The organism is Pantoea agglomerans NBRC 102470, assembly GCF_001598475.1.
GTDB lineage: Bacteria > Pseudomonadota > Gammaproteobacteria > Enterobacterales > Enterobacteriaceae > Pantoea > Pantoea agglomerans.
In genome coordinates this window covers 1-111,256 of the sequence record NZ_BCZA01000012.1, presented here as the reverse complement: position 1 = coordinate 111,256, position 111,256 = coordinate 1, and the positions used below count along the sequence as shown (strand labels likewise).

At 56.1% G+C, this 111,256-nt stretch carries 117 protein-coding genes (1 of these 117 cut by a window edge); 37 read left to right on the top strand and 80 right to left on the bottom strand.

What is annotated here, in order from left to right:
- The 20 genes from rpsE to rpsJ form a co-directional block, all read right to left on the bottom strand.
- Positions 1–33: the beginning of a 30S ribosomal protein S5 gene (gene rpsE / locus PAG01S_RS19760; RefSeq protein ID WP_003850164.1), read on the bottom strand. The gene continues 468 nt to the left of window position 1, outside the view; 33 of the gene's 501 nt are visible here — the first part of the coding sequence; its start codon is at positions 31–33; its stop codon lies beyond the left edge, outside the window.
- 14 nt (positions 34–47) lie between these two features.
- Entirely contained in the window at positions 48–401 is a 354-nt protein-coding gene (rplR, locus tag PAG01S_RS19755) for a 50S ribosomal protein L18 (protein WP_003850163.1), read from the bottom strand.
- Between the two features lie 9 nt (positions 402–410).
- Positions 411–944: a 50S ribosomal protein L6 gene (gene rplF / locus PAG01S_RS19750; RefSeq protein WP_003850161.1), complete on the bottom strand. Its 534-nt coding sequence runs from the start codon at positions 942–944 to the stop codon at positions 411–413.
- Between the two features lie 13 nt (positions 945–957).
- Positions 958–1,350, bottom strand: coding sequence for a 30S ribosomal protein S8 (gene rpsH, locus PAG01S_RS19745; protein WP_003850158.1), 393 nt, complete (start codon positions 1,348–1,350; stop codon positions 958–960).
- Positions 1,351–1,382: 32 nt separating this feature from the next.
- Positions 1,383–1,688, bottom strand: coding sequence for a 30S ribosomal protein S14 (gene rpsN, locus PAG01S_RS19740; protein WP_008927132.1), 306 nt, complete (start codon positions 1,686–1,688; stop codon positions 1,383–1,385).
- A gap of 14 nt (positions 1,689–1,702) precedes the next feature.
- Complete coding sequence (gene rplE, locus PAG01S_RS19735; protein ID WP_003850155.1) at positions 1,703–2,242, bottom strand: 50S ribosomal protein L5; 540 nt, start codon at positions 2,240–2,242, stop codon at positions 1,703–1,705.
- Between the two features lie 14 nt (positions 2,243–2,256).
- The gene (gene rplX, locus PAG01S_RS19730) at positions 2,257–2,571 is read right to left on the bottom strand and encodes a 50S ribosomal protein L24 (protein WP_003850150.1); all 315 of its coding nucleotides are present in this window, start codon (positions 2,569–2,571) and stop codon (positions 2,257–2,259) included.
- A 10-nt stretch (positions 2,572–2,581) separates the two neighbouring features.
- Positions 2,582–2,953, bottom strand: a complete 372-nt coding sequence (gene rplN / locus PAG01S_RS19725) for a 50S ribosomal protein L14 (RefSeq protein WP_062759614.1) — start codon at positions 2,951–2,953, stop codon at positions 2,582–2,584.
- Between the two features lie 248 nt (positions 2,954–3,201).
- On the bottom strand, positions 3,202–4,554 hold the full coding sequence (locus PAG01S_RS19720; protein WP_033772970.1) for an 8-oxoguanine deaminase: 1,353 nt from the start codon (positions 4,552–4,554) through the stop codon (positions 3,202–3,204).
- A 358-nt stretch (positions 4,555–4,912) separates the two neighbouring features.
- The gene (rpsQ, locus tag PAG01S_RS19715) at positions 4,913–5,167 is read right to left on the bottom strand and encodes a 30S ribosomal protein S17 (protein WP_003850147.1); all 255 of its coding nucleotides are present in this window, start codon (positions 5,165–5,167) and stop codon (positions 4,913–4,915) included.
- Positions 5,167–5,358, bottom strand: a complete 192-nt coding sequence (gene rpmC / locus PAG01S_RS19710; RefSeq protein ID WP_003850146.1) for a 50S ribosomal protein L29 — start codon at positions 5,356–5,358, stop codon at positions 5,167–5,169. The genes rpsQ and rpmC overlap by 1 nt, the downstream gene beginning before the upstream one ends.
- Positions 5,358–5,768, bottom strand: coding sequence for a 50S ribosomal protein L16 (rplP, locus tag PAG01S_RS19705; protein WP_008927134.1), 411 nt, complete (start codon positions 5,766–5,768; stop codon positions 5,358–5,360). Before rplP ends, rpmC begins: the two co-directional genes overlap by 1 nt.
- A 12-nt stretch (positions 5,769–5,780) precedes the next feature.
- Entirely contained in the window at positions 5,781–6,479 is a 699-nt protein-coding gene (gene rpsC, locus PAG01S_RS19700) for a 30S ribosomal protein S3 (protein ID WP_009087585.1), read from the bottom strand.
- 17 nt (positions 6,480–6,496) lie between these two features.
- Positions 6,497–6,829, bottom strand: coding sequence for a 50S ribosomal protein L22 (gene rplV, locus PAG01S_RS19695; RefSeq protein ID WP_008927136.1), 333 nt, complete (start codon positions 6,827–6,829; stop codon positions 6,497–6,499).
- Between the two features lie 13 nt (positions 6,830–6,842).
- Positions 6,843–7,121, bottom strand: coding sequence for a 30S ribosomal protein S19 (rpsS, locus tag PAG01S_RS19690; protein WP_001138115.1), 279 nt, complete (start codon positions 7,119–7,121; stop codon positions 6,843–6,845).
- A 16-nt stretch (positions 7,122–7,137) separates the two neighbouring features.
- Positions 7,138–7,959: a 50S ribosomal protein L2 gene (gene rplB, locus PAG01S_RS19685; protein ID WP_008927137.1), complete on the bottom strand. Its 822-nt coding sequence runs from the start codon at positions 7,957–7,959 to the stop codon at positions 7,138–7,140.
- Between the two features lie 17 nt (positions 7,960–7,976).
- Positions 7,977–8,279 (bottom strand): 50S ribosomal protein L23, encoded by a 303-nt coding sequence (rplW, locus tag PAG01S_RS19680; protein ID WP_003850708.1) that lies wholly within the window; start codon positions 8,277–8,279, stop codon positions 7,977–7,979.
- Complete coding sequence (gene rplD, locus PAG01S_RS19675) at positions 8,276–8,881, bottom strand: 50S ribosomal protein L4 (RefSeq protein WP_003850711.1); 606 nt, start codon at positions 8,879–8,881, stop codon at positions 8,276–8,278. Before rplD ends, rplW begins: the two co-directional genes overlap by 4 nt.
- Positions 8,882–8,891: 10 nt before the next feature.
- Entirely contained in the window at positions 8,892–9,521 is a 630-nt protein-coding gene (gene rplC, locus PAG01S_RS19670; protein ID WP_003850712.1) for a 50S ribosomal protein L3, read from the bottom strand.
- Between the two features lie 32 nt (positions 9,522–9,553).
- The gene (gene rpsJ / locus PAG01S_RS19665; RefSeq protein WP_001181005.1) at positions 9,554–9,865 is read right to left on the bottom strand and encodes a 30S ribosomal protein S10; all 312 of its coding nucleotides are present in this window, start codon (positions 9,863–9,865) and stop codon (positions 9,554–9,556) included.
- Between the two features lie 393 nt (positions 9,866–10,258).
- On the opposite strand from rpsJ, the gene PAG01S_RS19660 reads away from it, so the two are divergent.
- A complete protein-coding gene (locus PAG01S_RS19660; RefSeq protein ID WP_062759613.1) occupies positions 10,259–11,032 on the top strand; it encodes a prepilin peptidase in 774 nt (257 codons plus the stop codon).
- On the opposite strand, the gene bfr is transcribed toward PAG01S_RS19660, so the two are convergent.
- The 11 genes from bfr to fkpA form a co-directional block, all read right to left on the bottom strand.
- Positions 11,019–11,492, bottom strand: a complete 474-nt coding sequence (gene bfr / locus PAG01S_RS19655) for a bacterioferritin (RefSeq protein WP_010253012.1) — start codon at positions 11,490–11,492, stop codon at positions 11,019–11,021. The genes PAG01S_RS19660 and bfr overlap by 14 nt on opposite strands.
- A gap of 100 nt (positions 11,493–11,592) precedes the next feature.
- On the bottom strand, positions 11,593–11,787 hold the full coding sequence (gene bfd, locus PAG01S_RS19650) for a bacterioferritin-associated ferredoxin (RefSeq protein ID WP_010671585.1): 195 nt from the start codon (positions 11,785–11,787) through the stop codon (positions 11,593–11,595).
- 171 nt (positions 11,788–11,958) lie between these two features.
- Positions 11,959–13,143: an elongation factor Tu gene (tuf, locus tag PAG01S_RS19645; protein WP_010253018.1), complete on the bottom strand. Its 1,185-nt coding sequence runs from the start codon at positions 13,141–13,143 to the stop codon at positions 11,959–11,961.
- A gap of 68 nt (positions 13,144–13,211) precedes the next feature.
- Positions 13,212–15,326, bottom strand: coding sequence for an elongation factor G (gene fusA / locus PAG01S_RS19640; RefSeq protein ID WP_010253020.1), 2,115 nt, complete (start codon positions 15,324–15,326; stop codon positions 13,212–13,214).
- Positions 15,327–15,416: 90 nt separating this feature from the next.
- Positions 15,417–15,887, bottom strand: a complete 471-nt coding sequence (gene rpsG / locus PAG01S_RS19635) for a 30S ribosomal protein S7 (protein WP_062759612.1) — start codon at positions 15,885–15,887, stop codon at positions 15,417–15,419.
- Positions 15,888–15,983: 96 nt separating this feature from the next.
- Positions 15,984–16,358, bottom strand: a complete 375-nt coding sequence (gene rpsL, locus PAG01S_RS19630) for a 30S ribosomal protein S12 (protein ID WP_003852912.1) — start codon at positions 16,356–16,358, stop codon at positions 15,984–15,986.
- 124 nt (positions 16,359–16,482) lie between these two features.
- Positions 16,483–16,770 (bottom strand): sulfurtransferase complex subunit TusB, encoded by a 288-nt coding sequence (gene tusB / locus PAG01S_RS19625; RefSeq protein WP_010253026.1) that lies wholly within the window; start codon positions 16,768–16,770, stop codon positions 16,483–16,485.
- 9 nt (positions 16,771–16,779) lie between these two features.
- Positions 16,780–17,139: a sulfurtransferase complex subunit TusC gene (tusC, locus tag PAG01S_RS19620; protein WP_010253027.1), complete on the bottom strand. Its 360-nt coding sequence runs from the start codon at positions 17,137–17,139 to the stop codon at positions 16,780–16,782.
- Positions 17,139–17,525, bottom strand: coding sequence for a sulfurtransferase complex subunit TusD (gene tusD / locus PAG01S_RS19615; protein ID WP_010253028.1), 387 nt, complete (start codon positions 17,523–17,525; stop codon positions 17,139–17,141). Before tusD ends, tusC begins: the two co-directional genes overlap by 1 nt.
- Positions 17,525–18,247, bottom strand: coding sequence for a helix-turn-helix transcriptional regulator (locus PAG01S_RS19610; RefSeq protein ID WP_010253029.1), 723 nt, complete (start codon positions 18,245–18,247; stop codon positions 17,525–17,527). The genes tusD and PAG01S_RS19610 overlap by 1 nt, the downstream gene beginning before the upstream one ends.
- Positions 18,248–18,413: 166 nt before the next feature.
- Entirely contained in the window at positions 18,414–19,259 is an 846-nt protein-coding gene (gene fkpA, locus PAG01S_RS19605) for an FKBP-type peptidyl-prolyl cis-trans isomerase (RefSeq protein ID WP_010253030.1), read from the bottom strand.
- Positions 19,260–19,528: 269 nt separating this feature from the next.
- Here fkpA and PAG01S_RS19600 point away from each other — a divergent pair, with 269 nt between their 5' ends.
- On the top strand, positions 19,529–19,747 hold the full coding sequence (locus PAG01S_RS19600) for a SlyX family protein (protein WP_010253031.1): 219 nt from the start codon (positions 19,529–19,531) through the stop codon (positions 19,745–19,747).
- Between the two features lie 95 nt (positions 19,748–19,842).
- Here PAG01S_RS19600 and slyD read toward each other — a convergent pair whose 3' ends face one another.
- The 4 genes from slyD to kefG form a co-directional block, all read right to left on the bottom strand.
- Positions 19,843–20,409: a peptidylprolyl isomerase gene (gene slyD, locus PAG01S_RS19595; RefSeq protein ID WP_010671583.1), complete on the bottom strand. Its 567-nt coding sequence runs from the start codon at positions 20,407–20,409 to the stop codon at positions 19,843–19,845.
- A 197-nt stretch (positions 20,410–20,606) separates the two neighbouring features.
- Positions 20,607–20,801, bottom strand: a complete 195-nt coding sequence (locus PAG01S_RS19590; RefSeq protein ID WP_010253033.1) for a YheV family putative zinc ribbon protein — start codon at positions 20,799–20,801, stop codon at positions 20,607–20,609.
- Positions 20,802–20,824: 23 nt separating this feature from the next.
- Positions 20,825–22,630 (bottom strand): glutathione-regulated potassium-efflux system protein KefB, encoded by a 1,806-nt coding sequence (gene kefB / locus PAG01S_RS19585; protein WP_010253035.1) that lies wholly within the window; start codon positions 22,628–22,630, stop codon positions 20,825–20,827.
- Entirely contained in the window at positions 22,631–23,182 is a 552-nt protein-coding gene (gene kefG / locus PAG01S_RS19580; RefSeq protein WP_010253037.1) for a glutathione-regulated potassium-efflux system ancillary protein KefG, read from the bottom strand. It abuts the gene before it with no gap.
- Between the two features lie 112 nt (positions 23,183–23,294).
- Here kefG and PAG01S_RS19575 point away from each other — a divergent pair, with 112 nt between their 5' ends.
- Entirely contained in the window at positions 23,295–25,199 is a 1,905-nt protein-coding gene (locus tag PAG01S_RS19575) for an ABC transporter ATP-binding protein (protein WP_062759611.1), read from the top strand.
- 32 nt (positions 25,200–25,231) lie between these two features.
- Here the strand turns inward: PAG01S_RS19575 and tauD are convergent, their stop codons facing one another.
- The 4 genes from tauD to tauA are packed head-to-tail and all read right to left on the bottom strand — an operon-like array spanning position 25,232 to position 28,646.
- Positions 25,232–26,071: a taurine dioxygenase gene (tauD, locus tag PAG01S_RS19570; protein WP_033758967.1), complete on the bottom strand. Its 840-nt coding sequence runs from the start codon at positions 26,069–26,071 to the stop codon at positions 25,232–25,234.
- The gene (gene tauC, locus PAG01S_RS19565; RefSeq protein WP_010253046.1) at positions 26,068–26,895 is read right to left on the bottom strand and encodes a taurine ABC transporter permease TauC; all 828 of its coding nucleotides are present in this window, start codon (positions 26,893–26,895) and stop codon (positions 26,068–26,070) included. The genes tauD and tauC overlap by 4 nt, the downstream gene beginning before the upstream one ends.
- Positions 26,892–27,659 (bottom strand): taurine ABC transporter ATP-binding subunit, encoded by a 768-nt coding sequence (tauB, locus tag PAG01S_RS19560; protein ID WP_010671580.1) that lies wholly within the window; start codon positions 27,657–27,659, stop codon positions 26,892–26,894. Before tauB ends, tauC begins: the two co-directional genes overlap by 4 nt.
- Positions 27,660–27,668: 9 nt before the next feature.
- Complete coding sequence (gene tauA / locus PAG01S_RS19555) at positions 27,669–28,646, bottom strand: taurine ABC transporter substrate-binding protein (RefSeq protein WP_010253052.1); 978 nt, start codon at positions 28,644–28,646, stop codon at positions 27,669–27,671.
- 236 nt (positions 28,647–28,882) lie between these two features.
- On the opposite strand from tauA, the gene PAG01S_RS19550 reads away from it, so the two are divergent.
- A complete protein-coding gene (locus PAG01S_RS19550) occupies positions 28,883–29,863 on the top strand; it encodes a LacI family DNA-binding transcriptional regulator (RefSeq protein WP_031593718.1) in 981 nt (326 codons plus the stop codon).
- Position 29,864: 1 nt separating this feature from the next.
- Here PAG01S_RS19550 and PAG01S_RS19545 read toward each other — a convergent pair whose 3' ends face one another.
- Complete coding sequence (locus PAG01S_RS19545; RefSeq protein WP_010671578.1) at positions 29,865–30,467, bottom strand: LysE family translocator; 603 nt, start codon at positions 30,465–30,467, stop codon at positions 29,865–29,867.
- A gap of 57 nt (positions 30,468–30,524) precedes the next feature.
- Between PAG01S_RS19545 and PAG01S_RS19540 the strand changes: the two genes are divergently transcribed.
- From PAG01S_RS19540 to PAG01S_RS19530, 3 genes are all read left to right on the top strand, one after another.
- The gene (locus PAG01S_RS19540; RefSeq protein WP_062759610.1) at positions 30,525–31,541 is read left to right on the top strand and encodes a hydrolase; all 1,017 of its coding nucleotides are present in this window, start codon (positions 30,525–30,527) and stop codon (positions 31,539–31,541) included.
- 4 nt (positions 31,542–31,545) lie between these two features.
- Positions 31,546–31,764, top strand: a complete 219-nt coding sequence (locus PAG01S_RS19535; RefSeq protein WP_010253066.1) for a YheU family protein — start codon at positions 31,546–31,548, stop codon at positions 31,762–31,764.
- A gap of 61 nt (positions 31,765–31,825) precedes the next feature.
- A complete protein-coding gene (locus PAG01S_RS19530; RefSeq protein WP_010253068.1) occupies positions 31,826–32,695 on the top strand; it encodes a phosphoribulokinase in 870 nt (289 codons plus the stop codon).
- Between the two features lie 584 nt (positions 32,696–33,279).
- On the opposite strand, the gene PAG01S_RS19525 is transcribed toward PAG01S_RS19530, so the two are convergent.
- A complete protein-coding gene (locus PAG01S_RS19525) occupies positions 33,280–33,684 on the bottom strand; it encodes an OsmC family protein (RefSeq protein ID WP_010253071.1) in 405 nt (134 codons plus the stop codon).
- A gap of 303 nt (positions 33,685–33,987) precedes the next feature.
- On the opposite strand from PAG01S_RS19525, the gene crp reads away from it, so the two are divergent.
- Together crp and PAG01S_RS19515 are read left to right on the top strand one after the other, a co-directional pair.
- Positions 33,988–34,620 carry a cAMP-activated global transcriptional regulator CRP gene (crp, locus tag PAG01S_RS19520; protein WP_003852956.1) on the top strand — a complete coding sequence of 211 codons (633 nt, stop codon included), beginning with the start codon at positions 33,988–33,990 and terminating at the stop codon, positions 34,618–34,620.
- Positions 34,621–34,677: 57 nt separating this feature from the next.
- Positions 34,678–36,753: a YccS/YhfK family putative transporter gene (locus PAG01S_RS19515; protein ID WP_010253083.1), complete on the top strand. Its 2,076-nt coding sequence runs from the start codon at positions 34,678–34,680 to the stop codon at positions 36,751–36,753.
- Position 36,754: 1 nt separating this feature from the next.
- On the opposite strand, the gene argD is transcribed toward PAG01S_RS19515, so the two are convergent.
- The 5 genes from argD to ppiA all read right to left on the bottom strand — a co-directional run bounded on the left by argD (position 36,755) and on the right by ppiA (position 40,099).
- The gene (gene argD / locus PAG01S_RS19510) at positions 36,755–37,975 is read right to left on the bottom strand and encodes a bifunctional acetylornithine/succinyldiaminopimelate transaminase (protein ID WP_022624054.1); all 1,221 of its coding nucleotides are present in this window, start codon (positions 37,973–37,975) and stop codon (positions 36,755–36,757) included.
- Between the two features lie 81 nt (positions 37,976–38,056).
- On the bottom strand, positions 38,057–38,632 hold the full coding sequence (locus PAG01S_RS19505) for an aminodeoxychorismate/anthranilate synthase component II (RefSeq protein WP_062759609.1): 576 nt from the start codon (positions 38,630–38,632) through the stop codon (positions 38,057–38,059).
- Between the two features lie 41 nt (positions 38,633–38,673).
- The gene (locus tag PAG01S_RS19500) at positions 38,674–39,267 is read right to left on the bottom strand and encodes a putative adenosine monophosphate-protein transferase Fic (protein WP_010253092.1); all 594 of its coding nucleotides are present in this window, start codon (positions 39,265–39,267) and stop codon (positions 38,674–38,676) included.
- Positions 39,257–39,427, bottom strand: a complete 171-nt coding sequence (locus PAG01S_RS21985) for a YhfG family protein (RefSeq protein ID WP_010253095.1) — start codon at positions 39,425–39,427, stop codon at positions 39,257–39,259. Before PAG01S_RS21985 ends, PAG01S_RS19500 begins: the two co-directional genes overlap by 11 nt.
- A 99-nt stretch (positions 39,428–39,526) precedes the next feature.
- Positions 39,527–40,099 (bottom strand): peptidylprolyl isomerase A, encoded by a 573-nt coding sequence (ppiA, locus tag PAG01S_RS19495; protein WP_003852970.1) that lies wholly within the window; start codon positions 40,097–40,099, stop codon positions 39,527–39,529.
- 261 nt (positions 40,100–40,360) lie between these two features.
- Between ppiA and tsgA the strand changes: the two genes are divergently transcribed.
- A complete protein-coding gene (gene tsgA, locus PAG01S_RS19490; protein ID WP_031593897.1) occupies positions 40,361–41,539 on the top strand; it encodes an MFS transporter TsgA in 1,179 nt (392 codons plus the stop codon).
- A gap of 33 nt (positions 41,540–41,572) precedes the next feature.
- Here the strand turns inward: tsgA and PAG01S_RS19485 are convergent, their stop codons facing one another.
- On the bottom strand, positions 41,573–42,850 hold the full coding sequence (locus PAG01S_RS19485) for a cytosine deaminase (protein ID WP_031593898.1): 1,278 nt from the start codon (positions 42,848–42,850) through the stop codon (positions 41,573–41,575).
- 217 nt (positions 42,851–43,067) lie between these two features.
- Here PAG01S_RS19485 and nirB point away from each other — a divergent pair, with 217 nt between their 5' ends.
- Genes nirB through cysG form a run of 3 tightly spaced genes read left to right on the top strand, consistent with a single transcriptional unit; the run spans position 43,068 to position 47,341 of the window.
- A complete protein-coding gene (nirB, locus tag PAG01S_RS19480) occupies positions 43,068–45,608 on the top strand; it encodes a nitrite reductase large subunit NirB (protein ID WP_062759608.1) in 2,541 nt (846 codons plus the stop codon).
- Entirely contained in the window at positions 45,605–45,931 is a 327-nt protein-coding gene (nirD, locus tag PAG01S_RS19475; protein ID WP_010253107.1) for a nitrite reductase small subunit NirD, read from the top strand. Before nirB ends, nirD begins: the two co-directional genes overlap by 4 nt.
- A 45-nt stretch (positions 45,932–45,976) precedes the next feature.
- A complete protein-coding gene (cysG, locus tag PAG01S_RS19470) occupies positions 45,977–47,341 on the top strand; it encodes a siroheme synthase CysG (RefSeq protein ID WP_062759607.1) in 1,365 nt (454 codons plus the stop codon).
- 58 nt (positions 47,342–47,399) lie between these two features.
- Here cysG and trpS read toward each other — a convergent pair whose 3' ends face one another.
- The 7 genes from trpS to aroK form a co-directional block, all read right to left on the bottom strand.
- Positions 47,400–48,401 carry a tryptophan--tRNA ligase gene (gene trpS, locus PAG01S_RS19465; RefSeq protein ID WP_062759606.1) on the bottom strand — a complete coding sequence of 334 codons (1,002 nt, stop codon included), beginning with the start codon at positions 48,399–48,401 and terminating at the stop codon, positions 47,400–47,402.
- 16 nt (positions 48,402–48,417) lie between these two features.
- Positions 48,418–49,095, bottom strand: a complete 678-nt coding sequence (locus tag PAG01S_RS19460) for a phosphoglycolate phosphatase (protein ID WP_010253114.1) — start codon at positions 49,093–49,095, stop codon at positions 48,418–48,420.
- On the bottom strand, positions 49,079–49,762 hold the full coding sequence (gene rpe, locus PAG01S_RS19455; protein ID WP_010253116.1) for a ribulose-phosphate 3-epimerase: 684 nt from the start codon (positions 49,760–49,762) through the stop codon (positions 49,079–49,081). Before rpe ends, PAG01S_RS19460 begins: the two co-directional genes overlap by 17 nt.
- Positions 49,763–49,829: 67 nt before the next feature.
- Positions 49,830–50,645: an adenine-specific DNA-methyltransferase gene (gene dam / locus PAG01S_RS19450; protein WP_062759605.1), complete on the bottom strand. Its 816-nt coding sequence runs from the start codon at positions 50,643–50,645 to the stop codon at positions 49,830–49,832.
- Between the two features lie 93 nt (positions 50,646–50,738).
- Entirely contained in the window at positions 50,739–51,791 is a 1,053-nt protein-coding gene (locus PAG01S_RS19445) for an SPOR domain-containing protein (RefSeq protein WP_062759604.1), read from the bottom strand.
- Positions 51,792–51,863: 72 nt separating this feature from the next.
- Complete coding sequence (aroB, locus tag PAG01S_RS19440; RefSeq protein ID WP_062759603.1) at positions 51,864–52,952, bottom strand: 3-dehydroquinate synthase; 1,089 nt, start codon at positions 52,950–52,952, stop codon at positions 51,864–51,866.
- Between the two features lie 38 nt (positions 52,953–52,990).
- Positions 52,991–53,512 (bottom strand): shikimate kinase AroK, encoded by a 522-nt coding sequence (gene aroK, locus PAG01S_RS19435; RefSeq protein ID WP_003852989.1) that lies wholly within the window; start codon positions 53,510–53,512, stop codon positions 52,991–52,993.
- 97 nt (positions 53,513–53,609) lie between these two features.
- On the opposite strand from aroK, the gene PAG01S_RS19430 reads away from it, so the two are divergent.
- Entirely contained in the window at positions 53,610–53,783 is a 174-nt protein-coding gene (locus PAG01S_RS19430) for a hypothetical protein (RefSeq protein WP_223265993.1), read from the top strand.
- A 91-nt stretch (positions 53,784–53,874) separates the two neighbouring features.
- On the opposite strand, the gene hofQ is transcribed toward PAG01S_RS19430, so the two are convergent.
- The 5 genes from hofQ to pilM are packed head-to-tail and all read right to left on the bottom strand — an operon-like array spanning position 53,875 to position 57,293.
- Positions 53,875–55,146, bottom strand: a complete 1,272-nt coding sequence (hofQ, locus tag PAG01S_RS19425; RefSeq protein ID WP_073970700.1) for a DNA uptake porin HofQ — start codon at positions 55,144–55,146, stop codon at positions 53,875–53,877.
- Entirely contained in the window at positions 55,085–55,468 is a 384-nt protein-coding gene (locus PAG01S_RS19420) for a HofP DNA utilization family protein (protein ID WP_062759602.1), read from the bottom strand. Before PAG01S_RS19420 ends, hofQ begins: the two co-directional genes overlap by 62 nt.
- The gene (locus PAG01S_RS19415) at positions 55,458–55,952 is read right to left on the bottom strand and encodes a HofO family protein (RefSeq protein WP_033773010.1); all 495 of its coding nucleotides are present in this window, start codon (positions 55,950–55,952) and stop codon (positions 55,458–55,460) included. Before PAG01S_RS19415 ends, PAG01S_RS19420 begins: the two co-directional genes overlap by 11 nt.
- Complete coding sequence (locus PAG01S_RS19410) at positions 55,945–56,487, bottom strand: PilN domain-containing protein (protein WP_060681204.1); 543 nt, start codon at positions 56,485–56,487, stop codon at positions 55,945–55,947. The genes PAG01S_RS19415 and PAG01S_RS19410 overlap by 8 nt, the downstream gene beginning before the upstream one ends.
- Positions 56,487–57,293, bottom strand: a complete 807-nt coding sequence (pilM, locus tag PAG01S_RS19405) for a type IV pilus biogenesis protein PilM (RefSeq protein WP_062759617.1) — start codon at positions 57,291–57,293, stop codon at positions 56,487–56,489. The genes PAG01S_RS19410 and pilM overlap by 1 nt, the downstream gene beginning before the upstream one ends.
- 116 nt (positions 57,294–57,409) lie before the next feature.
- Between pilM and mrcA the strand changes: the two genes are divergently transcribed.
- Positions 57,410–59,959: a peptidoglycan glycosyltransferase/peptidoglycan DD-transpeptidase MrcA gene (gene mrcA, locus PAG01S_RS19400; RefSeq protein WP_022624040.1), complete on the top strand. Its 2,550-nt coding sequence runs from the start codon at positions 57,410–57,412 to the stop codon at positions 59,957–59,959.
- Between the two features lie 72 nt (positions 59,960–60,031).
- Here the strand turns inward: mrcA and nudE are convergent, their stop codons facing one another.
- A complete protein-coding gene (gene nudE / locus PAG01S_RS19395; protein ID WP_010253151.1) occupies positions 60,032–60,595 on the bottom strand; it encodes an ADP compounds hydrolase NudE in 564 nt (187 codons plus the stop codon).
- Positions 60,596–60,986: 391 nt separating this feature from the next.
- On the opposite strand from nudE, the gene PAG01S_RS19390 reads away from it, so the two are divergent.
- From PAG01S_RS19390 to pckA, 5 genes are all read left to right on the top strand, one after another.
- Positions 60,987–63,122, top strand: a complete 2,136-nt coding sequence (locus PAG01S_RS19390; RefSeq protein WP_062759601.1) for an intracellular growth attenuator family protein — start codon at positions 60,987–60,989, stop codon at positions 63,120–63,122.
- 57 nt (positions 63,123–63,179) lie between these two features.
- The gene (yrfG, locus tag PAG01S_RS19385; RefSeq protein ID WP_010671561.1) at positions 63,180–63,827 is read left to right on the top strand and encodes a GMP/IMP nucleotidase; all 648 of its coding nucleotides are present in this window, start codon (positions 63,180–63,182) and stop codon (positions 63,825–63,827) included.
- A gap of 13 nt (positions 63,828–63,840) precedes the next feature.
- Positions 63,841–64,245, top strand: coding sequence for a ribosome-associated heat shock protein Hsp15 (gene hslR, locus PAG01S_RS19380; RefSeq protein WP_010253159.1), 405 nt, complete (start codon positions 63,841–63,843; stop codon positions 64,243–64,245).
- Positions 64,246–64,294: 49 nt separating this feature from the next.
- The gene (gene hslO, locus PAG01S_RS19375) at positions 64,295–65,161 is read left to right on the top strand and encodes an Hsp33 family molecular chaperone HslO (RefSeq protein WP_010671560.1); all 867 of its coding nucleotides are present in this window, start codon (positions 64,295–64,297) and stop codon (positions 65,159–65,161) included.
- Positions 65,162–65,529: 368 nt separating this feature from the next.
- Entirely contained in the window at positions 65,530–67,149 is a 1,620-nt protein-coding gene (gene pckA / locus PAG01S_RS19370; RefSeq protein ID WP_010253165.1) for a phosphoenolpyruvate carboxykinase (ATP), read from the top strand.
- 39 nt (positions 67,150–67,188) lie between these two features.
- Here pckA and envZ read toward each other — a convergent pair whose 3' ends face one another.
- The gene (envZ, locus tag PAG01S_RS19365; RefSeq protein ID WP_010253168.1) at positions 67,189–68,556 is read right to left on the bottom strand and encodes a two-component system sensor histidine kinase EnvZ; all 1,368 of its coding nucleotides are present in this window, start codon (positions 68,554–68,556) and stop codon (positions 67,189–67,191) included.
- Entirely contained in the window at positions 68,553–69,272 is a 720-nt protein-coding gene (gene ompR / locus PAG01S_RS19360; protein WP_003853014.1) for an osmolarity response regulator transcription factor OmpR, read from the bottom strand. The genes envZ and ompR overlap by 4 nt, the downstream gene beginning before the upstream one ends.
- Positions 69,273–69,809: 537 nt before the next feature.
- Here ompR and yjbE point away from each other — a divergent pair.
- From yjbE to PAG01S_RS19340, 4 genes are all read left to right on the top strand, one after another.
- Positions 69,810–70,058, top strand: a complete 249-nt coding sequence (gene yjbE / locus PAG01S_RS19355) for an exopolysaccharide production protein YjbE (protein ID WP_010253177.1) — start codon at positions 69,810–69,812, stop codon at positions 70,056–70,058.
- Between the two features lie 182 nt (positions 70,059–70,240).
- Entirely contained in the window at positions 70,241–70,714 is a 474-nt protein-coding gene (greB, locus tag PAG01S_RS19350) for a transcription elongation factor GreB (protein ID WP_010253180.1), read from the top strand.
- Between the two features lie 103 nt (positions 70,715–70,817).
- Entirely contained in the window at positions 70,818–73,145 is a 2,328-nt protein-coding gene (locus tag PAG01S_RS19345; protein WP_033768072.1) for a Tex family protein, read from the top strand.
- A gap of 128 nt (positions 73,146–73,273) precedes the next feature.
- Positions 73,274–74,959, top strand: a complete 1,686-nt coding sequence (locus PAG01S_RS19340) for an alpha-amylase family glycosyl hydrolase (RefSeq protein ID WP_010253185.1) — start codon at positions 73,274–73,276, stop codon at positions 74,957–74,959.
- On the opposite strand, the gene PAG01S_RS19335 is transcribed toward PAG01S_RS19340, so the two are convergent.
- Together PAG01S_RS19335 and bioH are read right to left on the bottom strand one after the other, a co-directional pair.
- Entirely contained in the window at positions 74,960–75,229 is a 270-nt protein-coding gene (locus tag PAG01S_RS19335; RefSeq protein ID WP_010671554.1) for a YdgH/BhsA/McbA-like domain containing protein, read from the bottom strand.
- 173 nt (positions 75,230–75,402) lie between these two features.
- A complete protein-coding gene (gene bioH, locus PAG01S_RS19330; protein ID WP_062759600.1) occupies positions 75,403–76,176 on the bottom strand; it encodes a pimeloyl-ACP methyl ester esterase BioH in 774 nt (257 codons plus the stop codon).
- Positions 76,177–76,210: 34 nt separating this feature from the next.
- Between bioH and gntX the strand changes: the two genes are divergently transcribed.
- Together gntX and nfuA are read left to right on the top strand one after the other, a co-directional pair.
- The gene (gntX, locus tag PAG01S_RS19325) at positions 76,211–76,891 is read left to right on the top strand and encodes a DNA utilization protein GntX (protein WP_062759599.1); all 681 of its coding nucleotides are present in this window, start codon (positions 76,211–76,213) and stop codon (positions 76,889–76,891) included.
- A 58-nt stretch (positions 76,892–76,949) separates the two neighbouring features.
- Positions 76,950–77,525 (top strand): Fe-S biogenesis protein NfuA, encoded by a 576-nt coding sequence (gene nfuA / locus PAG01S_RS19320; protein WP_010253194.1) that lies wholly within the window; start codon positions 76,950–76,952, stop codon positions 77,523–77,525.
- 252 nt (positions 77,526–77,777) lie between these two features.
- Here nfuA and malQ read toward each other — a convergent pair whose 3' ends face one another.
- From malQ to glpE, 5 genes are all read right to left on the bottom strand, one after another.
- Positions 77,778–79,859, bottom strand: coding sequence for a 4-alpha-glucanotransferase (gene malQ / locus PAG01S_RS19315; protein ID WP_062759598.1), 2,082 nt, complete (start codon positions 79,857–79,859; stop codon positions 77,778–77,780).
- A gap of 9 nt (positions 79,860–79,868) precedes the next feature.
- Positions 79,869–82,274, bottom strand: coding sequence for a maltodextrin phosphorylase (gene malP / locus PAG01S_RS19310; protein ID WP_062759597.1), 2,406 nt, complete (start codon positions 82,272–82,274; stop codon positions 79,869–79,871).
- A gap of 155 nt (positions 82,275–82,429) precedes the next feature.
- Entirely contained in the window at positions 82,430–83,188 is a 759-nt protein-coding gene (locus PAG01S_RS19305) for a DeoR/GlpR family transcriptional regulator (RefSeq protein WP_010253201.1), read from the bottom strand.
- A gap of 31 nt (positions 83,189–83,219) precedes the next feature.
- Positions 83,220–84,041: a rhomboid family intramembrane serine protease GlpG gene (gene glpG, locus PAG01S_RS19300; RefSeq protein WP_010671549.1), complete on the bottom strand. Its 822-nt coding sequence runs from the start codon at positions 84,039–84,041 to the stop codon at positions 83,220–83,222.
- A 29-nt stretch (positions 84,042–84,070) separates the two neighbouring features.
- Positions 84,071–84,397, bottom strand: a complete 327-nt coding sequence (gene glpE, locus PAG01S_RS19295; protein ID WP_052270778.1) for a thiosulfate sulfurtransferase GlpE — start codon at positions 84,395–84,397, stop codon at positions 84,071–84,073.
- 227 nt (positions 84,398–84,624) lie between these two features.
- On the opposite strand from glpE, the gene glpD reads away from it, so the two are divergent.
- From glpD to mdcH, 9 genes are all read left to right on the top strand, one after another.
- On the top strand, positions 84,625–86,130 hold the full coding sequence (gene glpD, locus PAG01S_RS19290) for a glycerol-3-phosphate dehydrogenase (protein WP_010671548.1): 1,506 nt from the start codon (positions 84,625–84,627) through the stop codon (positions 86,128–86,130).
- Positions 86,131–86,511: 381 nt separating this feature from the next.
- The gene (gene mdcA / locus PAG01S_RS19285) at positions 86,512–88,167 is read left to right on the top strand and encodes a malonate decarboxylase subunit alpha (protein ID WP_062759596.1); all 1,656 of its coding nucleotides are present in this window, start codon (positions 86,512–86,514) and stop codon (positions 88,165–88,167) included.
- The gene (locus tag PAG01S_RS19280; RefSeq protein WP_062759595.1) at positions 88,167–89,027 is read left to right on the top strand and encodes a triphosphoribosyl-dephospho-CoA synthase; all 861 of its coding nucleotides are present in this window, start codon (positions 88,167–88,169) and stop codon (positions 89,025–89,027) included. Before mdcA ends, PAG01S_RS19280 begins: the two co-directional genes overlap by 1 nt.
- An 8-nt stretch (positions 89,028–89,035) precedes the next feature.
- Positions 89,036–89,335, top strand: a complete 300-nt coding sequence (gene mdcC, locus PAG01S_RS19275) for a malonate decarboxylase acyl carrier protein (RefSeq protein WP_010253220.1) — start codon at positions 89,036–89,038, stop codon at positions 89,333–89,335.
- Positions 89,328–90,161: a biotin-independent malonate decarboxylase subunit beta gene (locus tag PAG01S_RS19270; RefSeq protein ID WP_010253223.1), complete on the top strand. Its 834-nt coding sequence runs from the start codon at positions 89,328–89,330 to the stop codon at positions 90,159–90,161. Before mdcC ends, PAG01S_RS19270 begins: the two co-directional genes overlap by 8 nt.
- A complete protein-coding gene (gene mdcE / locus PAG01S_RS19265) occupies positions 90,161–90,961 on the top strand; it encodes a biotin-independent malonate decarboxylase subunit gamma (protein WP_010253226.1) in 801 nt (266 codons plus the stop codon). Before PAG01S_RS19270 ends, mdcE begins: the two co-directional genes overlap by 1 nt.
- Positions 90,962–91,094: 133 nt before the next feature.
- The gene (locus PAG01S_RS19260) at positions 91,095–92,054 is read left to right on the top strand and encodes an AEC family transporter (protein WP_010253228.1); all 960 of its coding nucleotides are present in this window, start codon (positions 91,095–91,097) and stop codon (positions 92,052–92,054) included.
- A gap of 1 nt (position 92,055) precedes the next feature.
- Entirely contained in the window at positions 92,056–92,676 is a 621-nt protein-coding gene (locus PAG01S_RS19255) for a malonate decarboxylase holo-ACP synthase (protein WP_062759594.1), read from the top strand.
- Complete coding sequence (gene mdcH, locus PAG01S_RS19250; protein WP_062759593.1) at positions 92,673–93,575, top strand: malonate decarboxylase subunit epsilon; 903 nt, start codon at positions 92,673–92,675, stop codon at positions 93,573–93,575. The genes PAG01S_RS19255 and mdcH overlap by 4 nt, the downstream gene beginning before the upstream one ends.
- Here the strand turns inward: mdcH and PAG01S_RS19245 are convergent.
- The 7 genes from PAG01S_RS19245 to asd all read right to left on the bottom strand — a co-directional run bounded on the left by PAG01S_RS19245 (position 93,556) and on the right by asd (position 105,612).
- The gene (locus tag PAG01S_RS19245; protein WP_033785688.1) at positions 93,556–94,491 is read right to left on the bottom strand and encodes a LysR family transcriptional regulator; all 936 of its coding nucleotides are present in this window, start codon (positions 94,489–94,491) and stop codon (positions 93,556–93,558) included. The two genes, mdcH and PAG01S_RS19245, sit on opposite strands and share 20 nt — an antisense overlap.
- Before the next feature lie 221 nt (positions 94,492–94,712).
- On the bottom strand, positions 94,713–97,160 hold the full coding sequence (gene glgP, locus PAG01S_RS19240) for a glycogen phosphorylase (RefSeq protein WP_010253240.1): 2,448 nt from the start codon (positions 97,158–97,160) through the stop codon (positions 94,713–94,715).
- A gap of 19 nt (positions 97,161–97,179) precedes the next feature.
- A complete protein-coding gene (gene glgA / locus PAG01S_RS19235) occupies positions 97,180–98,613 on the bottom strand; it encodes a glycogen synthase GlgA (RefSeq protein WP_010253243.1) in 1,434 nt (477 codons plus the stop codon).
- A gap of 63 nt (positions 98,614–98,676) precedes the next feature.
- Positions 98,677–99,969: a glucose-1-phosphate adenylyltransferase gene (gene glgC, locus PAG01S_RS19230; RefSeq protein WP_010253246.1), complete on the bottom strand. Its 1,293-nt coding sequence runs from the start codon at positions 99,967–99,969 to the stop codon at positions 98,677–98,679.
- Positions 99,970–99,979: 10 nt separating this feature from the next.
- Positions 99,980–101,962 carry a glycogen debranching protein GlgX gene (gene glgX, locus PAG01S_RS19225; RefSeq protein ID WP_050680528.1) on the bottom strand — a complete coding sequence of 661 codons (1,983 nt, stop codon included), beginning with the start codon at positions 101,960–101,962 and terminating at the stop codon, positions 99,980–99,982.
- Entirely contained in the window at positions 101,959–104,142 is a 2,184-nt protein-coding gene (glgB, locus tag PAG01S_RS19220; protein WP_010253252.1) for a 1,4-alpha-glucan branching enzyme, read from the bottom strand. Before glgB ends, glgX begins: the two co-directional genes overlap by 4 nt.
- 360 nt (positions 104,143–104,502) lie before the next feature.
- Positions 104,503–105,612 carry an aspartate-semialdehyde dehydrogenase gene (gene asd / locus PAG01S_RS19215; RefSeq protein ID WP_010671542.1) on the bottom strand — a complete coding sequence of 370 codons (1,110 nt, stop codon included), beginning with the start codon at positions 105,610–105,612 and terminating at the stop codon, positions 104,503–104,505.
- A 217-nt stretch (positions 105,613–105,829) separates the two neighbouring features.
- On the opposite strand from asd, the gene PAG01S_RS19210 reads away from it, so the two are divergent.
- Positions 105,830–106,423 carry a YhgN family NAAT transporter gene (locus PAG01S_RS19210; RefSeq protein WP_003853054.1) on the top strand — a complete coding sequence of 198 codons (594 nt, stop codon included), beginning with the start codon at positions 105,830–105,832 and terminating at the stop codon, positions 106,421–106,423.
- A gap of 50 nt (positions 106,424–106,473) precedes the next feature.
- Here the strand turns inward: PAG01S_RS19210 and gntU are convergent, their stop codons facing one another.
- The 4 genes from gntU to PAG01S_RS19190 form a co-directional block, all read right to left on the bottom strand.
- Entirely contained in the window at positions 106,474–107,814 is a 1,341-nt protein-coding gene (gntU, locus tag PAG01S_RS19205) for a gluconate transporter (protein WP_010253270.1), read from the bottom strand.
- A gap of 2 nt (positions 107,815–107,816) precedes the next feature.
- Positions 107,817–108,353, bottom strand: coding sequence for a gluconokinase (gntK, locus tag PAG01S_RS19200; RefSeq protein ID WP_022624019.1), 537 nt, complete (start codon positions 108,351–108,353; stop codon positions 107,817–107,819).
- A 140-nt stretch (positions 108,354–108,493) separates the two neighbouring features.
- Entirely contained in the window at positions 108,494–109,489 is a 996-nt protein-coding gene (gene gntR / locus PAG01S_RS19195; protein ID WP_010253274.1) for a gluconate operon transcriptional repressor GntR, read from the bottom strand.
- Between the two features lie 102 nt (positions 109,490–109,591).
- Positions 109,592–110,287 carry a pirin family protein gene (locus tag PAG01S_RS19190; RefSeq protein ID WP_062759592.1) on the bottom strand — a complete coding sequence of 232 codons (696 nt, stop codon included), beginning with the start codon at positions 110,285–110,287 and terminating at the stop codon, positions 109,592–109,594.
- Between the two features lie 349 nt (positions 110,288–110,636).
- Here PAG01S_RS19190 and PAG01S_RS19185 point away from each other — a divergent pair, with 349 nt between their 5' ends.
- Positions 110,637–111,131, top strand: a complete 495-nt coding sequence (locus tag PAG01S_RS19185; protein WP_033768045.1) for a GNAT family N-acetyltransferase — start codon at positions 110,637–110,639, stop codon at positions 111,129–111,131.
- Positions 111,132–111,256: the final 125 nt, after the last annotated feature.

The window sequence follows — 111,256 nt, the reverse complement described above, 5'->3', positions numbered from 1 at the left end:
CAGTTCGCCAGCTTGTTTCTCGATGTGTGCCATCTTAGACCTCTACCTTAGAACTGAAGGCCAGCTTCACGGGCAGCATCTGCCAGTGCCTGGACGCGACCATGATATTGGAAACCGGAACGGTCGAAAGAAACACCAGTGATGCCTTTTTCGATTGCGCGTTCTGCGATAGCTTTACCTACTGCAGCTGCGGCTTCTTTATTACCGGTATACTTCAGTTGTTCAGTGATAGCTTTTTCTACAGTAGAAGCAGCGACCAGAACTTCGGAACCGTTCGGGGCGATTACCTGTGCGTAAATATGACGCGGGGTACGATGTACCACCAGGCGAGTAGCACCCAGCTCTTTGAGCTTGCGACGTGCACGGGTCGCACGACGGATACGAGCAGATTTCTTATCCATAGTGTTACCTTACTTCTTCTTAGCCTCTTTGGTACGCACGACTTCGTCGGCGTAACGGACACCCTTGCCTTTATAAGGCTCAGGACGACGGTAGGCGCGCAAGTCCGCTGCAACCTGACCAATCAGCTGTTTATCAGCGCCTTTCAGCACGATCTCAGTCTGAGTTGGACATTCTGCAGTGATACCCGCGGGCAGCTGGTGATCGACTGGATGAGAAAAGCCCAGAGACAGGTTAACCACGTCGCCTTTAACGGCTGCACGATAACCTACACCAACCAGCTGCAGCTTCTTAGTGAAGCCTTCGGTAACACCGATTACCATTGCGTTCAGCAGCGCGCGAGAAGTACCCGCCTGCGCCCAGCCGTCAACGAAACCTTCGCGCGGAGCGAAAGTCAGAGCGTTGTCAGCATGCTTAACTTCAACAGCATCATTGATAGTACGAGTCAGCTCGCCGTTTTTACCTTTAATCGAAATTACCTGACCGTTGAGTTTTACCTCTACGCCGGCAGGAACAACGACAGGTGCTTTAGCAACACGAGACATATGTATCCTCCGATTACGCTACGTAGCAGATAATTTCGCCACCAAGACCTGCCTGGCGCGCTGCACGATCAGTCATGACACCTTTAGATGTAGAAACTACAGCGATGCCCATACCAGCCATTACCTTTGGCAGCTCATCTTTTTTCTTATAGATGCGCAGACCAGGACGGCTTACTCGCTGAATGCTTTCTACAACAGCTTTGCCCTGGAAATACTTGAGAGTAAGTTCCAGTTCCAGCTTGATGTCGCCTTCGATTTTGAAATCTTCAATATATCCTTCTTCCTTCAGAACGTTGGCAATTGCCAATTTCAGCTTGGAGGAAGGCATGGTGACCGCAACTTTGTTTGCGGCCTGACCGTTACGGATACGGGTCAGCATATCCGCGATCGGATCTTGCATGCTCATCTGTGTTACTCCCGTGATTCAATTGGTGACAATTACCAGCTAGCCTTTTTCAGGCCCGGGATTTCACCGCGCATGGCGGCTTCGCGGACCTTGATACGGCTCAACCCAAACTTCCGCAGGAAACCGTGCGGACGACCTGTTTGACGGCAGCGGTTACGCTGACGCGAAGGGCTGGAATCACGCGGCAGACTCTGCAGCTTCAGAACAGCATCCCAACGATCTTCGTCGGAAGCGTTCACATCAGAGATGATCGCTTTCAGTTCAGCGCGTTTAGCGAAGAATTTGTCTGCTAATTTTGCACGCTTAACTTCGCGTGCTTTCATAGATTGCTTAGCCATTAAGTAACCCTACCTTACTTACGGAACGGGAAGTCAAAGGCAGCCAGCAGAGCACGGCCTTCATCATCAGATTTCGCAGTAGTGGTAATGGTGATATCCAAACCACGAACGCGATCGACTTTGTCGTAGTCGATTTCTGGGAAGATGATCTGCTCACGTACACCCATGCTGTAGTTGCCACGACCATCGAATGACTTAGCGGACAAGCCACGGAAGTCACGGATACGTGGAACAGCAATGGTGACCAGACGCTCAAAGAACTCCCACATGCGCTCGCCACGCAGAGTTACTTTACAGCCGATCGGATAGCCCTGACGGATTTTGAAGCCTGCAACTGATTTGCGTGCTTTGGTGACCAGCGGTTTTTGACCGGAGATTGCTGCCAGGTCAGCTGCTGCGTTATCCAGCAGTTTCTTGTCAGCGATCGCTTCACCAACACCCATGTTCAGGGTGATCTTCTCGACCCGAGGGACTTGCATGACAGAATTGTAGCCAAACTCTGTCATGAGTTTCTGGACTACTTCGTCTTTGTAGTAATCATGCAGTTTCGCCATCGTACTACTCCAAATTACTTGATAGTTTCGCTGTTAGACTTGAAGAAACGGACTTTTTTGCCGTCTTCGAATCTAAAGCCTACACGGTCAGCCTTACCAGTTGCCGCGTTGAACAGTGCAACGTTAGAAACCTGAATAGCAGCTTCTTTTTCAACGATGCCACCTGGTTGGTTCAGAGCCGGAACCGGCTTCTGATGTTTCTTCACCAGGTTGATACCTTCAACGATGACCTTACCAGAAGACAGGACATTCTTAACTTTGCCGCGCTTACCTTTATCTTTACCGGTTAACACGATAACTTCGTCGTTACGACGGATTTTAGCTGCCATTGTTCGCTCCTTAGAGTACTTCTGGTGCCAGAGAGATAATTTTCATGAACTTTTCAGTACAAAGTTCACGAGTTACCGGCCCAAAAATACGCGTACCGATAGGCTGCTCACTGTTATTGTTCAGAATAACGCATGCATTACCATCGAAGCGAATGACAGAACCGTCCGGGCGACGAACACCCTTCCTGGTGCGCACCACTACCGCCTTCAGGACATCACCTTTTTTGACTTTACCACGCGGAATTGCTTCCTTGATGGTAACTTTGATGATGTCACCGACGCCTGCGTAGCGACGGTGCGAGCCACCCAGAACCTTGATACACATTACGCGACGTGCACCGGAGTTGTCGGCGACGTTCAGCATAGTCTGTTCTTGGATCATTTTAGTGCTCCGCTAATGTCAACTACTACTTCGGGACCTAAACCTCAGGTCGTTAGAAAGCCCCATAATTGAGGGCGCGGCATTGTAACACCGGTTCTCACAGATGGGTAGAAAAAATAAACGGCTCTCAATCGAGCCGCTGATTTCCCCTGATGACAGGGAGGGCGTATTCTAGGGAATAGTGCGAACAGTAGCAAATGTAATCTGCCTTATTTTTCGTCGCCTCCCAAATAAAGTGCCCTTCTGACTCAACCAGCCAGTTTCCTGGCCAGTTGGTTATGCTGACGCAACACGGCTGGCAGTTCAATTCCGGCCACTTGTCCGTCCCGTACCCGGACTTTTCCGTTAATGATGCTATAGGCAACCTGTCCCGGATTACAGAACACCAGGGCGGCTACAGGATCGTGCCCTGCCCCGGCAAGTCCAATTCGATTCAGGTCAAAAATGGCCAGATCGGCCATCATGCCCGGCGCAATGGTGCCCACATCATCGCGGTTTAGCACCTTTGCTCCACCCAGCGTCGCCAGTTCCAGTGCCTGACGTGCCGTCATCGCATCCGGGCCGAAGCCAACGCGTTGCAGAAGCATCGCCTGACGAACTTCGGCCATCATGTCTGAGCTGTCATTGGAGGCTGAGCCATCCACACCCATACCCACGTGTACGCCGGCATCACACATATGGCGTATCGGCGCAATACCGGAACCGAGACGCATGTTCGAGCAGGGACAGTGCGCGACGCCGGTACCGGTACGTGCAAAGAGTTCTATGCCATGCTGATCCAGTTTGACGCAGTGTGCATGCCAGACATCCGGTCCTACCCAGCCGAGGTCTTCAACATACTGTGCTGGCGTCATATTGAATTTTTCACGGCTATAACGAATATCGCTGTCGTTCTCCGCCAGATGGGTATGCATAGAGACATTGAAGCTGCGTGCCATCGCTGCGGATTGCTTCATCAGCTCACGGCTGACTGAAAACGGCGAACATGGCGCAACCACGATGCGTAACATCGAACCGTGGCTGTCATCATGGTAGCGCTCAATCACACGCTGCGTATCTTTAAGAATGGCGGCTTCATCCTCTACCAGCGCATCGGGTGGTAAGCCACCCAGGGACTTACCGACGCTCATGCTGCCCCGGCTCGCATGGAAACGCATGCCCATTAAGGCTGCAGCCTCAATACTGTCGTCAAGCTTACAGCCATTCGGGTAGACGTAGAGATGGTCACTGGTAGTGGTGCAGCCGGAGAGCATTAACTCGGCCATGGAGATCTGTGTTGAGATATGAATCATCTCAGGCGTCAGATTCTGCCACAGTGGATAGAGGTGGGTCAGCCAGTTAAAGAGCTCGCCGTTTTGCACTGCAGGAATAGCGCGGGTCAGGCTCTGATACATGTGGTGATGCGTATTGATCAGGCCAGGGATGACAATATGTCCTCGCAGATCGATGATCTCATCCGCGCTATCAGGTAACGAGCGTGCTTCCCCGACTGCAAGGATCTTATTTCCTTTTATCAGAATAGAGGCGTTACCTATTTCCCTACGGTCAGCATCCATGCAGACCACACATTCAGCATTCTTCAGTAACAGAGTTCGTTCCATGCTATTGCCTGTGGGTAGTGGTTGTGTGTTACCCGATAATAGCGGCAAGCTTTTGGCAGAGCTAATCGCAGGTAACGCAGCTAACAGTGGCAATTTTAACAGTGACCGGCGTAAGCGGTCATGACTCTCCATTTTCACGGCACATTTCCTTGTACAGTTATGATAACCCCGGCGTTTATAGCCTGGCGTTTTCAGGCCACCTCGCCTGAAGAGAGGCAGCTTAATCCCTGCAAGCCCCTGAATTTGTGAGCACCATCAAATCCGTATTGCCACGGGCACAAATGGATCAAGCCCGAATCGCAGGCAAAAAAAAACCCCCTGCCGAAGCAGAGGGTTTCCTCAGAAAAAACGATTCTTATTACAGAACAGCTTTCTCGATTACGCGAACCAGGGTCCAGGATTTAGTCTTGGACAGTGGACGGCATTCGCGGATTTCTACCACGTCACCAATTCCACATTCATTGTTCTCGTCATGGATGTGCAGCTTGGTCGTACGTTTAATGAATTTGCCGTAGATCGGGTGTTTCACGAAACGTTCGATAGCAACAACTGCAGATTTCTGCATTTTGTCACTTACTACACGACCCTGCAGAGTACGGATTTTATCGGTCATTACGAACCCGCCTTCTCAGTCAGTAAAGTCTTAACGCGTGCAACATCACGGCGAACCTGTTTCAGCAGATGAGTCTGCTGCAGTTGGCCAGATGCTGCCTGCATGCGCAGGTTAAATTGCTCACGCAGCAGATTAAGCAGCTCAGTGTTCAGCTCTTCAACGCTTTTTTCACGCAGCTCAGTTGCTTTCATTACATCACCGTCTTAGTTACAAAGGTGGTTTTGATAGGCAGTTTTGCTGCTGCCAGCTTGAATGCTTCACGGGCCAGCTCTTCTGGTACGCCGTCCATTTCATACAGGACTTTACCAGGCTGGATCAGGGCAACCCAATACTCTACGTTACCCTTACCTTTACCCATACGCACTTCCAGCGGCTTCTCGGTGATCGGTTTGTCCGGGAATACTCGGATCCAGATCTTACCTTGACGCTTAACTGCACGGGTCATAGCACGACGTGCTGCTTCGATCTGACGAGCAGTCAGACGACCACGGCCAACAGCTTTCAGACCGAAAGTACCGAAGCTGACATCCGTACCCGCAGCCAGACCGCGGTTACGGCCTTTGTGCACTTTACGGAATTTCGTACGCTTTGGTTGTAACATCAGCGACTCTCCTTACTTACGGCCTTTACGCTGCTGCTTTTTAGGTTGAGCAGCCGGTTCCGGTTGTTCAACAGCAGCCATACCACCCAGGATCTCACCTTTGAAGATCCATACCTTAACGCCGATTACACCATAAGTGGTGTGCGCTTCAGAGGTGTTGTAGTCAATGTCAGCACGCAGTGTGTGCAATGGCACGCGACCTTCACGATACCATTCGGTACGTGCGATCTCGGCGCCACCCAGACGGCCGCTAACTTCGACTTTAATACCCTTCGCGCCAAGACGCATGGCGTTCTGAACTGCACGCTTCATAGCACGACGGAACATCACACGACGCTCCAGCTGTGAAGTGATGCTGTCAGCTACCAGTTTCGCGTCCAGTTCCGGCTTGCGGACTTCGGCGATATTAATCTGTGCAGGAACGCCAGCGATATTCGCGACGACCGTGCGCAGTTTTTCTACATCTTCGCCTTTCTTACCGATAACGATGCCCGGACGAGCGGTGTGAATAGTCACACGGATGCTCTTCGCTGGACGCTCGATAACGATACGAGAGACAGATGCTTTAGCCAGTTCTTTAGTCAAAAACTGACGTACTTTAAAATCGCTGTCCAGGTTGTCAGCGAATTCTTTGGTGTTCGCAAACCAGGTAGAGTTCCATGGTTTTACAATACCCAGGCGAATACCATTAGGATGTACTTTCTGACCCATTGCTAGTCTCCAGAGTCTCAGCGATCGGACACAACCACAGTAATGTGGCTGGTGCGCTTCAGGATGCGATCTGCACGACCTTTGGCACGCGGCATAATGCGTTTCATGGTCGGACCTTCATCAACGAAAATTTTCGTGATTTTCAGATCGTCGATATCAGCGCCATCGTTGTGTTCGGCGTTAGCAATGGCAGATTCCAGAACTTTTTTGACCAGTACAGCCGCTTTCTTATTGGTGTAGGTCAAAATGTCCAGTGCCTGCGACACTTTCTTACCGCGAATCAGGTCAGCAACAAGGCGAACCTTCTGAGCAGAAGAACGAGCGTGGCGATGTTGAGCTAAAGTTTCCATCTCTTCCTCCTACTTATTTCTTCTTGGCTTTTTTATCAGCCGCGTGACCGCGATAAGTACGTGTCGGCGCGAATTCACCCAGTTTGTGACCAACCATTTCGTCGGAAACAAAGACAGGAACGTGCTGACGACCATTATGGACAGCGATGGTCAAACCGATCATGTTAGGAAAGATCGTTGAACGACGGGACCAAGTGCGCAAAGGCTTCTTGTCACCGCTTTCCACCGCTTTCTCTACCTTCTTCAGCAAGTGCAGGTCAATAAAAGGACCTTTCTTGAGAGAACGTGGCATGGCTTATCCTCTAATATTATTTGCTACGGCGACGTACGATAAACTTATCGGTACGCTTGTTGCTACGGGTCTTCTTACCTTTGGTCTGAACGCCCCACGGAGTTACCGGGTGCTTACCAAAGTTACGACCTTCACCACCACCGTGCGGGTGATCAACTGGGTTCATCGCGGTACCACGAACGGTAGGACGAACACCACGCCAACGGGCTGCACCAGCTTTACCCAGAACGCGCAGCATATGCTCAGCGTTGCCGACTTCGCCCAGTGTTGCGCGGCAGTCAGACTCGACTTTACGCATTTCACCTGAACGCAGACGCAGGGTAACGTAAGAACCTTCACGCGCAACGATCTGCACGTAAGCACCGGCTGAGCGAGCAATCTGACCGCCTTTGCCTGGTTTCATTTCTACGTTATGCACGGTTGAACCCACCGGGATGTTACGCATCGGCAGAGTGTTACCTGCTTTAATCGCAGCATCAACGCCAGATTGGATCTGGTCGCCGGCTTTCAGGCCTTTAGGGGCCAGGATGTAACGGCGCTCGCCGTCTTTGTACAGAACCAGTGCGATGTTCGCAGAGCGGTTCGGATCGTACTCAAGACGTTCAACAACTGCCGGGATACCGTCTTTGTTGCGTTTGAAGTCAACAATACGATAAGCCTGCTTGTGACCACCACCGATATGACGGGTAGTGATACGACCATTGTTGTTACGGCCACCGGATTTGCTGTTTTTTTCTACCAGCGGGGCAAATGGTTTGCCCTTGTGCAGCTCCGCGTTTACCACTTTAACTACATGGCGACGACCCGGAGATGTCGGTTTACATTTAACAACTGCCATTGTCTTTCTCCTCCGACTTACTCAGCGCCGCCAGCGAAGTCCAGATTCTGGCCTTCTTTCAGGGTGACGTAAGCTTTTTTCCAGTCGCTACGACGACCGATACGCTGTCCTTGACGCTTAACTTTGCCCTTAACTACCAGGGTGTTTACGTCTTTAACTTCTACTTCGAACAGTTTCTCAACAGCAGCAACGATCTCTGCTTTGGTCGCGTCATTAGCAACTTTGAGAACGATGGTATTGGTTTTTTCCATCGCGCTAGATGCTTTTTCAGATACGTGCGGCGCGCGCAGTACTTTCAGCAGACGTTCTTCACGGATCATGCCAGCATCTCCTCAACTTGCTTAACTGCATCAGCAGTCATAACGACTTTGTCGAAGGCGATCAGGCTAACTGGGTCGATACCGGATGCATCACGTACGTCAACCTTGTACAGGTTGCGCGCAGCCAGGAACAGATTCTCATCCAGTTCACCGGTGATGATCAGCACGTCTTCCAGAGCCATGTCTTTCAGTTTCTGTACCAGCAGCTTGGTTTTCGGTGCTTCTACAGCAAATGATTCGACAACGATCAGACGATCTTGACGTACCAGTTCGGACAGGATGCTTTTCAGCGCGCCGCGGTACATCTTTTTGTTAACTTTTTGACTGTGGTCCTGCGGCTTCGCAGCAAAGGTCACACCACCTGAACGCCAGATTGGGCTCTTTACAGAACCTGCACGCGCACGGCCGGTGCCTTTTTGACGCCATGGCTTTTTGCCTGAACCGGTTACTTCGGCGCGAGTTTTCTGCGCGCGAGTACCCTGGCGGGCGCCAGATGCGTAAGCAACAACAACCTGGTGAACCAGCGCTTCGTTGAAATCACGACCGAAGGTAGTTTCGGAAACAGTCAGCGCGCTCTGCGCGTCTTTCAATACTAATTCCATTGCTATCCCCTTACGCCTTCACAGCTGGTTTAACGATCAGGTCGCTACCGGTAGCACCGGGAACTGCACCTTTAACCAGCAGCAGGTTGCGCTCAGCGTCAACACGTACTACGTCCAGACTCTGAACGGTTACGCGCTCATTACCCAGCTGACCTGCCATTTTCTTGCCTTTGAACACTTTGCCCGGAGTCTGGTTCTGACCGATAGAACCCGGAACGCGGTGAGACAAGGAGTTACCGTGAGTAGCGTCCTGGGTACGGAAGTTCCAGCGCTTAACGGTACCGGCGAAACCTTTACCTTTAGAGGTACCGGTTACGTCAACTTTCTTAACTTCAGCGAAAATCTCAACGCTGATGCTCTGACCTACAGAGTATTCTTCACCTTCAGCGGTGCGGAATTCCCACAGGCCACGGCCAGCTTCAACGCCAGCTTTAGCAAAATGACCAGCTTCAGGTTTGGTCACACGGTTTGCTTTTTTAGCACCGGTGGTAACCTGAATTGCCTGGTAACCATCGTTTTCCAGGCCTTTGACCTGAGTAACGCGGTTCGCTTCAACTTCGATTACGGTGACGGGGATAGAAACGCCATCTTCAGTGAAGATGCGGGTCATGCCCACTTTTTTACCGACTAAACCAATCATTGTTTCAACCTCTCAATCGCTCGATGACCTGATTAACCCAGGCTGATCTGCACGTCAACACCGGCAGCCAGATCCAGACGCATCAGAGCATCAACGGTTTTTTCAGTTGGCTCAACGATGTCTACCAGACGCTTGTGAGTGCGGATTTCGTACTGATCACGCGCATCTTTGTTAACGTGCGGAGAGATCAGAACAGTAAAACGCTCTTTGCGGGTTGGCAGCGGGATTGGACCACGAACCTGCGCACCAGTGCGCTTGGCGGTCTCAACGATTTCCGCGGTTGATTGATCGATCAGACGATGATCAAACGCTTTAAGACGGATACGGATTCTTTGGTTCTGCATGAGACCAGAGCTCCAAACTTTTTATAGACGAAAAAAATTACTACTCGAGCCCATTACGATTGATGGGAGAGTGTAATCGTTCAGCATATAACTCCACAATTGGGAGTATTGTCAGGCGGCCTAAATTTCAGCCGTCTGCGATTCTGCTCGAATCGCGCCTGCAATATCTGCAGGCCCGCGCATTATACGTAAATCTGTTCAGGAAGCAACCCGTGTTGAGGTTTTACCCATTAAATTGTGGCCGGTTCGTGAAGCGTGCGTCGCATTGCACTGCCGTATCACTGATAAATCAGTTATTCAGTTGTGAGTCTGTTTCCGCCCTTCTTCATTCATAGGTGACACAGAACCCGTTGCCCACGAGAGTGCATCTAACCTTTCGTCCGGAGCATAATCATGTCGCCCACTCTGATAACTCACATTGCTGCACTCGCAGGCGGAGGTGCATTGGGAAGCTTTCTTTCGCTGACCAGCCAGCGCTTCACCCCCGCCCTCTCACCCGCTCAATGGTTTGCCCTACTCTGCTTTCCGGGTTCGCACTGTAATCATTGCCAGCAGCGCCTGCTGTGGCGAGATGCGCTGCCGTTAATAAGCTGGCCTGGCTTAAAAGGGCGGTGTCGCTTCTGTCATCGCGCGTTCGGCGCAGAAAGCGTTGTCATTGAATGGCTGTTTGCCCTTCTGTGCCTGCTGGTGCTGCAGAGTTTTGACCACTCTGCGGAGGCTATTTTTATTATTACTGCCTCCGGCCTCTTGCTGCTCGTGGCTGCCATCGATCGTCGCCACTTCTGTATACCTGACCCGCTCAATTATCTGCTGATCTGGTCTGGATTATTCCATGCCACGCTGTCCGGAACCGAAACAACGGCGATATGGGGTGCTGTGGCGGGCTACTGTGCGTTGTGGCTGCTCGCCTGGAGCTATCGGCAGATGCGGGGGTACGAGGGATTAGGTTATGGCGATATCAAGCTCTTCGCAGCGTTAGGTGCCTGCTGTGGCTGGCAGGCATTACCCTGGATTGCGTTGAGTGCCACCGTTATGGCGCTGACGTCGATCGTGATGCTGCAACTGCGGGGTTTTATTCAGGGGGACAGCCCGCTGCCGTTTGGCCCATTCCTGGCCATTGCGGGCTGGGTAACGATAGTGCTGCAGACCCGATTCACTCTTGTTTGATTTGAGCCTGCAGATAGTTCTGGATGCCCATCTTCTGGATTAACTCAAGTTCCGTCTCAATCCAGTCGATGTGATGTTCCTCATCAGCCAGGATTTCAATCATCATGTCACGGCTGACATAGTCATGCACTTTGTCAGCATAGGAGATAGCTTCACGTAGGTCTTTCGCGCCCTCCAGCTCCAGATTCAGGTCTGAACTCAGCATCTCTTCAACATCTTCACCGATACGGAGCCGTCCCAGATCCTGAAGATTTGGGATCCCTTCAAGGAAAAGAATACGCTCAATATATTTATCGGCATGTTTCATCTCATCGATTGATTCATGGTATTCCACATCATTGAGGCGCGTCAGACCCCAGTTTTTGAACATGCGCGCATGAAGAAAGTACTGATTGATAGCAACCAGTTCATTTCCAAGCAGTTTGTTGAGATGACTGATAACTTTGATATCGCCCTTCATTGTTAACCCTCCGCGTCTGGTTTATTAGAGCGTAGATGCGGTTAAAAAGAAGTCAAAAAAACGCGACAGATATTGTGGGTATTCACGCACCGATCGTCGGTCAGGCTATCTCTTTGTAGAGTGGTGCATGCTGCATCTCTTCATCCATAATTTCACGCGCAGCACGAATGCATTTGCCGCATTGCTTGCCGACCGGCACAAGCTGGCGCAGTTGCTGAATAGATTTGGGCTGATAGCGACGCACGACTTCACGAAGGGTTTTATCACTGATGGCATTACACAGGCAGACGTACATTGATTCATCACTCGGGTACATTTTCTGTACATAGTGTAAATGCGAATCGTTTTTATTTCAAACCCACCCTTTGCAGGGTTATGGCGTTTTCAGAGCAAAAAAAAAGAGCACCGAAGTGCTCTTTTTACTGTGTTGCAGTGGCCATTTACACAGCCACAGCAGATATCACAATTAAGCGATAACTTTAGCAACAACACCCGCGCCAACGGTACGGCCGCCTTCGCGGATTGCGAAGCGCAGACCTTCGTCCATTGCGATTGGGTGGATCAGGGTAACAACCATTTTGATGTTGTCGCCTGGCATTACCATTTCAACGCCTTCTGGCAGCTCTACTGAGCCGGTTACGTCAGTTGTACGGAAGTAGAACTGTGGACGATAGCCTTTGAAGAACGGAGTATGGCGACCACCTTCGTCTTTAGACAGAACGTAAACTTCTGACTCGAACTGGGTGTGCGGCTTGATTGAGCCTGGCTTAGCCAGAACCTGGCCACGCTGGATGTCTTCACGCTTGATACCGCGCAGCAGAACACCACAGTTTTCGCCTGCCTGACCCTGGTCCAGCAGCTTACGGAACATCTCAACACCGGTACAGGTTGATTTCACAGTATCTTTGATACCCACGATTTCAACTTCGTCGCCGACTTTAACGATGCCGCGCTCAACACGACCGGTAACAACGGTACCACGGCCAGAGATTGAGAATACGTCTTCGATTGGCAGCAGGAACGGCATGTCGATCGCACGCTGTGGCTCTGGGATGTAGTTGTCCAGATGCTCAGCCAGTTCGATGATTTTCGCTTCCCACTCTGGGTTGCCTTCCAGCGCTTTCAGAGCAGAACCACGAACGATTGGAGTGTCGTCGCCTGGGAAGTCATATGCTGACAGCAGGTCACGAACTTCCATCTCTACCAGTTCCAGCAGCTCTTCATCATCAACCATGTCACACTTGTTCAGGAACACGATGATGTAAGGAACGCCAACCTGACGACCCAGCAGGATGTGCTCACGGGTCTGTGGCATTGGGCCATCAGTCGCAGCAACAACCAGGATCGCGCCGTCCATCTGCGCAGCACCGGTGATCATGTTTTTCACATAGTCGGCGTGGCCTGGGCAGTCAACGTGCGCATAGTGGCGAGTCGGGGTTTCATACTCAACGTGTGAAGTGTTGATGGTGATACCACGTGCTTTCTCTTCTGGTGCGTTATCGATCTGATCGAATGCACGAGCCTGGCCGCCGTAAGTTTTAGACAGTACGGTGGTGATAGCTGCAGTCAGGGTGGTTTTACCGTGGTCGACGTGACCGATGGTGCCCACGTTTACGTGCAGTTTGTTACGCTGAAATTGCTCTTTCGCCATGGCGATAATTCCTTACGTTGTGCCTTCACCATCTGGGTGAAGGCATCAGTTCAAATTTAAACCGTAGCTTATTTGCTACGAGCTTCAATAACGGCCTGCGCTACGTTGTTTGGCGCATCGTCATACTTCAGGAACTCCATGGAGTAAGAAGCACGACCTTTGGTCAGAGAACGCAGCTGAGTTGCGTATCCGAACATCTCAGACAACGGAACTTCAGCGTGAATCTGAACGCCAGTAGCGTTAGATTCCTGCCCTTTGAGCATACCACGACGACGGCTAAGGTCACCGATGACATCACCCGTGTTCTCTTCTGGCGTTTCAACTTCAACCTTCATGATAGGCTCAAGCAGAACAGGTGTCGCTTGTTTAAAGCCTTGTTTGAAGGCAAGAGACGCGGCCAGTTTAAACGCCAGTTCTGAGGAGTCGACATCGTGGTAAGAACCGAAGTGCAGACGCACGCCCAGATCCACAACCGGGTAACCAGCCAGAGGGCCTGATTTCAGCTGCTCCTGGATACCTTTGTCAACCGCAGGGATGTATTCACCAGGAATCACACCACCTTTGATGTCGTTGACAAATTCGTAGCCTTTCGGGTTCGAACCTGGCTCCAGTGGGTACATGTCGATAACAACATGACCATACTGACCACGACCACCAGACTGCTTGGCGTGTTTACCTTCAACATCGGTAACTTTGTTGCGAATCGCTTCACGGTAAGCAACCTGTGGTTTACCCACGTTTGCTTCAACGTTGAACTCACGCTTCATACGGTCAACGATGATGTCGAGGTGCAATTCACCCATACCGGCGATGATGGTCTGGTTAGATTCTTCATCAGTCCATACGCGGAATGATGGGTCTTCTTTTGCCAGACGGCCCAGAGCCAGACCCATTTTTTCCTGGTCAGCTTTGGTTTTTGGCTCAACGGCGATAGAGATTACCGGCTCCGGGAACTCCATGCGCTCAAGGATGATGACGTTATCTGGGTCACACAGGGTGTCACCAGTGGTCACATCTTTCAGGCCGATCGCAGCTGCGATATCACCCGCACGAACTTCTTTAATCTCTTCACGCTTGTTAGCGTGCATCTGAACGATACGGCCCAGACGCTCACGGTTTGACTTAACCGGGTTGAACACGGTGTCACCCGTGTTAACAACACCAGAGTAAACGCGGAAGAAGGTTAAGTTACCCACGAACGGGTCGGTAGCGATTTTGAACGCCAGTGCAGCAAACGGCTCGTTGTCATCAGAGTGACGAACAGCCGGCGTGTCTTTACCGTCGTCCAGCATACCATTGATCGCGGTAACGTCAGTCGGTGCTGGCAGATATTCAACAACTGCATCCAGCATCGCCTGAACACCTTTGTTCTTAAATGCAGAACCACAGGTTACCAGGATAATTTCGTTGTTCAGAACACGCTTACGCAGAGATGTTTTGATCTCTTCTTCAGTCAGTTCTTCACCACCGAAGAATTTCTCCATCAGCTCATCAGAGCCTTCAGCAGCGGCTTCAACCAGCTTCGCATGCCATTCTTCAGCCAGTTCCTGCATATCAGCTGGGATATCTTCGTAGACGAAGGTTACACCCTGGTCTGCGTCGTTCCAGTTGATTGCTTTCATTTTCACCAGGTCAACAACACCGGTGAATTTCTCTTCTGCGCCGATAGCCAGCTGCAGAGGAACTGGAGTTGCGCCCAGACGAACTTCCATCTGTTTAACAACTTTCAGGAAGTTAGCACCCATGCGGTCCATTTTGTTAACGAACGCAATGCGTGGAACTTTATATTTGTTAGCCTGACGCCATACGGTCTCAGACTGTGGCTGAACGCCACCAACTGCACAGTAAACCATTACCGCGCCATCAAGCACACGCATAGAACGTTCAACTTCGATGGTGAAGTCAACGTGTCCTGGGGTGTCGATAATGTTTACGTGGTGTGGTTCAAACTGCTTGGCCATACCAGACCAGTAACAGGTGGTCGCAGCGGAGGTGATGGTAATACCACGTTCCTGTTCCTGCTCCATCCAGTCCATGGTTGCTGCGCCGTCATGTACTTCACCGATTTTGTGGTTTACACCGGTGTAGAACAGAACGCGTTCGGTAGTGGTAGTCTTACCGGCGTCGATGTGCGCACTGATACCGATATTACGGTAGCGGGCAATGGGTGTTTTACGAGCCATTTGATTCCTCTGATTCTCGGACGTTCAAGGTAAGTCGACCCCAGCGGGTTGGCTGATTGAGCGCCCGCTGGTTTAACAACTACGTGGTGATTACCAACGGTAGTGTGCGAACGCCTTGTTGGCTTCTGCCATGCGGTGAACGTCTTCACGTTTCTTAACTGCTGTACCTTTGTTCTCTGCAGCATCAGAAAGTTCGTTCGCCAGGAGAAGAGCCATTGATTTATCACCGCGTTTACGAGCAGCATCTACGATCCAGCGCATTGCCAGAGCATTACGACGAACCGGACGGACTTCTACTGGTACCTGATAAGTAGAACCACCAACGCGACGTGACTTAACTTCGACAGTCGGACGCACGTTTTCCAGGGCTACTTCAAAAGATTCCAGCGCGTTTTTACCTGAACGCTGAGCCAGGGTCTCAAGCGCGGTATAAACGATTGATTCTGCAGTGGATTTTTTACCATCTACCATCAGGATATTTACAAATTTGGCCAGCAGCTCTGATCCGAACTTAGGATCTGGCAGAATTTTACGCTGACCAATGACGCGACGACGTGGCATGGAAATACTCCGTTGTTAATTCAGGATTGTCCAAAACTCTATGAGTTTATTTTGACATTTAATTTAAAACGTTTGGCCTTACTTAACGGAGAACCATTAAGCCTTTGGCTTCTTCACGCCGTACTTGGAGCGAGCCTGCTTACGGTCTTTAACACCTGAGCAGTCAAGCGCGCCACGAACGGTGTGGTAACGCACACCTGGCAGGTCTTTTACACGACCGCCACGGATCAGGATCACGGAGTGTTCCTGCAGGTTATGACCTTCACCACCAATGTAGGAGGTAACTTCAAAACCGTTAGTCAAACGCACACGGCAGACTTTACGCAGTGCGGAGTTTGGTTTCTTAGGAGTGGTGGTGTACACACGAGTACAAACGCCACGTTTTTGCGGGCAAGCTTCCAGCGCCGGCACGTTGCTCTTTGCAACTTTGCGGACGCGTGGTTTGCGAACCAGCTGGTTAACTGTTGCCATTAAATAGCTCCTGGATTTGCTTTTGCTTCGTAAACACGTAATAAATCGCCTCGTAGAATTACGAGGAGGCAGAATTTTAGGGCTGAGTCAAAGGGGTGTCAAGAAATAACCAGGTTTTAGCCGATTACCAGACCATTTGTTGCTGATGCCTGATCGTTAGCGTGACAAACCCAGTATAGTCTACTGACTGCACACGGGTCGAAATTTGTCCAGCGAGACCGCGAGCCTGGACATCTTCGTCCAGCACCCAGAGCGTCGCTTCGCTCTCTGACAGTCGCATCAATGCGTGGCTGCCAGCTAAAGCGGCCAGCACGCCATCCTGCAACAGCAGCAGGTCATCACCCGCACCCGCCATTAAAAGCAGGCTCTCAAGGTCACAGTGTGCCGGTGAGTGCAGTAACGTATGCAGCATTAACGTCTCTTAAAAAGTAAGAATGCGATCGTAGCTGGCCAGCGTCTGTCGCAGCGCCGGCGCGTCCAGTAGCGTAACATCCAGCAACCGGTCAGCGTCAACCTCTAATCCACGCGCTATCAGCGATGTCCGGCAGAGATAGCAGTGTTCAATCTCATACAGTGCCAGCACGCCAAAGGTCGCGGCATAGTGACGGCTCTTAATCGTCTCAGGTTGCTGGTGCAGATTAAGCTGCAGCACGCCATCACCGATAAAAAACAGGCCGATATCCTCACTGAGCGCGCCCGTGGCCAGCGCGGCATCCAGCCCCTCACGTCCTGCGCTGCTGCCGTGCGGCGCCCGGGTAAAGACAAACGCGACCCGATTCATCAGAACTGCACCATGCGTTCACAGCTCAGCGCCGCTTCCGCCAGCGCGCCCAGCCCACTCAGGGTAAAGCCCGGCTGCAGGTTACTGCCCGCCAGCTGGAGTCGTGCCGCTTCCTGCTGGTCGCTGACGCCACGACGCAGCGCGGCCGCCACACAAATATTCAGTGCCACACCCTGCTCCTGATGCAATGTCTGCCACGCGCGCACCAGATCAAACTCATCACTGGCGGGCGACGTCAGTTGGTTAGCGTTCAGCACCCCTTCGCGATAGAAGAAAACGCTGTCAAGCTGATGGCCTGCCGTCAGCAGTGCGCGGGCAAACAGCCAGGCACTGGTCGCCTGTTGCGTACCGTAAGCCGGTCCGGTGACCAGCAGGGTGTAACGCATTACCGCTCCTGCCCCTGGAAGTCGCCATTTTTAAACTGACGGATGTAGAGATAGACGGTGTGTTTGGAAATATTCAGCCGATCGGCCACCTGGTTGATGGCATCCTTGATGTCGAAGATCCCCTTCTCATACAGGTTCAGCACAATCTGACGATTCTTGGCGTTGTTCGATACATTACGATCAGCACTCACCTCTTCAATGGTGAACTCCAGCGTCTGCATCACCAGATCGTCTACCGAACTGGCGAAGTTGACGTTGGAGTCAACCTGCTGCATCTCGGGCGGCATAAAGGTCGACATGATCTGTGAGAACGGCACATCAAGGTTCATGTTGATGCAGAGCAAGCCAATGACCCGCTGCTGACGGTTACGAATCGCAATCGTGACTGATTTCATCAGCACGCCGCTTTTGGCACGTGTGAAGTAGGCACGGGAGACATTACTGTCCGCGCCATGCATATCATGCAGCATACGCAGGGCTAAATCGGTAATAGGCGAACCGACTTTACGTCCAGTGTGTTCACCATTAGCGATACGCACGGCCGAACACTTAAGATCTTCAAGCGAATGCAGGACAATTTCACAATGCGAACCGATCAACATCGCCAGGCCATCCACGACAGCCTCGTACGATTTCAGAATATCGTAATCACTTTGTTCGAACGGGCGCTGCTCCAGAAGATCGAAGTCGCTCAGTTCACCCGGATTGAATGGATTAGACATTGAAGAGTATCACCCTGAATGGCTGGAGCCTGTCACAGCGGCTTATGGGCAGACTCAATATTGGGATAATTAGGCAGGCATTAGTCTGGCAAATGTCGTCGGCTTATGCCAGAGGTTTGTCGTGAAGCCGAAATGAAACCGCCGCCCGGAGGCGGCGGTCAGCAGATTACTGCGCTTTTTCTGCAGCAGCAGGCGCTGGAGCCTGTGCTTTTTCATCTGCCTTTGGCGCTGGTTTGATATCAAGCAGCTCGACATCAAACACCAGGGTGGAGTTAGCCGGGATGCCCGGAACGCCATTTTTGCCGTAAGCCAGATTTGGTGGGATAACCAGCTTGATCTTGCCGCCTTTCTTCACGTGCTTCAGACCTTCAGTCCAGCCCGGGATGACACCATCCAGACGGAATGAAAGTGGCTCGCCACGGGTATAAGAGTTATCGAATTCAGTACCGTCAATCAGCGTACCTTTGTAGTTTACCACTACAGTATCGCTGTCTTTAGGTGCGTCGCCGGTACCCTCTTTCTCAACTTTATACAGCAGGCCGCTTTCGGTTTTCTTCACGCCGCTCTCTTTAGCAAATTTGGTTGCGTAAGCTTCGCCCTTTTCAGAGTTCTCTTTCGCATCTTTTTCCATTTTCGCTGAGGCTGCGCCTTTCACGCGGCCTTCAAAGGATTGCAGCGTCTGCTCAATCTCTTCATCAGAGAGTTTGCTCTTGCCACCAAATGCATCCTGAACACCAGCGATCAGCTGCTGCTTATCCAGTTTGATGCCCAGTTTTTCCTGCTCCTTCAGGGAGTTGTCCATGTAGCGACCCAGCGAAGCACCCAGCGCGTAGGCCGACTGCTGGTCTTCATCTTTGAAGGCAGCATTTTTCGGTGCCTGAGGCGCAGACTGTGGCGCGGCGGCTGGTGCAGCCTGTGGCGCCGCAGCGGTATCTGCCGCCATTGCCAGCGGAGCATTCAGCGCAACAGCCATGGTGGTAGCTAACAATGTGACTTTAAACAGTGATTTCATCCATTCTCCAAAACCGAAGCGTCTAACCTCGGGAAACATTGCGGACTTCAGGGTCCACACTATAACTTTACGTGGCAGTGTCGAACACTCCCACAATGTAATTACCCGGTTAACCTCCGACCTTTATAACATCGGGAAGTTTCATCAGAGATGATGCCGCGCTGCCTTTTTTCAAGCGCAACGCCTCCGGGCGTGAAAAAAACAGGTGATTCCTGGCATTCAGATCGTAGAATCACGCCCCGAGTCGCACCTTAACAGAGGAACAGGTCATGCAACAATCTGAGTGGGAACAGCGTCTGGAGACGCTGGAGAGCAAACTGGCCTTTCAGGAGATGACTATCGATCAGCTGAACAGCGCGGTCGTTCAGCACGAGCTGGAGATGAATAAGATGCGTGAGCAGATGCGCATTTTAACCGACAAGCTCAAAGCGAATGCGCCATCGATCGTCGCCTCACAATCTGAAGAGACGCCACCACCGCACTACTGATCGCGGGCTATCTGGCCCCGGCTTATCCGGGCAGAACCAGAATGCGCGCCAAAAGAAAGGCCACCCGAGGGTGGCCTTGAAAGGTCTGTTGAGACTTAGTGGCTGCAGCCGCAGCCGCCAGTGCCACAACCGCCTTTACCCTGATCATGGTCGTGGTCGTGATCATGGCCGTGATCGTGGTCATGATGATGGCCATCTGCACCGTGAACATGGCCATGAGCCAGTTCTTCCGGCGTGGCTTCGCGGATAGCAACCACTTCAACGTTGAAGTTCAGGTTCTGACCCGCCAGCATGTGGTTACCATCAACCACGACGTGATCATCTTCCACTTCGGTGATTTCTACCGGTACCGGGCCCTGATCGGTTTCTGCCAGGAAGCGCATGCCAACCTGCAGTTCGTCAACGCCCATGAAGACGTCTTTAGGAACGCGCTGCACCAGGTTATCGTCATACTGACCGTAGGCATCGTTTGCCGGGATATGCACGTCAAACTTGTCGCCGGCAATGTGGTTTTCCAGCGCATTTTCCAGACCAGAAATCAGGGAACCATGACCGTGCAGGTAGTCTAACGGTGCACTCACCGGTGACTCGTCAACTAACACGCCGTCTTCTGTACGTACCTGATAGGCCAGGCTTACCACCAGGTCTTTTGCTACTTTCATGATATCTCCTAACCGTTGAGAGCTGAGATCCCGTCTCATTGGTCTATTCTTTCGTGCAATAACACCAACCAGAAAGGTTCGGGGCTGAGTACAAGAGGGTTTTCACTTTCTCTTGCGACTACAGCGTTAATGGCGACAATTGTAACGGAATTCAATCCCGCTGTAAGTCCAGGCGTAAAAAAAGCTGCGCCATTCCGCTACTCAGGATGAAAAATACCGATAACCTGCTCATTAGTGCGAACCTGATCGCGCGCCTGCTTATCGGCCTCACGCATCTGGTGACCACACTTCACGCACTCCACCACATCGACATTATTTTCACGCCACATTGCCAGCGTGTCCTTCTCCTGGCAGTGCGGGCATGTCGCACCAGCAATAAAACGTTTACGCATTAGCTTCTGCCTGTTTAAAGAGGTTATTCATCATCGTCCCAGCCGTCGATCTGCCGCTTTTCGCGCTGCATTTCGCGCTGGAAGATATCTTCCAGTTCGCGCCGCGCTTCACGGACGCGCGAAGCCTGCGCGCTTTCAGAGAGATTGGGCATCAGCTCGCGCAGCATCCGCATATCAAGATGGCGGAAATACTGCTGGGCGCGGTGCGCCTGATGCGGATGCATCCCCAGCGTCATCAGCGTTTTACGTCCCAGCTCCAGCGCACTGGAGAAGGTCTCACGCGAGAACTGCGTGACGCCCGCCTGAAGCAGTTCATGCGCTTCTACACGGCCCCGGGCGCGCGCCTGAATCTGCAACTGCGGAAAATGCTGCTGGCACAGATGTACAATCGTCATCACATCTTCGGGCTCGTTACAGGTGATCACAATCGCCTGAGCGCTGGCCGCACCGGCGGCCCGCAGCAACTCCAGTTCGGTGGCGTCGCCGTAATAGACCTTATAGCCATATTTCCGCATCAGACTGACTGCACTGATATCGCGCTCAAGCACGGTGATGCGTTTGTTATTCGCCATCAGCAAACGCCCCACGACCTGCCCGAAGCGACCAAAGCCCACCACAATCACCTGCGGCTGATCGTCTTCGACAAAGTGTTTCTCTGCCTCGTCATCCGGCTCATTGAAGCGGCGTGCCAGCAGACGATCGATTCCCTTCATCAGCAGCGGCGTGGTCATCATCGACAGGGTTACCGTCACCAGCAGCATCGGCAGTTGATCGCCAGAGAACAGCTTTGCCGAGGAGGCCGCGGAAAAGAGCACAAAGGCGAACTCGCCCCCCTGACTCAGTACGCCAGCGAACTGCTGCCGCTCAGAGCTGCGCAAGCCATAAATGCGCGCCAGCAGATAGAGCACCAGCGTTTTCACCGCCACCAGCGTCACGACGCCCAGCAGGATGGTCACAATATGGGTATAGAGCACACCGAGGTTGAGCGCCATGCCAACCGAAATAAAGAACAGGCCCAGCAGTAAACCTTTAAACGGGTCGATGGCGACTTCCAGCTCATGCCGGTACTCGCTCTCCGCCAGCAGGATCCCGGCAATAAAGGTCCCCAGTGCCATCGACAGACCCAGCGCATCCATAAACAGCGCCGAGCCCAGCACCAGCAGCAGCGAAGCGGCGGTAAAGACTTCGCGCACGCCCGACGCAGCGATGTAACGGAAGATAGGCCGCAGCAGATAGCGTCCGCCTACCAGCATGCCGGCAAACGCCAGTACTTTCATGCCGACCTTCATCCAGTCGATATGACCGCTGTCGGTTCCGGCCAGCAGCGGGATCAGCGCCAGGGCTGGGATCACCGCGATATCCTGAAACAGCAACACTGAAAAGCCCAGTTGCCCCGCTTCGCTGCGGTTCATGCCTTTATCCATCATCAGCTGCAGGGCCATAGCGGTCGAGGACATCGCCAGACCAATCCCGCCAATGATCGCCGCCTGCCAGCTAAAGTTGGTCAGCCACAATAAGCCGCCCAGAATCGCCGCTGAGAAGATCACCTGCGCCGCGCCGACGCCAAAAATGGAGCGGCGCAGCGCCCACAGCTTTGCCGGGTTCAGCTCCAGCCCGATAATAAACATCAGGAACACCACGCCGAGCTCAGAGAAGTGCAGAATCTCGTCGACGTCGCTGATAAAGCCTAATCCCCACGGGCCGATAGCGATACCCGCCACCAGATAGCCCAGAACTGCACCAATACCGAGGCGCGCCGCCACCGGTACAATCAATACCGCCGCGACCAGATAAATCACCCCGGCGGTCAGCAGCGTTTGCCCTTCCATCTATACCCCTCCATTCGGCAGCGGTGCCGCCAGCCAGTCGCCATAGGCGCGGGCGTAATTTTTCATTAATTCAGGACTCTGACGACGCGCCCAGTAGACGATCATCGGCGGCATCCAGTGCATACGGCACATCTGCGCAGTCAGCTCAAAAGGACGCATAATGTCATTGAGCGAATAGCGGTTCAGACCCTGATGTCTGAAGGCACTTTCCGGTTCTCCGGTGGTGACGACACTGCGCCAGTACTTTCCTTCAAGCGCATTGCCATCCACGCCATTGGCGAAACCGCGCGACAGAACCCTGTCCAGCCACTCTTTCAGCAGCGCCGGACAGCTATAGGTATAGAGCGGATGCTGAAAAATGATGACATCATGTTCACGCAGCAGCTGTTGTTCATGGTGAATATCGATAAAAAAATCCGGATAGGTTGCGTACAGATCGTGCACGGTAACGTGTTCCAGTGCCTGAGCCGGCTGCAGCAGAATCCGATTGGCGATCGAATCCTGTGATTCCGGATGAGCATAAAGCAGCAAAACCCTGGGTGGCTGCGACATCCTTTCCCTCCAAAGCGTCGTCATTGGTGCGGTTTTCCGCTACCATGCACGACGCAGCAAAATCTCATTATGTTGCCAGTAAATTAACATATTCTGACGATACGGCGCTTACATGATTGTCTTCTCAGCCTTACAAATTCGCCGCGGCATCCGCGTCCTGCTCGACAATGCCACCGCCACCATTAATCCCGGCCAGAAGGTCGGGCTGGTGGGTAAAAACGGCTGTGGAAAATCCACGCTGCTGTCGCTGTTAAAAGGTGAAATCACCAGCGATGCCGGTACCGTCACTTTCCCCAGTCACTGGGCGCTGGCCTGGGTGAATCAGGAAACCCCTGCGCTGGATAAAGCCGCGCTGGAGTACGTGATTGATGGCGATCGCCAGTTTCGCCAGCTTGAGGCAGAACTGGCGGACGCCAATCTGCGTGACGATGGCAATGCCATCGCGCTGCTGCATGGCAAGCTGGACGCGGTGCAGGCGTGGAGCATCCATGCGCGCGCCTCAAGCCTGCTGCATGGTCTGGGCTTCAGTCAGGAACAGCTGCAACGCCCGGTCAGCGACTTCTCGGGTGGCTGGCGCATGCGCCTCAACCTGGCACAGGCGCTGATTTGCCGTTCCGATCTGCTGCTGCTGGATGAACCGACCAACCACCTCGATCTCGATGCGGTGATCTGGCTGGAGCGCTGGCTGAAGAGTTATGAAGGCACGCTGATTCTGATTTCGCACGATCGTGATTTCCTCGATCCCGTCATCGACAAAATTATTCATATCGAACAGGAGTCGATGTTCGAATATACCGGCAACTACAGCTCCTTTGAGCGGCAGCGCGTCGCCAAACTGGCTCAGCAGCAGTCGCTGTATGAGAGCCAGCAGGAGAAAGTGGCGCACCTGCACAGCTACATTGATCGCTTCCGTGCCCAGGCCACCAAGGCGAAGCAGGCGCAGAGCCGCATCAAGATGCTGGAGCGCATGGAGATGATTGCGCCCGCCCATGTCGATAACCCATTCAGCTTCACTTTCCGCAAGCCGGAGAACCTGCCTAATCCGCTGATGAAGATGGAGAAGGTCACTGCGGGTTATGGCGACCGTATTATTCTCGACGCCATCAAGCTCAACCTGGTCCCCGGCTCGCGCATCGGCCTGCTGGGACGTAACGGTGCCGGTAAATCGACCCTGATTAAGCTGCTGGCGGGTGAGCTGGAGGCGATGGACGGCAAGATGGGTCTGGCGAAAGGGATCAAGCTCGGTTACTTCGCTCAGCATCAGCTGGAGTATCTGCGAGCTGATGAGTCACCGCTGCAGCATCTGTCGCGTATTGCGCCTGAGGTGCTGGAACAGCAGCTGCGCGACTATCTGGGCGGCTTCGATTTCCGCGGCGATAAAGTCACTGAAATCACTGAGCGCTTCTCCGGCGGAGAGAAAGCGCGACTGGTGCTGGCGCTGATTGTCTGGCAGCGCCCTAACCTGCTGCTGCTGGATGAACCCACCAACCACCTCGATCTCGATATGCGCCAGGCGCTGACCGAAGCGTTGATCGACTTCGAAGGTGCGCTGGTCGTGGTATCGCACGACCGACATCTGCTGCGCGCGACCACCGACGATCTCTATCTGGTGCATGATGGCAAAGTGGATGTGTTTGAAGGCGATCTCGAAGATTATCAGAAGTGGCTGAGCGATCTGCAGAAGCAGCAGGCGCAACAGGATGCCGCGCCGAAGCAGGATAACGGCAACAGTGCCCAGGCGCGTAAAGACCAGAAGCGTCGTGATGCTGAACTGCGCACCCAGACGCAACCGCTGCGCAAAGAGATAGAGAAGCTGGAAAAGCAGATGAGCAAATGGCAGAGCCAGCTGGCCGAAGCCGAAGCTCAGCTCTCAGACAGCGCTATCTATGAACAGAGCCGTAAAGCGGACCTGACCACCGCGCTGCAGCGTCAGGCGGAGAGCAAATCTGCGCTGGAAGAGGTGGAGATGGCGTGGCTGGAAGCGCAGGAACAGCTCGAACAGATTATGGCCTCATAAAAAAATCTCCCCGCTCGCGGGGAGATTCTCTTTTAACGGGGTTTATCGCCCAGCACCGTTGCCCGCTGCATGATGCGCCGGGCAGGATAGTAATCAGCATTGGCATAATGCTGCGTGACCCGATTATCCCAGATAGCCAGATCGTCTGGCTGCCAGCGCCAGCGCACCTGAAACTCCGGTTTGGTGGCGTGCGCAAACAGAAAGCCCAGCACCGCATCACTCTCTTTCTCGCTTAAATCGACGATCCGCGAGGTAAAGCCCTCATTCACAAACAGCGCTTTTTTGCCGCTGACCGGATGGGTGCGGATAACCGGATGCTGCACCGGCGGATGTTTTGCTACCGCCTGCTGCCAGCGCTGATGCTCCTCCTCCGTTTTGCGGTACTTATACTCCTGGAATGACTTTTTGAAATCATGCTCGGCATGGAGACCTGCCAGCAGCTGCTTAAAGGGTTCAGAGAGCGCTTCGTAAGCCGCAATCCCGCTGGTCCAGAGCGTGTCACCCCCCGACTCCGGTAACACCTTCGAGGCCAGCAAGGCGATCGCTGGCGGCGTATCAATAAAGGTGACATCGGTATGCCAGTTGTCATTATCTGGCGGATTATCCTGATGGGTATCCAGCACGATAATCTCCTCGACGCCTTCCGCATGCGGATAGACCGGATGGATATGCAGATCGCCAAAGCGGATTGCCAGCGCGCGGTGCTGTTCCGGCGTTATTTTCTGGTCACGCAGAAACAGCACCTGATGACGAAGCAGGCCATGATAAAGCTGCTCAAACTGAGCATCACTCAATGGGCGAGACACATCCAGGTTTGAGACCTGCGCGCCAATGTACGGGCCAAGCGGGGTAAAACTGAGACGTTCGTTCATGATTGTTCTCCACTCCAGGGCGTCAGACGGCGCTGCAACGCGCGGAGCCCGAGTTCTAAGCTAAAAGCAATAAAGGCGATTACCGCGATACCCGCCAGCACCACATCGGTGGCGAGGAATTCTCCTGCTGACTGCACCATAAAACCCAGACCCCGCGTGGCGGCAATCAGCTCAGCGGCCACCAGCGTTGACCAGCCAACCCCCAGACCGATGCGCAGACCGGTGAGGATCTCCGGCAACGCGCCTGGCAGAATCACCCAGCGCAGCAGTTGCCAGCGGTTAGCCCCCAGCGAGCGCGCCGCACGCAGTCGGACCTGCTGCGTGTTACGCACACCGGCCAGGGTGGAAAGCGTCACCGGCGCGAAAATCGCCAGATAGATCAGCAGGATTTTCGAGGTCTCACCAATGCCGAACCAGATCACCATCAATGGCAGATAGGCGAGTGGCGGAATCGGGCGATAGAGTTCAATCAGAGGATCGAGCAACCCGCGAGCGACCGGGCTGAGGCCCATCAGGATCCCTACAGGAATACCGATGGCGGCAGCGGCAGTCAGCGCAATCAGCATTCGTGTCAGGCTGGCGGCCAGATGCTGCCACAGCGTGGCATCCATAAAGCCCTGCGCGCTGGCAATCAGCAGCAGCTTGCTTAACACCTGCTGCGGCGACGGCAGGAACAGCGGGGCAATCAGGCCCAGCGCGGTCACGCCCCACCAGAGCAGCAACAGCAGAGAGAGACTCAGCATGCTCAGCGTGAAGGCGGTTGAAAACGGCCAGCGCAAACGACGGCGCACCGGCAGAGACTTGTCATTGATGAGTGCACTCATGCAAACGCCTCCCGCTGATCAAAGACCCGGCTCAGCACATACTCGCGCTGGGCGATAAACTGCGGATCGGATTTGATGCTGCGGCACGACTCTCCCGCGGCAAAGCGCTGACCAAAGCCAGGACGCAGCCGCTCTACGATGCGGCCCGGTCCTGGCGACAGCAGAATCAGTTCGCTGGCCAGGAAAATCGCCTCTTCTATGTCGTGCGTAATCAACAGAATCTGTTTACCGCTGTCGCGCCACAGCGTCAGCAGCAGGGTTTGCATCTGCTCTCGGGTAAAGGCATCCAGTGCGCCGAAAGGCTCATCCAGCAATAGCAGTTGTGGATCGGTAGCCAGCGCACGCGCAATGCCCACCCGCTGACGCTGACCACCGGACAACTGCCAGATGGCGCGCTTTTCCGCACCTTCAAGCCCCACCTGCCTGATTAACCGGCGGGCAATCGCGTCGCGATCCGGGCGTGACATCCCCGCCAGCTGCAGGCCAAAGGCGACGTTATCCAGCACGTTGCGCCACGGCAGTAATCCTTCATGCTGAAACACCACGCCGCGCTCCGCACCAGGCCCGGTCACCGGCTGGTTATCCAGCGTGATGCTGCCCGACTCCACCGGCAGGAAACCGGCAACCAGATTGAGCAGTGTGGTTTTGCCGCAGCCGGAGGGGCCGAGCACCACCAGCAGTTCATGGCTATCCAGCTGCAGATTGATATCCTGCAACACCGGCTGTCCGGCATAACGGGCATTAAGGTGAGCGATGCGCAGCATAGTGCCTCCTTAAGGTTTAACTAATGGCTCGACGAAACGGGAGGTCACATAGCTGCTGTAGTCGTTATCCGCCTGCGGCACCCGGCCCTGTGCTTTCAGAAACTGCGCGGTATCGACGATCGCTTTATTGACCGGTTTGCCCAGTTGCTCAACCTGCTGCTGCGCCGTGAGGTAGGTATTGCCCTTCACCAGACCGGGCACCTGTGCTTCCGGCACACCGCTAAGGCGAGAGAGTTTGCTGAGGTTATCGGACTGCTTCAGCCAGCTGTCGGGGCTGTTCAGGTAGGCCTGCTGCGCGTCAAGCGCGCTGCGGGCAAAAGCAGTCACGATCTCCGGATGCTGCTGAGCAAAATCTTTGCGTACGACCCAGACATCCAGCGTCGGCGATCCCCAGCTTCCCACTTCCGCAGAGTCGGTTAACACTTTGCCCTCTTTTTCCAGCTCATTAACCGCCGGTGCCCAGACGTAAGCGCCATCAATGTCGCCACGCTGCCAGGCAGCAATAATCGCTGGCGGCTGCAGATTGACCAGCTGTACCTGGGACGGTTTGATGCCCCAGTGTTTCAGAGCAGCCAGCAGGCTGTAGTGGGTGGTAGAGATGAACGGCACCGCGATGCGTTTGCCAATTAAATCTTTGGGCGTAGTGATGTTCTTCTTCACCACCAGCGCTTCAGAGTTGCCCAGCTGAGAGGCGAGTAAAAAGGCTTCAATCGGCAGCTTCTGCGCCGCCGCGACCGCTAACGGGCTGGAACCGATATTGCCAATCTGGACGTCACCGGACGCCATCGCACGTAATACCCCGGCGCCGCTGTCAAACTTGCGCCAGTCAACGCTGGCCCCGCTTTCTTTCGCAAAGCTGTTGTCAGCCTGCGCCACTTTCGCCGGCTCAGCCGAGGTCTGGTAAGCCACGGTGACATTGACCGCATCAGCCCGAAACGCCAGCAGCGCCAGCGCTGCGGCTAAAAAAGTTAAACGTGTTGCTGCCATGATCACTACCCCACCGTTTTTATAGTGGAGGCAGTGTCTCTGCGCGCTATAGTTTCATAAAGGAATTAAAAATTATCCCTAATAGAAATAAGTTCTTAGATCACTATCTGCAAAACTAAGTCAAAAATCGCAAATGCTGAAAATAGCTAAAGTAAGCAAAAATGTCAGGCGCTCACATTGTCCCTGTGCTATTCATATGCGTTCCCAATTATTGCCTGTTAAGGTTTCTGAATCCGATGTCGATCGAGAAAGTCGCTCAGCTGGCTGGCGTCTCCAAAGCCACGGTATCGCGGGTTCTCAACGCGCATCCCGGCGTGAAGCCCGATACGCGTGAGAAAGTTCTGGCGGCAATCTCTGCCTGCGACTATCAGCCCAACTTACTGGCGCGTCAGCTGCGTACGTCGCAAAGCAACATGCTGCTGGTGCTGATCTCGGATATCACCAATCCCTTCTGTTCACGCGTGGTTCAGGGCATCGAGGCCGAAGCGGAACTGCACGGCTATCACATCCTGCTCTGTAACTCCGCCTCGCAGCTCCAGCGTGAAGCCGCTTATCTCTCCCTGCTGACCGGAAAAGTGGTGGATGGCGTAATTACGATGGATGCGGCCTCCGGTTTACAGGATTTGCAGGCGCTCATTGCCGGGGCGCCCTGGGTGCAGTGCTGCGAATTTGATCCGGATATCCCCGCCTCCTCGGTCAGCATTGATCACCTTGAAGCCGCGCGCGACACCGTCCACTACCTTGCCGGTAAAGGGCGTAAACGCATCGGGCTGATCAATGGCGACATGCGTTACCTTTACTCGCATCATCGTGAAAAGGGCTACCGGCAGGCGATTGAGGAGCTGGGGTATGCGTGGTCCGGCGTCTCCTACACTTACGAAATCTCCTGTGAGGCGGGCAGTCAGGGGCTAAGGGAGTTGATGGCGCTGCCGGAACCGCCGGATGCGGTGTTTGCGGTTTCAGATGTGCTGGCGGTAGGCGTGGTGCATGCGGCGCTGGAAGCGGGTCTGCGCGTGCCGGAAGATCTGGCGGTGGTCGGGTTTGATGGCGTGTCGTTTACCCGCAGCCTGAATCCGCCGCTGACGACCATCGAGCAGCCGATGAACCAGCTGGGCGCGCGTAGCGTGCAATTGCTGCTGCAAAAGATCCGCAACGCTAATGCGCCAGTCATCCGCGAGGTGCTGCCGTGGACGCGCGTTGAACGCGCATCCAGCTAACTTAGTGCCAGATTAACAGCACGCAGGCAGCGGTCAGCAGCCCCATAGCGAGATTAAAGATTTTCCAGGCGCGACGGCTGCGCAGAATGCGGCCGATCATCGCACCAAATCCCATCCAGATAACACCCGATACCAGATTAACCAGAAACATGCCGATGCTTATCGCCATCACTGAATGGCGATACGCGTCACCGGCCAGGCTGAAGCTGGCGACCGCGCCCAGCGCCATCAGCCAGGCCTTGGGATTGATCAACTGCAACAAGCCGCCCTGCCAGAAGGGCATCGGCGCATCCGGCGCCTGATCGGTTTCCAGCTTCTCATAACTGGCGGTAGCGATTTTCCACGCCAGCCAGAGCAGATAGAGGCTACCGGCGATTTTCAGCACCAGGTGCAGCGAAGGATAGAGCAGGATCAGCCCGCCGACGCCAAAGGCCACCATCAGCAGCATCACCTGCATTCCGATCATGATGCCAATCATCAGCGGAATGGTGCGCATAAAGCCAAAATTAGCACCCGAGGCGGTGAGTAACATATTATTAGGCCCGGGCGTAATGGCCGCGACCCAAAGAAATCCCAACATTGATAAGAAAAGACTCAGTTCCATGGCAATCGGGTACTCCTTACCCTGCAAGAAAAAACTTATCGAAGCTAACAGTGTGATATGGAACAGACAAGCTTTTACCACATGAAATTTACCGGACCGGAAAACGAGCACTTCACGCCTCCTGAGAGTCTGCGTAATGCGCACCTGCAGACCCTGCTGCCGCGCCTGCTACGTCGTCGTATCACGGGCGATCCCCACTGGCAACGTCTCGACCTGCCGGATGGCGACTTCGTCGATCTCGCCTGGAGTGAAGATCCGCAGTTCGCGCAGCATAAACCGCGCGTGGTGCTGTTTCATGGGCTGGAGGGCAGTTTTCATAGCCCCTATATTCATGGACTGATGGCGATCTGCCATGCGCGCGGCTGGCTGGCGGTGGTGATGCATTTTCGCGGCTGCAGCGGCGAACCGAATCGGCTCAACCGCATCTATCACTCCGGCGAAACCGAAGATGCCCGTTTTTTTCTGCACTGGCTACGCACCCGCTGGGGCCGTGTACCCACCGCGGCGGTGGGTTTCTCGCTGGGCGGTAACATGCTGGGCTGCCTGCTGGGCCAGCAGGGCGCAGCCGCTGAGGTAGACGCGGGTGTCATTGTCTCCGCTCCGCTGCTGCTGGAGCCCTGTAGCCTAAAACTGGAACGCGGCTTCTCACGCGTCTATCAATACTATTTGCTGGCGCAGCTCAAGAAAAATGCCCGCCGCAAACTGCACGCCTGGCCGGATACGCTGCCGGTCAATCTGGCGCAGCTGAAAGCGCTACGGCGACTGCGCGACTTTGATGATGCCATTACCGCCCGCGCCCACGGTTTTCTGGATGCGGCCGATTACTATCATCGTGCCAGCGCCATGCCCTGGCTGAAGCACGCAGAGAAACCGCTGCTGATCATTCACGCCAAAGATGATCCTTTTATGAGTGATGAGGTGATCCCGCACAGCAGCCAATTATCTGCCACTATTACTTATCAACTGACACCACACGGCGGCCATGTAGGTTTTGTTGGTGGGACATTACGCCAGCCTGAAATGTGGCTGGAACAGCGTATCCCCCAGTGGATCGCCCCTTTTCTGGATAACTGATCTCGTGATTATTCCCTGGCAACAGGTCTCACCTGAGACCCTTGAAAATCTGATTGAAACCTTTGTGCTGCGCGAAGGCACGGACTATGGCGAGCAGGAACGCAGCCTGATCGACAAGGTGGCCGATGTGCGACGTCAGCTGGAAACGGGTGAAGTGGTACTGGTGTGGTCGGAACTGCACGAATCGGTCAATATCATGCCGCGCAAAGAATTTCGTGGCTGATGCACCCAACGGCATTTCGTGTTAACAATGCCTATTGCCCGACCTCACAGGGAGCTTTTCTATGTCTGCACGTCATCCCATTATCGCGGTGACTGGTTCCAGCGGCGCAGGGACCACCACCACCAGCGTGGCGTTTCGCAAAATCTTTCAGCAGCTCGATCTTCATGCGGCGGAGCTGGAAGGTGACAGTTTTCACCGCTTTACCCGCCCTGAAATGGATATGGCGATTCGTAAGGCGCGCGATTTAGGACGTCATGTCAGCTACTTCGGCCCGGAAGCCAATGACTTTGGCCTGCTGGAGCAGAGCTTTAAAGAGTATGGTCAGAGCGGACAGGGCCAGTCGCGTAAATATCTGCATACCTATGATGAAGCAGTGCCGTGGAATCAGGTGCCCGGCACCTTTACGCCGTGGCAACCGCTGCCGCAGAACACCGATATTCTCTTCTACGAAGGGCTGCACGGCGGCGTGGTAACGGCGCAGCACAACGTAGCAGAACAGGTTGATCTGCTGGTTGGCGTGGTGCCGATTGTGAACCTGGAGTGGATACAGAAGCTGGTGCGCGACACTGGCGAGCGCGGCCATTCACGTGAAGCGGTCATGGATTCGGTAGTGCGCTCGATGGAAGATTACATCAACTTCATCACACCACAGTTCTCACGCACTCACCTCAACTTTCAGCGCGTCCCGACGGTCGATACCTCAAACCCGTTCGCTGCCCGCGCTATTCCGTCACTGGATGAGAGCTTTGTGGTGATCCACTTCCAGGCGCTGGAAGATATCGACCTCCCCTACCTGCTGGCGATGCTGCAGGGCTCGTTTATCTCGCACATCAATACGCTGGTGGTGCCTGGCGGCAAAATGGGTCTGGCGATGGAGTTGATCATGGGTCCGCTGGTGAAGCGGCTGATGGAAGGCAAACGAATAGAGTAAGAGGCCAGCAAAAACCGCTCTGAGAGCAGATGTCTTTCATAAAGATGGTAAAACTGGCTTTCCTGCGGCTAAAGACTTACCGCTGAGCAGGCTTCAGGGAGCATACACCTTTCGCAAAGACGCAAAACCGCCATCCCTGGCAGGCTCAGCGCGGGCCATCCCTGGCCCGCGATGCTTTGCTACAGGTATATGCTCCCTTCGCTTCACGTCCGGCAACCGCATCCGGTTTCAGGAAGGTCGCTACAGACAACGCCTGGGCAGAAAGAATCTGGCAGCAATAGATAAGTTCAACACGCAGGGAACCGGGTCAGAAGAGGAAAGCGTCCCGCCTCCCGGATAAAAACGCCGGGAGCGTTTTTGAACAACGCAACGCGTTGGCCCGGCTACGGGCGCACCTCAGGGATGAGGTGCGTAATCGCGCGGGCCGAGCGGCCAGGGATTGGCTTAAGCGACTTTCCGATCTGACCCGGTTCCCAGCGCAGGCACAGTATCAAAGCGGATTCCCGGCCCAGGCACAGTCCTAAAGCAACCTGCATCAGATACTGGAAGTGAAGTTAGCAGGTCTGCAATAACCCCTGCGGCTACTAAAGTTCGATCACTTCATAGCTATGGGTAATGTTGACGCCTTTACCCAGCATGATGGCCACAGAGCAATATTTTTCAGCAGAAAGATCCACGGCGCGTGATACCGCTTTATCCTGGAGGGCTTTACCACTCACGATAAAATGCAGGTTGATGTGCGTAAAGATTCGCGGCGCCTCTTCACGACGTTCTGAGGTCAGTTTTACTTCACAATCAGCCACATCGTTTCGGCCTTTTTGCAGAATTGATACCACGTCAATCGCGCTGCATCCGCCCGCCGCCATCAGCACCATCTCCATTGGGCTGGGCGCTTTATCACCCGAATTTCCATCCATCAGTATCTGATGGCCGGATGAGGATTCTCCGAGGAATGTCAGCCCTTCTACCCATTTCACTCTTGCCTGCATGATTTTTGCTCCGGAATACGCTGTTTTGTCGCCAGAGTACGCTTTCGCCTGGTAAACAGCAATCCAGAGAAATCCGCCCGTAGCTGAAGCGAGACAACAGAAGACAGTCGGCAAAAGCTGTGCTACAAACAGTGCTGAAAATATTTTTCGTCACCCGATGACGAAGCCGGGAAGGATGATGCGCACTGCGCCTGATGCGGCCCGAATAATTTCCTGAAATGGAAACGCTTGAAGCTTTCACCGCCTGACAGGGAAAACTGCCCCCTGTATTTTGGGCACGATTACAACAGAGGATAATAGCGAATGGTTCTCGGCAAACCGCAAACAGACCCTACACTCGAATGGTTCCTGTCCCATTGCCATATTCACAAGTATCCATCCAAAAGTACGCTGATTCACCAAGGTGAAAAAGCAGAAACGCTTTACTACATCGTGAAAGGTTCCGTTGCGGTTCTGATTAAAGATGAAGAAGGCAAAGAGATGATTCTTTCCTACCTGAATCAGGGCGATTTTATTGGTGAACTTGGCCTGTTCGAAGAAGGCCAGGAGCGCAGCGCCTGGGTACGTGCGAAAAGCGCGTGCGAAGTGGCGGAAATTTCTTACAAGAAATTCCGTCAGCTGATCCAGGTTAACCCTGACATCCTGATGCGACTCTCATCGCAGATGGCGCGTCGCCTGCAGGTGACGTCTGAAAAAGTGGGTAACCTCGCTTTCCTCGACGTAACCGGACGCATTGCACAGACCCTGCTCAACCTGGCGAAGCAGCCAGATGCCATGACGCATCCCGACGGCATGCAAATTAAAATCACTCGTCAGGAAATTGGCCAGATTGTTGGTTGTTCACGTGAAACCGTGGGCCGTATTTTGAAGATGCTGGAAGATCAGAACCTGATCTCCGCACACGGCAAAACCATCGTCGTTTACGGCACCCGCTAATTCCTGTCACCCACGGCGTGATGGCAACATCACGCCGTTATTGTTTGTGTTGGGCCGATGTGGCGTCGAATTATTTACCATCCTGAAGTTAACTACGCCTTGCGGCAAACGCTGGTGCTCTGTCTGCCGGTGGCGCTGGGCTGGCTGGCTGGCGACCTGCAAAAAGGTCTGCTGTTCTCATTAGTGCCCGCCTGCTGCAACATCGCCGGTCTGGATACCCCGCATAAACGCTTCTTCAAACGCCTGATTGTTGGCGGCAGCCTGTTTGCCCTCGGCAGCTTTCTGATGCAGTGGCTCACCCTGCATGCTATTCCGCTGCCGCTGATCCTGTTTGCTATGCCCTTATTGCTCGGCGTTACCGGGGAGATCAGCCCGCTGCATGGCCGTCTGCTGCCCGGCACCCTGATTGCCGCCATCTTTACCCTGAGCCTGATTGGCCGCATGCCAATCTATGTTCCCCCGCTGCTCTATATCGGCGGCACGCTATGGTACGGGCTCTTTAACTGGTTCTGGTTCTGGCTGTGGAAAGAGCAGCCAATGCGCGAAAGCCTGAGCCTGATCTACCGCGAGCTGGCTAACTACTGCGACGCAAAATATACCCTGCTGACGCAGCTGACCGATCCGGAAAAGGCGCTGCCGCCGCTGCTGGCTCGTCAGCAGAAAGTGGTCGATCTGATTAACACCTGTTATCAGCAGATGCATATGCTGTCGGCAAGCCGCGATCACAGCCATAAACGGCTGACGCGCGCCTTTCAGGTGGCGCTGGATCTGCAGGAACATATCTCGGTCAGCCTGCATCGGCCGGAAGAGGTGCAGAAGCTGGTCGAACAGAGCCACGCCGAAGCGGTGATCCGCTGGAATGCCAAAACCATCTCGGCCCGGTTGCGGGTGCTGGCGGATAACATTCTCTATCACCAGCTACCCGATCGCTTTGCGATGGATAAACAGCTCGGCGCGCTGGAGAAAATCGCCCATCAGCATCCCGACAATCCGGTGGGTAACTTCTGCCTTTACCACTTCAACCGCATCGCGCGGGTCCTGCGCACCCAGAAACCCCTTTATCAGCGCGATCTGATGGCTGACCGCCAGCGCCGTCTGCCGCTGTTACCGGCACTGCGCAGTTATCTCTCGTTTCGCTCATCGGCCCTGCGCACTGCCGGCCGCTTTGCGGTGATGCTGATGCTGGGCAGCGCGCTGGCGCTGTTCTTCAACATCCCCAAACCCTACTGGATCCTGATGACCATCATGTTCGTCAGCCAGAACGGCTACAGCGCTACCCGTGTCCGCATTCAGCACCGGGCGCTAGGCACTTTTGCCGGTCTGGTGATCGCGGCCGCCACGCTGCGCATGGCGGTGCCGGAGTCGCTGGTGCTGCTGATCATGCTGGCAATTACTTTTATCAGCTATCGCTTTACCCGCCAGTTTTATGGCTGGTCGATGATTGGCTTTACGGTCACGGCGGTTTACTCGCTGCAGTTGCTGTCGCTGAATGGCGCGCAGTTTCTGCTGCCGCGACTCATGGATACGCTGATGGGTTGTCTGATCGCCTTTGGCGGGATGCTCTGGCTGTGGCCGCAGTGGCAGAGCGGCTTACTGCGGCAGAACGCCCATGACGCACTGGAAACTTATCAGGATGCGCTGCGGCTGTTGCTGGGTGACGAACAGTCACCAGAGAAACTGGCTTATCAGCGGGTGAAGGTCAATCAGGCACACAATGCGCTGTTTAACTCACTGAATCAGGCGATGCAGGAACCCGCGTTCAACTCCCGCTATCTGAGTGATATGCGGCTTTGGGTCACGCACAGTCAGTTTATCGTCGAGCATATCAACGCCATGACGATTCTGGCGCGTGAGCACACCATGCTCACTGCCTCGCTGGCTGAGCGTTACCTGCAATCCTGTGAAATCGCGCTGCAGCGGTGTCAGCAGCGGCTGGAATATGATGGTGAAAGCTCACAGGTTAACCTGCTGGATGAGCTGGAGAACATCAGTGAGGGACCGATCACGGTGGTGGAGCAGCATGTGCGGCGCATTCTCGATCATCTGAGCGTGATGTACACCATTTCATCGCTGGCGTGGAACCAGCGGCCGCAACATGGCCGCTGGCTGATCAGACGCTTACGTAAAAACTAAGCTAGCCGTTGAGCACGTTGCCGACGGCCGTGGCGAAGCGGCTCATGCCCTCTTCGATGTCGGCAGGCTCAATGATCAGTGACGGGGCAAAACGCATCACGTCAGTGCCGGCAACCAGCACCATCACGCCTTCTGCGGCCGCGGCATTCAGGATGTCGCGTGCTTTACCGGCATGCTGCGGTTTAAGCGCCGCGCCAATCAGCAGACCCTTGCCACGAATATCGCTGAAGAGATCATACTTCGCATCGATGGCCTGCAGCGCCGTGACAAAGTGCTGACGACGTGTCTCAACGCCTGCCAGCACCTCCGGCGTATTGATAATATCTAGCGCGGTTTCGGCGATGGCGCAGGCGAGTGGATTGCCGCCATAGGTGGTGCCATGCACGCCCGGCGCCATGGTCGAGGCGATCTCGTTAGTGGTCAGCATGGCGCTGACCGGGAAACCGCCGCCCAGCGCTTTGGCTGAGGTCAGAATATCGGGCTGGATGCCATAATGCTCATAGGCGAATAGCTTGCCGCTGCGCCCCATGCCGCTCTGCACTTCATCCAGCACCAGCAGCGCCTGGTGCTGATCGCAAAGCTCACGCAGTCCCTGCATAAATTCCTGCGTTGCGGGCACGACGCCGCCCTCACCCTGAATCGGTTCAACCACAATGGCGCAGGTATGATCGTCAATGACCGCTTTCACTGCGTTCAGATCATTGAACGGCACATGGACGATATCCGCCGGTTTAGGCCCGAACCCATCAGAATATTTTGGCTGTCCGCCGACCGTGACGGTAAACAGCGTCCGGCCATGAAAGGCGTTATGAAAGGCGATAATCTTACTTTTGAATGGGCTGTGACGTTTGCAGGCGTAGTAGCGCGCCAGCTTAAAGGCGGCCTCGTTGGCTTCGGCCCCGGAGTTAGCGAAGAAGACCCGCTCGGCAAAGGTCGCCTGAATTAACTTACTGGCAAGACGCAGCGCCGGTTCGTTGGTGAAGACGTTGCTGGTGTGCCACAGCGTCTCGCCCTGACTTTTCAGCGTCTCGACCAGCGCAGGATGGCAGTGTCCAAGTGCGGTGACGGCGATACCACCTGAGAAATCGATATACTCTTTGCCCTGCTGATCCCATACACGACTGCCCTTGCCTTTTACCGGCACGAACTGCGCAGGTGCATAAACAGGCAAAATAACGTTATCGAACGTCTCCCGCGTGACCGCAATTTTTTCCGCTGCCATTGATGACCCCATTTAGATGATTGATGTGCAACTTTGAAATAATAATCACAAAATATGCATAAAAAATCACTCAAAGGCAACTTATTGCTCAAGGAAATTGCGCAGCAGCTGATGTCCCTGCTCGCTGAGAATGCTTTCGGGATGGAACTGCACGCCTTCCAGCGCCAGGGTTTTATGGCGGAATCCCATAATTTCGTCAGGCTCGCCGTCACGCACCGTCCAGGCAGTCACCTCGAAGGCATCTGGCAGGGAGTCGCGCTGTACAATCAGCGAATGGTAGCGGGTCACGGTCAGTGGATTATTCAGAGTGCGGAACACGCCCTGTCCGGTGTGCTGAATCGCAGAGGTTTTGCCGTGCATCACCTGACGCGCACGCACGACCTGCGCGCCATACGCCTGCGCAATTGCCTGATGGCCCAGACAGACGCCCAGTACCGGCAGCTGACCGGCGAAATGCCGGATCGCCGCCAGCGAAATGCCTGACTCCGACGGCGTGCAGGGGCCAGGGGAGATCACCAGATGAGTCAGCGGTAACGCCGCTATCTGCTCCAGCGTGATGGCATCATTGCGCACCACCTGAACCTGCGCGCCCAGCTCGCAGAAATATTGATAAAGATTCCAGGTAAAGGAGTCGTAATTGTCGATAAGCAGCAGCATGGCCAGTCCAGAATAATTACCCGCGCCGCTATTCTACGCGGTTAAGCCGCCTCGCTCACCACTTTCGCAAATACCTGCTCCAGCAGAGTCAGGTCTCCGGCCACACCGGCCTGATTCGCCGCTTTCCAGCTTTCAGCGTCAGTCTCTTCCCAGGAGAGCAGATAACCGGCATGCAGCGCCAGCTGTTCAAAGAAAATCCGCTGCGCCCGACCGTTGCCGTGGCGGAAAGGATGCAACATATTGATTTCGCAGTAGTAGTGGGCAACACGCTCAATAAACGCGTCACGTGGCAGGTCAACGAGTCCCTTCTCCTCCTCCAGCGCGGCCATCAGGGCGTTACCTTCCTTTTCGATATATTCGAAATGACAGAACGGCGTCTCATCGCGCCAGATATCGATAGTGCGCAGTTCACCAGCCCAGCTGTAGACGTCCTGAAACAGCGTACGGTGGATCTGGCGCAGGTAAGGCAGTCCAGGATTACGTGGGCCAAGCTCCAGCGTGGCGGCACGCGCCGCACTAAAACTCAGCTCCGCCTTACGCAGCTGCGCGGCATCGTGAATATCGGGCAGGTTTTTCAGCACATTGTCATGCTGCCACAGGTAGGGATCCTGGCTGACGGCGGTATTAGAGTCCATATTGCCTCCTCAGTGACGCCAGACGTGCGGCCGCATCATCGCTGTTTACGCTGGTTTCATTTGGCGAGAAGCCTTCCAGCCGACAGCTGGCCTGATAGCTGGCGCTACGCCGCTGTCGCCACAGGGTGACCTTCTGTTTTTCGGTGAGTTTGTTCGCCATGCCGCCTCCTGCTCAGGTTTTTGCCCTAAGTATAAGAGCAAATTCTGGCTTTGCCGGATGCGGCAGGCGGTCGCCATCCGCAGATGGCGACGAACGGACTTAAGGCAGGACTTTGGCGGAGAGGATAACTACCGGTTTGGATGGAACATTCTGGTAAGGACCCACATCTTTGGTCGGTACCTGAGAAATTTTTTCAACCACATCCTGACCTTTCACAATCTTACCAAATACGGCATAGCCAAAATCGCGCTGTCCGTGATCGAGGAATGCATTATCCGCGACGTTGAGGAAGAACTGGCTGGTCGCACTGTCTTTATCGGCGGTACGCGCCATGGAAATCGTGCCACGCAGGTTACGCAGGCCGTTATCCGCTTCATTCTTGATCGGCGCGTTGGTCTGCTTCTGCTGCATGTCCGTAGTGAAGCCCCCACCCTGCACCATAAAGCCCGGGATCACGCGGTGAAAAATGGTGTTGTTGTAAAAACCGTTGTTGACGTAATCAACGAAGTTTTTCACAGAAACCGGCGCTTTCTGGTTATTCAGTTCGAGTTCGATATTGCCGGCGGAGGTGGTGAGCAGAACGTGGGTGTCACCTTTTGCAGCCAGCGCCTGGGCGGAAACGGAAGAGAGCGCTAACAGGGTGATGGCCGCTGTTAAAGTACGTTTAAACATGAAAGATTCCTTACCTGGGAGAGCGGGCACAAAAACGTGATTGATTGTAAAGAGACTCTATTCCAGGAGCCAGCGTTTTACCTATATTTACGCTGTGGCAGCAAATGAGGGGAGCAAACGTTAAACCCCGGCAATTACGTGATTAAAATCACACAACACATGAAATATGGATCTCTGGTTTCACTGGTTGTTTATTAAGATCACGGTTCCGTTTACACTTTCTGACACTTTTTGGCACCCGGTTCTCAACAGGTTCAGAACATGACAAACCGTAATCGTATTGGCCTCACCTGGATAAGCTTCTTCTCCTACGCGCTTACCGGCGCGCTGGTGATTGTTACCGGCATGGTAATGGGCGATATCGCAAAAGATTTCCAGATCCCCATCTCCAGCATGAGTAATACCTTCACCTTCCTCAACAGCGGCATCCTGGCGGCGGTTTTCCTGAACGCCTGGCTGATGGTGATTGTGCCACTGAAGCGTCAGCTGATTTTCGGCTTCGTCCTGATGGTACTGGCGATAATCGGGTTGATGACCAGCCGCGATCTGACCGTCTTCTCGCTCTGTATGTTTGTGCTGGGCGTGGTCAGCGGCATTACTATGTCGATCGGCACCTTCCTGATCACCCATATGTATGAAGGCCGCCAGCGCGGTTCGCGCCTGCTGTTTACCGACTCCTTCTTCAGCATGGCGGGCACGCTGTTTCCGGTGCTGGCGGGGATTCTGCTGGCGCGTCAGCTGCCGTGGTACTGGGTCTACGTCTGCATCGGCTTTATCTACGTCGCGATCTTCATCATGACGCTGTTTGTCGAGTTCCCGGTGCTGCGTAAGCCTGAAAACAGCCCGACAGTTGAGAAAGAAAAATGGGGTGTGGGCGTGCTGCTGCTGGCAGTGGCGGCGCTCTGCTACATTCTGGGCCAGCTTGGCTTTATCTCCTGGGTGCCGGAATATGCCACCAAAGTCATGGGCATGAATATTAATGATGCCGGACAACTGGTGGGCAGCTTCTGGACCGCTTATATGGTGGGGATGTGGGCCTTCAGCTTCCTGCTGCGCTTCTTCGATCTGCAACGCATCCTGATGGTGCTGGCGGGACTGGCTACCGTGCTGATGTACTGGTTCGTCAGCAGCCAGGATGCCAGTATGCTGAAGTGGATCATTATGGTGTTGGGCTTCAGCTCGAGCGCAATTTACACCACCATCATCACGCTCGGCTCGCTGCAGACCAAAGTGGCGTCACCGAAACTGGTGAACTTCATTCTGACCTGCGGCACCGTTGGCACTATGCTGACCTTCGTGGTGACCGCGCCGATTGTTGAGAAGAGCGGCGTGCACACGGCGCTGGCCACCGCCAACGGCCTCTACGCGGTGGTGTTTGTGATGTGTGTCCTGCTGGGGCTGGTCACTAAACATCGCTCGCACGGTCACGTTACGCATTAATCATTCAGGGCGGCGATAGATCGCCGCCCTGCTTTAACGCCGGAAGTCTATCCGCTCCCGCTCCCGCCAGTAAATCTCGCTTTCTGCGGGCTTTGTCTCTGCCACCACAATGCCGCGACGCAGTGAGTAGCGCACCGGAACCTGTCTTCTTACTGCATCAAAACCACTCTCTGCCGGCAGAATAATCAGGCTGGCATCGTTGCCGGTCTGAATGCCATAGCCTGACAGCTGCAGCGTCTTCGCGCTGTTATGCGTAATCAGATCCAGACCCGCATCAATCTGCTCATAGCCCATCAACTGACAGACGTGTAAGCCCATATGCAGCACCTGCAGCATGCTGGCGGTACCCAGCGGATACCAGGGATCGAACACATCGTCGTGGCCGAAACAGACGTTAATCTCCGCCTCCAGCATCTCTTTCACCCGCGTAATGCCGCGCCGCTTAGGGTAGGTATCAAAGCGGCCCTGCAGGTGAATATTGACCAGCGGATTCGCGACAAAATTAATGCCCGACAGCTTAAGCAGTCGAAACAGTCGTGAGGTATATGCGCCATTGTAAGAGTGCATCGCGGTGGTATGACTGGCCGTCACGCGCGCGCCGTTGCCATCGCGATGCGCCAGCGCCGCCACGGTCTCCACAAAGCGCGACTGTTCATCATCGATCTCATCGCAGTGAACATCGATCAACCGATCGTAGCGGTTAGCCAGCGCAAAGGTTTTATGCAGCGACTCAACGCCATATTCACGGGTGAATTCGTAATGCGGGATCGCGCCGACCACATCCGCGCCCAGCCGCAATGCCTCCTCCAGCAGCGCTTCACCGTTGGGATAAGAGAGAATACCCTCCTGGGGAAAAGCAACAATCTGGATAGTGATCCACGGCGCCATCTCCGCCTTCAACTCCAGCATCGCTTTAAGCGCCGTCAGTGACGGGTCAGAAACGTCAACATGAGTACGGACAAACTGAATGCCGTTGGCAATCTGCCACTTCAGCGTCTGCATCGCCCGCCGCTTAACATCTTCATGACTGAGCATGGCTTTGCGTTCAGCCCAGCGCTCAATGCCTTCAAACAGCGTACCGGACTGGTTCCAGGCGGGTTCGCCAGCGGTCTGAGTCGTATCCAGATGAATATGCGGCTCAATAAAAGGCGCGCAGGCTAAGCCACCCTCGCCGTCCAGCGATTCATCCGCCGGTGAAGCGTGCTGCGGCTGGGCTGAGAGCCGGGCAATTTTGCCATCGGCGATGGCGATCTGCCATAACCCATCCCGCCAGGGTAAACGCACGTTATTGATCCACTTAGGTGACATCATTGCCGACTCCTTTTCCGGTTTTGTGTTTTAAAACTAACACGATTCAGGTGACCCGCCGCAAGCCCGAATAATCAGCGGGTTAGCCGCACCAGAAAAAATTATTTTAAATCAACCATATACCTCTTAATGGGTATATGGCGTCGTGGTTGATGTATATCAATAAGTGCCAGAAACGGCGCGCTATTGTAGCCGCAGATATCGCAAATTTGAGGCAAAAATGAGCAAGCACAATGTCGTCGTTATCGGTAACGGCATGGTCGGCCACCGCTTCATAGAAGAATTACTAGAGAAAGCGGAACCTGACCAGTTTTCGCTGACCGTCTTTTGTGAAGAACCCCGCGTCGCCTATGATCGTGTCCACCTGTCCGCCTACTTTTCCCATCACACCGCTGAAGAATTGTCGCTGGTTCGTGAAGGCTATTACGACAAACATCAGGTCAATCTGCTGCTGGGTGAACGCGCCATCACCATTAATCGTGATGAGAAACTCATCCACTCCAGTACCGGTCGCGCAGTGCATTACGATACGCTGATTTTTGCCACCGGCTCTTATCCGTGGATCCCGCCAATTAACGGTGCTGAAGGCAGCGACTGCTTTGTCTATCGCACCATCGAAGATCTCAACGCCATCGAAGCCTGTTCGCGCCGCAGCAAACGCGGCGCGGTGATTGGCGGCGGCCTGCTGGGGCTGGAAGCGGCGGGCGCACTGAAAAATCTGGGCATTGAAACCCACGTCATTGAATTTGCGCCGGTGCTGATGGCGGAGCAGTTAGATCAGCAAGGCGGTGAGCAGCTTCGTCGCAAGATTGAGCAGATGGGTGTACGGGTCCACACCGGTAAAAACACCCAACAGATTGTGCATCACGAGCAAGGCGGCAAAACGCTGCAGTTTGCTGATGGCAGCGCGCTGGAGGTCGATTTCATCGTCTTCTCCACCGGCATTCGCCCGCAGGACAAACTGGCGAAGCAGTGTGGATTAGCACTGGGGCCGCGCGGCGGCATCGCCATTGATGACCAGTGCCGGACCAGCGATCCCACTATCTACGCTATCGGTGAGTGCGCTGCCTGGCAGAATCGTGTCTATGGCCTGGTAGCGCCGGGTTACAAAATGGCCCAGGTCGCCAGCGACCATCTGCTGGGCCGCGACAATGCGTTTACCGGCGCGGACATGAGCGCCAAACTGAAGCTGCTGGGTGTTGATGTTGGCGGCATTGGCGATGCGCGCGGCACCACGCCAGGCGCTCGCAGCGTGGTCTGGCTGGATGAGAGCAAATCGATCTACAAGCGCCTGATTATCAGCGAAGATCAGAAAACCCTGCTGGGTGCCGTCCTGGTGGGCGACACCAGCGACTATGGCAACCTGCTGCAGCTGGTGCTGAATGCTATTCCGCTGCCTGCTAATCCGGAAGCACTGATTCTGCCAGCCGGCAGCGGGGATAAACCGGCCATCGGCGTCGATTCTCTGCCTGATACCGCACAAATCTGCTCCTGTTTTGACGTCAGTAAAGGCGACATCATTAAGGCGGTTCAGGGTGGCTGTCATACCGTGGCAGCACTGAAAAGCAGCACCCGTGCCGGCACCGGTTGCGGCGGCTGTATTCCACTGATCACCCAGGTTCTCAACAGTGAACTCAGCCGTCAGGGCATTGAGGTCAATAACCATCTTTGCGCCCACTTCGCCTGGTCACGCCAGGAGCTTTATCACCTGATTCAGGTAGAGGAGATTAAAACCTTTGACGAACTGCTGGCCCGCTATGGTCAGGGTTACGGCTGTGAAGTGTGCAAGCCGGTGGTTGGCTCACTGCTCGCCTCCTGCTGGAATGAGTATGTGCTCAAGCCCCAGCACGCGCCGTTGCAGGACAGCAACGACCTCTACCTTGGTAACATCCAGAAAGATGGCACCTACTCGGTGATCCCGCGCTCGCCCGGCGGTGAAATCACGCCCCAGGGACTGAAAGTGATTGGCGAGATCGCCGAGCGCTATCAGCTCTACACCAAAATTACCGGCTCTCAGCGCATCGGTCTGTTTGGCGCGCAGAAAGACGATCTGCCCGCTATCTGGTCACAGCTGATCGACGCCGGATTCGAAACCGGCCAGGCCTACGCCAAGGCGCTGCGGATGGCGAAAACCTGCGTTGGCAGCGCCTGGTGCCGTTATGGCGTGGGTGACAGCCTCGGCTTCGGCGTGATGCTGGAGAACCGCTACAAAGGCATCCGTACGCCGCACAAGATGAAGTTTGGCGTCTCTGGCTGCACCCGTGAATGTGCAGAAGCACAGGGCAAAGATGTCGGCATTATCGCGACGGAAAAAGGGTGGAACCTTTACGTCTGCGGCAACGGCGGCATGAAGCCGCGCCATGGCGATCTGCTGGCGGCCGATCTCGATCAGCAGACGCTGATCACCTATCTCGACCGTTTCATGATGTTCTATATCCGCACCGCCGACAAACTGCAGCGCACCTCGCTGTGGCTGGAGAGTCTGGAAGGCGGCATCGACTATCTGCGTAAGGTGATTGTGGATGACAAACTTGGCCTCAACGGCCAGATGGAGCAGCAGCTGGCCGCACTGCGCGCCAGCGTCAGCTGTGAATGGAAAGCGACGCTGGAAGATAAGGATCACCTGACGCGCTTTGCCCACTTTATCAACTCGCCGCAACGCGATCCTGGCGTGCAGCGGGTCGCGGAGCGCGACCAGCACCGCCCGGCACGCGCCGATGAACGCATTGCCGTGACCCTGATTGAGGAGACCGAATCATGAGCCAGTGGAATCCGGTGTGCCCGCTGACGCAGATCCTGCCCGCTACGGGCGTCTGCGCGCTGGTCAAAGGCCAGCAGGTTGCTATCTTCCGTCCCCGCAACGATGAGCAGCTCTATGCCATCAGCAATATCGATCCCTTTGCCGATGCCAGCGTGCTGTCACGCGGCATTATTGCTGAACATCAGGATGCGCTCTGGGTTGCCAGCCCGCTGAAAAAGCAGCGTTTCCGTCTTAGCGATGGCTACTGCATGGAGGATGAAACGCGCTCCGTGGCGGCCTGGCCGGTGCGGGTCAATGCCGGACAGGTTGAAGTCTGCCTGTAACTCCCGTCAACAGCCCGCCTCCGCGGGCTTTTTTAAGGACGTCTGATGGACTACTTCCCCTTGTTCTGCCGCCTGCAGGGCCGACGCTGCCTGCTGGTCGGCGCAGGTGACGTGGCTGAGCGGAAAGCCCGCCTGCTGCTGGAGGCCGGCGCCGAGCTGCTGGTCGGTGCCCTTGATTTCTCCCCCGCCTTCCGGCAATGGGCGCAGCAGGAAACCATCACGCTGCTGCCAGGGGCGTTTGATCCGCACTGGCTCACCGGCTGCTGGCTGGTGGTCGCCGCGACCAGCGATGATGCGGTTAATCAGCAGGTGGCTGAAGCCGCCGAAAAACAGCAGATCTTCTGCAATCTGGTGGATGCGCCGCAGCAGGCCAGCGCCATTATGCCGTCGATTATCGATCGTTCCCCGCTGATGGTCGCCGTCTCTTCCGGTGGACGCGCGCCGGTACTGGCGCGCCTGTTGCGGGAGAAGCTGGAGGCGATGCTGCCGCAACACCTTGGCCAGCTGGCTCAGCTGGCAGGCACTCTGCGCGCGCGGGTGAAACAGCAATTCAGCTCTGTCAGTGCCCGCCGCCACTTCTGGGAACGCTTCTTTAACAGCGAGCGGCTGGCCCAGACGCTGGCCAACGGCGACAGTGAACGCGCGGAGCAGATTACCGACCAGCTCTTTAACGCTGACCTTCGCCAACAGGGTGAAGTGGCGCTGGTCGGTGCCGGTCCGGGTGATGCCGGATTACTGACCCTTAAAGGCTTACAGCTGATCCAGCAGGCAGACGTCATCGTCTATGACCGGCTGGTCTCCGATGAGATCCTGAATCTGGTGCGCCGCGATGCCGAGCGCATTTTTGTCGGGAAACGCGCCGGACATCACTGCGTACCGCAGGATGAGATCAACCAGCTGCTCTGCGAACAGGCGCAGCGTGGAAAACGGGTCGTGCGGCTGAAAGGCGGCGATCCCTTTATCTTTGGTCGCGGCGGTGAAGAGCTGGAAGCGCTGGCGCAGCGGCAGATTCCGTTCAGCGTGGTGCCGGGGATCACCGCCGCATCGGGCTGTGCGGCTTACAGCGGTATTCCCCTGACCCACCGCGATCATGCGCAGAGCGTCAGACTGGTTACCGGACATCTGCAGAAAGAGGGCTCGCTCGCCTGGCAGACGCTGGCGGCGGAACAGCAGACGCTGGTCTTTTATATGGGGCTCACGCAGGCCGGAGAGATTCAGCAGCAGCTGATAAAGCACGGTATGCGCAGCGATATGCCGGTGGCGCTGGTGGAAAACGGCACCACTACGCGTCAACGCGTGGTCACCGGGACACTGAGCGAGCTGGAAGCGTTAGCCGGTCAGGTGACCAGTCCCAGCCTGATGATCATCGGCAGCGTGGTAAGTCTGCGTGACAGCCTGCGCTGGTTCTGAGTCCGGCAAATAAAAACGGCGGGCACAATGCCCGCCGTCCTGGTTGTCTGCTCAGCCATTACGGCATCGCGACAAAGCCTACCGCCTGATACACCTTCTTCAGCGTTTCCTGCGCCTGTGCGCGTGCTTTGGCCGCGCCATCACGCATCACCTGCTCCAGCAGTGCTTCATCGTTGCGGAAGCTGTGATAACGCTCCTGCAGCTCAGAGAGCATACCCGACACAGCATCGGCTACTGCGCCCTTCAGGTGACCATACATCTTGCCTTCGAACTCCTGCTCCAGCTCGGCGATAGTTTTACCGGTCACGCCCGACAGAATATCCAGCAGGTTAGAGACGCCTGCTTTCTCTTTGATATCGTAGCGCACCACTGGCGGCTCTTCAGAATCGGTGACGGCGCGTTTAATCTTCTTCACGACCGCTTTCGGATCTTCCAGCAGGCCGATCACGTTATTGCGGTTATCGTCAGACTTGGACATCTTCTTCGTCGGTTCCAGCAGCGACATCACGCGCGCGCCAGACTTCGGAATCAACGGCTCTGGTACTTTGAAGATATCGCCGTAGATCGTATTGAAGCGGTGCGCGATATCGCGGCTCAGCTCCAGATGCTGCTTCTGATCTTCACCCACCGGCACCTGATGGGTCTGATAGAGCAGAATGTCAGCCGCCATCAGCACCGGATAGTCGAACAGACCGGCGTTAATGTTCTCTTCGTAACGCGCTGATTTATCCTTAAACTGCGTCATGCGGCTCAGTTCACCGAAGTAGGCATAGCAATTCAGGATCCAGCTCAGCTGCGTGTGCTCTGGCACATGCGACTGAACGAAGATGGTGCTTTTTTGCGGGTCTATACCACAGGCCAGATAGAGCGCCAGCGTGTCCAGCGTCGCTTTACGCAGTGCAACAGGATCCTGACGCACGGTGATAGCGTGCAGATCAACGATGCAATAAATGCAGTGGAAATCATCCTGCATCTGCACCCACTGACGCAGCGCTCCCATATAGTTGCCAATGGTCAGTTCGCCGGACGGCTGTGCGCCGCTGAAAACGATGGGTTTCATACTTATGTCCTGATATTTACAGCCCCAGAGCGGGCAAAAGTTCGTCGAAAGAGTCGAGGGTTAAATCGGGCTGGCTGGTGGCAATCGGCTCGCCATAGTTATAGCCAAAGGTCATGCCGATATTGGGTACGCCCGCCGCCTGTGCCGCCTGGATATCATTGCGTGAGTCGCCGACAAACAGCAACTCATTCGGCAACACACCAAAGGTGCCCAGCACCATAAAAATTGCCGCAGGATGCGGTTTTTTAACCGGCACATCGTCGCCACCGATAATCAGCGAAAACGCATCAGCAATGCCAAGCGACTCCAGCAGCGGTGCCACAAACGGCGTCGGCTTGTTGGTGACTATCGCCATCGGCAGCCCGGCGGCCTTTAAGGCGGCCAGCGTCTGCTTTACCTGTGGAAACAGCGTACTGCCCGCATCCACGGTATCGGCATAATGTCGGTCAAACAGCGCCCGCGCATCACGCTGCTCTTCCGGCTGCGGCTCACGGCCCAGCGCGAAGGTCAGCGCGCGGGCCATCATGATATCCGCGCCGTTGCCAATCCAGGTTGAGACACGCTCAAGGCCCGCCTGCGGCAGACGGAGGTCGTTCAGCGTGCGGTCAATCGCATCGGCCAGGCCGGGTGCGCTATCCACCAGTGTCCCATCGAGATCAAACGCCAGCGCACGAATATCAGTGAAATGAGCCATTGGCCTTCTCCAGTTCGTTGCGCATATCATCGATCACTTTTTTATAGTCAGGGTGACCGAAGATCGCGGAACCGGCGACAAACATGTCGGCACCGGCGGCAGCGATCTGGCCAATATTGTCGATCTTCACGCCGCCATCCACTTCAAGGCGAATGCTGTAACCGCTCTGATCGATACGCCTGCGCGCTTCACGCAGTTTATCCAGTGTACCAGGAATAAATGACTGACCGCCAAAGCCAGGGTTCACTGACATCAGCAGAATGATATCCAGCTTATCCATGACGTAATCGAGGTAGCTCAGCGGGGTCGCCGGGTTAAACACCAGACCCGCTTTGCAGCCATGCTCTTTGATGATTTGCAGGGTGCGGTCAACGTGTTCGCTGGCTTCGGGATGAAAGGTGATGTAGGTGGCACCCGCTTTGGCGAAATCAGGGATTAGCGCATCTACCGGCTTCACCATCAGATGCACATCGATGGGGGCAGTGATGCCATAGTCGCGCAGTGCTTTCAGCACCATCGGACCCATGGTCAGATTAGGCACGTAGTGGTTGTCCATCACGTCGAAGTGAACCACGTCACCTCCGGCCGCCAGCGCTTTGGCTGTGTCTTCGCCCAGGCGAGCAAAGTCCGCCGAAAGGATTGAAGGGGCCAGCAAATATTGTTTCATCCGATTCTCCCACTGTTGTGCGCCAGCACGCAGGCTGGCGTAATGCGTTGGTCGCGGACGAAACAGACTAGCTATAAAGTGCCAGCAGTTCGTCGACCTTGGTGCGACCCGTTATGCTTCGGCTGATAGAACGCCGGGCTTTGACCACATGTAACTCTGCATCCTGATACCATAAACGCGTCAGTGCAGTGTCGTGGTTAGAAATCAGTACCGGTATCCGGTTCTCCGACGAAGCCAGCTTTGCCGCTAACGCCGCCAGGTTCTCCTGCTCACGCAGGCTGAAGCTGTTGGTGTGATAAGCCGTGAAATTGGCCGTTGCCGACAGCGGCGCATAAGGCGGATCGCAATAGACTACCGAGCCTTTACCGGCATTGGTCAGGGTAACATCGTACGATTCACAGACAAACGTCGCTTTTTGCGCACGCTCGGCAAACCATAACAGTTCTGCTTCCGGAAAGTAGGGTTTGCGATAGCGGCCAAACGGCACGTTGAACTCGCCACGCAGGTTATAGCGACAGAGGCCGTTGTAACAGTGACGGTTCAGATAGAGGAACAACAGCGCGCGCAGGTAGGCGTCGGTGCTGGTGTTAAATTCGGTGCGACGCTGGTAATAACAGATCTCGTTGTTACTTTCCGGCGTAAACAGCAGCTGCGCGTCACGGATGAAATCCTCCGTGCGCGTTTTAACAATGTTATAGAGATTAATCAGGTCACTGTTGATATCAGCCAGATGGTAGCGATCAAATTCAGTGTTCAGAAACACCGAACCCGCGCCAACAAAGGGTTCTACCAGACAGTCGCCTTGCGGCAGATGGCGATGGATCTCTTCTACTAAGGGAAATTTTCCCCCTGCCCATTTCAGGAAAGCGCGATTTTTTTTCATGCTGTCGTGGTTATTACATCTTATTGTGAGGCTGTGGCTGGACCGACAGCAGATCTGCGCTTAAAACGGGGCCAGAAACTGGCCCCACATCCGCTATTGGCTGGCTTCTTTCTTCACCTGGCTTACTGGTTTAACCCACGGGTTCTTCGCACGCACTTCGGCAGGCAGTGAGGCTACCGCGCGTTTGGCATCAGCCGGTGTGGCATAGGAACCACTCACCAGCACGTACCACGACTGACCGTTACGGGTGGTTTTGTAGACGTGATACCCACTCAGATTCTGCTGCTTAGCCCAGGCATTCAGGCTTTCCGCCTTCGATGCACCGCTCAGCTGCAGGGTATAGCTGCCGCCTGGTAATGATTTGCTGGCTGAACTGCTGCCTGCCGCCGCAGTGGCCGGAGCAGAAGGGGCTGGCGTACGTGCTGGCGTGGTATGTGTTTTGCTGTCACGGGTTGCAGGCTTCGAAGCAGTTTTATGCGATGAATCGTGCGCCGGACGGGCAGAAGCGTTTGATTTGTTTGGCGTCTGACGGCCTGCAGGGGCCGTAACCGGATTCGCAGCCGTTCCGGCATTGCCGCTGACCGTGGCAGGGGCTGTTGGCAGTGAACTGCCACCCTGCGTGCCCATCGCGGCACTGTCGACCTGCTGCTGCTGATTACTCAGCGCGCTGTTCAGATCGCCCGGCAGCGTGACACGCTGCTGATTTGCTGGCGTCTCAACAGGGGCGGCCTGCGTAGGCGTTGAAGCCACAGGCGGCATTGAGACGTCGCGCTGCGGGTCAGACACAGCATTACCGCTGGTCGCCGCGTTATTTTCGCTGGTAGCTGGCGTGGTCTGCACGCCAGTCGGCGTCGTCTGTCCACCCGACATGGAAGAGGAGCCGGCCAGGTCGATATTCTTTTCGCTGCCGGAACCGCCACCAGCGGCAGGCGTATTGCCCGCAGTCGCAGGTTTTTTCTCATCCGGGCCATTCAGCGCCGAACCAATACCCAGTACCAGTAACAGCAGAACCAGGATCCCGACACCCATCATGATGCGCTGGCGCGAAACCGGTATTTTGGCTGCGGGAGACGACTTACGAGGGCGCGAGGGACGGCGATCGCTGGCGTCAGGTTTTAACTCATCTTCCGGTTTAAACTCATCCATTTTGCCTCCTCCGTAAAGCGGCATTCCGCACTGCGCACCCTGCGCGCCGCGTCACCACTCAACTGCTTAATCTCAGGATTGCTGACAATCATTAATTGCAGCCAGCACCATATCATGTGCCACGCTACCACGCACTTCAGAGCGGCCAATCGACAGCGGGAGTACCAGCCGCAATTCGCCCGCCAGAACTTTCTTATCGCGCATCATGTGCGGCAGATACATCTCCGCACTCATCGCCTCAGGCCCATGTACCGGCAAACCGGCACGCAGGAACAGGGCAATAATGCGATCCGTCTCCTGCGCCTGGAACTGCCCCAGGCGTTCAGCCGTGCGTGCCGCCATCACCATGCCCGCTGCAATCGCTTCACCGTGCAGCCAGTTGCCATAGCCCATGTGTGCTTCAATCGCATGACCAAAAGTATGGCCCAGATTCAGCAACGCCCGCTGACCGTTTTCACGTTCATCGGCGGCCACGACTTCGGCTTTCAGTTCACAGCAGCGACGAATGCAGTACGCCAGCGCCTGTTCATCCAGCGCCAGCAGGGCATCAAGATTCTGCTCCAGCCACTGGAAAAACGCACCGTCGAGGATGATGCCGTACTTAATCACTTCCGCCAGACCCGACGCCAGTTCGCGCGCGGGCAACGTCTGCAGACAGGCAGTATCAATCACCACCGACGCGGGTTGATAAAACGCGCCGATCATGTTTTTGCCCAGCGGATGGTTAACGGCCGTTTTGCCGCCAACCGAAGAGTCGACCTGCGACAGTAAGGTGGTCGGTACCTGAATAAAGCGTACGCCACGCTGATAACTGGCCGCAGCAAAACCGGTAAGATCGCCAATGACGCCGCCGCCTAAGGCGATAAGCGTCGTATCACGACCGTGCGGCTTTTGCAGGAGCGCGGTAAAAACCTGATCCATCACGGCCAGCGTCTTATATTGCTCGCCGTCGGGTAAGATCACCTGATCCACTTTTACACCTGCCGCCGTCAGCAGCGCCGTCAGCTGGTCAAGATAAAGCGGAGCCAGCGTCTGGTTTGTCACCACCATGGCGTTTTCGCCCGCGGTTAGCGGCCAAAAAGAAGCCGGATCGTTAAACAGTCCGGCAGCGATAGTGATGGGGTAACTGCGTTCCCCCAGTGAGACGGTGATCTTCTCCATGATGCCCGATACCTGTTAAGGAGCCTTCGAACGTTGGATCAACTTTTTTCCAACATGTGGATAATCTGATTCGCCACCACTTTCGCACTCTGATCATCTGTGCGAATGGTTACATCGGCGATCTCTTCGTAGAGCGGGTTACGTTCGCCAGCCAGCGCTTCGAGCACTTCACGCGGCGGTGAATCCACCTGCAGCAACGGACGTTTTTTGTCACGTTGGGTGCGCGCCAGTTGCTTCTCGATGGTGGTTTCAAGATAAACCACAACACCGCGGGCGGAGAGACGATTACGCGTTTCCCGGGATTTGACGGAACCACCGCCTGTCGCCAGGACGATGCCTTGCTTCTCGGTCAGTTCGTTAATGATTTTTTCTTCGCGATCGCGAAAGCCAGCTTCGCCTTCGACATCAAAAACCCAGCCCACATCCGCTCCGGTGCGTCGCTCAATTTCCTGATCGGAATCGAAGAACTCCATGTTGAGTTGCTGAGCCAACTGACGGCCAATAGTGCTTTTGCCGGCACCCATCGGCCCAACCAGAAAGATATTGCGTTTCTCTGCCATTTTGTCGGTATTACTAAGAATTCGTTAATGATACCCCGCGTTCAGCATTTGCTGGCGGGACAGGAACTGAGACCTCATGAGCGTTAGCAAGAGTCAGATGAAAAATTATCTCAACACTCAAGGCTGTTTGGCAACCGATTATATTGCCTTCAGCACATCCATTTCTGAATTGGCCTGTGTTCGCGAAACTGTAACGCGCCAGCGCTGCGTCTTTACAACGCTGCGTACAGAGGAGTTTTCTGATCTGTTTGCCGGGATTTACCCAGCATAGACGGTTACACCGTATTGAAAATCGCTAAACCTTGTAAGCTAATTCCTCTCCTGCGTCAACGCAGATGGCCTTAAGGGACGCATTTTCCGTTTTATCCAGCCGTAAGCGCTGCTTCCCTGACCAATCGCGGCGTAATGAAGATCACCAGCTCTCTTTTTTTGCGCTGATCAGATTGCTGGCGAAACAACCCGCCAATCAGCGGCACTTTTCCCAGTAGCGGCACCTGATTCTGTCCGCGGGTGCGCTGCTGCTGAAAGATACCGCCTAACGCCAGTGTTTGCCCGTCACTGACCGTGACCTGAGTCTCAATTTCCTGTTTATCGATGGATAATATGTCGCTATCGCCGGTTCTGATGCTGCGACCCGGCATATTCTGACTGATATGGATCTTCAGCTGGATGCGGCCATTGCCGGAAATCGTCGGTGTCACCTCCATACCCAGCACCGCTTCTTTAAACTCAATACTGGTGGCACCGCTGTTTCCTGCCGACACTTCATAAGGAATTTCTGTGCCCTGCTTAATCGAGGCGGTCTGCTGATGTGAGGTAAAGAGGCGCGGACTGGCGATGATTTCAATCTGATTCTCCTGCTCCAGCGCACTTAACTCCAGATCCAGAAGCTGCCCTCCGATGCGCGCCAGCGCCATACCCACGCTGATGCCGGGTGAACTCACCGCCAGCGGAACATCCAGCCGGGGATGATGCAGGATATCTGTTACGGCGGCGTCCCCCGCCTGCAATCCCCACTTCACGCCCAGCTCCTGCAGATGCTCCTCGCTGATAGTAACGATGTGGGCTGACAGTTCAATCTGTTCCAGTGGCAGATCCAGCGCCCGTATCCAGCGCTCCGTCTCTTTTAAAGCCGCCGCACTATCGCGCAGTAACAATGCGTTGGTGCGTTTGTCGACCGTCACGCTACCGCGTGGTGTCATCAGCGACTGACGCTCACTCAGCAGGCTGGCATACACCTCGCTGGCGCTGGCATAACGCAATATCACAGCGCGCTGTTGCAAAGGAACCTGCTGCAACTGCGACTGCTTCTCAGCCTCACGTGCCTGCTGCTGAGCCTGCTGCCAGCTTTCCGGATAGACCAGCAGGACATTATCCTGTTCAACCAGCGTCAGCTTTGCCATGCGCGCCACCAGGTCGAGCGCCTGATGCCAGGGCAGGTTATCCAGCCGCAGCGATAACGAACCTTCAACCTCTGGCGCAATCATCAGATTGATCTGCTGATAGTCAGCCAGCGCCTGCAAAATACGCTCTACCGGAGCGTTATCAAAAGTCAGACTGAGAGGCTCCTCATCAGCGGCGTAAACCGGCAGCAGGCAGCTTAGTAGCAGCAGCAGAGTGGTTATCCTTATCATGCGAACGTCCTTTTAAATAAAATACGGTCTGTTGTGCGTTGCAGCTATTCGCCACCGCTAAGGTGAGGCTGCGGCGGGTCATATCCGCCAGTTGCCAGGGTGCGAATGGAAATGGCTTGCCGGTGCGGGCCGTAATACTCTCTCCCTGCGGGGTCAGCAGCCAGGCATGGAAATGCGCCTCCCGGCCAATAATCCCCTGCAGACGCCAGCCGGTGAGCGGTTCCACTGACGCCTCACAGACGGAACCGGCTACAGGCCGGAACGGATCGCGCGCCAGTACGCCGCCACAGCACAACAGTAAAATCAGCAGACTATGGCGCATCGTCAGGTTCCAGCCAGAGTTGAGCCACCAGGTACTGCGGCTGCGCCAGCAGCTGGAAATGCACCGGAAACGGTGCGGAGGCCTGGGCCAGCTCGGCAAAAAGCGACTGGAACGCCGGCCACTGCAGATGCAGCGTCAGCATGCGTGAGGGGGCGTCCGGCTGCCACTCTTCCAGCTGGCTACGGCGTGCCGCCAGGATCTCTTCCACTGCACGGCCCGATGCAGATGCTGATCTCGCGATCTGTATCGACTGCAGCTGCGCCTGCAACTGTGCATTATCAGGGTTCTGACGCCACTGGTGCTGGCGTAGCTGCAGAGTGCGGGTCAACTGCAACAGCGTCTGCTGTTCAGCAATTAGCGCCTGCTGCTGTGGCCGTAACCACAGGATCCAGGAGAGCAGCAGCAGACCGGATAAGAGCGCGGCGAGCAAGCCATAGCGCGCAATAGCGGCCATCTGCCACCAGCGCTCCCACCATTCACTCACTGTTCACCTCCTGCATCTCTGCCCTCAGTGAAAACCGATAATGGCCATCAGCCTGACGCTTAACCCCGCCCTGCTTCACCAGACCAAACAGGGCCACAGTGGTTAATTGCTGGCGGAACTGTCGGACTGCCGCCATATCCTGTGCCCGCCCCTCCAGTGTCAGATGGTTGTCGCGCTTCTCCAGCCGGGTCAGCCAGGCGGTGTCGGGCAGCAACGCGGGTAAATCGAGCCAGAACTGCTGCCAGGCGGCCAGTTGTGCAGCCTGCTGGCGATGCTTCGCCTGCTGTTTTTGCACGACTGCGAGCTGCTCCAGTAACTGCTTCTGTTGCGCTAACTGCTGCCCCAGGCTTTCCAGCGCCTGCTGCTGCGTCCTGCTCGCCTGCGCCACCTGCTGACGCGTCTGCTGTATCCGCCAGGTTTGCTGCATCACCACCAGTAACAGGGCGCCAGTCGCCAGTGACAGCACGACCAGGCTCTGTCGCCGCTGCTGTTGCCGACGGCGCTGCCGCCAGGGCAGCAGATTAACCGCGACCATCACTCATCTCCGTCGCGCAGCGCCAGCCCGGCCGCCAGCGCAAAAGCGCCCGGATTCTCCGGCAAAGGTGGCTGCTTATAACGAAACAGATCAAAAGGGGAAAACGCGCTAACGTCTGCGGGCAACGGCATCTGCTCTGCGGTACACCAGGCGACAGAACGCGCCCCGGGAAAGGCCTGCCGTTGCAGTGCCTCCAGCGTGGCGGCTTCGCCTGTGTCAGCAGCGGTGTGCGCATCGCTCCAGAGCCAGCGGTTATCCTGCTGCAGAACCAGCACCGCGTCGTCCTGCAGCGCTGCCTGCCGGGCTAACCGCTTCAGCGCCTCGGTGGTCAGTTCGAACACCTGCGGCTTTAAACCCGCCTGCAACAGGGGTGCCGCCCACTGGTCGATAATCTCCAGCCGCGCTGCCGTGACGCAGAGCTGCCCGCTCTGCAAATCCGGCCGGTAATCCAGCGCCAGCGCAGCGGGCTCCAGCGGAAAGAGACGGCGCGCGGCCGCCTGCACGTAGTGCCCCAGCGCGGGCTCCTTCAGCGACTGCGCAGGCAGGGGAAGCTGGCGCTGCAGCACCAGCTGGGCAGGCAGTCCGACCCGCAGCGAATAACGGCGTGGCAACCGCTGACGCCAGGTCGTTAAGGCCGCCAGTAATTCAGGCGAAGATTGCAGCACGCCGTTTCTTAACGTATCTTGCGGCAGCCGCTGCTGCCACCAGTGGCGTAGCTGCCAGCCATCACGACGAGGCTGGAGGGCCAGGGCGCAAATCTGCCTATTCTGAATATCCAGCCCAATTTGCCAGGTATGAAAAGCCATACGCGCGATCTCCTTATCGTCCGGGAAAATGGACATATCAAAGCGTCTGGCTTGCCTTTATACTACCGCGCGGTTGTTTATAAACTGCTCAAACGACAACAGATGGGAAATTCCAGGTGAAGTTCGTAAAGTATTTATTGATCCTTGCAGTGTGTTGCATCCTGTTGGGAGCTGGCTCGATTTATGGTTTATACAAATACATAGAGCCGCAGCTGCCCGACGTAAACACACTGAAAGATGTGCGTCTGCAAACCCCTATGCAGGTTTACAGCGCCGATGGCGATCTGATCGCCCAGTATGGCGAAATGCGCCGTATTCCTTTGACTCTGCAGCAAGTGCCACCTGTGATGGTGAAAGCGTTTATTGCGACCGAAGATAGCCGTTTTTATGAGCACCATGGTGTTGATCCGGTGGGTATTTTCCGTGCGGCCAGCGTTGCGCTGGTCTCCGGTCACGCCTCGCAGGGTGCCAGTACTATCACTCAGCAGCTGGCCCGTAACTTCTTCCTGAGCCCGGAACGCACCCTGATGCGTAAAATAAAGGAAGCGTTCCTGGCGATCCGCATTGAGCAGTTGCTGAACAAAGATGAAATACTTGAGCTCTACCTGAATAAGATCTACCTCGGCTACCGTGCTTATGGCGTTGGCGCAGCCTCACAGGTCTATTTTGGTAAGCCGGTTGACCAGCTGTCGCTGAGTGAGATGGCGATGATTGCCGGTCTGCCGAAAGCCCCTTCCACCTTTAACCCGCTTTACTCGCCGAGTCGTGCCCTGTCGCGCCGCAACGTGGTGCTGGCGCGTATGCTGGATCAGCATTACATCACGCAGCAGCAGTATGATGAGGCGCGTAATACGCCGCTGGTCGCGAAGTATCACGGTCCGGAAATCGCTTTCTCTGCCCCCTATCTCAGCGAGATGGTGCGTCAGGAGATGGTGAAACGCTACGGTGAGAATGCCTACACCGACGGTTACAAGGTCTACACCACCGTGACCCGTCGCCTGCAGGAAGCCGCGCAGACCTCAGTTCGCAATAACGTCATGGCCTACGATATGCGTCATGGCTATCGCGGCCCGACCAGCGTGCTGTGGAAAGTGGGTGAACCGGCCTGGGATCAGACGAAAATTGAGAAAGCGCTGAAGACGCTGCCGGTCTATGGTCCGCTCAATCCGGCAGTCGTAACCGAAGCGCGCAGCGATGAAGCGACCGTGATGCTGAAAGATGGCAGCAATGTGTCGCTGGCATTAGCGGGTGTGCGCTGGGCGCGTCCTTATAAGTCTGACACCGTGCAGGGCCCGACGCCGAAAAGCGTGACGCAGGTATTGCAGGCAGGCCAGCAGATCTGGGTGCGCAAAGTGGGTGATGAGTGGTGGCTGGGCCAGGTGCCGGATGTGAACTCGGCGCTGGTCTCGCTGGATCCGAATGATGGTGCGGTGCGCGCGCTGGTAGGCGGCTTTGCCTTTAACCAGAGCATGTTTAACCGTGCGACCCAGGCGCTGCGTCAGGTCGGCTCTAATATCAAGCCTTTCCTCTATACCGCCGCAATGGATCGCGGGCTGACGCTCGCCTCAATCCTTAACGATGTGCCGATTTCACGCTGGGATGCGGGTGCGGGTGCTGACTGGCGTCCCAAGAACTCACCGCCAACTTACGATGGTCCGATTCGTCTGCGTCAGGGTTTAGGCCAGTCGAAAAACGTGGTGATGGTGCGTGCGATGCGTGCGATGGGCGTGGATTACGCTGCTGAGTATCTGCAGCGCTTTGGTTTCCCGGCTCAGAACATTGTTCATACCGAATCGCTGGCATTAGGTGCGGCCTCGTTTACCCCGTTACAGGTGGTGCGCGGCTACTCCGTGATGGCGAATGGCGGCTTCCTGGTCGATCCTTACTTCATCACCCGGATTGAGAACGAACAGGGCGGCCTCGTATTTGAAGAGAAACCGAAGATCGCCTGCCCGCAGTGCAATCTGCCGGTGATCTATGGCGAGACCAAAAAAGCGCTGGCCCTGAATGAAGAGAGCGTCGAGAACGTTGCTGCCTCAAATAACAACCAGAATCAGGCCGTTCCTCAGCCTGAACTGGAGCAGGTTCCCGCTCAGGCACAACAGGGTGAGCAGCAATATGCACCGCACGTGATCAACACCCCGCTCACCTTCCTGATCAAGAGCGCGCTGAACAGTAACATCTTTGGCGAACCGGGCTGGATGGGAACAGGCTGGCGTGCCGGGCGTGACCTTAAGCGTAATGATATCGGCGGTAAAACCGGTACCACTAACAGCTCGAAAGATGCCTGGTTCTCGGGTTACGGCCCTGGCGTGGTCACCTCAGTCTGGATCGGCTTTGATGATGCGCGCCGCAATCTGGGCCGCAGCACGCTCTCCGGCGCCATTCCCGATCAGATTTCGGGCTATGAAGGCGGTGCGAAGAGCGCGCAACCGGCATGGGATGAGTACATGAAGAGTGCGCTGGATGGCGTACCGGTGCAGCCGTTAACGCCGCCGGATGGTGTGGTCACGGTGACGATCGATCGCAGCACCGGCAAGCTGGCAAATGGAGGGGGTAACACCCGTCAGGAGTACTTCATCAATGGCACCCAGCCAACCGAATATTCGGTTCATGATGTGGGTACCACCATTATGGATAACGGTGAGAGTCACGAGCTGTTCTGATGTGACCCACGAAACCGCACTGTAAAAAAGGCCGACGTCAGTCGGCCTTTTTTATTCAGTCACAGATGATATTCAGTAACTCAGCCGTCCCTGCTTCACCAGCCATTCGCGCGCCATAAACAGCGCACTGACATTACGTGCCTCGCGGAAATCGGGTTCATCCAGCAGCGACATCATATCGCTCAGCGGCCAGCGGTGGACAATCAGCGGCTCCGGCTCATCGCCTTCCAGCTTTTCAGCGTAAAGACCTTCCGCCACCACGATGTTCATTTTGCTGGAAAAGTAAGAGGGTGCCATGGTGAGTTTGCCCAGCGTTGTCAGCTGATCGGCACCAAAACCGACCTCTTCTTTCAGTTCGCGAACTGCCGCTTCATTCACGGTTTCACCTGAATCGATCAGCCCCTTGGGGAAACCAAGCTCATAGGTTTCCAGTCCGACGGCATACTCCTGAATCAGGATCAGATGGTCATCAATAATCGGCACAATCATCACCGCTTCACGCTCTGAGGGCTTCATCCGCTCATAAACGCGATGCGCACCATTGCTGAAAGTCAGATCGACCGATTCAATGGTGAATAACCGTGAACGTGCCACGGCGGTGATATTGAGGATGTCAGGTTTTTTTGGAATTTTCATATCAGCCTCAAATTATTTTGCGCCGGCTATCTGGAGCGAATTAGCATACCTAACCACAGGCAATTGTGCGACAGTCAGACAATCACGTTATCGTTACACAGATTACATCGATTGAATAACAGCCTTTGGTTATCAGTTAAGACTAAATTTGCATTAGTCAATATGCTGCGATAAGTTTCAGATAATACCGATATTTAATCCAGTCTGAGCCGGTTACCATTCGGACAAGGCAGGGTTTAACAAATGCTAATCAGATATACGCTGGCACTATTTCATCGGGTGTCTGACTCCTCAGGGTTATATAATCTTCCGGAATGCCTCTTTTATAGTGAGCATAACCGAAAGCGAAAGTTTAAAGTGAAGGCAGCATTTTGGCTGAATTGAGCAGAGCATGAGCACAATCTTGATGATCCTGGCCATAGTGCTGACCTGTTCAATCCTGGCAGGCATTGGGTTCTGGTACGCTATGCGGCATCGTCCGCCGTTGGCGAAACCTCTGCCATTTATCAGTCCGCCCTGCCGTAAACTCTCTGCTCAGGAGCGTGAGGCGGTTGATAAGTATGTCGCCGCGCTGGAAAAGCAGCCCCGTACCACGGTGACGACCGATAAGCGCAGCGCGTCCGAACGACTGACGCTGACGGCACAAAGCAACAATGTCTACCCCGTTACCCGTGCGATTACCCGCTACGGACTCTCTACGGACGATCCCCATAAATGGCGCTACTACCTTGATGAAGTTGAAGTTCATCTGCCGCCGCTGTGGGAACAGTACATCGCCGACGAAAACTACGTTGAGTTAATCCGCACCCAATCTATTCCACTGGTGATCTCGCTGAACGGCCACTCGCTGGTGGATTACGCCGTGGATCAGCAATCGCTGCCGACGCTGATGCGTCCGGTGTCGACCAACGCCTCTATCCGCAAAGCGGAAACGGAAAACGTCGAACTGCTGCAGGTGCGCAAAGAGACGCCGGAAGAGTATCGTCTGTCGCGGCCAGATGGCACGCGTGAAGCGGTGATCATCTCTCTTGCCTTCTTACTCTCCTTCTTCAGCCTGTTAGTCCCCGCAACGCTGATGATCTGGCTGGTGCTGACGGGTGCAGTCATGATTGCCGCCAGCCTGTGGCTGCTCTACCGCATTCCGGGTGAGCGCGGCCTGCGTGACATACACTGCCTGCGCGGCGCGCCAAAGCGCTGGGGCCTGTTCAGCGAATCGGACCAGGAGCAGAGCAATATCACACTGGGGATTATTGACCTCGCCTATCCACCACACTGGCAGCCTTATGTCGCGCACGATCTCGGACAGGTGACGGATGTGGAGATCTACCTTAACCGTCAGGTGGTGCGTCAGGGTCGCTTCCTGTCGCTACAGGATGAAGTCAAAAACTTCCCTATTCAGCGCTGGCGGAAAAACGTGGTGCTGGCCTGTGGTTCACTGATGGTGCTGACCATGCTGGTCACCTGGATCCCGCTCGGCATGCCGATCAAGCTCAGTCTGGCCTGGGCCAGGGGCACCGACAGCCTGGAGGTCAGCAGCGTCGATAAACTCAGCAGCGTGCCCCTGAATATTGGCGACAACCTCAAAGTGAGCGGTACCGGCATGTGTTCGGTGCCGGACAACTATCAGAGCAACCGAAGTTACGCCTTCATGCCGTTCGACTGCTCGGCAGTCTACTGGAATAACGCCACGCCGTTGCCGCAGCCACAATCGGACATTATTGATAAAGCCGCTGCTCTGCTGGAGACCACCACAAAGCAGCTGCATCCGGAAACCAATACCGATCCTAAACTGAATCCGCAGCTGGCCTCCGCGATTCAGAAGTCCGGCATGATCCTGCTGGATGACTTCTCCGATCTGGTGATGAAAACGCAGGATCTCTGTAATCAGCCACAGGATTGTATGCGCCTGAAAAATGCGCTGGTGAACCTGGGCAATGCCAAAGACTGGGAAGCGCTGATGCGTCGCGCAGATTCCGGCCAGCTAAACGGCATGAATGTGCTGCTGCGGCCGGTCAGTGCCGAAGCCCTGGAAAACCTGGTCAATACCGCCACCTCGACCTTCTTTTTCCGCGAAACCCGTCGTGCAGCAGAAAATCTTAACAGCCCGCCGCCAGGGGGTTTTCTGATCGTCAGCGACGAGGGTCGCCAGCTGGTGAATCAGCCTCAGCCAACCGTGTCGCTGTTTGATCTCGATCCGCCCTCTCAGTGGCGTGAACTGCAACGTATCTCCGCCATGCTGCTGCATACGCCTTTCAGCGCCAGCGGCATCATCACCAGCATTTCAACGGATGCCAACGGCACGCGTCATATCGTGCTGCACAATGAACCGGATGCCATGGCGCAGTGGCGCTATCTCGGCACCGTATTGCTGCTATTGGTGCTGCTGACCTGCGGTGTGATCAATGGGTTACTGGCGCTGCGCCGTATGCACCTTAATCGCCAGCGCATGATCGATATCCAGCACTATTACGACAAGTGCTTCAATCATAACCTCGGCACTTTGCAGAGCGTGCGCCCGATATTCTGAGCCCTGCCCTTCTGTGCTACCCTGTCGCCCGGTTTTTTTACAGGGTGAAACATCCGCATGCTCAACTGGTCTGAGATTGATACCGTGCTGCTCGACATGGATGGCACACTGCTGGATTTGGCGTTTGATCGTCACTTCTGGCTGGAGCATGTGCCTGAACAACTCAGTCAGCAACGCGGCATCACCCGGGCGGAAGCCGAAGCGATCATCGCGGAAAAGTATCAGGCCGTCGCCCATACGCTAAACTGGTATTGTCTGGATTACTGGGCAGAAGCGCTGGCGCTGGACATCCGTGCCATGACCTGGGCGATGCGCAGCCGGATTGCGCTGCGTGACGATACGCTGCCTTTTTTGCAGGCTCTGCGCCGCGCGGGCAAGTCCACAATCCTGCTGACCAACGCGCATCCTTACAATCTGGACGTCAAACTGGCGCAGACAGGTTTAGCGCCGCACCTTGATTTATTACTTTCCACCCATACCTTTGGGTATCCGAAAGAAGACCAACGTTTATGGCAGGCGGTACAACAGCACACCGGCTTTTCTGCGCCGCGCACGCTGTTTATCGATGATAGCGAAGTGATTCTGGATGCTGCGACGTCATGGGGCATCGGCGAGTGCTTAGGCGTAAAGAACCCCGATTCGGGTCGTCCTGAGCAAATCTTTCAGCGTCATCGCGCCACCGGCGACTACCGGACGCTGATCTGAGTCAGGAGCAGCAATGAAGAAAGAGAAAAGCAGCGAAGAGGTACGCCTCGACAAGTGGCTGTGGGCCGCGCGCTTTTACAAAACCCGGGCGATTGCGCGGGAGATGATTGAAGGCGGCAAAGTGCATTACAACGGCCAGCGCAGCAAACCCGGCAAGGTGGTAGAGCTGAATGCGGAACTGACACTGCGTCAGGGCAACGATGAACGCACCGTAGTGGTGGCGGACATCAGCGCTCAGCGCCGTCCCGCCAGCGAGGCCCAGCAGCTCTATCGCGAAACCGATGCCAGCATTGAAAAACGCGAAAAAATGGCGCAGGCGCGCAAAATGAATGCGCTGACTATGCCCCATCCCGATCGGCGACCTGACAAAAAAGAGCGTCGCGATTTGATGAAGTTTAAATTATCGGGCGATGAATAACGCCGTCTTAGCTGACGCGCCATCGCCCCGTACCAGTGAGAGAAAAAATATGTCAGCCCAGGATCAACTGCACCGTTATCTGTTTGAAAATGCCGCCGTGCGCGGCGAGCTGGTGAACGTCTCTGACACCTGGCGTGAAACCGTAAAGAACCATGATTATCCGGCACCGGTTAAAACGCTGCTGGGTGAGATGCTGGTCGCCACCAGCCTGCTGACTGCCACGCTGAAGTTTGATGGCGAAATCACCGTGCAATTGCAGGGTGACGGTCCGCTGTCGCTGGCGGTGATCAACGGCAACAACAACCAGGAACTGCGCGGCGTAGCGCGTATCAAAGGCGACATCCCGGACGACAGTACTCTGAAAAGCATGGTGGGCAATGGCTATCTGGTAATCACCATTTCCCCTGAAAAGGGCGAACGTTATCAGGGTGTAGTGGGACTGGAAGGTGAAACCCTGGCGGAGTGCCTGGAAGATTACTTCATGCGCTCAGAGCAGCTGCCAACGCGGCTGTTTATCCGCACCAGCGACAAAGGCGCCGCGGGTATTCTGCTGCAGGTGATGCCTGCGCAGGATACGGAGAAAGAGGTTTTCGACCATCTGGCAACGCTGACCGAAACCATTAAAACGGAAGAGCTGATCGATCTGCCTGCGAATGAAGCGCTGTGGCGTCTCTACCATCAGGAAGAGGTCACCCTCTACGATCCGCAGCCGGTGATCTACAAATGCACCTGCTCGCGTGAGCGCTGTGGCGAAGTACTGACCACGCTGCCGCAGGAAGAGGTGGATGAGATCATCGCGGAAGATGGCAAAATCGACATGCACTGCGACTATTGCGGCTCAAACTACGTGTTTGACGCCGTCGATATCGCCGGTATTCGCAGCCACTCCCTTGAGAATAATAACCAGCTTCACTGATTTATCGGGCGGCTTCTGCCGCCCCTTCCCCGCCGCCCATGCCTATCCCCATAATTTTTCAGACAAATTATCTTTTTTTACTTTCATAACATCTTTTAAACGTTCGAAACATAGCCTTAACGCGCCCTGAGTCGCATTTTTAGATCACTGCCCTTTTTCCCTTAACGCAGAAGAGTAAACTGCGCGCGATCGTGCAAACGCCCGGAAGTCAGAGGCAGATGCCCTGAATTGCCCGGTGATCTTTGCAGGCTGTCGTGACGAAGCGCAGTCGACTGTCAGTGATTTGCCGCACCCGATACAACAGCCGGTGGCACGATCCCAACCTATCTCTGCTTTGCAGAACAGACACCGATTTAAGGAGCAGTAAAATGCGCGTTAACGGCCTGACCTCGCAAGACCTTGCCGCTTTGGGCATCGTGGATACCACGGAAGTGGTTTACAACCCTGATTACGACACGCTTTTTCAGGAAGAGACGCGCCCGGACCTCGAAGGTTTTGCTCGTGGCACCCTGACGCAGAGCGGCGCGATTGCAGTAGACACCGGGATTTTCACCGGGCGATCGCCAAAGGATAAGTACATTGTGCGTGACGACACCACGCGCGATACCCTGTGGTGGAACGACCAGGGCACCGGCAAAAACGACAATCAGCCCCTGTCGCAGGAGACCTGGAACGCGCTGAAAAGCTGCGTCACCCGCCAGCTTTCCGGCAAGCGCCTGTTTGTGGTGGATGCGTTCTGTGGTGCCAATGCCGATTCCCGTCTGAGCGTACGTTTTGTCACCGAAGTGGCCTGGCAGGCACACTTCGTGAAGAACATGTTCATCCAGCCTGACGACGCTGAACTGGCCGAATTCACTCCCGACTTTGTGGTGATGAACGGCGCCAAATGCACCAATCCAGACTGGCAGGCGCAGGGTCTTCACTCTGAAAACTTTGTCGCCTTCAATCTGACTGAACGCATGCAGCTGATTGGCGGAACCTGGTACGGCGGCGAGATGAAGAAAGGTCTGTTCGCCATCATGAACTACCTGCTGCCGCTGAAAGGCATCGCCTCGATGCACTGTTCAGCAAACGTGGGTAAAGCGGGCGATGTGGCAGTCTTCTTTGGCCTCTCGGGCACCGGCAAAACCACACTCTCTACCGATCCTGACCGCCAGCTGATCGGTGACGATGAGCACGGCTGGGACGATGATGGCGTGTTTAACTTCGAGGGCGGTTGTTACGCCAAAACCATCAACCTCTCTGAGCAGGCTGAGCCGGAGATCTACCGCGCCATTCGCCGCAATGCGCTGCTGGAAAATGTGGTGGTTCGCGAAGATGGCAGCGTCGATTATGACGACGGCAGCAAAACCGAAAACACCCGCGTCTCCTATCCGATCAATCACATCGACAATATCGTGCAGCCGGTCTCAAAAGCGGGCCACGCGAAGAAAGTGATTTTCCTGACCGCCGATGCGTTTGGCGTGCTGCCACCGGTTTCACGTCTGACGCCGGAGCAGACGCAGTATCATTTCCTGTCAGGTTTCACCGCCAAACTGGCGGGGACCGAGCGTGGCGTCACTGAGCCGACCCCCACCTTCTCCGCCTGTTTCGGCGCGGCGTTCCTGATGCTGCATCCGACGCAGTATGCGGAAGTGCTGGTGAAACGGATGGAGGCGTCCGGTGCGCAGGCTTATCTGGTCAATACCGGCTGGAACGGCAGCGGCAAACGCATCTCACTGAAGAATACCCGCGCCATTATCAATGCCATTCTGGCGGGTGAGCTGGATGATGCGCCGATGGAAACGCTGCCGATCTTTAATCTGCAGATGCCGGTTACGCTGGGCGAACTGGATAGTGATACGCTCGATCCGCGTCGTAGCTGGGAGAGTGAGGAGAAGTGGACCGCCGCCGCCGAAGGTCTGGCGCAGCGTTTTATTGATAACTTCGACAAGTACACGGATAACGCCGCAGGTGCTGCGCTGGTGAAAGCTGGCCCGCAACGCTAAAAGAAGCGGCGCGGCAATGAAACTGCCGCGCCGTTTTTATCATCCCGACACGCTGTTGCTGCCGTTGTTGTGGCTCAGCGCCATGCTTTCCACTAACGGCAACCAGGCACGAATGCGTAAACCGCCGCGTTCGCTCTCGCCAATCTCCAGCGAGCCCTGATGGGCATCAATGATACGCTGCACGATCGCCAGGCCCAGACCGGTACCGCTGGTGCTGCGGGCGCTGTCGCCGCGCACAAAGGGCTGGAACAGATGCGCCAGCTGATCCGGCTTGATGCCAGGTCCATCATCTTCCACCTGGAACCAGGCACGATGCAGTTCCCGTCCGCTGCTGACCCTGATCCAGCCATTACCGTATCGCGCGGCATTGACCACCAGGTTAGCCAGTGCCCGTTTAATCGACAGCGGGTTGATATCCAGCATTAACTCTTCCGGCATCACCGCATTTTCGATCTCACGTTCATAGCCGCTTTCAGCGGCCACCACTTCGCCCAGCACACTGTTAAGGTCGGCGCGCTCAGTCTGCATCTCCTGACCGGTACGCAGGTAGTCGATGAACTGTTCGATAATGGCGTTGCACTCTTCGATATCTTTATTAATCGATTCGGCCAGGTAGCCATCCTGCTCGCTCATCATTTCGGTGGCGAGACGAATACGGGTCAGCGGCGTTCGCAAATCGTGGCTGACGCCCGCCATTAACAGCGTGCGGTCATCCGCCAGCTGCTTCACCCCGGCCGCCATCTGGTTAAAGGCGCGGGTCACCGATCGCACTTCTGACGCGCCATACTCGCGCAGCGGCGGCGGAATAATCCCGCGCCCGACCTGCAGAGCGGCGTGCTCCAGATCCACCAGCGGGCGGTTCTGGATGCGGATAAACAGCCAGGCACCGCCAATCGCCAGCAGCATAATCGCCAGGGTGTAGCGGAACAGCGGCGAGAAGTCGCCCTGATGAATCTCAGTCAGCGGCACCCGCACCCAGATATCGGGCGACAGCCAGGTTTTCAGCCAGACGACGGGCGAGTTTTTGTTAACCTCAACCCGCACATCGGTGGGACCGCCAAGCTGCTGGCCCATCTGCTCGCTCAGGAATTCATAGTGCTGCGCCCATCGCAATCCGCTCTCCTCTGCTGCTGCATTGGTGTAGAGCGAGATCCCCAGTTCGCGGTAGATTTCCCGGCGAAACGCCGGTGGCACTTCCAGCTGCGTGCCATCTTCCAGCTGCAACCGGTCGGTCATCAGCATACGAACTTCGTAAGCGAGCACCTTATTGAACTGTTGCAGGCTGGGAAGAATGGCGAAGTTCAGCACCACCAGATAGGTCGTTACCAGGCTGACAAACAGCAGGGTAACGATCAGCAGCAGGGTGCGGGCAAACGAACTGCGAGGCGAGAAGCGCAGTCGCTTCATGCTTTACTGCCGTCCGGCACAAAGACGTAGCCCAGACCCCAGACGGTCTGGATATAACGCGGATGCGCAGGATCCTCTTCCACCATGCGACGCAGGCGGGAGATCTGGACGTCAATCGAACGTTCCATGGCGCTGTATTCACGGCCACGCGCCAGGTTCATCAGCTTATCGCGAGACAGCGGCTCACGCGGGTGGCTGACCAGTGCTTTCAGCACCGCAAACTCACCGCTGGTCAGCGGCATCGGCTCATCTTCACGGAACATCTCGCGGGTGCCGAGGTTAAGTTTGAACTTACCAAAGGCGATGATCGCCTCTTCCTGCGAAGGTGCGCCTGGCAGTTCATTGGCCTGACGGCGCAGCACCGCACGGATGCGCGCCAGCAGCTCACGCGGGTTAAAGGGTTTAGGAATATAGTCGTCAGCGCCGATCTCCAGCCCCACGATACGATCCACCTCTTCGCCCTTGGCGGTCACCATAATAATCGGCATCGGGTTGCTCTGACTGCGCAGACGACGGCAGATAGAGAGACCATCCTCGCCTGGCAACATCAGGTCGAGCACCATCAGATGAAAGGATTCACGGGTTAACAGACGATCCATCTGCTCGGCATTAGCGACACTGCGCACCTGAAAGCCCTGCTCGGTGAGATAGCGTTCAAGCAGTGCACGCAGACGCATATCATCATCGACGACCAGAATTTTGTAGTTCTCTTGCATTTTCAACTCCCAAAGGCGCTATTGCCTGAGCCAACATTGTTAAAAAAAGATGCCTTATAGTGACAGTCATTAATGGTTTATATTCTAGCCAAAATTGTTACAAAGCATATTAAACAGGAGCTTATATTTGATTTAAGGCGATTTCGGGTCAGTTTTAACGCGTCTGGCGCTGCCCGGCCCCTGTTACGGCAAATCTGAAAAAACGGCTCTGTTTCTCTGAATCGCTGGCGTCAGAAGCGGGCCAGTTTTTATTCGATGAACGAATTCAGCAAGTTAGCAGACAATTTGACTTAATGATCAGCTATCACTTTGGATAAGCTCCAGATAATCTACCTCAACAGCAGTCAGGCAGCATAATATTCCAGCAAACCTGCGTAACGCCCCACTCTCCTCTCGGATTAGTTTCAGCGGTGCCACCAGCAAGGCCAGTTGAAATTAAAGTCCGTTAAATCAATCAGTAAAGCCAACTTTTCGCCTTCTCCGTTTTCAACCAGACTGCTCAGGCAACATTCGATGTCTCAACGGGGATTACACACAATGAAAAAAACAATTTTACTGCTGAGCGCGCTGGCATTAAGCAGCGTCACTCCAGCTTATGCTGCCACAGCCACCGGTGAAGCAGCTGGCGCAGCGGCAACCACCACAGCACAAGGTAACTCTAACGCCATCGGTGTTGGCGCAGTCGCAGCCCTGCTGGGCGTTGCGCTGGCCACCATGGGCGGCGGCGGCGGTGACGGTCACAGCACCGGTACATCGACCACCACGGCGACTCACGCCGGTAAATAAGTATCACGACTTCTTTTACAGCTTCAGATTACTGGCTTCAGATTGTTGTTCAGCACCAACCCTTTCGCCGCCGGGGAAGTCAACGTGGGTTTTTAGCCTTTAAAAACCCTTTCCCCGCCCTTTTTTGCCGCGCCCCCTTTGTCTTACACTGTTCCTCTTTGGATCTCTCTGGCCGGTATAGCATGAAAACCCGACTCATTACCCGCGAAGGCTTCGATAAGCTGAAAGCAGAACTCGACTATCTCTGGCGTGAAGAGCGACCGGAAGTGACAAAAAAAGTCACCTGGGCTGCCAGTCTTGGCGATCGCAGTGAAAATGCCGATTATCAGTACAACAAAAAACGGCTGCGTGAAATCGACCGTCGCGTTCGCTATCTGACCAAAAGTCTTGAACAGCTGCGTATCGTTGACTATTCACCCCAGCAGGATGGCAAAGTCTTCTTTGGCGCCTGGGTGGAAATTGAAAACGATGAGGGCGACCTCAAACGCTTCCGCATTGTGGGCTACGATGAGATTTTTGGCCGCAAAGATTACATCTCCATCGACTCGCCCATGGCGCGGGCGCTGCTGAAAAAAGAGGTCGGCGATGCTGCCACCGTCGAGACGCCAGTGGGGCCGGCGCTGTGGTATATCAACGCGATTGACTACCCGCAATAACCCTTCAGATTATCGCTGAAAGCCGCCCGCGTCTCTGGCAATTTTAACCATCAATCCGTATAACTGTCGGCTATTTCTCAACCCGGAAAGCAAGACAATCCTGATGATGAAAGTTCTGAGCCAGATAATTGCCAGTGAGCTCAAGGCGCGTCCAGAGCAAGTTGACGCCGCCGTTCGCCTGCTGGATGAAGGGAATACCGTGCCGTTTATCGCACGCTATCGTAAAGAGGTCACCGGCGGGCTGGATGATACCCAGTTGCGCCAGCTGGAAACCCGCCTCAGCTATCTGCGTGAACTTGAAGAGCGACGCCAGTCGATTCTGAAGTCGATTGACGATCAGGGGAAACTCACTGACGACCTCGCCCGCGCGATCAACACCACCCTCAGCAAAACCGAGCTTGAAGATCTCTACCTGCCCTACAAACAGAAACGCCGGACGCGTGGACAGATCGCTATCGAAGCGGGTCTGGAGCCGCTGGCGGAGACGCTGTGGCAGGAGCCGTCTCACATTCCTGAGCAGCTTGCCGAACAGTATGTCGATGCCGATAAAGGCGTCGCCGACGTCCGTGCCGCGCTGGATGGTGCCCGCTACATTCTGATGGAGCGTTTCGCTGAAGATGCCGCGCTGCTGGCGAAAGTGCGTAATTACCTGTGGAAAAATGCCCATCTGGTGTCACGCGTGGTGGAAGGCAAAGAGGAAGCGGGCGCGAAGTTCCGCGACTACTTTGATCACCACGAAGCGCTCAGCGGCGTGCCGTCGCACCGTGCGCTGGCGATGCTGCGTGGCCGCAACGAAGGCGTGCTGCAACTGTCGCTGAATGCCGATCCACAGTTTGATGAAGCACCGCGTGAAAGCCACGGCGAAACGCTGATTGCTGAGCACCTGAACCTGCGCCTGAATAACGCTCCTGCCGACAGCTGGCGTAAAGCGGTGGTGAGCTGGACGTGGCGCATCAAGGTGATGCTGCATCTGGAAACGGAGCTGATGGGCACGGTGCGCGAACGCGCAGAAGATGAAGCGATTAACGTCTTTGCCCGCAACCTGCACGATCTGCTGATGGCCGCTCCCGCCGGTATGCGCGCCACCATGGGGCTGGATCCGGGCCTGCGCACCGGCGTCAAAGTGGCGGTGGTCGATGCCACCGGCAAGGTCGTCGCGACCGATACCGTCTATCCGCATACCGGCCAGACCGCGAAAGCCGCGGCCGCCGTAGCGGCACTCTGCATTAAGCATCAGGTTGAGCTGGTGGCGATTGGCAACGGCACCGCTTCACGTGAAACTGAGCGCTTCTTCCTGGATCTGCAGCAGCAGTTCCCGCAGGTCACGGCGCAAAAAGTGATTGTCAGTGAAGCTGGCGCATCTGTCTATTCGGCCTCTGAACTGGCGGCGCTGGAGTTCCCGGATCTCGATGTTTCGCTGCGCGGCGCGGTGTCGATTGCCCGACGTTTGCAGGATCCGCTGGCTGAGCTGGTGAAAATCGACCCGAAATCGATCGGTGTGGGTCAGTATCAGCATGACGTCAGTCAGAGCCAGCTGGCGAAGAAACTCGACGCGGTAGTGGAAGATTGCGTGAACGCCGTCGGCGTTGACCTCAACACCGCCTCGGTGCCGCTGCTGACCCGCGTGGCGGGCCTGACGCGCATGATGGCGCAGAATATTGTCGGCTGGCGTGATGAGCATGGCCGCTTCCAGAACCGTCAGCAGTTGCTGAAAGTGAGCCGCCTTGGGCCAAAAGCCTTTGAGCAGTGTGCGGGCTTCCTGCGCATCAACCATGGCGATAACCCGCTGGATGCCTCAACTGTGCATCCGGAAGCCTACCCGGTGGTGGAGCGCATCCTGGCCGCCACCGAGCAGGCACTGAGCGATCTGATGGGCAACGCAGGCAGCCTGCGTAATCTCAGCGCCCGCGATTTCATTGATGAACGTTTTGGTCTGCCGACCGTCACCGACATCATGAAAGAGCTGGAGAAACCGGGCCGCGATCCGCGTCCTGAGTTTAAAACCGCACAGTTCGCTGAAGGCGTAGAGACGCTGAACGATCTGACGCCGGGCATGATCCTCGAAGGTGCCGTCACTAACGTGACCAACTTCGGTGCATTTGTGGATATCGGCGTGCATCAGGATGGCCTGGTGCATATCTCTTCGCTCTCCGATCGCTTCGTGGAAGATCCGCATCAGGTGGTGAAAGCGGGCGATATCGTCAAAGTGAAAGTGATGGAGGTCGATCTCCAGCGCAAGCGTATTGCTCTGACCATGCGTCTTGATGAGCAGCCAGGCGAAGGCAATGCCCGTGGTGGCGCGAAGAACGCTGCTCCGCGCGAAGAGAAACGTCAGAACAACGCGAAAGGTCGTCCGCGTCCGGTCAGCTCGTCAGCAGGTAACAGTGCGATGGGTGATGCGCTGGCTGCGGCTTTCGGTAAAAAACGCTAAGCTTTTCAGGGGGCCACTGCCTGGCCCCCTCTTCACACCCTTCTCCCCGGTTGAAAATCCCCGCCATCGCGCTACGCTAAAAAGACGCCTGTCATAAAAACAACACCTGCTGTGGCACCCAATTCACGATGGAAACGATCACCGATCTGATTGATAAGATTTATGCTGGCACATTTCCGGAGGCGACCTTTGCGCGCCTGCTGGCTGACATCGCCACCGCCCGCGAGGCCATTAAGCTGCCGCGCAAGGCACACTGGGATGAGCAGGATGTGGTGCTGATCACCTATGCCGATCAGTTTCGCGAAGCCGATAAACCCACGCTCAGCACCTTTTCCCGGTTCTATCAGCAGCACCTGCAATCCACGTTTCCGCTGGTTCACCTGCTGCCCTTTTTCCCCTGGTCGTCCGATGACGGCTTTTCGGTGATTGATTACCATCAGGTCGATCCGCTGTGCGGCGACTGGCAGGACATTGCGCGGCTGCATCAGGAAACCCGGCTGATGTTCGATTTTGTCTGCAACCATATGTCGGCACACAGCGCCTGGTTCAGCCACTTCCTGGCGCAGGATCCCGGCTGGGACGATTTCTTTATCAGTATGCCGCCCGCCACCGATCTCAGCGCCGTGACGCGTCCGCGCACCTCGCCGCTGCTGACGCCGTTTAAAATGGCGGATGGCGAAACCCGCTTTATCTGGACCACCTTCAGCGCCGACCAGATCGACCTCAACTTTGCCAATCCTGAGGTGCTGCTGCGCATGGTCAATGTGCTGCTCGACTACCTGAAACGCGGCGCTGACTATGTGCGTCTCGATGCGGTCGGCTACATGTGGAAAACGCCCGGCACGCGCTGTATTCATCTGGAAAAGACTCATCAGCTGGTGAAGCTGTTTCGCGCTATTGCCGACCAGGTTGCGCCTGGCACGGTGATTATCACCGAGACTAACGTGCCGCATCAGGACAACATCAGCTATCTGGGCAACGGGCACGATGAGGCGCAGATGGTCTATCAGTTTTCACTGCCGCCGCTGGTACTGCATGCGATTCACACCGGCTCGGCGCGCGCACTGCGGCAGTGGGCGAGCGCTCTGGATCTCAGCAGCAACGACACCACCTTTTTCAACTTTCTGGCGTCACACGACGGCATCGGCCTTAATCCGGCGCGCGGCATTTTGTCTGAAGTAGAGATTGTGGCGCTGGTGCGCGATCTGGCGCTGGAAGGCGCGCTGGTCTCCTATAAAAACAACCCTGACGGCACCACCAGCCCCTATGAAATCAACGTCACCTATCTGGATGCGCTCAACCGTGAAGATGACGATGACGCCACGCGGCTGAAACGTTTTTTGCTGGCCCATGCGATTCTGCTGGTCTTTCCCGGCGTGCCTGCCATCTATATCCAGAGCATTCTGGGTGGTCGTAACCATTACGATGGCGTGCGCGCCGCCGGACACAACCGGGCGATTAATCGGCAGAAGTATGATTTACAGCAGATTGAGGGAGATCTGGCGGGCGGTAACTGGCTGCGCCAGCAGGTCTATACCCGGCTCGGGCAACTGATTCAGCTGCGTCGTCGTCAGCCTGCGTTTCACCCGGATAATCCGATGACGCTTTATGAGAGCGAAAATGCCGTGCTGGTGCTCAGACGTCATCAGCCAGAAAGCGGCGACGGGCTGCTGTGCGTGTTTAATCTCAGTGGACGGTCAGTGGAGACGCAATTACCGGTGGCGCATACGTTGCAGGATGTGGTGAGCGGAGAGAAAATTGATGGCACCCAGCCGGTTAAGCTGGATGCCTGGCAGTTCATGTGGCTACGTTAATTACTTGTAGACTTCAGCCGTTGCACTGAATTTACCGTGTTCGCGGCCTGCGATCACGCGGTAATATTTACCGCCCTTTTCGTCAGCGAGCTTCGACAACACTTTCTTAGCATCCATTGGCGAGGTGGTTTCCGCCGTGGTGTTAACGTTGCCGATCTTTTGCAGGTTCATTGTTTTAACTTCTTCCTGGGTGACTTCTTTCGCTGCCATCGCAGAAAATGAAATCGCGCCCATCATCATTGAAGCCACAACCCATTTAAAAACCTTCATTATGTTTACCCTCATTCATGATCCATTGTGAGATGTAAGCAGCCGCTAAACGCGTAAGGCAGTATGGAACGGCATAGTCATTTCCATGACTAATCACATAAAATTGCAACGGCCTCGCTCACAGAGAGAAGTATTGCTGCTGTCTGCGATTTTGCCAGTTCAAAGCGTCATTATCACGGCAGATTACTGATAAAATTAACAATATGCTGGCAAAAGCTCTCAGGATGGGAAATAAAAGGCGCATGTGCGGCTTTTTCGATAACCACTGAGGGCGATGCTGGCAACATTTCATCTATCTCCGCCGCAATCCGGCGCGGCACCAGTCCATCTAACGCGCCATAGAGTCGCAGGAACGGCAGCGTAATCTGCGGTAACGCGTCGCGCAGATCGACCTGGCGCAGAATATCCAGTCCGCCATCCAGCACCGCCACCTCCGGCATCGGCTGCGACAGCACCACCTCTTTCAGCTGCCGCGCATCGGCGCGAGCCGTTTCGGTACCCAGCGTCTGCAGCGCCAGAAAGCGCTCCACCGTGCGCTGGAAATCGTTGCTGAGCATCTGCTGAAAGTTCTGCAGCGTCTCCGGTTTAATGCCGGGCCAGCTCTCTGTGGCGGTGAAACAGGGCGACGAGGCAACGGTGATCAATGCAGCCAGTTTTTCTGGCGCACTCAGCGCCAGCTGCGTCGCCACCAGTCCGCCCAGCGACCAGCCCACCACAATCGCCTGTGGTGGCAGCGCAGGCAGCAATTGCGCTGCCATCTGCTCCAGCGTCAGCGCACCGAAATGCTGGCTGCGGCCATAGCCGGGCAGATCGACCAGATGCAGGCGATAGTGCGCGCTGAGTCGCGGAATGATGCTTTGCCAGACTTCGGCATTCAGTCCCCATCCGTGCAGCAGCACAAGATCGCGTTTTCCTTCTCCGCAGGTGTGCCAGTAGAGCGACGTCATCAGTTACTATCCCGAAAATGATAAGGAGGTCGCTATGCTAGCAATGCCCGCCCTATGTTGGCTATGCCGGATGCCGTTGCGGATAGCCCGGCACGGCATCTGCAGCTTATGTCTGCGCGGATTACCGCCGTTACCGCTGCTCTGTCCACGCTGCGGGTTGCCGGCAGGTTCAGCAAAGGTCGCCTGCGGCCGCTGCCAGCTTAAACCGCCCGCCTGGCAGGCGCTGATCTGCGTCAATGACTATTGTCCGCCGTTCAGCCAGTGGGTTAACCAGCTTAAATTTTCTCACATAACCGCACTCAGGGTGATGCTGGCGCGGCTGCTTTTGCTAAGCTGGCTTAATGTTTACCGGCGTGGCAGTGTGCCGCGTCCCGATCTGCTGCTGCCGGTTCCGCTGCATCGGCGACGACGCTGGCAGCGTGGCTTTAATCAGACGGTACTGCTGGCCGCACCGCTGGCGCACTGGCTGGGATGTGAGTGGCGCGAAGGTCTTTCCCGCAAGCGCGGGGGCGCATTACAGCATCAGCTCAGCGCCCGCCAGCGCCGCACCAACTTACGGGGTGCTTTCTGCCTTGAAATGGTGGTGCAGGGACGCCATATCGCTCTGCTGGATGACGTCATTACCACCGGCAGTACGGTAGATGAAATCAGCCGCCTGTTAATGGCCCAGGGTGCCGCCAGCGTGCAGGTCTGGTGCCTGTGCCGTACCTTGTAGAGCGTCTTTGATGGGCGTATTATAACCAACTAAATTAGTCAACTATTGAGCAATCGACATGATCCGAATTACTGACTCTGCCCAGGAACATTTTTCTAAACTGCTATCCAAACAAGAAGATGGCACCCAGATTCGCGTATTCGTGATTAACCCGGGTACGCCAACAGCCGAGTGTGGCGTCTCTTACTGTCCGCCCGATGCCGTTGAAGCTACTGACACCGAACTGAAGTTCGAAAAGCTCTCTGCTTACGTTGATGAACTGAGCAAGCCGTATCTGGAAGATGCTGAAATTGACTTCGTTACCGACAATCTTGGTTCACAGCTGACGCTGAAAGCGCCGAATGCCAAAATGCGTAAAGTCTCTGATGATGCGCCAATGGTTGAGCGCGTTGAGTATCTGCTTCAGGCGCAGATCAACCCACAGCTGGCCGGCCATGGTGGTCGCGTGTCGCTGATGGAGATCACCGATGAGGGCTACGCCATTCTGCAGTTTGGCGGCGGCTGTAACGGCTGTTCGATGATCGACGTGACCCTGAAAGATGGTATCGAGAAAGAGCTGCTGGCCGCCTTCCCGGAACTCAAAGGCGTGCGGGATATTACTGAGCATCAGCGCGGTGAACACTCGTTCTACTGATGAATAAGCGGGGTTTGCAGTCAGAATCTGCCCTCTCCGCTGAGAGATCGAGCCTGCTCAGGGAACGCGGTCAGATCGGAAAGACGCAAAATCCGTCATCCCTGACACGCTCGGCCCGCGCCATCCCTGACGCGGGACGCTTTCCTCCTCTGCCCGCGCTCCCTGCGTGTTGAGTTGAGCAGTTGCTGCCAGATTTATTCTGATCAAGTTTTATCATCGGTCAGAAACGGCAGCCTGGCTGCCGCGCTTCTGTTATTGCCCTTTCTGTCCTGACTGACGCTGCTGGCTGACCACCTTCAGCAGTGCATTCACTTCTTTGTCCGCAAAGATCTCCTCCAGCGTTTTGCTCAGCTTGCGTCGCCAGTTAGGGTACTGCTCCACCGTGCCCGGGACGTTGACCGGCGTGGTCATGCCAAGCCAGTCCTCAGGCTGCAGGCCAAGCAGCGCACTGTCGGTATCCGCCAGGAAGCGATGTATTGCCCGATTCAGCGCAGGCGTCATGGTGAGCTTCTCTGCCTTCTTCTGGCTGCGTGCCGGTAAGGCGCCCGCCTGATGCAGCGCATCCAGCAGCGCCTGCTTCTGCGCGGCGCGCTGCTGATGTAACGCTTTCACCGCATCGCCCGGATAGAGGCCAATCTTCTCACCCAGCGCCAGGTCGCCCTGCTCCCAGAAGCCGGTCAGCGTAGGCAGATCATGCGTACTGGCGCTGGCGATCGACTGGCGCGGATAGTCCTGCGGCGCGCGATAGCGCTCATCCTTCTCCTGCTCAAACCAGAGCACCTTCCATGAAAAGACGCCACTTTTACGCAGCAGGCTGACAATCTCCTGGGGCACAGTGCCCAGGTCTTCGCCAATCACCATGCAGCGCAGCCGGTGGCTTTCCAGCGCCAGGATGCCCAGCAGATCGTTGACCGGATAGGCCACATAGGCGCCTTTATCCGCCGTCTCCCCGGCAGGCACCCACCACAGACGCAGCAGTGACATCACGTGATCGATGCGCAACGCGCCGCAGTCGCGCATATTGGCGCGCAGCATGTCGATAAATGGCTGGTAGCCGCGCGCCTTCATGACATGCGGATCCATCGGCGGTAAGCCCCAGTTTTGTCCCAGCGGACCGAGACGGTCAGGCGGCGCACCCACCGAGGCCTTGAGGCGGTAAAGCTCCGGGTCGTGCCAGGTTTCCGCGCTGCCTTCCGCCACGCCCACAGCCAGGTCACGATAGAGTCCGACGCTCATGCCCAGCGCCTGACTGTGCGTCCAGCAGCCAGAGAACTGCTGCTGCGCCAGCCATTGCAGCCACTGCCAGAAAGCGATCTCCTCTTCATGCTGTGCACACCACTGCTGCACCTCCGGCAACTGGCTGTTGCGCCACCCTTCCGGCCACGCAGGCCAGCCGCCCTGCTGCGCCTTGTCTGCCCGCCGCTCCAGCTGTATGCCGTCGTAGGCGGCCTGATAACGCAGGCTGTCGCCGCCTTCATGCACAAAGGCCGCCCAGGATTGATGCTCTTCGCTCTGGCTGTCTCGCGTCTGGAAGTGTGCCCAGGCGTGCCGCAGCGCAGCGAGCTTAAGCGCCATTACGGCCTCGTAGTCAACCAGCTCCGCCTCACGCGCTTTGGTCAGCGCCTTCCGGGTTCTGGCGCTGTTCCACCACTTCTGTGCCGCCGCGCTTTGCTGAAAATCGGCCACCTGACTGACGTCGATATAGATTACGTTCAGCCAGCGGCGCGACGACGGGCTGTACGGACTGGCGAAACCGGCGCTGGCGGGATAGAGCGCATGCAGCGGATTCAGCCCGACGAAATCGCCACCGCGTTCAGCCAGCTGCACCAGCAGCTGGTCGAGATCGCCGAAGTCGCCGATGCCCCAGTTCTGTTCAGAGCGCACGGTGTAGAGCTGCACCAGCGCACCCCAGCGTTTTTCCCCCGCTTCCAGCGCCGGAGGCAGATAGCAGCGGCGCGGCGCGACGATAAGCCGCGTCTGCCAGCTTTTTTTGCCCTTACTGAGTGTGAGCTGGTGGTACCCCTGCGCCAGCGGGCCAGGCAGCGTAAAAGGCTCACCGGCGGTTAACTCGCCGCTGTGCTGTTTGCCCTTTTCAGTCTGCAACTGCCAGCGGTAAACGCCGCTGCCCTGTGGCGTCAGCTGTCGCTTGCCACTGCCGCTGAACACCGCGACCGGCGGCAGCGGCGATTTTTTTGCGTCCTGCGGATCGTCCATCACCGCCAGCAGCGCCTGCAGGGTCTCATCGCTGATCGCCTCTTTCTCGCCATTGACGTTGATGTAGTCAAGTGAAATTCCCGCGGCACGGGCGGCCTGACCGAGTGAATGTTGCTTCATTGCTGCTCCTTAGCGCGGTGCCTGCCAGATACGTTGCTGATAGTCACGAATTGACCGGTCCGAACTGAACATGCCGGTTCGTGCCGTATTGAGGATGGCGGCGCGGGTCCAGCCTTCCGGGTCGCGCCACAGGGCTTCCACCCGTTGCTGCGCCTCGATGTAGGCCTGGAAATCGGCCAGCACCAGCCAGGGATCGCCATGTTTCGTCAGGCTCTCCAGCATCAGGTCAAACGCATGTTTATCCCCGTTGCTGAATTTGCCCTTCTCCAGCGATTTCAGTAGATCGTCCAGCGGCTTGTTCTGCTTACGCACCTTTTTCGGGTTATAGCCTTTCGCCTTAAGCGCTTTGACCTCATCCACGGTGTGACCGAAGATAAAGATATTCTCCTCACCCACCTGTTCGGCAATCTCGACATTGGCGCCATCCAGCGTGCCAATCGTCAGCGCACCGTTCAATGCCAGCTTCATGTTGCCGGTGCCGGAGGCTTCATACCCGGCGGTGGAGATCTGCTCTGAGAGATCGGCCGCCGGGATCATCAGTTCGGCCACGGTGATGCGGTAGTCCGGGATAAACACCACTTTAAGTCGGTCGCCGACCCGTGGATCGTTGTTCACCACCTCCGCCACCTTGTTAATGGCGTAAATGATATTTTTGGCGAGGTAATAACCCGGCGCGGCTTTGGCCCCGAACAGGAACACCCGTGGCGTAGAGGTGACATCCTCCGGGTTATGACAGAGCTTCTGATAGCAGTAGAGGATATGCAGCAGGCTGAGGTGCTGGCGCTTGTACTCATGCAGCCGTTTGATCTGCACATCGAACAGCGCGGCCGGGTTCACGATAATCCCCGTGTGGCGGGCGATATACTCTGTGAGCTGCGCTTTATTCTGCTGTTTGATGCTGCGATAGCGCTGACGAAACGCCTGATCGTCGGCATAGGCCTCCAGACCGCTTAACGCCTCAAGGTTATTGGCCCACTCGGTTTTCAGCGTCTCATCAATCAGCCCGGCCAGCGCCGGATTACACTGCTTCAGCCAGCGGCGTGGCGTGATGCCGTTGGTGACGTTGTGGAATTTCTGCGGCCAGAGCTGGTGATATTCCGGGAAAAGATCGCTGACCACCAGGCTTGAGTGCAGCGCCGCCACGCCGTTGACCGCAAACCCGCTGACGACGCAGAGATTCGCCATCCGCACCTGACCGTCAGCGACCACCGCCAGCTTGTGCCACATCGCTTTGTCATCCGGCCAGCGCTGCTTCACCTGCTTTTTCAGCCGCTGGTTGATCTCTTTGATGATCAGCATATGGCGCGGCAGCAGACTGCGCATCAGCTTCTCATCCCAGCGCTCCAGCGCCTCCGGCATCAGCGTGTGGTTGGTGTAGGCAAACAACCGGCTGGTGATCTGCCACGCCTCATCCCAGCTCAGCTGATGCTCATCCAGCAGCACGCGCAGCATCTCCGGGATGGCGATGGTGGGATGTGTATCGTTAAGCTGAATCACTTCAAAGTCAGGCAGGCTGTGAATACTGCGTCCCGCCAGATGGTGACGACGCAGGATATCCGCCACCGCACAGGCGCACTGGAAATATTGCTGCATCAGGCGCAGCCGCTTGCCGGCCTGATGGTTGTCATTGGGATAGAGCACTTTGGTCAGTTTTGCCGCCTCGATGCCCGGCTGCTCCGCCTGCAGAAAATTGCCGTCATTAAACGCCGTGAGATCAAAAGGATGCGCACTCACGGCCTGCCACAGACGCAGCGGCAGCGTCACGCCGTTGCGGTAGCCGGTCACCGGCAAATCCCAGGCCTCGCCGCGCAGCGTAAAATCGGGCAGCCAGCGTACGCCGCCGTTTTCCTGCTTTTCTACCCGGCCCCCCATCGCGACTTCCACATCCAGCGCCGCGTTGTGGCGGAACCAGGGATAGCGCTCACGCTGCCAGTCATCGGGCGCTTCAATCTGCTGACCATCATCGAAAGACTGGCGGAACAGGCCATACTGGTAGTTCAGTCCGTGGCCGGTGGCGGACTGCCCCACCGTTGCCATCGAATCCATGTAGCAGGCGGCCAGTCGTCCCAGCCCGCCGTTGCCCAGCGCCGGATCGACCTCCTGCTCCAGCAGTTCCGTTAAATCGAACTCGTGCTCAGCCAGCGCCGCTTTGACGTCGTTATACCAGCCGAGATTGAGCAGGTTGTTGCCGGTCAGACGGCCAATCAGAAACTCCATCGAGAGGTAATTAACGTGACGCTGCTGCACAGCCGGACGCGGTGCCGGTTGTGCGTCCAGTAGCTCCGCCAGCGCCGCGCTGACCGCCTGCCACGCCTGGTGCGGGGTCATCTGCTGGGCGGAACGGAGACTTAACTGTTGCCACTGGCGGGTAAAGGCGGCATTAAAACGGGCTTTATTAAATTTTTGCTGCGGCATATCACTCCCTTCTGTTACGCAATGAGGTGAAGCAAAAATAGAAAGCGCACGGGCTGGCAACCGGGTGCCAGCAACCGTTAAGTAAAGACGGGAGTGAGGAAAAAAGCGACAGCAATCAAAGAAAAACGCCAGCCGGGAGGCTGGCGTGGCAGGAATCAGCAGAGTTCGAGGTGAACCTCATGCTGCTCAATCACCTTCATTACGCTGGCAGGCGGCGTTTTGTCCGTGTAGAGGTAGTCAAGCAGACTCATGTTGCCGAGGTTGACCATGGCGTTACGGCCAAACTTCGAGTGATCCACCACCAGCATCACGCAGCGTGAATTTTCAATGATGGCACGCTTGGTGCGGACTTCGTGATAGTCAAACTCGAGCAGCGAACCATCCATATCGATGCCGCTGATCCCCAGAATGCCGTAGTCGAGCCGGAACTGAGAAATAAAGTCGAGCGTCGCTTCACCCATTACCGCGCCATCGCGGGTCCGCACTTCACCGCCCGCGATAATGACCCGGAAATCGGGTTTATCCATCAGCAGCATGGCGACGTTAAGGTTATTGGTGACCACGCGCAAATCGCTGTGGTTGAGCAGCGCATGCGCCACCGCTTCCGGCGTGGTGCCGATATCGATAAACAGCGTAGCACCATCCGGGATCTGGCTTGCCACGCGCTGGGCAATCCGCGCTTTTTCCGCTGACCACATCATTTTACGGTCGTGCCAGGCGGTATTCTCAGAGCTGGAGGGAAGCGCCGCGCCGCCGTGGTGACGCTGAATTTTGTTCTGATCGGCCAGATCGTTGAGATCGCGACGAATGGTTTGCGGGCTGACCTCAAAATGATCCACCAGCTCCTCAGTACTGACATATCCCTGACGACGGACTAAATCGATAATCGCGTCATGACGTTGCGTCTGCTTCACGTTCCTCTCCTGTTAACCCGCATAATCCTGTCTAACGACGCGTGACTTTACGCGTATCCACCAGCGCCATCGCCAGTCCGACCACCAGACCGGCGACGTGCGCCGCGTTGGCAATAGCCAGACCAAAGACGCCAAACCAGCCAATCACCAGCCAGACCAGCGCAAAACCGATCAATCCCCGTTCAAGATAGACGCCGCTGTCGGGATCGCGCTCCCCGCGCAGCCAGCAGTAACCCATCAGGGCATAGACCACGCCCGACAGGCCACCAAACCAGATGCCGCTGAACTTCGCCTGCAGCCAGCCGCTGAGCAGAGCCGAAATCAGCAGGATGACAAAGAGTTTGCCGCTGCCAAGTCGCTTCTCAACCGCGCCGCCCAGATACCACCACCACATCAGATTAAACAGAATGTGCAGCAGTGAAAAGTGCAGCAGCGCATGGCTGAACCAGCGCCAGACCTGAAGATGCTGATCGGCATCCGGCCAGGAGAGCCAGGCCATCACGGTACGATCGCCCATGACCTGCATCAGAATAAATATCGCGATACAGAGCACCATCAGCGTCATGGTCAGCGGACCGGCACGCTCACGGATATTCGCCCAGATATTGCTGCGCTCATAGCGCAGGCCACTGTCGGTTTTTCCGCTGTGCCAGCTGGCGGCCTGATAACGCGGATGGTTAGGGTCGTGCAAAAACTGCTGAAGTTCGTTTTCGACCAGTGAAATCTTGCTCTCATCATCCAGCATGATGACGTAGTGATTTTCATGCTCAATACGCAGCGTGATGCCCCGCGTCGCCATGTAGTCAACAAAGGCCTGCGCCATGCGGGGCTGATTAAATTGAGTAATGCGCATCAGTAACTCTCCATGTGACGAGCGGCAATCTATTCGCTGCCGAGGGCAACCTGCTGAGGAAAGGCAGCCCGCCAGGCATCAAAGCCGCCATCAATGCTGTACGCCGCGCTGAAGCCCTGTCCCAGCAGATATTGTGCCGCGCTTTTGCTGCTGTTGCCGTGATAGCACATCACCAGCACCGGCAGGCTGTGATCGGCACCAGTGACAAAATCGCTGAGGTTGCTGTTGGTCAGATGCAACGCACCGGCCGCATGACCCAGGGCATAACTTTGCGGATCGCGGATATCTACCAGCAGCGCACCCTGCGCCAGACGCGCCTGCGCCTGCTGCACATCAATACATTCGAACGTTTCCATGGGATCTCTCATAACAGCGTCACAATAGCGCGTAGTGTAACCCGAGAATCCACGCCGATAACCTGACAATCGTTACGGCTATCGGTTTTTTTGGTGGGCAGAATGTTAGCTATATCACGCAAAAATGTTTTTACCTGGTTAAAAGCTGGCGTCAATGTTGGTTTGCGATTATGATTATGCTCGAAAACGAACATTAGTGAACTATTCCGAACATCGGAGGAGATGACGTGGAAACCAAAGACCTGATCGTGATCGGCGGCGGCATCAACGGTGCCGGCATTGCAGCAGACGCTGCAGGACGCGGACTGTCGGTGTTAATGCTGGAGGCGCGGGATCTGGCTTGCGCGACCTCCTCTGCCAGTTCAAAACTGATTCACGGCGGCTTGCGCTACCTTGAACATTACGAATTCCGTCTGGTCAGTGAAGCACTGGCCGAGCGTGAAGTGCTGCTGAAAATGGCTCCGCATCTGGCGTTCCCGATGCGCTTCCGTCTGCCGCATCGTCCGCATCTGCGTCCGGCGTGGATGATCCGTACCGGCCTGTTTATGTATGACCATCTTGGCAAGCGTACCAGTCTGCCAGGCAGCAAAAGTTTGCGATTTGGCGCGGATTCGGCCCTGAAGCCGGAAATCACGCGCGGATTCGAATATTCTGACTGCTGGGTCGATGATGCCCGCATGGTGGTACTGAACGCACAGGAAGTCGTGAAGCGTGGCGGCGAAGTCCGTACCCGCACCCGCGTGACCCGTGCCTGGCGTGAAGGCGGCCTGTGGAAGGTCGAAGCGGAAGATGTCGACAGCGGTAAAACCTTTACCTGGCAGGCGAAAGGCCTGGTCAATGCTGCCGGCCCGTGGGTCAAACAGCTGTTCGACGACAGCCTGAAGCTGAAATCGCCTTACGGTATTCGCCTGATCAAGGGCAGCCACATCGTGGTGCCACGCGTCCATACCGAAAAGCAGGCTTACATTCTGCAGAACGAAGATAACCGCATCGTGTTTGTCATCCCGTGGATGGATGAGTTCTCTATCATCGGTACCACCGACGTCGAGTACAAAGGCGATCCGAAAAACGTCAATATTGATGACAGCGAGACCGACTATCTGCTGAAAGTGTTCAACGGACACTTTAAAAAGCAGCTGACCGCTGACGATATCGTCTGGTCCTATTCCGGTGTCCGTCCGCTGTGTGATGACGAATCCGATTCGCCACAGGCGATAACTCGTGATTACACCCTGGATGTGCGCGACGATAATGGTCAGGCTCCGCTGCTGTCGGTGTTTGGCGGCAAGCTGACCACCTACCGTAAGCTGGCAGAACATGCGCTGGAGAAACTGGCGAAGTACTACCCGAACGCGGGCCCGGCATGGACGAAGAACTGCGTGTTGCCAGGCGGAAATATCTCCGGCACCCGTGAAGATTATGCGGCCAGCCTGCGTCGTCGCTATCCGTTTATCAGTGAAAATATGGCGCGCCACTTCTCGCGCACCTACGGCAGCAGCACTGAAACCCTGCTGGCTGGCGCGAAAAGCCTGGACGATCTGGGCGAGAACTTCGGTCACGAGTTTTACGAAGCAGAATTACGCTACCTGGTGCAGCATGAGTGGGTTCGTGAGCTGGATGATGCTATCTGGCGTCGTACCAAACAGGGCATGTGGCTGACCAAAGAGCAGCAGGCGCGAGTCACCGAGTGGCTGGCAGCGAAAGCTAAACCCGCCCTGTCGCTGGCATCATAAACGGACAGTAACTAACTAAAGAATCAGAAAGCAGGCTTCGGCCTGCTTTTTTTATGTCTGCGATAGCGGGTCGGTGAATCCGGGTGCTGATCCAACAGGTTGCGCTTTTCAGCGTGTAGCAGAGTTTATTTTTGTACGACGAACTTTTTATTAAAAATGCCAGGCTCAAACCATTTTTTATACAGAAATCCGTTTATGCGATCACATTTTTGGTCAGCGCCTAAACTCAACTCTTTCTGCTTCGCATATCAAAACGTTCACATCCTATTGTTACTGTAAATATAACGTTCAGGCTTTTTGCTTAATTGAACGACGTCATCAGAAAGCACAAACTTTCCTCAGTAAAAACGAAACAACCGTTATTTTAATCAGGAGGTTGAAATGAACACAGGCCAAACGCCTGCCCGGGAATGGAACACACGCCGCAGTGAAAAAGCGCGTCGTCTGGCATCCTTCCCTGTTGATGGCAAAGTCATTCCTACTGAAAGAGCTGTAGAAGCATTTGAAAAACTGATTGCACCGGGCGACCGGGTGGTACTGGAAGGGAATAACCAGAAGCAGGCCGATTTTTTATCACGTACCCTGGCTGAGGTTAATCCGGCGATAGTACACGACCTGCATATGATTATGCCGAGCGTGGGTCGCAGTGAGCATCTGGATATTTTCGAAAAAGGCATTGCGCGTAAACTCGACTTCTCTTTTTCCGGTCCGCAAAGTCTGCGTATTTCTCAGTTGTTAGAAGATGGTCAGCTGGAAATAGGCGCAATCCACACCTATATCGAACTCTATTCCCGCCTTTATGTCGATCTGAGTCCAAACGTCGCGCTGATTGCCGGTTATAAAGCTGACCGCAAAGGCAACCTTTACACCGGCCCGAGTACTGAAGATACGCCTGCCCTGGTGGAAGCCGCCGCGTTCCGTGACGGTATCGTGATTGCCCAGGTAAATGAGCTGGTCGATGACGAGACCGACCTGCCCCGCGTCGATATTCCCGGCTCCTGGATCGATTACATCGTCGTAGCCGATAAACCTTTCTTTATCGAACCGCTGTTTACCCGCGATCCGCGCCTGATTAAGCAGGAACATATCCTGATGGCGATGATGGCGATTAAAGGCATTTACGCCGAACATCAGGTGCAGTCACTTAACCACGGTATCGGTTTTAACACCGCCGCGATCGAACTGCTGCTGCCTACCTACGGCGAACAACTCGGCCTGAAAGGCAAAATCTGTAAGCACTGGACCCTTAACCCGCATCCGACGCTGATCCCGGCGATTGAGAGCGGCTGGGTTGAAAGCGTGCACTGCTTCGGTGGCGAACTGGGCATGGAAGAGTACATTCGCGCCCGTCCCGATATCTTCTTCACCGGCAGCGACGGCTCTATGCGCTCTAACCGCGCCTTCTGTCAGCTGGCAGGTCAGTATGCGGTGGATATGTTTATCGGTGCCACCCTGCAGGTCGATGGCCTGGCAAACTCCTCAACCGTGACCCGCGGTCGCCTTTCCGGGTTCGGCGGTGCGCCTAACATGGGCCACGATCCGCACGGCCGACGCCATGCCACGCCTGCATGGCTCAATATGATCACCGAACCGGACCCGATGCAGCGCGGTAAAAAACTGGTGGTTCAGATGGTGGAAACCTTCCAGGCCGGTGCCAAACCGACCTTTGTTGAAACGCTAGATGCCGTTGAAGTGGCGAAATCGACCGGTATGCCGCTGGCACCCGTGATGATCTATGGCGATGACGTCACCCACGTGCTGACCGAAGAGGGTATTGCCTATCTCTATCGCGCGGAAAGCCTTGAAGAGCGCCGTGCGATGGTCGCTGCGGTAGCCGGCATCACCGATATCGGCCTTGGCGTCGATGCGGCACGCGTGGCGGCCCTGCGTAAAAGCGGCAAAGTGGTCTATCCGGAAGATATGGGCATTCATCGTTCAGATGCGACCCGCTCACTGCTCGCCGCCAGCAGCGTCTCTGACCTGGTGGAATGGTCGGGTGGTCTTTATAACCCACCGGCAAAATTCCGGAGCTGGTAATGAAACTTCTGTCGCAGACTCAAACCGAGGCGCAGGCCAGCCAGCTGGCGATGATTGCGCGCGATTGTCTGACCGATGAAGCGCGGCTAAGCCCCAAGCCGGGTCTGGTAGACAGTCGGGGAAACGGCGCGCATCAGGACCTGACGCTGGCGCTGATGGAGCGTTCCGCTCACAGCCTTGTGCCGACCTTTCTGGCGCTGGCCCGTCACAGCTGGCTGCGCCCTGCTGATATTGCCCTGCGCGAAACGGTGGGTCGGCTGGGCCGTGACGGTGAACAGCAGATGATGGCGGCAACCGGCGGCGTCAACACCCATCGGGGTGCGATCTGGGCGCTGGGACTGCTGGTCAGTGCTGCAGCCATGCACGGTGGCGCGGCCAGTGCCGACCAGCTGACCCGCACCGCAGCCGCGCTGGCCAGCCTGCCCGACCGCGCCGCGCCAAAACTGTTCAGCAAAGGGTTAAAAGCGACGCACCGCTATCAGGTGCCCGGCGCACGCGAAGAGGCGCAACAGGCGTTTCCTCACGTGATGAAGCTGGCGCTGCCACAACTGATGACCAGTCGTGCAACGGGTGCCAGTGAAAGTGAAGCCCGTCTTGATGCGCTGATGGCGATCATGACCTCGCTCAGCGATACCTGCGTGCTGTCACGGGCCGGTATGACCGGACTGAAAGCGATGCAGCAGGGAGCACGCGCCGTGCTGCTGTCTGGCGGCTGTCGCACAGCAGGCGGCCAGAAGGCGCTGGCGCAGCTCGATCAGCGCATGCTGTCGCTCAACGCTTCGCCTGGCGGGGCCGCCGATTTGCTGGCCGCGACGCTGTTCATTGATCGGGTCTGTTCACCTGAACATTCTTATTTCTAGAGGCCATTATGGAACACATCACATTATCTTTACCTGCTAACCGCTCACTCAGCGGTAAAGCTCTGGCAGGGGTCGTTGGTTCCGGTGATATGGAAGTGCTGTACACCGCAACTGAAGGACAAACGCTTAGCATTGATATCACCACCTCACTGGATAACAGCGACGCCCGCTGGAAGGCGCTGTTTGACCGCCTGAATTTAACCAACGGTCTGCCTGCCGGAAAGCTGATTATTCACGATTTCGGCGCGACACCCGGCGTGGCGCGTATCCGTATTGAACAGGTTTTTGAGGAGGTGAGCCATGCGTAACGATGCCAGTTTTATTGAATTACGCGCCCGTGAGCGCGCCCGTGCACTGCTGGACGACGGCAGCTATCGCGAACTGCTGGATCCTTTCGAAGGCATCATGTCGCCGTGGCTGGCCCCGCAGGGTGTGGTGCCGCAGTCAGATGACGGCATGGTGGTGGCACGCGGCACGCTGAACGGGCAGCCTGCGGTGGTTATCGCCATTGAAGGCACCTTCCAGGGTGGCAGCATGGGCGAAGTCTCCGGTGCCAAAATGGCGGCGGCGCTGGAACTGGCAGCCGAAGACAACCGCAATGGAATACCCACTCAGGCGGTGCTCTGCCTGGAAACCGGCGGCGTGCGTTTACAGGAAGCAAATCTGGGGCTGGCGGCGATTGCCGATATTCATGCCGCGATTGTCGATCTGCGCCGCTATACCCCGGTTATCGGCATTATTGCCGGTACCGTCGGCTGCTTTGGCGGGATGTCCATCGCCGCTGCGCTGTGCAGCTACCTGATTGTGACGCGTGAAGCGCGCCTGGGGCTGAACGGTCCGCAGGTGATTGAGCAGGAAGCGGGCATTGAAGAGTATGACTCGCGCGATCGCCCGTTTATCTGGAGCATGACCGGCGGTGAAATCCGCTACGCCAGCGGCCTGGTCGATGCGCTGGTCGGTGATGGCGTCAATGCGGTTAAAAGTGCGATGAATGACTTCATCGCTAAAGGTGTTCCGGCGCAGCACCGCAGCGATAAATATGCCGATTTCCTGCCACGTCTGACGCAGTTCGACACCCGTCAGCAGGCGGACACGGCGCAGATTAAACAGCTTTTCGCCCGGGAGGATAAATAATGACCCAGACAAACAGCCGCGGTGCAATCTGGCTGGAAAAACTTGCACCTGATGCGCAGCGCCTCAGCGGCCTGTGCGCCTCTGTCCAGGTGGCGGACGGTGAACTTAATGGCGAAAGCGTGCGCTTTATCGCCGTGGTGCCCGATGCACAAAACCACTATCCGCGTGCCGCGCAGGGCGAAGTCGGTCTGCTGGAAGGCTGGACGCTGGCGAAAGTGGTGAATGAAACGCTGGAAGAGGACAAGAACAGCGACGTGAAACGCCCGATTGTGGCGGTGATCGACGTGCCGAGTCAGGCCTATGGTCGTCGCGAAGAGGCGTTCGGTATTCATCAGGCGCTGGCCGGGGCTGCAGGCGCTTATGCCAAAGCACGCCTTGCGGGTCATCCGGTGATTGGGCTGATTGTTGGCAAAGCGATGTCTGGTGCCTTCCTGGCGCACGGTTATCAGGCCAACCGCCTGATTGCGCTCAACGATCAGGGTGTGCTGGTGCACGCGATGGGTAAAGAGTCCGCCGCGCGTATCACGCTGCGTTCGGTGGAGGCGCTGGAGAAACTGGCGGCGACCATTCCGCCGATGGCCTATGACGTGAATAACTTCGCCACGCTGGGTCTGCTCTCCGATCTGCTGAACGTGGCCAATCCCGATGCGCCTTCTGACGCCGATGTGGCGATGGTCGAGATCGCGTTGCAGAAAGCCATTAGCGATGCGCGTCAGGATCCGAGCCTGAAAAACCGGCTGGGCGCATCCAATCGCCACAGCTCCTCCCTGGTTCGCGAGCGGATGCGCGCAACCTGGTAATTAAATAAAAAAATAAACCTGCCGAAACCGGTCTGACGGGGCGCATTGCTAAGTGCGCCCCGGGGCAGTGGCCGTGTTCAGAATTATAAACATCGCTGTTAACAGAAAATTCTTTCTTAAATACAGGTGATTTATGATTTATATAATTGTTCATGCCCTTGCTCCGATTTTTGTCATCATGCTGCTGGGTTTCTGGGCCGGTAAGGCCGGAATGGTCAACAACAAAGACGTCTCTCTGCTGAATATTTTCGTCATGGATTTTGCGCTGCCCGCCGCGCTGTTCAGTGCCACGGTACAAACGCCCTGGCCGGGCATCGTGGCGCAATGGCCGCTGATTGTGGTTATTACCGGCGCAATGTGGATTACCTATGGAGCTGTCTATTTCGCGGCTACAAAAGTTTTCAAAAAGTCACCGCAGGATGCGGCTGTGCTGACACTGACGGTGGCGCTGCCAAATTACGCCGCGCTGGGCCTGCCCATTCTGGCCAGCGTGCTGGGTGAAAATGGTGCCACTTCGCTCTCGGTAGCGGTCTCCATCGCCTGTGGTTCAGTGCTGCTTACACCGCTTTGCCTGCTGATTCTGGAACGTGAAAAAGCGTTTGCCGATGGCACCGAACACGGTTCAACCCTGACCATGCTGCCAATTCTGATGTGGCGTTCTGTGAAAAAACCGATCGTACTGGGACCGTTGATTGGCGTGGTGTTATCAGCGCTGGGCGTTAAAATGCCTGATCTGGTGCTGGCCGCCATCAAACCGCTGGGTCTGGCTGCCACCGCCGCTGCACTCTTCCTGACCGGTGTCATCCTGTCGGCACGCAAACTGAAACTCAACGCGGTGGTGGGCGTCGGCACGGTAACTAAACTGCTGATTCAGCCCTTTATCGCCTGGGGTCTGGTGCTGGCATTGGGTCTCAGCGGTCCTGTGGCAATTACCGCCATTCTGATGATTGCGCTCTCCGCCGGTTTCTTCGGGGTGGTGTTTGGCAACCGCTTTGGCGTGCAGTCGCCGGATGCAGAGGCTGTGCTGCTGCTCAGCTCTATTCTCTGTATTTTGTCATTACCGCTGTTCATTACGCTGACATCAGGAATGTAATATGAGCTCTGTACCGCGCCCCCACGATCTGCTCTGGCTGCGAGACGGCAACGCCTTAGCCGCCATCAGTGAGAGCTGGGTCAGTCAGTTCTGGCATCCCGGCCTTCCGGTCGTGGTGCGGCGCGACAGGAGCGAAACCGGGCTGATACCGGTGGGTGTGCGCGGCGAGCGCCGCGAACAGCGCGCCGCCGGATGGGTCAATGCAGCGGATATCGTTCGCGTTGTCACGCCGGAGATGCTGGCGGCGCGTGCGCAGTTGCTTGCCTCGCCGTTTACCGCTTATGCGCCGGTCGGCGCGGCGATTGCCCTCAGTGAGCACGACTGGCCGTGGCGCTGGGGTATTACCGGCAGTACCGGTTACGCACTGGCAACACAGCAACCCACGCTGCATGCCGCCAGCGATCTTGATTTAGTTATTCGCGCGCCAGAGCCGCTGGCGCGCGATACGCTGCAACGCTGGCAGGCGCAAACCGACACGCTGGCCTGCCGGGTCGATACGCAGGTAGAAACGCCGTCCGGCGCGTTTGCCCTCAGCGAGTGGCTGCGTGAAGGCCGCGCGCTGGTTAAAACCGTTACCGGGCCGATACTGACCGCTTCACCCTGGAGCAGGGAGCTACAATGAAAATACTCTTTACCTTTCCCGGCCAGGGCACTCAGCGTGCCGGGATGTTACAGCACCTTCCCGACGGCGACGCCCTGTTGAACAGCGTGCGTGCAGTGCTGGGCGACGAGACTGACCAGCTCGACAGTGCCGATGCACTGCGCCACACGCGCGCCGTGCAGCTCAGTCTGCTGATTTGCGGTGTCGCCTGGGCGCGCGAGCTGATTCGCCGTGGGGTGAAACCCGATATCGTCAGCGGTCTGTCGATTGGCGCGTTTCCTGCTGCGGTGATTTCCGGCGCGCTGGATTTCAGTGATGCTCTGCGGCTGGTGGCACTGCGAGGCGATCTGATGGAGCAGGCTTATCCGGAGGGATATGGTCTGACCGCCATCACCGGCCTGACGCTGAGTCGTCTGGAAAAACTGCTGCCCGGCAGCAACACCTATATCGCCAACCTGAATGCGGAAACGCAGATTGTGATTGCTGGCCGCGACGAGGATATGGCGGTAGTCGCGCAGAAAGCGCTGGATGCCGGTGCCAGCAAAGCGATTAAACTCGCGGTGAGCGTGCCGTCGCACTGCGCGCTGCTGGATAAGCCCGCTGCAGAACTGGCGCGCGCGTTCGGGTCCGTCAGCCTTTCCCGTCCCCATTGCGCTTACCTCAGCGGTTCAACCGGACGCGTGATTTGGGAGCCGGAGAAGATTGCCGACGATCTTGCCTTTAATATGGCGCGTATGGTGCAGTGGAATGATGCGATGGTTTCAGCCAATCAGCGCGATGCCCGACTGGCGATTGAGATGCCGCCTGGCAATGTGCTGACCGGCCTGACGCTTCAGGCTGGCTGGCAGGGCGACGCGATTTGTCTGGAGCGCAACAGCGTTGAGGTTGCACTCCATCTGGTTAAACGGCTGAGTCAGTAAGGCTGCGGGCGTACATCCGCCCTTCTGCCGCCAGTGCCAGCAGGTCATTATCCCGTTCGCGGCGATGTGAGTAGACGATCGAGATCTGCTGACGCATCTGGTAAGGCTCAGCGAGCGTCAGCAGCTGAATGTTGTTTTCATACACCTTCTTCATCCGTCCCGGGATCAGTGCCAGGCCGACGCCCGCCTGCACCAGGCTTATCATCGAGAAGATGTCATTCACCTGGGTGACCATGCGCGGTTCAAATCCGGCTATCTGGAACGCCTCCTGCGAACCGGCATAGGTGGCAAACCCTTCAGCCAGCGAGACAAAATCACGGTCGGCATAATCACGCAGATCCACCGGACCGGCTCCGTCCCGCGTCTCACCGGCCGGTGTGGCCAGAAAGATCCTGTCCTCAAACAGCGGAATCACATCAAAATGCGCGTCGCTGAGTTCGCCGTCATCGGTGGCGATCAGAATCGCATCCAGCGCGTCATCTTCCAGCATATTCAGCAGCATTTGATTGGAACCCATGGTCAGATCGAGCTCCAGCGTGGGCCGACGCAGCTTCATGCCCATGATCAGCCGGGGAATGGTCTCCAGCGTCAGGGAGTAGAGCGTGCCAAGTCGCAGACGCCCCCCGCCGATGCCTGCGACTTTGCGCGCCTCTTCAATGCCTTTTCCCATCAGGGTGGTCACGTCGCGACAGTAGTCCAGCAGCGTCCAGGCGGCAGGCAGCGGCACCAGGTTGCGGCCCTTGTGGATAAACAGCGGGCAGTCGATGCCCTCTTCCAGCGTATGCAGTGCGCGATGCACGCTGACGCTGCTCAGCTCCAGCGCTTCCGCCGTACGGGCGATATTGCCCTTGCTCATAAACATCATGAAGACGCTGAGTTTACGGAAGGTAATTTCCTGGTTGATGTTGTCACTCATTGCTGCTGTTGCCTGTAGGGTCATTTTGCTTTCCCGCATAGTAGCGATTCTCAGCCAGGGTGTAATGATCTGGCTCGCACAAGAGGCACTTACGGACGCAGAGGCGATAAGAGGCTGAACCTGCTGAAGAGGTGCAGGATGGGCGGTGAGCAAAGAGAGCACAGGAGAGAACGGCCGATCCCTCGGCCGCAAAGAAAGTCAGAAACCAGACTGCACGCGCCTTACAACCTTACTGGCGAGATATTCCAGATCTCATCAGCGTACTCCTGAATCGTACGGTCAGACGAGAAGTAGCCCATTCCGGCGATGTTTTTAGCCGCGCGGCGTTGCCACTCATCCGGTTTACGGTAGAGCGCATCCACTTTATCCTGGGTATCCACATAGCTGCGATAATCCGCCAGCAACTGGTAGTGATCGCCGAAGTTGACCAGTGAATCGAACAGATTGCGGTAGCGGCCCGGATCCTGCGGACTGAACAGACCGGAAGCAATCTGGGTCAGCACCTGATGCAGCTCTTCATCCTTTTCGTAATAGTCACGCGGGTTATAGCCCCCTTTACGCAGGGCTTCGACCTGCGGCGTGGTATTACCGAAAATGAAGATGTTCTCTTCACCGACGTGATCCAGCATTTCAACGTTGGCCCCATCCAGCGTACCGATGGTCAGCGCGCCATTCAGCGCAAACTTCATATTACTGGTGCCGGACGCCTCTGTCCCTGCGGTAGAGATCTGCTCAGAGAGATCGGCCGCCGGAATAATGATCTGCGCCAGGCTCACGCTGTAGTTCGGGATGAAGACCACCTTCAGTTTGTTCTTCACCTGCGGATCGTTGTTGATCACATTGGCGACATCGTTGATCAGATGAATGATGTGCTTGGCAACGTAATAGGCCGACGCCGCTTTACCGGCAAAGATATTGACGCGTGGCACCCAATCCGCCTGGGGATCGGCCTTGATACGGTTGTATCGGGTGATCACATGCAGCACGTTGAGCAGCTGGCGTTTGTACTCGTGAATGCGCTTGATCTGCACATCAAACAGCGCGTTCGGGTCGAGCACCACGTCCAGATTCTTCGCCACCCAGTCGGCCAGCCGACGCTTGTTCTGATACTTGGCGACCGCCACTTTTTCAATAAACGCCGGATAGTCGATCTGCGCCTTCAGCTCGCCCAGCTGGCTGAGATCGGTGCGCCAGTTGCGGCCAATCTCCTCATCCAGCACCTCTGACAGCGCCGGGTTCGCCAGCGCCAGCCAGCGGCGCGGCGTAACGCCATTGGTTTTGTTACAGAAGCGACCAGGGAACAGACGGGAGAAATCGGCAAACAGCGACTGTACCATCAGGTTGGAGTGCAGCTCCGAAACGCCGTTTACTTTGTGGCTGACCACCACCGCCAGCCAGCCCATGCGTATCCGGCGGCCATCGTTTTCGTCGATGATCGAAATGCGCGACAGCAGATCCAGGTCATCGGGATAGTGATCCTGAATGGTCTTAAGGAAGAAGTCGTTAATTTCAAAAATAATGCTGAGGTGACGCGGCAGGATCTTGCCGATCATATCGACCGGCCAGGTTTCCAGCGCTTCGGTCATCAACGTATGGTTGGTATAGGAGAAGACCTGACAGCAGACGTCAAAAGCGTTGTCCCAGCTGAATTTATGATCGTCGATCAGCAGGCGCATCAGTTCGGGGATCGCCAGCACCGGATGGGTATCATTCAGGTGAATAGCGATTTTATCCGCCAGGTTGTCCCAGGTCTGATGCATCCGCCAGTGACGATTCAGAATGTCCTGCACCGTCGCGGAGACCAGGAAATATTCCTGACGCAGGCGCAGCTCGCGGCCTGAGTAGGTCGAATCATCCGGATAGAGCACGCGCGACACGTTCTCGGAGTGGTTTTTATCTTCCACCGCCGCAAAGTAGTCGCCCTGGTTGAACTTGCCGAGGTTGATTTCGTTGCTGGCCTGCGCGCCCCACAGCCGTAAGGTGTTGGTAGCGTCGGTGTCAAAGCCCGGAATGATCTGGTCATAGGCCATCGCCAGGATCTCTTCGGTCTCCAGCCAGCGCACTTTCGCGCCTTCGTGCTGGACGCGGCCACCAAAGCGCACTTTGTAACGGGTATTGAAACGCTGGAATTCCCACGGATTACCATATTCAAGCCAGTAATCCGGCGACTCTTTCTGCTCACCTTCCACAATGTTCTGTTTGAACATGCCGTAATCATACCGGATGCCATAGCCACGGCCCGGCATCCCCAGCGTCGCCAGCGAGTCGAGGAAACAGGCCGCCAGGCGACCCAGACCACCGTTGCCCAGCCCCGGATCGTTTTCTTCTTCCATCAGCTCGGCCAGATCCAGACCCATCTCATCCAGCGCCTGGTTGAGATCGTCATAAATCCCCATCGCCAGCAGCGCATTGCCCAGCGTGCGGCCCATCAGGAACTCCATCGACAGGTAATAGACCTGCCGGACATCCTGCGACAGCTGAGCACGGCTGGAACGCAGCCAGCGCTCCACCATCCGGTCACGCACCGCCAGCAGCGAGGCGTTAAGCCACTCATGCTTATTGGCGATAGAGGGATCTTTGCCGATGGTAAACATCAATTTATAGGCAATCGAATGCTTTAAGGCATCAACCGTCAACGTTGGTGAGGCGTAAGTGAAAGGTGCATTCATATCCAGTTTTCCCAATCCGTTACATCAAACGTTGGTAGAGATCACGGTAGGCTTGTGCTGCCACCTGCCAGCTAAAGTCCATCGCCATTGCCTGGCGCTGAACATAGCGCCAGAGCGAAGGACGGGACCACAACACAAACGCGCGCCGGATAGCCCGAAGCAGTGACCAGGCGTTGGCATCTTCAAAACTGAATCCACTGGCGATGCCGTCGGCCAGATTCTCCAGTGAGCTGTCATTCACGGTATCGGCCAGCCCGCCGGTGCGGCGCACTAACGGCAACGTACCATACTTGAGGCCATAAAGTTGTGTCAGACCGCAGGGCTCAAAGCGACTCGGCACCACAATCACGTCCGCGCCGCCGACAATGCGGTGTGAGAACGCTTCGTGATAGCCGATCTGCACGCCGACGCTGCCCGGATGCTCTGCCGCCGCCGCCAGGAAGCCCTGCTGCAGTTCAGCATCGCCCTGGCCCAGCAGCACCAGTTGACCGCCCTGCGCCAGCAAGCCGGGCAGCGCCTCCAGCACCAGGTCCAGCCCTTTCTGTTTGGTCAGACGGCTGATCACGCAGAACACCGGCGCTTTATCATCCACCTTCAGACCCATCGCCACCTGCAGCTGACGTTTGTTCTCCGCTTTCGCTTCCAGCGTGTCGCGGTTATAACGCGCGCTGAGCAGCAGATCGTGCGCCGGATCCCAGATAGAGGGATCAACGCCGTTGAGAATGCCGCTGAGACGGCCTTCACGCATCCGCTGTGCCAGCAGGGTTTCCATGCCGTAAGCATATTCGGCAGAAGTAATTTCATGGGCGTAAGTCGGGCTGACCGCCGTGATATGGTCGGCGTAAAAAAGTCCCGCTTTCAGGAAGGAGATCTGACCGAAAAACTCCAGCCCGTGCATGTTAAAGAACGACCATGGCAGGCCAATCTCTTCCATGTGGTGCGCCATGAACAGCCCCTGATACGCCAGGTTGTGCACGGTGAAGACCGATTTAGCCGGACGACCACGCGCTTCCAGATAGGCGCAGGTCAGGCCTGCGTGCCAGTCATGGGCATGCACAATATCGGGACGCCACATCGCGTCCATGCCGCACGCCAGTTCACAGCCAACCCAGCCCAGCAGCGCAAAGCGCAGATAGTTGTCGACATACGCAAACTGCGATTCGTCATGGTAGGGACTACCCGGACGATCGTAGAGGCCGGGAGCATCAATCAAGTAGATGCCCACACCGTTAAATTCACCAAATAGCAGACGTACATGACCGGCAAATGTTTCTCGCTCTGTCACGACCTGGAGATCAGGTATGCCTTTGCGCAATGCGGGAAAAGCGGGCAGTAGTACCCGCGTATCCGTGCCGCCCGCAATTTGTGCCTGAGGTAATGCCCCGACTACATCAGCCAGTCCGCCCGTTTTTAGCAGCGGGAAAAGTTCCGAACAGACATGTAAAACCTGCATCCTCGACCTCATTAAGTTATCCGACACGCTCCGCGTGCCGATTGCGTAAGTTTCGCTTATCGCTTACAGCCCCGCTTTGGCCAGCCTGGCCAGCATGGCGCGGGTTACCAGTACGATGCCTTCATCCGAACGGTGAAACCGGCGACTGTCTTCATCCGGGTTTTCGCCAATGACCATGCCTTCCGGTAACTCGCAGGCACGATCAATGACGCAGCGACGCAGACGACACGATCGGCCCACTACCACATCAGGCAGCAGTACAGTTGAATCTATATTGCAAAAAGAGTTAACGCGTACCCGCGGGAACAGCACCGAATTGACCACCACTGAACCGGAGATGATGCAGCCCCCCGAGACCAGCGAGTTCATAGTCATCCCGTGACTGCCGGAACGATCCTGAACAAATTTGGCCGGCGGCAGCGGCTCCATGTGGGTACGAATCGGCCAGGTGACGTCATACATATCGAGTTCAGGCATCACCGATGCCAGGTCGAGATTGGCGCGCCAGTAGGCTTCCAGCGTCCCGACGTCGCGCCAGTAAGGCGGCGCATTGTCATCGTTCTGTACGCAGGAGAGCGCAAAGGAGTGCGCATAGCCTTCGCCGCTTGCCACGATTTTCGGCAGGATATCTTTGCCGAAGTCGTGGTTAGAGCCTGGCGTCTGCAGATCCTCTTCCAGCAGTTCATAGAGATAGTCTGCGTTGAAAACGTAGATCCCCATGCTGGCGAGCGCCTGAGTGTCATCACCCGGCATGGTGGGCGGTTTCGCGGGTTTCTCCACGAAGTCGATCACCATATTCTCTTCGTCCACCGCCATCACGCCAAACGCCGTGGCTTCATGCACCGGCACCGGTAAACAGGCGATGGTACATTTCGCCTCGTTGACCACGTGATCCAGCAGCATGCGTGAATAATCCATCTTATAAATGTGGTCCCCGGCAAGGATCACGATGTACTGCGCCTGATAGCGGCGAATCACATCAAGGTTTTGCGTCACGGCATCGGCCGTCCCGCGATACCACTGTTCGGTCGAAAATCGCTGCTGCGCTGGCAGCAAATCGACAAACTCATTCATCTCTTCATTGAAGATCGACCAGCCACGCTGGATGTGCTGAGTCAGGGTATGAGACTGATACTGAGTAATCACGCCAATCCGTCGGATACCGGAGTTGACGCAGTTGGAGAGGGCAAAGTCGATAATGCGGAACTTGCCGCCGAAATGCACCGCCGGTTTGGCACGTTTGGCCGTTAAATCGACCAGGCGCGTGCCGCGTCCGCCGGCGAGGATCAGAGCAACCGTCTGTGTAGGGAGCTGGCGGGCCAGCATCAGGTGATCTGTTCTATCTAACTTAACCATGTCTGACTCCTTATGATTGCTTTTGGAACACGCACACACCGTGTGCGGGACCATGCCAGACAGTTAGCAGGATGGGGTTGTCGTCCCCGGCGAAAGGAGGAAGGGCGCGCCATTCTCCGTCTGGTAACACGATGTCATTCACCGTATCCGTGGCGTTTATTGTTATTAACCAGCGGCCGGACAGCAGGATCTGCAATCTGTGCATCCCCTGTGCCCATTCATCGTGTTGCAGTGGCTGGCCACCGGCATTGAGCCACTGCACATTGCCGTCACCGTCCTGCCACCAGCGATCTGCGGTCAGCGCCGGAATGCGCTGGCGCAGCTCGATCAGTGCAGCGGTGAATCCGACTAATCCCTTCTCATCCGCCTGCCAGTCAAGCCAGCTCAGGGCGTTGTCCTGACAGTAAGCGTTGTTATTGCCACGCTGGGTGTGGCCGCGCTCATCGCCTGCCAGCAGCATCGGCGTGCCCTGTGACAGCAGCAGCGTCGTCAGCAGTGCCCGCACGCTGCGACGGCGACGTTCAATCACGTCGAAGCTGACGTTCAGCCCCTCTTTGCCGTGGTTGTGGCTGTAGTTATCGCCGTGACCATCACGGTTATCTTCCCCGTTCGCTTCGTTGTGTTTACGTTCGAAGCTCACCACATCCCATAGCGTAAAGCCGTCATGGGCGGTGATCAGGTTAACCGTGGCGTGTGGCGACCGGTCATCATGCTGGTAGAGATCGCTGGAGGCGGCAAAGCGGCGGACGAACTCGCCGTTGCTTATGTCGCCGTGCAGCCAGTAACGACGCGCGGTGTCGCGAAACTGATCGTTCCATTCGGCAAACGGCGGCGGAAAACGACCAACCTGATAGCCGTCAGGGCCGATATCCCAGGGTTCAGCAATCAGCTTGACCTGAGAGAGCAGCGGACAGGCGCGTATCGCCTCAAAAAATGGCGCATCACGCTGGTAATCCGGTGTGCGGCCCAGCACTGGCGCGAGGTCAAAGCGGAAGCCGTCGACGTGGCAGACCCGCACCCAGTAGCGCAGCGCCTCTAAAGCCCACGTCATCACCTGAGGATGATGAATATTCAGCGTGTTGCCGCAGCCGGTCCAGTTCTGATAATCGCCCTGCTCATCGAGCCAGTAGTAGCTGGCGTTGTCGATGCCGCGCATGGAGATTGTCGGGCCAATCTCATCGAGTTCAGCGGTGTGGTTGAACACCACATCCAGCAGCACTTCGATACCTGCGGCGTGCAGGTTTTTGACCGCCTGCTGAAACTCCTGCAACGGCGTCACGTCCGGCTGACCGGAGGCGTAACGGGGATCCACCGCCCAGAGCGCAAAGGGGTTATAGCCCCAGTAGTTGCTGAGGCCGAGCTGCAGCAGTCGCGGCTCGCTGGCGAAGTGCGCCACCGGCAGCAGCTCAAGGGTAGTAATCCCCAGACTGCGCAGGTAATTCACCATAACAGGATGACCGAGCGCCGCGTAAGTCCCGCGCAGCGTTTCCGGAATTTCCGGATGCTGCTGCGTCAGGCCGCGCACGTGGGCTTCGTAAATCACCGTGTTACCCCAGGGAATACCCGGTGCGACGTCGTCCTGCCAGTCAAAATCCTCCGCGACGACCCGTGACTTCGGCGCAATCGCCGCGTTGTCATGCGGATCGGGCTGCGCCTCGCCGCCATGAAACAGCGGGTCATCCGGTACATCGCCCTCAACCGCGCGGGCGCAGGGGTCAACCAGCAGCTTCGCCGGATTAAAACGGTGTCCCTGCTGCGGTGCCCAGGGACCATGCACCCGGTAGCCGTAGCGCTGTCCCGGTTTTAACGCCGGAACATAACCATGCCAGATATCCCCGCTGCGGCCAGGCAGGTCAAGACGCTGTTCTGCGCCCTGCTCATCAAACAGGCAGAGCTCTACGCGCCCGGCATGCTGTGAGAACAGGGTGAAGTTAACGCCTTTGCCATCGTAACTGGCACCCAGCGGTTCGGGATCTCCGGCAGTGATGGTCATTCAGCCTCCCGCACCAGCCATACCGTTGCCAGCGGCGGCAGATTGAGACTCAGCGACTGCGGTCGCCCGTGGCTCTCCTGCTCATCGGTATGCACCCGATGGTTGCGCACGTCGCTGCCGTGATACTCATGCTGATCGGTATTCAGCACTTCACGCCAGTAGCCAGGCTGGTTAACGCCAAAGCGATAGCCCGGACGCGGCACCGGCGTAAAGTTACTGACCACGATCACTTCGTTGCCTTCACGGTCACGACGGACAAAGGCGAAGACGGAGTGTTCCGCATCGTTTACCACCAGCCACTCAAAGCCTGCCGGATCGAAGTCGAGCTGATGCAGCGGCGTGTAGTACTGATAGGTGTGGTTGAGATCGCGCACCAGACGGTGAACGCCGTGGTGCCAGTTGTCGTCCCCTTCCAGCAGATGCCAGTCAAGGCTGACGTCGTGGTTCCACTCGCGACCCTGGGCAAATTCGTTGCCCATAAACAGCAGTTTCTTGCCGGGGAAGCCCCACATCCAGCCGTAGTAAGCACGCAGGTTGGCGAACTTCTGCCATGCATCGCCCGGCATACGATCGAGAATCGAGCGCTTACCGTGCACCACTTCGTCATGCGACAGCGGCAGCACAAAGTTTTCGGTGTAGTTGTACATCATGCCGAAGCTCATCAGATCGTGATGGTGCTTACGGTAGATGGGATCGACCTTCATGTAGTCGAGGGTGTCGTGCATCCAGCCCAGATTCCATTTGAACCAGAAGCCCAGCCCGCCGTCTTCGGTGGGACGCGTCACGCCAGGGTAGTCTGTCGACTCTTCGGCCATGGTCACCGAACCGGATGCCACAGTGCCGAGCGTACGGTTGGTGTGACGCAGAAACTCAATCGCTTCCAGGTTTTCACGGCCGCCGTACTGATTCGGCACCCATTCCCCTTCGCTGCGGCTGTAGTCGCGGTAGATCATCGATGCCACCGCATCCACACGCAGGCCATCAATGCCAAAGCGCTCCGTCCAGTAGAGCGCATTGCCCGACAGGTAGTTGCTCACTTCCCGGCGACCAAAGTTGTAGATCAGGGTATTCCAGTCCTGGTGAAAGCCTTCACGCGGGTCGCTGTGCTCATAGAGCTCGGTGCCGTCGTACCTTGCCAGACCGAAATCGTCGCTGGGGAAGTGGCCCGGCACCCAGTCGAGCAGCACGTTGAGGCCCGCCTCATGGGCGGCGTCAATGAAGGCGCGGAACTCGTCACGGGTACCAAAACGTCGGGTCGGCGCATACATGCCCAGCGGCTGATAGCCCCAGCTGCCATCAAAGGGATGTTCGTTGATCGGCAGCAGTTCGATATGGGTAAAGCCCATCTCTTTGACGTAGGGCACCAGCTGTTCAGCCAGCTCTTTGTAGCTCAGCCAGAAGTTGTTGTCGGTGTGACGACGCCAGGAGCCCAGATGCACTTCATAGATGGAGATCGGCGCGTCAAAGGCGTTGGCCGCCTTGCGCTCCGCTTTCATCTCAACAGGCTCTGGCAGACCACAGATCATCGACGCAGTTTGCGGACGCATCTGCGCCTCAAAGGCGTACGGGTCCGCTTTGATGCGCAGTTCGCCATTGGCGTCGATGATTTCATACTTGTAGAGCTGGCCGTTGACCGCGCCCGGTACAAACAGCTCCCAGATGCCCAGCTCCTGACGCAGACGCATCGGATGACGGCGGCCATCCCAGAAGTTGAAATCGCCAACCACTGACACGCGACGGGCGTTGGGTGCCCATACGCAGAAGCGGGTGCCGAAGACGCCATCGATGACGTCACCGTGCGCGCCCAGCGTCTCATAAGGGCGCAGGTGCGTCCCTTCTGCCAGCAGCCACAGATCCATCTCCTGCAGCAGCGGACCAAAGCGATAGGCATCGTCTACCAGGTTTTGCTGGCCGTGCCAGTTCACCGCCAGCTGATAGCGGAACGGGTTTTTGCGGCGTGGAATAACGCCACTGAAGAAGCCACGTGCATCTTCACACACCAGCTGAGCCAGTTTGCGCCCGGTGGAGGTTTCAATGACCCACACTTCAAGCGCTTCGGGGAGCAATGCCCTGACTTCAAGGCCTTGCTGAGTTCGGTGCATCCCTAGTAACGAAAAAGGGTCGGCATAATTACCCGCAAACAGGGCATTGATCGCATCGCGATCGGGAAGCTCTGACATGACTTTCTTCCTGTGATAATTGGCAGCCGAAATGAACGCGACACAGCCTGTCGCGGTTCACCTGCGCTGCTCTTCATTGAGCCATACGTACAACGACAAAGAAGTCAGGCCATTCCGTGGGAAAAGTGTTTTTGCCGTGTACCACAACCATTTAATCCGGAAAGCACAAGAGTTACCTGTGGCACATCATGGTTAAATCATAGCTTGGTCACGGCACTTGCCATGGACTAAAGCAAAATAATCTTTACCGACCGGCAAAAAAGGGAAGTTGATCACTGAGTAAGCGAAACGGCAGATTGTTTCGTGTACGACAAAAACAAAAAAGGCCGGATAAATCCGGCCTTTGGCGATGTTTTCTGTTTAGCTGGTTAACAACCGCAGCATGCGACGTAGCGGTTCGGCTGCGCCCCATAACAGCTGGTCGCCCACCGTGAAGGCGGAGAGATATTCCGGCCCCATATTCAGTTTACGCAACCGGCCAACCGGCGTGGTCAGCGTACCGGTGACAGCGGCAGGCGTCAGTTCACGCATCGTCAGTTCGCGGTCATTCGGCACCACTTTGACCCACTCATTGTGAGAGGCCAGCAGCTGCTCAATTTCAGCCAGCGGCAGGTCGCGTTTCAGCTTCAGCGTAAAGGCCTGGCTGTGGCAGCGCAGTGCCCCGACGCGCACGCACAATCCATCAACGGGGATGACGTTACGGGTGGCGAGGATCTTGTTGGTCTCAGCCTGGCCTTTCCACTCTTCGCGGCTCTGACCGTTTTCCAGCTGTTTGTCGATCCACGGAATCAGGCTGCCCGCCAGCGGCACGCCGAAGTTATCGGTCGGCAGGGTACCGGAACGGGTGAAGTCGGTCACGCTACGCTCGATGTCGAGGATGGCGGAGGCCGGGTTCTGCAGCGCAGGCGCAACGTGATCGTGCAGCATGCCCATCTGGGTCAGCAGTTCACGCATGTGGCGCGCGCCGCCGCCAGAGGCCGCCTGATAGGTGGCAACCGAAGCCCACTCCACCAGGTCCTGAGCAAACAGGCCGCCCAGCGACATCAGCATCAGGCTGACGGTACAGTTACCGCCGACAAAGGTTTTGATCCCACTGTCGATGCCCTGGCGAATCACCGCATGGTTGACCGGATCGAGGATGATGATGGCATCATCTTTCATGCGAAGCGTGGAGGCCGCATCAATCCAGTATCCCTGCCAGCCGCTGGCGCGCAGCTTTGGATAGACGTCACTGGTGTAGTCGCCACCCTGGCAGGTAATAATGATATCCAGCGCCCGCAGCGCCTCAATATCAAACGCATCCTGCAGTGTGCCCTGCTGTTTGCCCGCAAATGCGGGTGCCGCCTGACCATGCTGCGACGTCGAGAAGAAGACCGGATTGATTGCATCAAAATCACGCTCTTCACTCATGCGGGACATCAGCACGGAGCCGACCATACCGCGCCAACCAACAAAACCTACATTCTTCATGTCGTGTCCGTCTAAGGCAGTTACACCTGCTTTTCATTTCAGAGGAGAGAGCGGCGTGCTATTTTCACGCCGCTCTGCGTAATAATAAGATTTACCTGTGTCCCTTCACTCTACAAAATGCAGGCCGGGTAGCAAGTGAATTAATTCGATTACGCTAACTTTTTCAGCAGCGTAACTAATAACTCCGCTTTTTCGTGAACAACATGGCGTAAAACCGATGACTGAAATGATTTCAGCGACAATATTATTGTTGTTAATTATGGATCCGCTGGGCAATCTGCCGATTTTTATGTCGGTTTTAAAGCATCTGGAGCCGAAACGGCGGCGAGTGGTGCTGATCCGTGAAATGTTGATTGCCCTGATCATCATGCTGCTGTTCCTGTTTACCGGTGAACGCATCCTGGCATTTTTGAATCTGCGTACTGAAACGGTGTCGATTTCCGGCGGGATAATCCTGTTTCTTATCGCCATTAAAATGATTTTCCCGTCGGCGGAAAGCAGCAGTTCTGGTTTACCGGCGGGTGAAGAGCCCTTCCTGGTGCCGCTGGCGATCCCACTGGTAGCCGGGCCATCGCTGCTGGCGACGCTGATGCTGCTGTCGCATCAATATCCGCATCAGATGTCGCACCTGGTCGGCGCGCTGCTGATCGCCTGGGGCGTGACGGTGGGTATTCTGCTGATGTCAGGTCTGTTCCTGCGTCTGCTGGGTGATAAAGGCGTGAATGCGCTGGAGCGGCTGATGGGATTAATACTGATTATGCTGGCCACACAGATGTTCCTGGACGGCATTCGGGCTTATCTGAAGCTGTAGGAGAGTGTCTGCGCTTCCCATGAAGCCAGGGAAGCGCAGAACCGACATGATTAAGAGAGTAGTGTGAAGGCGATCATTCCGACCACCGCACCAACGGTACCGAGAATGGTTTCCATCAGTGTCCAGGTCTTCAGCGTTTCCGCTTCGCTGGCCCCGGTGAAGCGACCAAACAGCCAGAAACCGGCATCGTTCACATGGCTGATAATTATTGAGCCACCGCCGATGCAGATCGACAGCGCCGCCAACTGAGCGCCGCTGTAGTGCAGCGGTTCAATCACCGGCATGATTAAGCCTACCGTGGTCAGACAGGCGACCGTTGCCGATCCCTGAATCACCCGCACCGCACCTGACAGGATAAAGCAGGCCAGCGCAATCGGCAGTCCTGCGCCGGTCAGCGCATTGCCCAGCACCGGACCCACGCCGGAGTCTACCAGCACCTGCTTAAACACGCCGCCCGCGCCAATCACCAGCAGGATAATACCGGCCGGTTGCAGCGCGCTGCCGCACACCTGCATTACCCGCTCTTTATCCATACCCTGACGGTAAGCCAGGCCATAAATCGCCACCAGCAGCGCCAGCAGGATTGCGGTGAAAGGATGGCCGATAAATTCCAGCCACTCATACAGGGTGGTGCCTTCGGTCGTGAAGCGTGCGCCGATGGTTTTCAGGCCAACCAGCACCAGCGGAAACAGAATCAGTGAGAGGCTGAAGCCAAACGACGGCAGCTTGCTCTCATCGACATCCGGTTGATGATCTTCCGGCGGCGCGCTGAACGAGACGTGGTTGCCAATGAAGTTGCCAAACAGTGGCCCGGCAATCAGCATGCCCGGGATCGCCGCACAGAGACCCAGCAGGATCATCCAGCCAAAGTCTGCGTGCATCTGCGAGGCCAGCAGCATCGGGGCCGGTCCGGGCAGCAGAAACGCCGCCGCTGCGGCCACACCGGCAAACAGCGGGATCACCAGCTTCACCAGATTGCCGCCGGTACGCCGTGCCACCGCAAAAGCGATGCTGATCAACAGCACGACTGCCACCTCAAAAAAGAGCGGCAGCGCGCAGATCAGACCGGCAATGCCCATCGCATAATGGGCACGGCTCTGACCAAAGGTTTTCAGCATCCGGATGGCGATCTGATCAACTGCGCCGGTTTCATGCAGGATTTTGCCGAACATCGCGCCCAGCGCGACCACAATCGCGAGGAAGCCGAGCGTGCCGCCCATCCCCTTCTGCATGGTTTCAGCGATTTGATTCAGTGGCATGCCGGAGAACAGCCCGGCACCGATGGACACTAACATCAATGCGACGAAGGCGTGCATACGGGCCTTCATCACCAGGAAAAGCAGCAGCAGCACGGAGCCTGCTGCGGTTAAAACGAGTGTTGCGGTATTCATCTCTAACCCTGGCTGATAGCGTCCTGGATAGTCGCAACCGTAGCTGCCACCACATCGTCCAGTGAATGCGCGATATCCACCACCAGTACATCCGGCTCGTCCCGCCCTGGCTCTTCCAGCGTCGCAAACTGCGTCACCAGCATCTGCGGCTTGAAGAAGTGGCCTTTACGCGCTTTCAGCCGGGCTTCGATGGTGTCGAAGTCGCCCTTCAGGTAGACGAAACGCAGATTGTCATTTCCCTGACGCAGGATGTCGCGATAACTTTTCTTCAGTGCTGAACAGACAATGATGGAAATCGCCTGGGTGCGCTGCATGGCAAACGCGGCGTCGTTCAGTGCCTGTAACCACGGCTGGCGATCGTTGTCATCCAGCGGATGACCATCGGCCATCTTCAGGATGTTGGCGCGTGGGTGGAGAAAATCACCGTCAAGAAAGGCTGTATTCAGCTGGTGAGAGACCTGATTGGCGACGGCAGACTTTCCGCTGCCTGAAACGCCCATCAGGATAAAAACGTGATGCGACGGGGATTGCGTTGTCATTTTTCTGCTCCGGCAGGTGAGAATTTGCCAATGTTACCGATAACAATATCGTTTCTCATTCTCCTGGCCGCTTAACAGCCTGGCAACCTTTTTACCAGGAAATGCATGAAAGTGTGAGCTGACTCATAAAAACGCCACAATCAGATGCTGCCACCTTCACTGATCTCAAAACCGACATCCAGCGGCTGGCAGGTGCTGGTTTCTCCGGCAATGCGCGCCAGCAGCAGCGCCGCGGCTTCGCGCCCCATGCGGTCGCGTGGCGTCAGCACTGTTGCCAGTTGTGGCGTGACAACCTGACTGATGTCATGGCCGTGGAAACCGGCTATCGCCATCTGAGAGGGCACCTGCAATCCCTGGCGCTGGCACTCAAACATCGCGCCGACCGCCAGATCGTCATTGGTACAGAACAGGCTATCTGTTTCGGGGTAAAGGCGCTGCGCCTCACGCAGCAGATCACAACCAGCGCTGAATGAAGAGGCATCTTCCATCATCACACTGCGTGGCGTCAGCCCCGCTTCGCGCATCGCGATTTCGTAACCGCGCTGCTTCTGCAGCGTACGTTCATCCAGGCGTGCGCCGAGGTAGACGGTATGACGATGACCTTTGCTGAGGATCGCCTGCGTCATCTGCCGGGCCGCTTCAACGTTATCAAAGCCTACCGCCATATCCAGGCAGGGCGTGACGCTGTCCATCACCTCAATCACCGGGATACCGGCCACTTCCAGCATGCGCAGCGTGCCTGGTGTATGGGTGCGTTCGGTGAGGATAACCCCATCAATGTTCCAGCCCAGCAGCGAGCGCAGTTGCAGCTCCTCTTTTTGCGGGTTGTAACCAAAGTGGGCGACCAGCGTCTGATAGTTGGCTTCGTCGGTGACGGCTTCGATGCCGCGCAATACGTCAGCAAAAACCTGGTTTGTGAGTGACGGCAGCAGTACGCCAATGGCGCGGCTGGTGGCGTTAGAAAGCATATCGGGGGCGCGATTGGGGATATAACCCAGCTCATCCAGTGCCACCGCAATCTTATCCCGCAGGGCAACGGAGACCTGCTCTGGATTACGCAGGTAACGGCTGACGGTCATTTTAGTAATGCCGACGCGATCGGCAACGTCCTGTAATACCGGTCTTTTCTTCTTCATCGTAGCGCCTGGGATCGCCCTTAAAGCTAAAGTACGATGAGTCTATCACTTTTCTGTCACAAAATTGCCAACCGGGCGCGACGATGCGCGCCCGTTATCTGCTTAGACCGGTGGCAGATCAAACAGCAGGACTTCTGCAGCCGAGCTGGCTTCAATGGTCAGCGCGCTTTCGTCCCAGATAGCCAGAGCATCGCTGGTGGTGATCGCGTTGCCGTTAACGGTAACATCACCTTTCACCACCTGAATCCAGATACGACGTCCCGCATCAATCGCGACATTGTCCTGTTCGCCGGCAGCCATTACCCAGCGCGATAAGGTCATGTCCTGAAAGACTTTCAGCGATCCTTCACGGGCATCCGGGCTTAACACCAGCTGACGTCCCTGCACATCCGGGAAGCGGCGCTGCTCGTAGCGTGGTTCGATACCGGTACGCTCAGGAATGATCCAGATCTGATAAAGGTGCAGCGGCTCGCTTTCGCTGGCGTTGTACTCAGAGTGACGTACGCCGGTGCCGGCGCTCATAATCTGAAACTCCCCTGCCGGGATCTGCTCTTTGTTGCCCATGCTGTCCTGATGCTCAACCGTACCGGAGAGCACGTAGGTCAGGATTTCCATATCTTTGTGAGGATGGGTACCAAACCCCTGGCCGCCATCAATCACATCTTCATTGATGACCCGCAGCGCGGAGAAACCCATAAAGTTCGCATCGTGATAGCTGGCGAAAGAGAAAGTGTGCCAGCTATCCAGCCAGCCATGGTTTGCGTGACCGCGTTCTTCAGCTTTGCGTACATAAATCATGTTCAAATCTCCTCAATGTTTTTTATAGTCTGTCCCTGAGGGGGTCTGATTGATAGCTGAAAAACTTCACGCCTCTGTTCAAAATAGTTGAATGAGCATTGAGCAGTGACTGAAAAGCACTGAAGAAGGGCAGGCAAAAAAAAAGCCAGCGGATAAGCTGGCTAAATAATACTGGAAGCAATGTGAGCAATGTCGTGCTTTCTCAGGCTGTCGGGCGACCTCCCGAGAACGCATGACAATAATAATCATTATCATTCGCGTCTGTAAAGTCATTTTCACTTTTTTTACCCTGATCAATGCGGTGAATACCTTGATGTTTAAAGGGTTTTAATGGGCTAAAGGAGAAACCATGAGTGAAATAGTTGTCCGCCACGTCACGCCTGAAGATGCTGCTGCACTGCACAGGATCTACGGTCAGCCAGATACCCAGGCCAGCACACTCCATTTGCCCCACTCATCACTCCAGATGTGGCATACCCGTCTCGCGACGCCTCAGCCCCATGCGCATCTGCTGGTGGCCTGTATCGATGATGTCGTCGTCGGTCAGTGTGCGCTGCATGTGGAAGAGCGCGCCAGACGCCGTCATGTCGCCTCACTGGGTATGGGCGTGGATGAACGCTATCGTCAGCGTGGCGTCGGAACCGCACTCATGCGTGAAATGGTCGCGTTGTGCGACAACTGGCTACAGGTGAGCCGAATGGAACTGACAGTATTCGTCGATAATGGCCCGGCTATCGCCCTTTATCAGCGTTTCGGTTTTGAGATTGAGGGAACGGCTAAAGGCTTCGCAATGCGGCACGGTGAACTGATCGACGCGCATTATATGGCGCGGGTTAAAGCCTGACGTGTGGAAGCAGAAAGAGCAGCGAAGGCGCCCTTTCTGCTGATAAACCCTGACAAGGTTCGCTGTCAGTTAGCGCCTGCGCAGGAAACAGGGTCAGATCGGAAAGACGCAAAAGCCGTCATCCA

What these genes read in the sequence shown, in the direction of transcription:
- rplR (WP_003850163.1), bottom strand. Translation starts at nt 401, where the DNA reads ATGGATAAGAAATCTGCTCGTATCCGTCGTGCGACCCGTGCACGTCGC.
- rplF (WP_003850161.1), bottom strand. Translation starts at nt 944, where the DNA reads ATGTCTCGTGTTGCTAAAGCACCTGTCGTTGTTCCTGCCGGCGTAGAG.
- rpsH (WP_003850158.1), bottom strand. Translation starts at nt 1,350, where the DNA reads ATGAGCATGCAAGATCCGATCGCGGATATGCTGACCCGTATCCGTAAC.
- rpsN (WP_008927132.1), bottom strand. Translation starts at nt 1,688, where the DNA reads ATGGCTAAGCAATCTATGAAAGCACGCGAAGTTAAGCGTGCAAAATTA.
- rplE (WP_003850155.1), bottom strand. Translation starts at nt 2,242, where the DNA reads ATGGCGAAACTGCATGATTACTACAAAGACGAAGTAGTCCAGAAACTC.
- rplX (WP_003850150.1), bottom strand. Translation starts at nt 2,571, where the DNA reads ATGGCAGCTAAAATCCGTCGTAACGACGAAGTTATCGTGTTAACCGGT.
- rplN (WP_062759614.1), bottom strand. Translation starts at nt 2,953, where the DNA reads ATGATCCAAGAACAGACTATGCTGAACGTCGCCGACAACTCCGGTGCA.
- PAG01S_RS19720 (WP_033772970.1), bottom strand. Translation starts at nt 4,554, where the DNA reads ATGGAACGAACTCTGTTACTGAAGAATGCTGAATGTGTGGTCTGCATG.
- rpsQ (WP_003850147.1), bottom strand. Translation starts at nt 5,167, where the DNA reads ATGACCGATAAAATCCGTACTCTGCAGGGTCGTGTAGTAAGTGACAAA.
- rpmC (WP_003850146.1), bottom strand. Translation starts at nt 5,358, where the DNA reads ATGAAAGCAACTGAGCTGCGTGAAAAAAGCGTTGAAGAGCTGAACACT.
- rplP (WP_008927134.1), bottom strand. Translation starts at nt 5,768, where the DNA reads ATGTTACAACCAAAGCGTACGAAATTCCGTAAAGTGCACAAAGGCCGT.
- rpsC (WP_009087585.1), bottom strand. Translation starts at nt 6,479, where the DNA reads ATGGGTCAGAAAGTACATCCTAATGGTATTCGCCTGGGTATTGTAAAA.
- rplV (WP_008927136.1), bottom strand. Translation starts at nt 6,829, where the DNA reads ATGGAAACTTTAGCTCAACATCGCCACGCTCGTTCTTCTGCTCAGAAG.
- rpsS (WP_001138115.1), bottom strand. Translation starts at nt 7,121, where the DNA reads ATGCCACGTTCTCTCAAGAAAGGTCCTTTTATTGACCTGCACTTGCTG.
- rplB (WP_008927137.1), bottom strand. Translation starts at nt 7,959, where the DNA reads ATGGCAGTTGTTAAATGTAAACCGACATCTCCGGGTCGTCGCCATGTA.
- rplW (WP_003850708.1), bottom strand. Translation starts at nt 8,279, where the DNA reads ATGATCCGTGAAGAACGTCTGCTGAAAGTACTGCGCGCGCCGCACGTA.
- rplD (WP_003850711.1), bottom strand. Translation starts at nt 8,881, where the DNA reads ATGGAATTAGTATTGAAAGACGCGCAGAGCGCGCTGACTGTTTCCGAA.
- rplC (WP_003850712.1), bottom strand. Translation starts at nt 9,521, where the DNA reads ATGATTGGTTTAGTCGGTAAAAAAGTGGGCATGACCCGCATCTTCACT.
- rpsJ (WP_001181005.1), bottom strand. Translation starts at nt 9,865, where the DNA reads ATGCAGAACCAAAGAATCCGTATCCGTCTTAAAGCGTTTGATCATCGT.
- PAG01S_RS19660 (WP_062759613.1), top strand. Translation starts at nt 10,259, where the DNA reads ATGTCGCCCACTCTGATAACTCACATTGCTGCACTCGCAGGCGGAGGT.
- bfr (WP_010253012.1), bottom strand. Translation starts at nt 11,492, where the DNA reads ATGAAGGGCGATATCAAAGTTATCAGTCATCTCAACAAACTGCTTGGA.
- bfd (WP_010671585.1), bottom strand. Translation starts at nt 11,787, where the DNA reads ATGTACGTCTGCCTGTGTAATGCCATCAGTGATAAAACCCTTCGTGAA.
- tuf (WP_010253018.1), bottom strand. Translation starts at nt 13,143, where the DNA reads ATGGCGAAAGAGCAATTTCAGCGTAACAAACTGCACGTAAACGTGGGC.
- fusA (WP_010253020.1), bottom strand. Translation starts at nt 15,326, where the DNA reads ATGGCTCGTAAAACACCCATTGCCCGCTACCGTAATATCGGTATCAGT.
- rpsG (WP_062759612.1), bottom strand. Translation starts at nt 15,887, where the DNA reads ATGCCACGTCGTCGCGTCATTGGTCAGCGTAAAATTCTGCCAGATCCT.
- rpsL (WP_003852912.1), bottom strand. Translation starts at nt 16,358, where the DNA reads ATGGCAACAGTTAACCAGCTGGTTCGCAAACCACGCGTCCGCAAAGTT.
- tusB (WP_010253026.1), bottom strand. Translation starts at nt 16,770, where the DNA reads ATGCTGCATACGTTACTGCACTCACCGGCACACTGTGACCTTGAGAGC.
- tusC (WP_010253027.1), bottom strand. Translation starts at nt 17,139, where the DNA reads ATGAATCGGGTCGCGTTTGTCTTTACCCGGGCGCCGCACGGCAGCAGC.
- tusD (WP_010253028.1), bottom strand. Translation starts at nt 17,525, where the DNA reads ATGCGTTACACCCTGCTGGTCACCGGACCGGCTTACGGTACGCAACAG.
- PAG01S_RS19610 (WP_010253029.1), bottom strand. Translation starts at nt 18,247, where the DNA reads ATGTCTAATCCATTCAATCCGGGTGAACTGAGCGACTTCGATCTTCTG.
- fkpA (WP_010253030.1), bottom strand. Translation starts at nt 19,259, where the DNA reads ATGAAATCACTGTTTAAAGTCACATTGTTAGCTACCACCATGGCTGTT.
- PAG01S_RS19600 (WP_010253031.1), top strand. Translation starts at nt 19,529, where the DNA reads ATGCAACAATCTGAGTGGGAACAGCGTCTGGAGACGCTGGAGAGCAAA.
- slyD (WP_010671583.1), bottom strand. Translation starts at nt 20,409, where the DNA reads ATGAAAGTAGCAAAAGACCTGGTGGTAAGCCTGGCCTATCAGGTACGT.
- PAG01S_RS19590 (WP_010253033.1), bottom strand. Translation starts at nt 20,801, where the DNA reads ATGCGTAAACGTTTTATTGCTGGTGCGACATGCCCGCACTGCCAGGAG.
- kefB (WP_010253035.1), bottom strand. Translation starts at nt 22,630, where the DNA reads ATGGAAGGGCAAACGCTGCTGACCGCCGGGGTGATTTATCTGGTCGCG.
- kefG (WP_010253037.1), bottom strand. Translation starts at nt 23,182, where the DNA reads ATGTCGCAGCCACCCAGGGTTTTGCTGCTTTATGCTCATCCGGAATCA.
- PAG01S_RS19575 (WP_062759611.1), top strand. Translation starts at nt 23,295, where the DNA reads ATGATTGTCTTCTCAGCCTTACAAATTCGCCGCGGCATCCGCGTCCTG.
- tauD (WP_033758967.1), bottom strand. Translation starts at nt 26,071, where the DNA reads ATGAACGAACGTCTCAGTTTTACCCCGCTTGGCCCGTACATTGGCGCG.
- tauC (WP_010253046.1), bottom strand. Translation starts at nt 26,895, where the DNA reads ATGAGTGCACTCATCAATGACAAGTCTCTGCCGGTGCGCCGTCGTTTG.
- tauB (WP_010671580.1), bottom strand. Translation starts at nt 27,659, where the DNA reads ATGCTGCGCATCGCTCACCTTAATGCCCGTTATGCCGGACAGCCGGTG.
- tauA (WP_010253052.1), bottom strand. Translation starts at nt 28,646, where the DNA reads ATGGCAGCAACACGTTTAACTTTTTTAGCCGCAGCGCTGGCGCTGCTG.
- PAG01S_RS19550 (WP_031593718.1), top strand. Translation starts at nt 28,883, where the DNA reads ATGTCGATCGAGAAAGTCGCTCAGCTGGCTGGCGTCTCCAAAGCCACG.
- PAG01S_RS19545 (WP_010671578.1), bottom strand. Translation starts at nt 30,467, where the DNA reads ATGGAACTGAGTCTTTTCTTATCAATGTTGGGATTTCTTTGGGTCGCG.
- PAG01S_RS19540 (WP_062759610.1), top strand. Translation starts at nt 30,525, where the DNA reads ATGGAACAGACAAGCTTTTACCACATGAAATTTACCGGACCGGAAAAC.
- PAG01S_RS19530 (WP_010253068.1), top strand. Translation starts at nt 31,826, where the DNA reads ATGTCTGCACGTCATCCCATTATCGCGGTGACTGGTTCCAGCGGCGCA.
- PAG01S_RS19525 (WP_010253071.1), bottom strand. Translation starts at nt 33,684, where the DNA reads ATGCAGGCAAGAGTGAAATGGGTAGAAGGGCTGACATTCCTCGGAGAA.
- crp (WP_003852956.1), top strand. Translation starts at nt 33,988, where the DNA reads ATGGTTCTCGGCAAACCGCAAACAGACCCTACACTCGAATGGTTCCTG.
- PAG01S_RS19515 (WP_010253083.1), top strand. Translation starts at nt 34,678, where the DNA reads ATGTGGCGTCGAATTATTTACCATCCTGAAGTTAACTACGCCTTGCGG.
- argD (WP_022624054.1), bottom strand. Translation starts at nt 37,975, where the DNA reads ATGGCAGCGGAAAAAATTGCGGTCACGCGGGAGACGTTCGATAACGTT.
- PAG01S_RS19505 (WP_062759609.1), bottom strand. Translation starts at nt 38,632, where the DNA reads ATGCTGCTGCTTATCGACAATTACGACTCCTTTACCTGGAATCTTTAT.
- PAG01S_RS19500 (WP_010253092.1), bottom strand. Translation starts at nt 39,267, where the DNA reads ATGGACTCTAATACCGCCGTCAGCCAGGATCCCTACCTGTGGCAGCAT.
- PAG01S_RS21985 (WP_010253095.1), bottom strand. Translation starts at nt 39,427, where the DNA reads ATGGCGAACAAACTCACCGAAAAACAGAAGGTCACCCTGTGGCGACAG.
- ppiA (WP_003852970.1), bottom strand. Translation starts at nt 40,099, where the DNA reads ATGTTTAAACGTACTTTAACAGCGGCCATCACCCTGTTAGCGCTCTCT.
- tsgA (WP_031593897.1), top strand. Translation starts at nt 40,361, where the DNA reads ATGACAAACCGTAATCGTATTGGCCTCACCTGGATAAGCTTCTTCTCC.
- PAG01S_RS19485 (WP_031593898.1), bottom strand. Translation starts at nt 42,850, where the DNA reads ATGATGTCACCTAAGTGGATCAATAACGTGCGTTTACCCTGGCGGGAT.
- nirB (WP_062759608.1), top strand. Translation starts at nt 43,068, where the DNA reads ATGAGCAAGCACAATGTCGTCGTTATCGGTAACGGCATGGTCGGCCAC.
- nirD (WP_010253107.1), top strand. Translation starts at nt 45,605, where the DNA reads ATGAGCCAGTGGAATCCGGTGTGCCCGCTGACGCAGATCCTGCCCGCT.
- cysG (WP_062759607.1), top strand. Translation starts at nt 45,977, where the DNA reads ATGGACTACTTCCCCTTGTTCTGCCGCCTGCAGGGCCGACGCTGCCTG.
- trpS (WP_062759606.1), bottom strand. Translation starts at nt 48,401, where the DNA reads ATGAAACCCATCGTTTTCAGCGGCGCACAGCCGTCCGGCGAACTGACC.
- PAG01S_RS19460 (WP_010253114.1), bottom strand. Translation starts at nt 49,095, where the DNA reads ATGGCTCATTTCACTGATATTCGTGCGCTGGCGTTTGATCTCGATGGG.
- rpe (WP_010253116.1), bottom strand. Translation starts at nt 49,762, where the DNA reads ATGAAACAATATTTGCTGGCCCCTTCAATCCTTTCGGCGGACTTTGCT.
- dam (WP_062759605.1), bottom strand. Translation starts at nt 50,645, where the DNA reads ATGAAAAAAAATCGCGCTTTCCTGAAATGGGCAGGGGGAAAATTTCCC.
- PAG01S_RS19445 (WP_062759604.1), bottom strand. Translation starts at nt 51,791, where the DNA reads ATGGATGAGTTTAAACCGGAAGATGAGTTAAAACCTGACGCCAGCGAT.
- aroB (WP_062759603.1), bottom strand. Translation starts at nt 52,952, where the DNA reads ATGGAGAAGATCACCGTCTCACTGGGGGAACGCAGTTACCCCATCACT.
- aroK (WP_003852989.1), bottom strand. Translation starts at nt 53,512, where the DNA reads ATGGCAGAGAAACGCAATATCTTTCTGGTTGGGCCGATGGGTGCCGGC.
- PAG01S_RS19430 (WP_223265993.1), top strand. Translation starts at nt 53,610, where the DNA reads ATGAAAAATTATCTCAACACTCAAGGCTGTTTGGCAACCGATTATATT.
- hofQ (WP_073970700.1), bottom strand. Translation starts at nt 55,146, where the DNA reads ATGATAAGGATAACCACTCTGCTGCTGCTACTAAGCTGCCTGCTGCCG.
- PAG01S_RS19420 (WP_062759602.1), bottom strand. Translation starts at nt 55,468, where the DNA reads ATGCGCCATAGTCTGCTGATTTTACTGTTGTGCTGTGGCGGCGTACTG.
- PAG01S_RS19410 (WP_060681204.1), bottom strand. Translation starts at nt 56,487, where the DNA reads ATGGTCGCGGTTAATCTGCTGCCCTGGCGGCAGCGCCGTCGGCAACAG.
- pilM (WP_062759617.1), bottom strand. Translation starts at nt 57,293, where the DNA reads ATGGCTTTTCATACCTGGCAAATTGGGCTGGATATTCAGAATAGGCAG.
- nudE (WP_010253151.1), bottom strand. Translation starts at nt 60,595, where the DNA reads ATGAAAATTCCAAAAAAACCTGACATCCTCAATATCACCGCCGTGGCA.
- PAG01S_RS19390 (WP_062759601.1), top strand. Translation starts at nt 60,987, where the DNA reads ATGAGCACAATCTTGATGATCCTGGCCATAGTGCTGACCTGTTCAATC.
- yrfG (WP_010671561.1), top strand. Translation starts at nt 63,180, where the DNA reads ATGCTCAACTGGTCTGAGATTGATACCGTGCTGCTCGACATGGATGGC.
- hslR (WP_010253159.1), top strand. Translation starts at nt 63,841, where the DNA reads ATGAAGAAAGAGAAAAGCAGCGAAGAGGTACGCCTCGACAAGTGGCTG.
- hslO (WP_010671560.1), top strand. Translation starts at nt 64,295, where the DNA reads ATGTCAGCCCAGGATCAACTGCACCGTTATCTGTTTGAAAATGCCGCC.
- pckA (WP_010253165.1), top strand. Translation starts at nt 65,530, where the DNA reads ATGCGCGTTAACGGCCTGACCTCGCAAGACCTTGCCGCTTTGGGCATC.
- envZ (WP_010253168.1), bottom strand. Translation starts at nt 68,556, where the DNA reads ATGAAGCGACTGCGCTTCTCGCCTCGCAGTTCGTTTGCCCGCACCCTG.
- ompR (WP_003853014.1), bottom strand. Translation starts at nt 69,272, where the DNA reads ATGCAAGAGAACTACAAAATTCTGGTCGTCGATGATGATATGCGTCTG.
- yjbE (WP_010253177.1), top strand. Translation starts at nt 69,810, where the DNA reads ATGAAAAAAACAATTTTACTGCTGAGCGCGCTGGCATTAAGCAGCGTC.
- greB (WP_010253180.1), top strand. Translation starts at nt 70,241, where the DNA reads ATGAAAACCCGACTCATTACCCGCGAAGGCTTCGATAAGCTGAAAGCA.
- PAG01S_RS19345 (WP_033768072.1), top strand. Translation starts at nt 70,818, where the DNA reads ATGATGAAAGTTCTGAGCCAGATAATTGCCAGTGAGCTCAAGGCGCGT.
- PAG01S_RS19340 (WP_010253185.1), top strand. Translation starts at nt 73,274, where the DNA reads ATGGAAACGATCACCGATCTGATTGATAAGATTTATGCTGGCACATTT.
- PAG01S_RS19335 (WP_010671554.1), bottom strand. Translation starts at nt 75,229, where the DNA reads ATGAAGGTTTTTAAATGGGTTGTGGCTTCAATGATGATGGGCGCGATT.
- bioH (WP_062759600.1), bottom strand. Translation starts at nt 76,176, where the DNA reads ATGACGTCGCTCTACTGGCACACCTGCGGAGAAGGAAAACGCGATCTT.
- gntX (WP_062759599.1), top strand. Translation starts at nt 76,211, where the DNA reads ATGCTAGCAATGCCCGCCCTATGTTGGCTATGCCGGATGCCGTTGCGG.
- nfuA (WP_010253194.1), top strand. Translation starts at nt 76,950, where the DNA reads ATGATCCGAATTACTGACTCTGCCCAGGAACATTTTTCTAAACTGCTA.
- malQ (WP_062759598.1), bottom strand. Translation starts at nt 79,859, where the DNA reads ATGAAGCAACATTCACTCGGTCAGGCCGCCCGTGCCGCGGGAATTTCA.
- malP (WP_062759597.1), bottom strand. Translation starts at nt 82,274, where the DNA reads ATGCCGCAGCAAAAATTTAATAAAGCCCGTTTTAATGCCGCCTTTACC.
- glpG (WP_010671549.1), bottom strand. Translation starts at nt 84,041, where the DNA reads ATGCGCATTACTCAATTTAATCAGCCCCGCATGGCGCAGGCCTTTGTT.
- glpE (WP_052270778.1), bottom strand. Translation starts at nt 84,397, where the DNA reads ATGGAAACGTTCGAATGTATTGATGTGCAGCAGGCGCAGGCGCGTCTG.
- mdcA (WP_062759596.1), top strand. Translation starts at nt 86,512, where the DNA reads ATGAACACAGGCCAAACGCCTGCCCGGGAATGGAACACACGCCGCAGT.
- PAG01S_RS19280 (WP_062759595.1), top strand. Translation starts at nt 88,167, where the DNA reads ATGAAACTTCTGTCGCAGACTCAAACCGAGGCGCAGGCCAGCCAGCTG.
- mdcC (WP_010253220.1), top strand. Translation starts at nt 89,036, where the DNA reads ATGGAACACATCACATTATCTTTACCTGCTAACCGCTCACTCAGCGGT.
- PAG01S_RS19270 (WP_010253223.1), top strand. Translation starts at nt 89,328, where the DNA reads ATGCGTAACGATGCCAGTTTTATTGAATTACGCGCCCGTGAGCGCGCC.
- mdcE (WP_010253226.1), top strand. Translation starts at nt 90,161, where the DNA reads ATGACCCAGACAAACAGCCGCGGTGCAATCTGGCTGGAAAAACTTGCA.
- PAG01S_RS19260 (WP_010253228.1), top strand. Translation starts at nt 91,095, where the DNA reads ATGATTTATATAATTGTTCATGCCCTTGCTCCGATTTTTGTCATCATG.
- PAG01S_RS19255 (WP_062759594.1), top strand. Translation starts at nt 92,056, where the DNA reads ATGAGCTCTGTACCGCGCCCCCACGATCTGCTCTGGCTGCGAGACGGC.
- mdcH (WP_062759593.1), top strand. Translation starts at nt 92,673, where the DNA reads ATGAAAATACTCTTTACCTTTCCCGGCCAGGGCACTCAGCGTGCCGGG.
- PAG01S_RS19245 (WP_033785688.1), bottom strand. Translation starts at nt 94,491, where the DNA reads ATGAGTGACAACATCAACCAGGAAATTACCTTCCGTAAACTCAGCGTC.
- glgP (WP_010253240.1), bottom strand. Translation starts at nt 97,160, where the DNA reads ATGAATGCACCTTTCACTTACGCCTCACCAACGTTGACGGTTGATGCC.
- glgA (WP_010253243.1), bottom strand. Translation starts at nt 98,613, where the DNA reads ATGCAGGTTTTACATGTCTGTTCGGAACTTTTCCCGCTGCTAAAAACG.
- glgC (WP_010253246.1), bottom strand. Translation starts at nt 99,969, where the DNA reads ATGGTTAAGTTAGATAGAACAGATCACCTGATGCTGGCCCGCCAGCTC.
- glgX (WP_050680528.1), bottom strand. Translation starts at nt 101,962, where the DNA reads ATGACCATCACTGCCGGAGATCCCGAACCGCTGGGTGCCAGTTACGAT.
- glgB (WP_010253252.1), bottom strand. Translation starts at nt 104,142, where the DNA reads ATGTCAGAGCTTCCCGATCGCGATGCGATCAATGCCCTGTTTGCGGGT.
- asd (WP_010671542.1), bottom strand. Translation starts at nt 105,612, where the DNA reads ATGAAGAATGTAGGTTTTGTTGGTTGGCGCGGTATGGTCGGCTCCGTG.
- PAG01S_RS19210 (WP_003853054.1), top strand. Translation starts at nt 105,830, where the DNA reads ATGACTGAAATGATTTCAGCGACAATATTATTGTTGTTAATTATGGAT.
- gntU (WP_010253270.1), bottom strand. Translation starts at nt 107,814, where the DNA reads ATGAATACCGCAACACTCGTTTTAACCGCAGCAGGCTCCGTGCTGCTG.
- gntK (WP_022624019.1), bottom strand. Translation starts at nt 108,353, where the DNA reads ATGACAACGCAATCCCCGTCGCATCACGTTTTTATCCTGATGGGCGTT.
- gntR (WP_010253274.1), bottom strand. Translation starts at nt 109,489, where the DNA reads ATGAAGAAGAAAAGACCGGTATTACAGGACGTTGCCGATCGCGTCGGC.
- PAG01S_RS19190 (WP_062759592.1), bottom strand. Translation starts at nt 110,287, where the DNA reads ATGATTTATGTACGCAAAGCTGAAGAACGCGGTCACGCAAACCATGGC.
- PAG01S_RS19185 (WP_033768045.1), top strand. Translation starts at nt 110,637, where the DNA reads ATGAGTGAAATAGTTGTCCGCCACGTCACGCCTGAAGATGCTGCTGCA.